The 115,343-nt window shown below is 42.8% G+C and carries 113 protein-coding genes, 2 tRNA genes, 1 other RNA gene, 4 pseudogenes, 1 riboswitch and 1 other annotated feature (1 of these 122 running past the window's edge); of the genes and pseudogenes, 102 read left to right on the forward strand and 18 right to left on the reverse strand.

Annotated features, from left to right (window positions below; all coding sequences use genetic code 11):
- On the reverse strand, positions 1–334 hold a 334-nt coding region (locus ACYQ5K_RS05490; RefSeq protein ID WP_459777328.1), incomplete at its 3' end, for a helix-turn-helix domain-containing protein.
- A gap of 274 nt (positions 335–608) precedes the next feature.
- Here ACYQ5K_RS05490 and tnpA point away from each other — a divergent pair.
- From tnpA to ACYQ5K_RS05590, 20 genes and pseudogenes are all read left to right on the forward strand, one after another.
- A pseudogene (gene tnpA, locus ACYQ5K_RS05495) lies at positions 609–1,016 on the forward strand (IS200/IS605 family transposase).
- Positions 1,013–2,116, forward strand: a complete 1,104-nt coding sequence (locus tag ACYQ5K_RS05500; RefSeq protein WP_173689576.1) for an RNA-guided endonuclease TnpB family protein — start codon at positions 1,013–1,015, stop codon at positions 2,114–2,116. The pseudogene tnpA and the gene ACYQ5K_RS05500 overlap by 4 nt, the downstream one beginning before the upstream one ends.
- Positions 2,117–2,312: 196 nt before the next feature.
- Complete coding sequence (locus tag ACYQ5K_RS05505; RefSeq protein WP_459777329.1) at positions 2,313–2,789, forward strand: P-loop NTPase family protein; 477 nt, start codon at positions 2,313–2,315, stop codon at positions 2,787–2,789.
- Positions 2,790–2,802: 13 nt separating this feature from the next.
- Entirely contained in the window at positions 2,803–3,393 is a 591-nt protein-coding gene (locus ACYQ5K_RS05510; RefSeq protein WP_173689578.1) for a sugar O-acetyltransferase, read from the forward strand.
- Positions 3,394–3,500: 107 nt separating this feature from the next.
- Positions 3,501–4,160 carry an IS607 family transposase gene (locus tag ACYQ5K_RS05515; RefSeq protein ID WP_173689579.1) on the forward strand — a complete coding sequence of 220 codons (660 nt, stop codon included), beginning with the start codon at positions 3,501–3,503 and terminating at the stop codon, positions 4,158–4,160.
- A complete protein-coding gene (locus ACYQ5K_RS05520; protein WP_173689580.1) occupies positions 4,108–5,271 on the forward strand; it encodes an RNA-guided endonuclease InsQ/TnpB family protein in 1,164 nt (387 codons plus the stop codon). The genes ACYQ5K_RS05515 and ACYQ5K_RS05520 overlap by 53 nt, the downstream gene beginning before the upstream one ends.
- A gap of 243 nt (positions 5,272–5,514) precedes the next feature.
- The gene (locus ACYQ5K_RS05525) at positions 5,515–5,655 is read left to right on the forward strand and encodes an NUDIX hydrolase (RefSeq protein ID WP_173689575.1); all 141 of its coding nucleotides are present in this window, start codon (positions 5,515–5,517) and stop codon (positions 5,653–5,655) included.
- 195 nt (positions 5,656–5,850) lie between these two features.
- Entirely contained in the window at positions 5,851–6,570 is a 720-nt protein-coding gene (locus ACYQ5K_RS05530; RefSeq protein ID WP_173689581.1) for a hypothetical protein, read from the forward strand.
- Positions 6,571–6,731: 161 nt separating this feature from the next.
- A complete protein-coding gene (locus tag ACYQ5K_RS05535; protein WP_201856689.1) occupies positions 6,732–7,007 on the forward strand; it encodes a nitrilase-related carbon-nitrogen hydrolase in 276 nt (91 codons plus the stop codon).
- Between the two features lie 59 nt (positions 7,008–7,066).
- Positions 7,067–7,554 (forward strand): annotated as a pseudogene (locus ACYQ5K_RS05540) (ATP-binding protein); the annotation flags it as partial.
- 78 nt (positions 7,555–7,632) lie between these two features.
- Positions 7,633–7,941, forward strand: coding sequence for a metal-sensing transcriptional repressor (locus ACYQ5K_RS05545; RefSeq protein WP_173689582.1), 309 nt, complete (start codon positions 7,633–7,635; stop codon positions 7,939–7,941).
- 88 nt (positions 7,942–8,029) lie between these two features.
- Positions 8,030–10,555 carry a heavy metal translocating P-type ATPase gene (locus tag ACYQ5K_RS05550; RefSeq protein WP_459777330.1) on the forward strand — a complete coding sequence of 842 codons (2,526 nt, stop codon included), beginning with the start codon at positions 8,030–8,032 and terminating at the stop codon, positions 10,553–10,555.
- Positions 10,556–10,744: 189 nt separating this feature from the next.
- On the forward strand, positions 10,745–11,293 hold the full coding sequence (locus ACYQ5K_RS05555) for a helix-turn-helix domain-containing protein (protein WP_173689584.1): 549 nt from the start codon (positions 10,745–10,747) through the stop codon (positions 11,291–11,293).
- A gap of 4 nt (positions 11,294–11,297) precedes the next feature.
- On the forward strand, positions 11,298–12,107 hold the full coding sequence (locus tag ACYQ5K_RS05560; protein ID WP_195230884.1) for a HipA domain-containing protein: 810 nt from the start codon (positions 11,298–11,300) through the stop codon (positions 12,105–12,107).
- Between the two features lie 89 nt (positions 12,108–12,196).
- Complete coding sequence (locus ACYQ5K_RS05565; protein WP_243259178.1) at positions 12,197–12,451, forward strand: nucleotidyltransferase substrate binding protein; 255 nt, start codon at positions 12,197–12,199, stop codon at positions 12,449–12,451.
- 175 nt (positions 12,452–12,626) lie between these two features.
- Complete coding sequence (nudC, locus tag ACYQ5K_RS05570) at positions 12,627–13,472, forward strand: NAD(+) diphosphatase (protein ID WP_195230886.1); 846 nt, start codon at positions 12,627–12,629, stop codon at positions 13,470–13,472.
- A 243-nt stretch (positions 13,473–13,715) separates the two neighbouring features.
- A complete protein-coding gene (infC, locus tag ACYQ5K_RS05575) occupies positions 13,716–14,210 on the forward strand; it encodes a translation initiation factor IF-3 (protein WP_173687690.1) in 495 nt (164 codons plus the stop codon).
- Between the two features lie 33 nt (positions 14,211–14,243).
- Entirely contained in the window at positions 14,244–14,441 is a 198-nt protein-coding gene (gene rpmI / locus ACYQ5K_RS05580; RefSeq protein ID WP_022220532.1) for a 50S ribosomal protein L35, read from the forward strand.
- Positions 14,442–14,474: 33 nt separating this feature from the next.
- On the forward strand, positions 14,475–14,831 hold the full coding sequence (gene rplT, locus ACYQ5K_RS05585) for a 50S ribosomal protein L20 (RefSeq protein WP_173687691.1): 357 nt from the start codon (positions 14,475–14,477) through the stop codon (positions 14,829–14,831).
- A 500-nt stretch (positions 14,832–15,331) separates the two neighbouring features.
- Positions 15,332–16,108 carry an ATP-binding protein gene (locus ACYQ5K_RS05590; RefSeq protein ID WP_459777331.1) on the forward strand — a complete coding sequence of 259 codons (777 nt, stop codon included), beginning with the start codon at positions 15,332–15,334 and terminating at the stop codon, positions 16,106–16,108.
- A 217-nt stretch (positions 16,109–16,325) separates the two neighbouring features.
- Here the strand turns inward: ACYQ5K_RS05590 and ACYQ5K_RS05595 are convergent, their stop codons facing one another.
- On the reverse strand, positions 16,326–16,691 hold the full coding sequence (locus ACYQ5K_RS05595; RefSeq protein WP_173687693.1) for a metal-dependent transcriptional regulator: 366 nt from the start codon (positions 16,689–16,691) through the stop codon (positions 16,326–16,328).
- Positions 16,692–16,988: 297 nt separating this feature from the next.
- Between ACYQ5K_RS05595 and ACYQ5K_RS05600 the strand changes: the two genes are divergently transcribed.
- From ACYQ5K_RS05600 to ACYQ5K_RS05655, 12 genes are all read left to right on the forward strand, one after another.
- Positions 16,989–17,198 (forward strand): FeoA family protein, encoded by a 210-nt coding sequence (locus tag ACYQ5K_RS05600; protein ID WP_022220531.1) that lies wholly within the window; start codon positions 16,989–16,991, stop codon positions 17,196–17,198.
- Between the two features lie 72 nt (positions 17,199–17,270).
- A complete protein-coding gene (locus ACYQ5K_RS05605) occupies positions 17,271–17,489 on the forward strand; it encodes a FeoA family protein (RefSeq protein WP_055260881.1) in 219 nt (72 codons plus the stop codon).
- Between the two features lie 49 nt (positions 17,490–17,538).
- Positions 17,539–19,716 carry a ferrous iron transport protein B gene (gene feoB / locus ACYQ5K_RS05610; protein WP_459777332.1) on the forward strand — a complete coding sequence of 726 codons (2,178 nt, stop codon included), beginning with the start codon at positions 17,539–17,541 and terminating at the stop codon, positions 19,714–19,716.
- 84 nt (positions 19,717–19,800) lie between these two features.
- Positions 19,801–19,974 (forward strand): FeoB-associated Cys-rich membrane protein, encoded by a 174-nt coding sequence (locus ACYQ5K_RS05615; RefSeq protein WP_173687695.1) that lies wholly within the window; start codon positions 19,801–19,803, stop codon positions 19,972–19,974.
- A 14-nt stretch (positions 19,975–19,988) separates the two neighbouring features.
- Positions 19,989–20,120 (forward strand): hypothetical protein, encoded by a 132-nt coding sequence (locus tag ACYQ5K_RS05620; protein ID WP_270203598.1) that lies wholly within the window; start codon positions 19,989–19,991, stop codon positions 20,118–20,120.
- Between the two features lies 1 nt (position 20,121).
- The gene (locus ACYQ5K_RS05625; RefSeq protein ID WP_195230889.1) at positions 20,122–20,490 is read left to right on the forward strand and encodes a heavy-metal-associated domain-containing protein; all 369 of its coding nucleotides are present in this window, start codon (positions 20,122–20,124) and stop codon (positions 20,488–20,490) included.
- A 27-nt stretch (positions 20,491–20,517) separates the two neighbouring features.
- Positions 20,518–20,910, forward strand: coding sequence for a Fur family transcriptional regulator (locus tag ACYQ5K_RS05630; protein WP_459777333.1), 393 nt, complete (start codon positions 20,518–20,520; stop codon positions 20,908–20,910).
- Positions 20,911–21,216: 306 nt separating this feature from the next.
- Complete coding sequence (locus tag ACYQ5K_RS05635; protein ID WP_173687698.1) at positions 21,217–21,537, forward strand: DUF6110 family protein; 321 nt, start codon at positions 21,217–21,219, stop codon at positions 21,535–21,537.
- Between the two features lie 14 nt (positions 21,538–21,551).
- Positions 21,552–23,624, forward strand: a complete 2,073-nt coding sequence (locus tag ACYQ5K_RS05640; RefSeq protein ID WP_459777334.1) for a heavy metal translocating P-type ATPase — start codon at positions 21,552–21,554, stop codon at positions 23,622–23,624.
- Between the two features lie 211 nt (positions 23,625–23,835).
- Positions 23,836–24,603: a prolipoprotein diacylglyceryl transferase gene (locus tag ACYQ5K_RS05645; RefSeq protein WP_459777335.1), complete on the forward strand. Its 768-nt coding sequence runs from the start codon at positions 23,836–23,838 to the stop codon at positions 24,601–24,603.
- Positions 24,604–24,838: 235 nt separating this feature from the next.
- A complete protein-coding gene (locus ACYQ5K_RS05650) occupies positions 24,839–25,051 on the forward strand; it encodes a helix-turn-helix domain-containing protein (protein ID WP_173687701.1) in 213 nt (70 codons plus the stop codon).
- Between the two features lie 4 nt (positions 25,052–25,055).
- Positions 25,056–25,796, forward strand: a complete 741-nt coding sequence (locus tag ACYQ5K_RS05655; protein WP_195230895.1) for a HipA N-terminal domain-containing protein — start codon at positions 25,056–25,058, stop codon at positions 25,794–25,796.
- 109 nt (positions 25,797–25,905) lie between these two features.
- Here the strand turns inward: ACYQ5K_RS05655 and ACYQ5K_RS05660 are convergent.
- Together ACYQ5K_RS05660 and ACYQ5K_RS05665 are read right to left on the reverse strand one after the other, a co-directional pair.
- Positions 25,906–25,990: transfer RNA gene (locus ACYQ5K_RS05660), tRNA-Leu, on the reverse strand.
- A 39-nt stretch (positions 25,991–26,029) separates the two neighbouring features.
- Positions 26,030–26,114, reverse strand: a tRNA-Leu gene (locus ACYQ5K_RS05665).
- 276 nt (positions 26,115–26,390) lie between these two features.
- Here ACYQ5K_RS05665 and pap point away from each other — a divergent pair.
- The 7 genes from pap to ACYQ5K_RS05700 all read left to right on the forward strand — a co-directional run bounded on the left by pap (position 26,391) and on the right by ACYQ5K_RS05700 (position 35,152).
- Positions 26,391–27,854 (forward strand): polyphosphate:AMP phosphotransferase, encoded by a 1,464-nt coding sequence (gene pap, locus ACYQ5K_RS05670; RefSeq protein WP_178025674.1) that lies wholly within the window; start codon positions 26,391–26,393, stop codon positions 27,852–27,854.
- Between the two features lie 4 nt (positions 27,855–27,858).
- Positions 27,859–28,863: a deoxyguanosinetriphosphate triphosphohydrolase gene (locus tag ACYQ5K_RS05675; protein ID WP_178025673.1), complete on the forward strand. Its 1,005-nt coding sequence runs from the start codon at positions 27,859–27,861 to the stop codon at positions 28,861–28,863.
- Between the two features lie 84 nt (positions 28,864–28,947).
- The gene (gene dnaG, locus ACYQ5K_RS05680) at positions 28,948–30,723 is read left to right on the forward strand and encodes a DNA primase (protein ID WP_117823091.1); all 1,776 of its coding nucleotides are present in this window, start codon (positions 28,948–28,950) and stop codon (positions 30,721–30,723) included.
- A 39-nt stretch (positions 30,724–30,762) separates the two neighbouring features.
- Positions 30,763–31,878: an RNA polymerase sigma factor RpoD gene (rpoD, locus tag ACYQ5K_RS05685; protein ID WP_173687705.1), complete on the forward strand. Its 1,116-nt coding sequence runs from the start codon at positions 30,763–30,765 to the stop codon at positions 31,876–31,878.
- 4 nt (positions 31,879–31,882) lie between these two features.
- Entirely contained in the window at positions 31,883–32,599 is a 717-nt protein-coding gene (locus tag ACYQ5K_RS05690; RefSeq protein ID WP_178025672.1) for a tRNA (adenine(22)-N(1))-methyltransferase, read from the forward strand.
- Positions 32,600–32,609: 10 nt separating this feature from the next.
- The gene (locus ACYQ5K_RS05695) at positions 32,610–33,407 is read left to right on the forward strand and encodes a Nif3-like dinuclear metal center hexameric protein (RefSeq protein WP_173687799.1); all 798 of its coding nucleotides are present in this window, start codon (positions 32,610–32,612) and stop codon (positions 33,405–33,407) included.
- 71 nt (positions 33,408–33,478) lie between these two features.
- Positions 33,479–35,152 (forward strand): uridine kinase family protein, encoded by a 1,674-nt coding sequence (locus ACYQ5K_RS05700; RefSeq protein ID WP_459777336.1) that lies wholly within the window; start codon positions 33,479–33,481, stop codon positions 35,150–35,152.
- Positions 35,153–35,399: 247 nt separating this feature from the next.
- On the opposite strand, the gene ACYQ5K_RS05705 is transcribed toward ACYQ5K_RS05700, so the two are convergent.
- The 5 genes from ACYQ5K_RS05705 to ACYQ5K_RS05725 are packed head-to-tail and all read right to left on the reverse strand — an operon-like array spanning position 35,400 to position 40,609.
- Complete coding sequence (locus ACYQ5K_RS05705) at positions 35,400–36,284, reverse strand: RluA family pseudouridine synthase (protein WP_173687708.1); 885 nt, start codon at positions 36,282–36,284, stop codon at positions 35,400–35,402.
- Positions 36,284–38,167: an extracellular solute-binding protein gene (locus tag ACYQ5K_RS05710; RefSeq protein ID WP_173687709.1), complete on the reverse strand. Its 1,884-nt coding sequence runs from the start codon at positions 38,165–38,167 to the stop codon at positions 36,284–36,286. Before ACYQ5K_RS05710 ends, ACYQ5K_RS05705 begins: the two co-directional genes overlap by 1 nt.
- Complete coding sequence (locus ACYQ5K_RS05715) at positions 38,167–38,985, reverse strand: ABC transporter permease (protein ID WP_173687710.1); 819 nt, start codon at positions 38,983–38,985, stop codon at positions 38,167–38,169. The genes ACYQ5K_RS05710 and ACYQ5K_RS05715 overlap by 1 nt, the downstream gene beginning before the upstream one ends.
- Entirely contained in the window at positions 38,975–40,048 is a 1,074-nt protein-coding gene (locus ACYQ5K_RS05720) for an ABC transporter ATP-binding protein (protein ID WP_117556198.1), read from the reverse strand. Before ACYQ5K_RS05720 ends, ACYQ5K_RS05715 begins: the two co-directional genes overlap by 11 nt.
- A 21-nt stretch (positions 40,049–40,069) precedes the next feature.
- Positions 40,070–40,609, reverse strand: coding sequence for a helix-turn-helix domain-containing protein (locus ACYQ5K_RS05725; protein WP_173687711.1), 540 nt, complete (start codon positions 40,607–40,609; stop codon positions 40,070–40,072).
- 409 nt (positions 40,610–41,018) lie between these two features.
- On the opposite strand from ACYQ5K_RS05725, the gene ACYQ5K_RS05730 reads away from it, so the two are divergent.
- The 18 genes and pseudogenes from ACYQ5K_RS05730 to ACYQ5K_RS05815 all read left to right on the forward strand — a co-directional run bounded on the left by ACYQ5K_RS05730 (position 41,019) and on the right by ACYQ5K_RS05815 (position 55,924).
- Complete coding sequence (locus tag ACYQ5K_RS05730) at positions 41,019–41,498, forward strand: hypothetical protein (protein ID WP_173687712.1); 480 nt, start codon at positions 41,019–41,021, stop codon at positions 41,496–41,498.
- A 21-nt stretch (positions 41,499–41,519) separates the two neighbouring features.
- Entirely contained in the window at positions 41,520–42,611 is a 1,092-nt protein-coding gene (locus ACYQ5K_RS05735) for a hypothetical protein (RefSeq protein ID WP_195230897.1), read from the forward strand.
- Between the two features lie 5 nt (positions 42,612–42,616).
- Entirely contained in the window at positions 42,617–44,080 is a 1,464-nt protein-coding gene (locus ACYQ5K_RS05740; RefSeq protein WP_459777337.1) for a hypothetical protein, read from the forward strand.
- Positions 44,081–44,093: 13 nt separating this feature from the next.
- Complete coding sequence (locus ACYQ5K_RS05745; RefSeq protein ID WP_459777338.1) at positions 44,094–44,819, forward strand: hypothetical protein; 726 nt, start codon at positions 44,094–44,096, stop codon at positions 44,817–44,819.
- Positions 44,820–44,890: 71 nt separating this feature from the next.
- Positions 44,891–45,070, forward strand: coding sequence for a helicase-related protein (locus ACYQ5K_RS05750; RefSeq protein ID WP_243259179.1), 180 nt, complete (start codon positions 44,891–44,893; stop codon positions 45,068–45,070).
- Positions 45,071–45,124: 54 nt separating this feature from the next.
- A complete protein-coding gene (locus ACYQ5K_RS05755; RefSeq protein ID WP_243259181.1) occupies positions 45,125–45,400 on the forward strand; it encodes a hypothetical protein in 276 nt (91 codons plus the stop codon).
- A gap of 10 nt (positions 45,401–45,410) precedes the next feature.
- Positions 45,411–45,761: a hypothetical protein gene (locus tag ACYQ5K_RS05760; protein ID WP_243259183.1), complete on the forward strand. Its 351-nt coding sequence runs from the start codon at positions 45,411–45,413 to the stop codon at positions 45,759–45,761.
- 35 nt (positions 45,762–45,796) lie between these two features.
- The gene (locus ACYQ5K_RS05765; protein ID WP_459777339.1) at positions 45,797–46,675 is read left to right on the forward strand and encodes a GIY-YIG nuclease family protein; all 879 of its coding nucleotides are present in this window, start codon (positions 45,797–45,799) and stop codon (positions 46,673–46,675) included.
- Positions 46,676–46,765: 90 nt separating this feature from the next.
- A complete protein-coding gene (locus tag ACYQ5K_RS05770) occupies positions 46,766–47,053 on the forward strand; it encodes a hypothetical protein (protein ID WP_243259184.1) in 288 nt (95 codons plus the stop codon).
- Between the two features lie 128 nt (positions 47,054–47,181).
- Positions 47,182–47,679, forward strand: coding sequence for a YaiI/YqxD family protein (locus ACYQ5K_RS05775; protein WP_173687718.1), 498 nt, complete (start codon positions 47,182–47,184; stop codon positions 47,677–47,679).
- A complete protein-coding gene (locus tag ACYQ5K_RS05780; RefSeq protein ID WP_173687719.1) occupies positions 47,676–48,107 on the forward strand; it encodes a flavodoxin family protein in 432 nt (143 codons plus the stop codon). Before ACYQ5K_RS05775 ends, ACYQ5K_RS05780 begins: the two co-directional genes overlap by 4 nt.
- Positions 48,108–48,545, forward strand: a pseudogene (locus ACYQ5K_RS05785) (response regulator); the annotation flags it as partial.
- A gap of 52 nt (positions 48,546–48,597) precedes the next feature.
- Positions 48,598–48,720 carry a hypothetical protein gene (locus tag ACYQ5K_RS05790; protein WP_274597638.1) on the forward strand — a complete coding sequence of 41 codons (123 nt, stop codon included), beginning with the start codon at positions 48,598–48,600 and terminating at the stop codon, positions 48,718–48,720.
- Positions 48,721–48,993: 273 nt separating this feature from the next.
- Positions 48,994–49,239, forward strand: a pseudogene (locus ACYQ5K_RS05795) (transposase).
- Positions 49,240–49,247: 8 nt separating this feature from the next.
- Positions 49,248–50,054: a hypothetical protein gene (locus ACYQ5K_RS05800; protein ID WP_243259185.1), complete on the forward strand. Its 807-nt coding sequence runs from the start codon at positions 49,248–49,250 to the stop codon at positions 50,052–50,054.
- A 24-nt stretch (positions 50,055–50,078) separates the two neighbouring features.
- Positions 50,079–50,573 carry an IS200/IS605 family accessory protein TnpB-related protein gene (locus ACYQ5K_RS05805; RefSeq protein ID WP_459777340.1) on the forward strand — a complete coding sequence of 165 codons (495 nt, stop codon included), beginning with the start codon at positions 50,079–50,081 and terminating at the stop codon, positions 50,571–50,573.
- A 296-nt stretch (positions 50,574–50,869) separates the two neighbouring features.
- The gene (locus tag ACYQ5K_RS05810) at positions 50,870–52,888 is read left to right on the forward strand and encodes an ATP-binding protein (RefSeq protein ID WP_459777341.1); all 2,019 of its coding nucleotides are present in this window, start codon (positions 50,870–50,872) and stop codon (positions 52,886–52,888) included.
- A 9-nt stretch (positions 52,889–52,897) separates the two neighbouring features.
- Positions 52,898–52,973: riboswitch (cyclic di-GMP riboswitch) on the forward strand.
- An 83-nt stretch (positions 52,974–53,056) separates the two neighbouring features.
- Positions 53,057–55,924 carry a transporter substrate-binding domain-containing protein gene (locus ACYQ5K_RS05815; RefSeq protein ID WP_459777342.1) on the forward strand — a complete coding sequence of 956 codons (2,868 nt, stop codon included), beginning with the start codon at positions 53,057–53,059 and terminating at the stop codon, positions 55,922–55,924.
- Between the two features lie 147 nt (positions 55,925–56,071).
- Here ACYQ5K_RS05815 and aroC read toward each other — a convergent pair whose 3' ends face one another.
- Entirely contained in the window at positions 56,072–57,178 is a 1,107-nt protein-coding gene (aroC, locus tag ACYQ5K_RS05820; protein ID WP_173687722.1) for a chorismate synthase, read from the reverse strand.
- 308 nt (positions 57,179–57,486) lie between these two features.
- On the opposite strand from aroC, the gene ACYQ5K_RS05825 reads away from it, so the two are divergent.
- From ACYQ5K_RS05825 to aroB, 15 genes are all read left to right on the forward strand, one after another.
- Positions 57,487–59,376, forward strand: coding sequence for a L,D-transpeptidase family protein (locus ACYQ5K_RS05825; protein ID WP_178024926.1), 1,890 nt, complete (start codon positions 57,487–57,489; stop codon positions 59,374–59,376).
- Positions 59,377–59,398: 22 nt separating this feature from the next.
- Positions 59,399–60,532 carry a tRNA guanosine(34) transglycosylase Tgt gene (gene tgt / locus ACYQ5K_RS05830; RefSeq protein WP_459777343.1) on the forward strand — a complete coding sequence of 378 codons (1,134 nt, stop codon included), beginning with the start codon at positions 59,399–59,401 and terminating at the stop codon, positions 60,530–60,532.
- An 86-nt stretch (positions 60,533–60,618) separates the two neighbouring features.
- Positions 60,619–60,897, forward strand: a complete 279-nt coding sequence (gene yajC / locus ACYQ5K_RS05835; RefSeq protein ID WP_008374927.1) for a preprotein translocase subunit YajC — start codon at positions 60,619–60,621, stop codon at positions 60,895–60,897.
- A 131-nt stretch (positions 60,898–61,028) separates the two neighbouring features.
- Positions 61,029–62,573, forward strand: coding sequence for a 4-alpha-glucanotransferase (malQ, locus tag ACYQ5K_RS05840; protein WP_173687725.1), 1,545 nt, complete (start codon positions 61,029–61,031; stop codon positions 62,571–62,573).
- Position 62,574: 1 nt separating this feature from the next.
- Entirely contained in the window at positions 62,575–63,621 is a 1,047-nt protein-coding gene (locus ACYQ5K_RS05845; RefSeq protein ID WP_173687726.1) for a LacI family DNA-binding transcriptional regulator, read from the forward strand.
- Entirely contained in the window at positions 63,606–65,864 is a 2,259-nt protein-coding gene (locus tag ACYQ5K_RS05850) for a glycogen/starch/alpha-glucan phosphorylase (RefSeq protein ID WP_459777344.1), read from the forward strand. Before ACYQ5K_RS05845 ends, ACYQ5K_RS05850 begins: the two co-directional genes overlap by 16 nt.
- Before the next feature lie 233 nt (positions 65,865–66,097).
- Positions 66,098–67,414: a Na+/H+ antiporter NhaC family protein gene (locus ACYQ5K_RS05855; protein WP_459777345.1), complete on the forward strand. Its 1,317-nt coding sequence runs from the start codon at positions 66,098–66,100 to the stop codon at positions 67,412–67,414.
- A gap of 141 nt (positions 67,415–67,555) precedes the next feature.
- Positions 67,556–68,641, forward strand: a complete 1,086-nt coding sequence (leuB, locus tag ACYQ5K_RS05860) for a 3-isopropylmalate dehydrogenase (protein WP_459777346.1) — start codon at positions 67,556–67,558, stop codon at positions 68,639–68,641.
- A gap of 103 nt (positions 68,642–68,744) precedes the next feature.
- Positions 68,745–70,415, forward strand: coding sequence for a dihydroxy-acid dehydratase (ilvD, locus tag ACYQ5K_RS05865; RefSeq protein WP_459777347.1), 1,671 nt, complete (start codon positions 68,745–68,747; stop codon positions 70,413–70,415).
- A 28-nt stretch (positions 70,416–70,443) separates the two neighbouring features.
- Positions 70,444–72,135, forward strand: a complete 1,692-nt coding sequence (ilvB, locus tag ACYQ5K_RS05870; RefSeq protein ID WP_173687730.1) for a biosynthetic-type acetolactate synthase large subunit — start codon at positions 70,444–70,446, stop codon at positions 72,133–72,135.
- Positions 72,136–72,183: 48 nt separating this feature from the next.
- Positions 72,184–73,266 (forward strand): 3-phosphoserine/phosphohydroxythreonine transaminase, encoded by a 1,083-nt coding sequence (serC, locus tag ACYQ5K_RS05875; RefSeq protein ID WP_173687731.1) that lies wholly within the window; start codon positions 72,184–72,186, stop codon positions 73,264–73,266.
- Between the two features lies 1 nt (position 73,267).
- On the forward strand, positions 73,268–74,428 hold the full coding sequence (locus tag ACYQ5K_RS05880; protein WP_459777348.1) for a phosphoglycerate dehydrogenase: 1,161 nt from the start codon (positions 73,268–73,270) through the stop codon (positions 74,426–74,428).
- 266 nt (positions 74,429–74,694) lie between these two features.
- Positions 74,695–75,564, forward strand: a complete 870-nt coding sequence (locus ACYQ5K_RS05885; protein WP_459777349.1) for a shikimate dehydrogenase — start codon at positions 74,695–74,697, stop codon at positions 75,562–75,564.
- Positions 75,565–75,642: 78 nt separating this feature from the next.
- Positions 75,643–75,913 (forward strand) — a binding site (T-box leader).
- A 67-nt stretch (positions 75,914–75,980) separates the two neighbouring features.
- Positions 75,981–76,994 (forward strand): 3-deoxy-7-phosphoheptulonate synthase, encoded by a 1,014-nt coding sequence (gene aroF / locus ACYQ5K_RS05890; protein ID WP_173687801.1) that lies wholly within the window; start codon positions 75,981–75,983, stop codon positions 76,992–76,994.
- A gap of 29 nt (positions 76,995–77,023) precedes the next feature.
- The gene (gene aroB / locus ACYQ5K_RS05895; protein ID WP_459777350.1) at positions 77,024–78,082 is read left to right on the forward strand and encodes a 3-dehydroquinate synthase; all 1,059 of its coding nucleotides are present in this window, start codon (positions 77,024–77,026) and stop codon (positions 78,080–78,082) included.
- A 48-nt stretch (positions 78,083–78,130) separates the two neighbouring features.
- On the opposite strand, the gene ACYQ5K_RS05900 is transcribed toward aroB, so the two are convergent.
- Positions 78,131–78,469 (reverse strand): helix-turn-helix domain-containing protein, encoded by a 339-nt coding sequence (locus ACYQ5K_RS05900; RefSeq protein WP_459777351.1) that lies wholly within the window; start codon positions 78,467–78,469, stop codon positions 78,131–78,133.
- A gap of 202 nt (positions 78,470–78,671) precedes the next feature.
- Between ACYQ5K_RS05900 and ACYQ5K_RS05905 the strand changes: the two genes are divergently transcribed.
- Together ACYQ5K_RS05905 and ACYQ5K_RS05910 are read left to right on the forward strand one after the other, a co-directional pair.
- Positions 78,672–78,929: a type II toxin-antitoxin system HicA family toxin gene (locus tag ACYQ5K_RS05905; RefSeq protein WP_459777352.1), complete on the forward strand. Its 258-nt coding sequence runs from the start codon at positions 78,672–78,674 to the stop codon at positions 78,927–78,929.
- Positions 78,913–79,275, forward strand: a complete 363-nt coding sequence (locus tag ACYQ5K_RS05910) for a type II toxin-antitoxin system HicB family antitoxin (protein ID WP_459777353.1) — start codon at positions 78,913–78,915, stop codon at positions 79,273–79,275. The genes ACYQ5K_RS05905 and ACYQ5K_RS05910 overlap by 17 nt, the downstream gene beginning before the upstream one ends.
- A gap of 259 nt (positions 79,276–79,534) precedes the next feature.
- On the opposite strand, the gene ACYQ5K_RS05915 is transcribed toward ACYQ5K_RS05910, so the two are convergent.
- On the reverse strand, positions 79,535–80,707 hold the full coding sequence (locus ACYQ5K_RS05915; RefSeq protein ID WP_008374954.1) for a ribose-phosphate pyrophosphokinase: 1,173 nt from the start codon (positions 80,705–80,707) through the stop codon (positions 79,535–79,537).
- A gap of 172 nt (positions 80,708–80,879) precedes the next feature.
- Between ACYQ5K_RS05915 and der the strand changes: the two genes are divergently transcribed.
- From der to ACYQ5K_RS05935, 4 genes are all read left to right on the forward strand, one after another.
- Positions 80,880–82,208, forward strand: a complete 1,329-nt coding sequence (gene der / locus ACYQ5K_RS05920) for a ribosome biogenesis GTPase Der (RefSeq protein WP_055260578.1) — start codon at positions 80,880–80,882, stop codon at positions 82,206–82,208.
- Position 82,209: 1 nt separating this feature from the next.
- Positions 82,210–82,860 carry a glycerol-3-phosphate 1-O-acyltransferase PlsY gene (plsY, locus tag ACYQ5K_RS05925; RefSeq protein ID WP_459777354.1) on the forward strand — a complete coding sequence of 217 codons (651 nt, stop codon included), beginning with the start codon at positions 82,210–82,212 and terminating at the stop codon, positions 82,858–82,860.
- 6 nt (positions 82,861–82,866) lie between these two features.
- On the forward strand, positions 82,867–83,877 hold the full coding sequence (locus ACYQ5K_RS05930; protein ID WP_173689841.1) for an NAD(P)H-dependent glycerol-3-phosphate dehydrogenase: 1,011 nt from the start codon (positions 82,867–82,869) through the stop codon (positions 83,875–83,877).
- Between the two features lie 84 nt (positions 83,878–83,961).
- Positions 83,962–86,412 carry a cation-translocating P-type ATPase gene (locus ACYQ5K_RS05935; protein WP_459777355.1) on the forward strand — a complete coding sequence of 817 codons (2,451 nt, stop codon included), beginning with the start codon at positions 83,962–83,964 and terminating at the stop codon, positions 86,410–86,412.
- A gap of 52 nt (positions 86,413–86,464) precedes the next feature.
- On the opposite strand, the gene ACYQ5K_RS05940 is transcribed toward ACYQ5K_RS05935, so the two are convergent.
- Positions 86,465–87,448: a cation diffusion facilitator family transporter gene (locus tag ACYQ5K_RS05940; RefSeq protein WP_173687738.1), complete on the reverse strand. Its 984-nt coding sequence runs from the start codon at positions 87,446–87,448 to the stop codon at positions 86,465–86,467.
- A gap of 143 nt (positions 87,449–87,591) precedes the next feature.
- Between ACYQ5K_RS05940 and spoIVA the strand changes: the two genes are divergently transcribed.
- The 5 genes from spoIVA to rnpB all read left to right on the forward strand — a co-directional run bounded on the left by spoIVA (position 87,592) and on the right by rnpB (position 91,359).
- A complete protein-coding gene (spoIVA, locus tag ACYQ5K_RS05945; RefSeq protein WP_459777356.1) occupies positions 87,592–89,064 on the forward strand; it encodes a stage IV sporulation protein A in 1,473 nt (490 codons plus the stop codon).
- Between the two features lie 160 nt (positions 89,065–89,224).
- A complete protein-coding gene (locus tag ACYQ5K_RS05950) occupies positions 89,225–89,710 on the forward strand; it encodes a MogA/MoaB family molybdenum cofactor biosynthesis protein (RefSeq protein WP_459777357.1) in 486 nt (161 codons plus the stop codon).
- 8 nt (positions 89,711–89,718) lie between these two features.
- The gene (locus tag ACYQ5K_RS05955; RefSeq protein ID WP_173687740.1) at positions 89,719–90,414 is read left to right on the forward strand and encodes an MBL fold metallo-hydrolase; all 696 of its coding nucleotides are present in this window, start codon (positions 89,719–89,721) and stop codon (positions 90,412–90,414) included.
- 76 nt (positions 90,415–90,490) lie between these two features.
- Positions 90,491–90,964 carry a ribonuclease HI gene (gene rnhA / locus ACYQ5K_RS05960; RefSeq protein ID WP_173687741.1) on the forward strand — a complete coding sequence of 158 codons (474 nt, stop codon included), beginning with the start codon at positions 90,491–90,493 and terminating at the stop codon, positions 90,962–90,964.
- A gap of 47 nt (positions 90,965–91,011) precedes the next feature.
- Positions 91,012–91,359, forward strand: an RNA gene (gene rnpB / locus ACYQ5K_RS05965) — RNase P RNA component class A.
- A gap of 299 nt (positions 91,360–91,658) precedes the next feature.
- Here rnpB and ACYQ5K_RS05970 read toward each other — a convergent pair.
- Positions 91,659–92,939, reverse strand: coding sequence for an amidohydrolase family protein (locus ACYQ5K_RS05970; RefSeq protein ID WP_459777358.1), 1,281 nt, complete (start codon positions 92,937–92,939; stop codon positions 91,659–91,661).
- Positions 92,940–93,142: 203 nt separating this feature from the next.
- On the opposite strand from ACYQ5K_RS05970, the gene ACYQ5K_RS05975 reads away from it, so the two are divergent.
- The gene (locus tag ACYQ5K_RS05975) at positions 93,143–94,072 is read left to right on the forward strand and encodes a hypothetical protein (RefSeq protein ID WP_459777359.1); all 930 of its coding nucleotides are present in this window, start codon (positions 93,143–93,145) and stop codon (positions 94,070–94,072) included.
- A 369-nt stretch (positions 94,073–94,441) separates the two neighbouring features.
- Here ACYQ5K_RS05975 and ACYQ5K_RS05980 read toward each other — a convergent pair whose 3' ends face one another.
- On the reverse strand, positions 94,442–94,888 hold the full coding sequence (locus ACYQ5K_RS05980; RefSeq protein WP_195368400.1) for an aspartate carbamoyltransferase regulatory subunit: 447 nt from the start codon (positions 94,886–94,888) through the stop codon (positions 94,442–94,444).
- 14 nt (positions 94,889–94,902) lie between these two features.
- The gene (gene pyrB, locus ACYQ5K_RS05985; protein ID WP_459777360.1) at positions 94,903–95,823 is read right to left on the reverse strand and encodes an aspartate carbamoyltransferase; all 921 of its coding nucleotides are present in this window, start codon (positions 95,821–95,823) and stop codon (positions 94,903–94,905) included.
- Positions 95,824–96,040: 217 nt separating this feature from the next.
- Here pyrB and pheA point away from each other — a divergent pair, with 217 nt between their 5' ends.
- The 6 genes from pheA to thiI are packed head-to-tail and all read left to right on the forward strand — an operon-like array spanning position 96,041 to position 102,625.
- On the forward strand, positions 96,041–97,171 hold the full coding sequence (gene pheA, locus ACYQ5K_RS05990) for a prephenate dehydratase (protein ID WP_195230905.1): 1,131 nt from the start codon (positions 96,041–96,043) through the stop codon (positions 97,169–97,171).
- Between the two features lie 23 nt (positions 97,172–97,194).
- Positions 97,195–98,484 carry an ATP-binding protein gene (locus tag ACYQ5K_RS05995; protein ID WP_195230908.1) on the forward strand — a complete coding sequence of 430 codons (1,290 nt, stop codon included), beginning with the start codon at positions 97,195–97,197 and terminating at the stop codon, positions 98,482–98,484.
- Positions 98,485–98,497: 13 nt separating this feature from the next.
- Positions 98,498–99,460, forward strand: a complete 963-nt coding sequence (prmA, locus tag ACYQ5K_RS06000) for a 50S ribosomal protein L11 methyltransferase (protein WP_459777361.1) — start codon at positions 98,498–98,500, stop codon at positions 99,458–99,460.
- Positions 99,461–99,479: 19 nt separating this feature from the next.
- Complete coding sequence (locus tag ACYQ5K_RS06005) at positions 99,480–100,217, forward strand: 16S rRNA (uracil(1498)-N(3))-methyltransferase (protein ID WP_459777362.1); 738 nt, start codon at positions 99,480–99,482, stop codon at positions 100,215–100,217.
- A gap of 59 nt (positions 100,218–100,276) precedes the next feature.
- Complete coding sequence (locus ACYQ5K_RS06010; RefSeq protein WP_459777363.1) at positions 100,277–101,434, forward strand: cysteine desulfurase family protein; 1,158 nt, start codon at positions 100,277–100,279, stop codon at positions 101,432–101,434.
- Between the two features lie 9 nt (positions 101,435–101,443).
- Entirely contained in the window at positions 101,444–102,625 is a 1,182-nt protein-coding gene (gene thiI, locus ACYQ5K_RS06015; RefSeq protein WP_008374992.1) for a tRNA uracil 4-sulfurtransferase ThiI, read from the forward strand.
- A 90-nt stretch (positions 102,626–102,715) separates the two neighbouring features.
- Here thiI and ACYQ5K_RS06020 read toward each other — a convergent pair whose 3' ends face one another.
- Positions 102,716–102,949, reverse strand: a complete 234-nt coding sequence (locus ACYQ5K_RS06020; protein WP_008374994.1) for an HPr family phosphocarrier protein — start codon at positions 102,947–102,949, stop codon at positions 102,716–102,718.
- 134 nt (positions 102,950–103,083) lie between these two features.
- Between ACYQ5K_RS06020 and mtaB the strand changes: the two genes are divergently transcribed.
- The 8 genes from mtaB (at position 103,084) to ACYQ5K_RS06060 (ending at position 110,234) form a co-directional block, all read left to right on the forward strand.
- Positions 103,084–104,409 (forward strand): tRNA (N(6)-L-threonylcarbamoyladenosine(37)-C(2))-methylthiotransferase MtaB, encoded by a 1,326-nt coding sequence (mtaB, locus tag ACYQ5K_RS06025; RefSeq protein ID WP_459777364.1) that lies wholly within the window; start codon positions 103,084–103,086, stop codon positions 104,407–104,409.
- 51 nt (positions 104,410–104,460) lie between these two features.
- A complete protein-coding gene (locus ACYQ5K_RS06030) occupies positions 104,461–104,718 on the forward strand; it encodes an IreB family regulatory phosphoprotein (RefSeq protein ID WP_008374998.1) in 258 nt (85 codons plus the stop codon).
- A gap of 12 nt (positions 104,719–104,730) precedes the next feature.
- A complete protein-coding gene (gene ruvX, locus ACYQ5K_RS06035) occupies positions 104,731–105,159 on the forward strand; it encodes a Holliday junction resolvase RuvX (RefSeq protein WP_173687803.1) in 429 nt (142 codons plus the stop codon).
- Positions 105,160–105,198: 39 nt separating this feature from the next.
- Positions 105,199–105,465, forward strand: a complete 267-nt coding sequence (locus ACYQ5K_RS06040; protein WP_008375002.1) for a DUF1292 domain-containing protein — start codon at positions 105,199–105,201, stop codon at positions 105,463–105,465.
- 123 nt (positions 105,466–105,588) lie between these two features.
- Positions 105,589–107,253 (forward strand): ribonuclease J, encoded by a 1,665-nt coding sequence (locus ACYQ5K_RS06045; RefSeq protein ID WP_117556117.1) that lies wholly within the window; start codon positions 105,589–105,591, stop codon positions 107,251–107,253.
- 157 nt (positions 107,254–107,410) lie between these two features.
- Positions 107,411–108,058, forward strand: coding sequence for an O-methyltransferase (locus ACYQ5K_RS06050; protein ID WP_459777365.1), 648 nt, complete (start codon positions 107,411–107,413; stop codon positions 108,056–108,058).
- Positions 108,059–108,094: 36 nt separating this feature from the next.
- Positions 108,095–109,330, forward strand: coding sequence for a peptidase U32 family protein (locus tag ACYQ5K_RS06055; RefSeq protein ID WP_173687753.1), 1,236 nt, complete (start codon positions 108,095–108,097; stop codon positions 109,328–109,330).
- Entirely contained in the window at positions 109,323–110,234 is a 912-nt protein-coding gene (locus ACYQ5K_RS06060) for a CPBP family intramembrane glutamic endopeptidase (protein WP_459777366.1), read from the forward strand. Before ACYQ5K_RS06055 ends, ACYQ5K_RS06060 begins: the two co-directional genes overlap by 8 nt.
- A 75-nt stretch (positions 110,235–110,309) precedes the next feature.
- On the opposite strand, the gene sigK is transcribed toward ACYQ5K_RS06060, so the two are convergent.
- On the reverse strand, positions 110,310–110,942 hold the full coding sequence (gene sigK, locus ACYQ5K_RS06065) for an RNA polymerase sporulation sigma factor SigK (RefSeq protein ID WP_173687755.1): 633 nt from the start codon (positions 110,940–110,942) through the stop codon (positions 110,310–110,312).
- A gap of 181 nt (positions 110,943–111,123) precedes the next feature.
- Between sigK and ACYQ5K_RS06070 the strand changes: the two genes are divergently transcribed.
- The 4 genes from ACYQ5K_RS06070 to dprA all read left to right on the forward strand — a co-directional run.
- A complete protein-coding gene (locus tag ACYQ5K_RS06070) occupies positions 111,124–112,494 on the forward strand; it encodes a MurT ligase domain-containing protein (RefSeq protein ID WP_459777367.1) in 1,371 nt (456 codons plus the stop codon).
- 15 nt (positions 112,495–112,509) lie between these two features.
- Positions 112,510–113,244: a type 1 glutamine amidotransferase gene (locus ACYQ5K_RS06075; protein WP_179963091.1), complete on the forward strand. Its 735-nt coding sequence runs from the start codon at positions 112,510–112,512 to the stop codon at positions 113,242–113,244.
- Positions 113,245–113,701: 457 nt separating this feature from the next.
- Complete coding sequence (locus tag ACYQ5K_RS06080) at positions 113,702–115,228, forward strand: YifB family Mg chelatase-like AAA ATPase (protein ID WP_173687757.1); 1,527 nt, start codon at positions 113,702–113,704, stop codon at positions 115,226–115,228.
- Positions 115,229–115,233: 5 nt separating this feature from the next.
- Positions 115,234–115,343 carry the 5' end (the start) of a DNA-processing protein DprA gene (gene dprA / locus ACYQ5K_RS06085; protein WP_459777368.1) on the forward strand. It continues 988 nt past the right edge of the window, so the window shows 110 of its 1,098 coding nt (coding positions 1–110); the start codon lies at positions 115,234–115,236; its stop codon lies beyond the right edge, outside the window.

Genomic DNA, 115,343 nt, shown 5'->3' on the forward strand with positions numbered 1-115,343 from the left:
TTTTAAGCTTTTCACATTCCGCCGTTTCATATGCAGGACATACATCTATACAACGCATATTTTGCTTTTTACAGATTTTACACATAGTTCCGCATTGCTCATCACAGAGACAGGTCATTTTACATTTTTTTCGATGAATGCAGGGAGGATTGGTATAACCCGGATCCGGACGCTCTTTGACACGTGCATGAAGACGTACTTCCTTAGATATTGTTGAGGAATCTTTGCCTATGATTCTTCCAATTTCAGCAAAGCTTTTATTCTCAGTAAGAGCTTTTTCAATCTCAACACGCTGCTCAAATGTTAAATGTTTCCGATTGCCTTTATTATTCATATTTATCTCCAATCTGCACAGGCAGGCAATCAGTTGCAAGTACAGTATACATAGCAATGGTTATCAACGACAATATATATGTGCAGAAGTAATTTCTATAAGACTAGAATTTACTCTTGCCAACTGGAAGTTAAAAATACATTTAAGTTCTGCAGGTGTGAGATGAATTGTACAAAAATAAAAAAGAACATTTGTTCGATAATGAATTCCGTGGTATAATAGAGTCAGTCGAAAAGGTCGAAAACATAGATTATTAGAGAGAGGACTGAGTTGCATGGAAAAAATAGATCATAATGCACATTCAGTGTATCTGATGTATTATCATCTGATCATGGTAGTAAAATATCGAAGGAAAGTCATTGAGAATCCAATTTCAGAAAGAGCAAAAGAGATATGGGAACATATTGCTCCACGGTATGGGATTGTTCTGGAAGAATGGAATCATGACATTGATCATGTGCATGTAATGTTCCGTGCGCAGCCGAGAACGGAACTTAGTAAATTTATCAATGCTTATAAAAGTGCCAGTAGCAGACTATTGAAAAAGGAATATCCGGAAATCAGAGAGAAACTTTGGAAAGAAGCCTTTTGAAGTCAGAGTTTCTGTCTGTTGACAGCTGGAGGAGCCCCAGTAGAAGTAATCCGTCAATACATTGAAACCCAGGGAGAGAAGAAGTATTGAACATAGCATATCGTTTCCGAATTTATCCGACAGAAGAACAGAAGATATTTCTTGGCAAAACATTTGGCTGTTGTCGTTTTCCGTATAATCAGATGCTTAATGATAAGATTCGAGAGTATGAAAAGACGAAGAAAATGTTAAAACATACACCGGCCATGTATAAAAAAGAATATCCATTTCTGAAAGAAGTAGATTCGCTGGCACTGGCAAATGTCCAACTTCATCTGGAAAAGGCATATAAGAATTTTTTTCGGGATCCCAAGATTGGATTTCCAAGGTTCAAGTCAAAACATCATTCCAGAAACAGCTATACAACGAATGTGGTTAATGGAAATATCCTGGTGGAAAGTAAGCGGATCCGGCTTCCTAAATTAAAATGGATTGCCATGAAAAAACACAGGGAGCCGGCAGAAGGACTTTGCCTGAAATCAGTGACGGTCAGTATGGAACCATCCGGCAAATACTTTGCAAGCCTGCTGTATGAAGGGTACAGTTGTGAAAACCAAGCAGCTGAACCAGATTATAGTACCGCAAGGATACTTGGGATAGATTACGCAATGCAGGGTATGGCAGTATTTTCAGAAAAGATTGAGACAGAAGAAGCAGGATTTTTTAGAAAAAACGAAAAAAGACTGGCAAGGGAGCAACGAAAGTTGTCAAGATGCGTACGAGGAAGTCATAATTATGAACTGCAGAAAAAGAAAGTTGCGAAATGTCATGAAAAGATACGAAATCAGCGAAGAGATTATCTGCACAAACTCAGCCGAAAGATCGCAGACGGTTATGATGCAGTTGCAGTGGAAGACATTGATATGAAAGCAATGAGTCAGTGCCGGCACTTTGGGAAAAGTATACAGGATAATGGATATGGAATGTTCCGGGAAATGTTAGACTATAAACTGTTGTGGAAAGGAAAGAAAATGGTAAAGGTAGACCGTTTCTTTCCTTCTAGTAAAAAATGCTGTCAATGTGGAAGGATAAAGCAAGAGCTGAAATTATCTGAAAGAGTTTATCACTGTGCGTGTGGAAATGAGATGGACAGAGATCGTAATGCAGCAATCAACATCCGTGAAGAGGCAAGAAGAATGTTGACAGCATAAACTGTCCGTATCCGGACAATTGGATCATAAGAAAACATGCCCGTGTCCGGGCAAAAGAATCGCGGGGCACGCGAGGATAGCTTGTAGATACTTGGCTCAGTAGAGCCATTGAGCAAGAAGCCCCCACTTCAAAATCAGTGATTTAAGTGGTGGGAGCATGTCACTTAGTAGAAAAAGGATGAGGAGATAAATAAATATGAAAAAGGTTCTGATACTTGGATGTCCCGGTGCGGGGAAAAGTACATTTGCAAGAAGACTCAGAGACAAAACAGGACTTCCATTGTATTATCTTGATATGATCTGGCATAAGCCGGACAGGACAACGATAACAAAGCAGGAGTTTGAGGAAAAATTATCTGAAATTATAAAACAGGATGAATGGATCATAGACGGCAATTATGGAAGAACGCTTGAAATGCGTTTTAAAGAATGTGACACTGTATTCTTTTTAGATCTGCCGACCAGTGTGTGTCTTACGGGCGCAGAAGAGCGTATTGGAAGTGAAAGAGAAGATATGCCATGGCAGGAAGAAGAACTGTCAGCAGAATTCAGAGATTTTATTATCAATTTTTCAAGGGATGAAATACCGGAAATCAATGAGATGTTAAGAAAATATAAGAATAAAAATATTATTATATTCAAATCGCGGGAAGAGATAGATGCATGGAAATGAGGAGGAAATGACGATGAATTTAGAAGAACAGAGACAGTTTATCTTAAATGGAAATATGTATAATGATTTGTCAGATGAGCTGGTGGAAGCACGTGAAAAGACGGTGTTTTTAACTAACGAATATAATGCAAGTTTTGGGAAACCGGCAGAAGAACGGGAAGCGATCCTGAAAAAACTGCTCAAATCCATTGGAAAAGGCGTTCATTTTGAGCCGAATTTCCGGTGTGAATTTGGTTATAATATTTCAATCGGGAATAATTTTTATGCAAATTTTGACTGCATTATGCTGGATGGCGGTGGCATTGAGATCGGTGATAATGTCCTCTTTGGACCAAGAGTTGGAATTTATACCTCTAATCACGCCATGGATGCATGGGAGCGGACACACGGAGCCTGCTATGCGAAGCCGGTCAGAATTGGGAATAATGTCTGGGTTGGAGCCGGTGTGCATATTAACCAGGGCGTAACCATAGGTGATAATACGATCATAGGTTCCGGAAGTGTGATTACGAAGGATATTCCGGCAAATGTGGTTGCAGCTGGGGTTCCTTGTAAAGTGATCCGCGAAATAACGGAAGCGGATAAGACCGGATATCGTCCGTAGGGAATAAGAAGGTCATTAACAGTTAAAGATAAATTATAAAATCATATAAGTAGATATTGAGTTTTATAAGATATTAGACTAGAATATTATTGAAAGGAGTTGATACTTTGAGTAAATATTATTCTATACACGAATTTTCAAAAATTATAGGCGTATCTGCTCAGACATTACGAAATTGGGATGCCAATGGAAAACTTCATCCGCATCATACTACAGTAAGTGGCTATAGATATTATTCTGATGAGCAACTCAACCAGGTAATAAATGTAAAGCCTAAAAATCGCATTACAATTGGATATTGTCGCGTTTCCAGCCATAAACAAAAAGATGATTTGGAACGACAGATTGATAATGTTAAGACATATCTTTTGGCAAAAGGACAGCCGTTTGAGATAATAAGCGATATCGGTTCTGGGATTAATTATAAGAAAAAAGGACTTCAGGAATTGATTAGACGAATCTCTCAAAATCAAGTTGAAAAGGTTGTTGTTTTATATAAAGACAGGCTATTGCGATTTGGTTTTGAGTTGATAGAATATATCTCTTCACTTTATAATTGTGAGATTGAGATTATTGATAATACTGAAAAATCTGAACAGCAGGAACTTGTTGAAGATCTGGTTCAAATAATCACAGTATTCAGCTGCAAATTACAAGGAAAACGAGCTAACAAAGCTAAGAAACTTATCCGGGAATTGATACAGGAGGAAACAGATGGTAAAAGCCATAAAAGTAATGCTGATACCAAACAACGTACAGAAAACTAAGATGTTTCAGTACGCAGGTGCTTCAAGATTTGCTTATAACTGGGCTTTGGCCAGGGAAAAAGAAAATTATGAAAAAGGTGGCAAATTCATTTCAGATTCAGAACTCAGAAAAGAATTTACAAAGCTCAGACATTCTGATGAATACGCATGGCTGCTGAATATTTCAAATAATGTAACCAAACAGGCAATCAAAGATGCCTGTACTGCGTATAAGAACTTTTTCAAGGGTTTGCAAAAATTCCCAAGATTCAAGTCTAAAAAGAGATCAATGCCGAAGTTCTATCAGGACAATGTTAAGATACAATTCAGTAATACCCACGTTAAGTTTGAAGGCTTTTCTTCCAGCAGGAAAGCAAATAAGCAGAAAATGAATTGGGTAAGACTTGCAGAACATGGACGTATTCCAACAGATGTTAAATATATGAATCCGAGAATATCCTTTGACGGATTGAACTGGTGGATCAGTGTATGTGTGGAATTTCCTGATTGCAAGGAAACACTTAATGATGATGGAGTTGGTATAGACTTAGGAATCAAAGATTTGGCTGTCTGCTCTGATGCTGTTAAATATAAGAACATTAATAAGAGTCAGAAAGTAAAGAAACTAGAAAAACAGAAACGCAGATTACAGCGTAGTATCTCTCGTTCTTACGAGAAGAATAAGAAAGGGGAAAGTTACTGCAAAACCAATAATGTAATCAAAAAGGAAAAACTTTTATTAAAACGAAATCACAGATTAACAAACATCCGTAAAAACTATTTGAATCAGACCATATCTGAGATCGTAAATCGAAAACCAAGATTTATCTGTATTGAAGATCTGAATGTCAGTGGAATGATGAAAAATAGACATTTATCCAAAGCAGTTCAGGAACAAGGATTTTTTTGGTTTAGAAAACAGCTTGAATACAAATGCAGTGATAAAAGGATCCAGCTTATTGTGGCTGATCGGTTTTATCCATCATCAAAGCTTTGCAGCTGTTGTGGAAATATCAAAAAAGATTTGAAATTATCTGACAGGGAATATAGATGTGAGTGTGGGAATATAATTGACAGAGATTTCCAGGCATCAATAAATCTTAAGGGTTATGGAGAACGATTTGCAAGCTGACACTGAAACGTTAATGCAAATATGTACGGATACGTTAGTCCGGAATTTACGCCTATGGAGAGTACAAGAACTTGTGAGTAGATAGATATTTATATCATCAAAAGCATACTCGTTGAAGTAGGAATGAAACATAGAAGTTTGTAACTTTTTATAAGTTTTCAGTAACGGCGAGATGAGCCAGGATGGAAAGGTTAAGAAAAAACAGCGAGAATAAATTTAGATATTTTATGGAGGAAAATCAAAATGGCAAAGGATCAGAGATTTGAAGAGATACATAGTGAAATTGAGAAAATTGTCATATGCGATGAACTGATAAAAGACTGGACATATCCTTTAATTCAGCCGAAGCTGATTGAAGAAGCGGCAAGAAGAGGATGTTTATAAAGGAGAAATTGGGAATGATTGGCGAAGGGAGAGAACCAAAGAAAGTCGGGATTCCTTTACAATGAAAGAACATTCTGTGGTAAATCTTTTTGCCTTGTAAATAATAAGAAATTGACGAAAATTACCGGGGGGGGGGTATAATAAGCTTACGCTTTTTATTTAAAGGTGAAGTGTAATGAACAGGGAGGAAAAGAGATGAAGAGAAAAATTGTAATTGGAATGTTGGTACTTTCGATGGCTGTTTCGGCAACGGCGTGTTCATCAAAGAAAGAAGAGACTGCAAAGACCGAGACTTCACAGAGTACAGATACGGAGAAAGCTTCGGAGACAGCAGACGAGGCAGATTCTTCCGACGAAAGAAATGCATATGGTCTGACAGAAGAGGAGACAGAAAAGCTTGCAGAGCTGGTAAAAGAGAAAGTAAAGACACAGTATCTGGATAAATATGAGATTGATCCGGCAAGCTTTACATTTCCAGAGTATGAACCGATAGCAGAGAGAACAGAGGCAAAGGATTTATGGACTCCGCTGGACTGGAATTACTTACGCAGCTACGAATTGGCGACGATTGTTGTTATAGCAGAAGAAGCAGGGTATAAAGATAAAGGAATTGAAGATATATCTGAGGGAATCAAGGATGGAACAATTTCTTTTAAAGAAAGTGCGAAGGAACAAAACGAGACAAACTATGAGTGGTATGTTGAAAATAATCCGCAGGAAGGAGATCTGGCAGGAGCCATTTATGAAGGAATCGCAGAATTCTTGAATGGACTGGATGATGCGGAGCGTGCGGAAGTTTTGTATGATGTTTATGCAGCAAATGTTTATCAGAATGGAAACGGAGAAGATGAACAGGGCAGAGTACTTCATAGGATGTTTGATCAGGTGATTATTGAGAATGTTTCTTTTAAATAAACAGTAAAAAGATAAAAGACAGGGAGTTGCCACTTGTAACGACAAAAATCGTGAAGAGGTAACTCCCTGTTCATTTTTTGCTCAACGGGAAAAATCTTACTTCAGCAGATAAGAAGAAATATCTGATTTTGGAGTAAAAGGAGATAAGGAGGATATTTAATATGAGGCTTGCGATGATACAAATGTCAAATTCGGGAAGTGTAGAAAAGAATATGGAAAAAAGTCTGCATGCGATTGCAATGTGTAATCGTGTTGGAGTGGAAGGGGAGATGGATTTTGCCGGGGAGTCTATGGCTGTCGATGCAAATGGAGAGATTCTTGCCCGGGCAGATGACACAGAGCAGATTGTGTATGTGGATTTTAACTTGGAGAAATCCGGGAAAGTGCGGGAGAAAAGACCTTATGCTCAGCTTAGGAGAAAAGAGTTTTATGTATAATGTGGCGGAATCGTGTCAAAATATGATTGTTTGTATTAAAAAATGACACGATTGACACAATTGACACGATTAAAGGGGCTGTTTTTCAGGGAAAGGATCAGACGGTGTTTAAAGACCGTAGAGAATTTTCAGGGGCATTGATGAAACAGATGAATGATGTCTACGATTATATTGATTTTCATAATCAGACACATGCAACAATCGAAAAGTTGCTGCGGATAGATATCAGGGATTATCCTGAAATCGCTGTCAGAGAAGCATTGTTAAATTTGCTGGTTCACAGGGATTATGCGTTTAGTGCAAGTGCATTGATTAGTATTTATGAAGACCGGATGGAATTTATATCCATCGGAGGATTGATGCCTGGAATTGAGCTGGAGGATGTGATGGCAGGTATTTCTATATGCAGAAATCCGGATCTTGCAAATGTATTTTACTGGTTGCATTTAATCGAAGCATATGGTACTGGAATCAGTAAGATTATAGGGCTTACGCTGATGTGGCAGAAAAACCTGTTATTGAGACGACGAGAAATACTTTTAAAATGAGAAAAATTCTTCTTGCAATATACCCTTATGGGGTATATAATAACCCTCGTAAAGAGAAAAGATAAGAGGTGAGATACATGGAAGAAAAGAAAGAATGTTGTCACTGTCACAAGAAAAAAGAGCGATCTGAAAAGGAATACAAGGACATGATCAATCGTCTGAATCGGATTGAAGGACAGGTCAGAGGTGTGAAGCGCATGGTAGAAGAAGATGCATACTGTCCGGATATTCTGATTCAGGTGTCAGCAATCAATGCAGCGCTCAACAGTTTCAATAAAGTCCTTTTGGCGAATCATATCCGTACCTGTGTGGCAGAGGATATCCGAGAGGGAAAAGATGAAACAATTGATGAGCTGGTTGCAACGCTTCAGAAACTGATGAAATAACAGGAGTGTATTAGATTTTCAGCTGAAAAGCGCAGGGAAATCTTTACAATAAAAAAGACAGACAAAGCCAAAGAGTGAGGTGGATTTTGTGGAACAATATACAGTAACAGGAATGAGCTGTGCTGCCTGCAGCAGCAGAGTAGAAAAGGCAGTATCGAAGGTGCCGGGCGTTACAAGCTGTTCGGTGAGTCTTCTGACGAATTCGATGGGAGTAGAAGGAACTGCATCTCAGTCGGAGATTATTGCAGCGGTTGAGGCAGCAGGATACGGTGCTTCGGTAAAAGGGGCAGATGCAGGAGCAAAAAGTAAAGGTGCTTCGATGGATGAAGATGCCCTGAAAGACCGGGAGACACCGGTTATGAAACGGCGCCTGATCGCATCCATTTGTTTTCTGATCCCGCTGATGTACATTTCCATGGGACATATGATGTGGAACTGGCCACTGCCGGGATTTCTGGATGGAAATCATGTGGCAATGGGACTGATCCAGCTGTTATTTGCCGGAATTATCATGGTGATCAACCAGAAGTTCTTCATCAATGGATTTAAGGGACTCCTTCATGGCGCGCCGAACATGGATACTCTGGTTGCACTGGGATCAGGAGCATCCTTTATTTACAGTACCTATGCCTTATTTGCAATGACCGATGCACAGGTGAAGATGGACATGGAAGGCGTGATGTCTTACATGCATGAATTCTATTTTGAGTCAGCAGCCATGATCCTGACACTGATTACAGTCGGAAAGATGCTGGAAGCACATTCCAAAGGAAAGACAACGGATGCGTTAAAGAGTCTGATGAAACTGGCTCCGAAGACAGCAGTTGTCCTGAAAAATGGTGTGGAAACAGAAGTTTCCATCGATCAGGTGAAAAAAGGTGACATTTTTGTAGTAAGACCGGGTGAAAATATACCGGTAGACGGTATCGTGCTGGAAGGAACCAGTGCGGTCAATGAAGCAGCACTCACCGGAGAAAGTATCCCGGTCGATAAAGCAGAAGGCGACAAGGTATCCGCAGCAACCATGAACCAGTCCGGTTTCCTTAAATGCGAGGCAACCAGAGTCGGAGAGGATACTACCCTTTCGCAGATCATTCAGATGGTCAGCGATGCAGCCGCGACCAAAGCACCAATTGCAAAGATTGCAGACCGGGTATCCGGCGTATTTGTACCGGCGGTTATTACTATTGCGGTACTGACAACTGTCGTATGGCTGATCGCAGGGCAGAGCGTTGGATTTGCACTTGCAAGAGGAATTTCCGTGCTTGTGATCAGCTGCCCTTGTGCGCTGGGACTTGCCACACCGGTCGCCATTATGGTTGGTAACGGGATGGGGGCAAAGAACGGAATCATGTTCAAGACGGCAGTATCCTTGGAAGAGACAGGGAAAATGCAGATCGTAGCTCTGGATAAGACCGGAACCATTACAAGCGGCGAGCCAAAAGTAACCGATATGATACCTGCAGAGGGTATCTCAGAAGAAGAACTTTTAGGATTTGCCTATGCACTGGAAAGAAAGAGTGAACATCCACTGGCACGTGCGATTTTGCAGGAAGCAGAGGAGCGTAGAATCGATGCGGATGAAGTGGAAGATTTCCGGGCAGTTCCTGGAAACGGACTTTCCGCAGTCCTTGCAGGAAAGACCATTTATGGCGGCAATAAGAAATTTATCCAGACCAAGACTTCTGTGGATGCAGGAACGCAAAAAAAAGCAGAAGATCTGGCAGCAGAAGGAAAGACTCCGCTGTTTTTTGCAAAAGAAGACCGGCTGGTCGGAATCATTGCAGTAGCGGACGTTATCAAAGAGGACAGCCCGGAGGCAGTTAAAGAACTGCAGAATATGGGAATCCATGTAGTCATGCTGACCGGTGATAATGAGAGAACTGCAAAAGCAATCGGACGGCAGGCAGGCGTAGATGAAGTTATCGCAGATGTTCTTCCGGATGGAAAAGAAGCAGTTATCCGGAAATTGAAGAAAAAAGGAAAAGTTGCCATGGTCGGTGACGGAATCAATGATGCACCGGCACTTACCAGAGCGGATATGGGAATTGCCATCGGTGCGGGAACGGATATTGCCATTGACGCGGCAGATGTAGTATTGATGAAAAGCCGGTTAAGTGATGTGCCGGCAGCCATCCGCATGAGCAAGGCAACCTTAAGAAATATCCATGAGAACCTGTTCTGGGCATTCTTCTATAATGTAATCGGAATCCCGCTTGCAGCAGGCGCATGGTATCCGCTTTTCGGGTGGAAATTAAATCCGATGTTTGGCGCAGCGGCAATGAGTCTTTCAAGCTTCTGCGTAGTAACCAATGCACTTCGTCTGAACTGGTTCAAGATGTATGATGCCAGCAAGGATAAGAAGATAAAGTCAAAAGTCAGAGAAATTAAGGAGGAAAAGACAATGACAAAAACAATGAAGATCGAAGGTATGATGTGTGGACACTGTGAGGCAACTGTAAAGAAAACTCTGGAAGCAATCGAAGGAGTAGAAGGGGCAGAAGTAAGCCATGAAAATGGAACAGCAGTTGTAACCCTGACAGCAGAAGTCGCAGATGAGGTACTGAAAAAAGCTGTTGAAGACAAAGACTACAAAGTGACAGGGATTGAGTAGGTTTAAGTCCGAAAAATAAAGATTGTTAGAAATTACAATACTATAAAGAAGAAAAACATGGAGAAAACCATTATTTTGATTGATTTATTATGAAATAAACAATCAAAATAATGGTTTTTGTTTACAAATATTAGATTTTGTGATTTAATAAAGAAAAAGTCGGGAATCATAAAACTGGAAGGTGAATTTATGAGAGAAAGGTTATTTATAACACCAGAATATACGACTGCAAAGGAAATTAAACAGATTCGGAAAGGATTGCATTTGACACAGAAAGAGTTTGCAGAATTTATCAATTGTTCCAAGCCGACAGTAGAACGTTGGGAGAGAAGCGAAGAAGTGATTCGCGGACCAATTGTTCCATTATTAAAAATGTTGCAGAAATATCCGGAATATGAGCAGGAAGTGAAGGTGCCGGAAAAAGTGTGGCCGCTCAGAATATGGTATATGTATGAACAGAATGTATGCACTTTGATTGATGTGAATGAGCGGGAACGAAAAGTGAAAATAAGAAATTATACAGATAAGGTTATGTTCCGTGCTTTTGGTACGGTAGAAGATCCGAATTATAATGATTATCAGGAGTTCCTGGAGTCAAGATGTTTCCCGGAAAGCCGAGATAAGATGAAATTGATATTGAAGGATCTGGGACTACCATTTTATGATCCAATTATGATTATAGAGAAGACTGAAGGACGAATGGCAGAAGATGATTTTTGGATTCGCATAGAGAGGTAGATGCATGATAGAATTATTTGAGCAGAATATTCGGACAAATGACCGGCAGTCTTCAAAAGGGAACCAGTTAAAATGGGAAAATGAGGGAATATGGTATAAAGCAGATTATACAGGTTATGAAGGTCTGTCAGAATATATGATTTCCCATCTCCTGAAAAAGTCAACCCTGACAGAGAATGAATTTGTAGGCTATGATCTGGAAAAAATAAAATACGGCACTGTGATTTATAATGGTGTGAAGAGCAAAAACTTTCTAAGTGAAGATTGGCAGATTATCACGCTGGAGCGGTTGTTCAAGAACTTTTTCGGAGAAAGTTTATACAAAGCTTTGTATAGAATACCGGAACATGAAGAACGCTTACCTTTTTTGGCGCAGCAGGTAGAGCGAATGACAGGACTTCAGAATTTTGGCATTTATATGAATAAATTGTTGACGATTGACGCATTTTTTCTGAATGAAGATCGTCACACACATAATATTGCGGTTCTGATGAATGGAAAAGGGGACTATGCATATTGTCCGATTTTTGATAATGGGGCGGGCTTACTGGCAGATACAACGATGGATTATCCTTTGTCGGGAGATGTTTATGCGCTTATGGATCGTGTTCAGTCAAAAACAATAAGTAGTGAATTTGATGAACAATTAGATATTTCGGAATCTCTGTATAAAATAAATCTGAGGTTTCAATTTACGAAAAATGATGTAATAGAATTGCTTAAAAAAGCAGAGGAATATCCAGAAGAAATCCGAAATCGGGTAGAAATGATTATATTTGCACAGATGCGAAAATATACTTACTTATTTTCGTAAGTGGTACACTGATTGACATATTCCTGAATACTTGTTAACTAAGTAAAAATATGCTATGCTTAAAAAATTGGTTATAGGAAATTATGAGAATGCATAGTGTGGAGGGAGCTTCCAGCGGATCGCCCCGTGAAATTCTACAGTTAGGTTATAAAATTGGGTTTATCAATGATTCAGAAGTATGGTTACTCATGTTAAAAAAGCGTAATACTTCAGTTCGCATTTATAATGAAAATGAAGTTGATGAAATGATTATGTTGATACGTGACAGTTTTATTCCGGCTTTTCTTGTTCTTAAGGATGTGTTGGTGGAGAAGCTGGACGAAGCTGAAGGTGATTGGATGTAAGATAGACGCAGGTCGTGTATGACTTGCGTTTGTTTTGCCATTAGATAGGAAAAATTCAAGTAGAATAGAGATAGCCTGTTTTGATGAATATCCAGAGGTGCAGGATATGGCAAAGTGGATTCTTGAGATACTTAGAAATGCGAACATAAATTTATAGGAAGGAAATCAGATACCAATGATACAGGATATTTATCCACACAAATTATACAATGAATACAATCCAGCTGCCAAAGTGCAGGAGAACAGCCCTGTTTTAAATATCTACAATGGAAAGGTGCTGGTTCATACAGAAAAATTCGACAATCATATCATAGCATTCCCATTGAAGAAAGAAATGCCGGAAGAGCTGGAATATACCTATCTTTTTAGGGTGGACGACATTGAGTATTTTCTGTGGAACGAGGAGCTTCGGGAAGACTTGATTCCGGAGGGGTATGCATACGTTGAAGAGAGAAGCATACGCAAAGAAGGCAATGGACCATGTGAAGAGGTTTTTGCAGCTACGACAGGAAAACACTTGTCGGATTGGTACAGAGACACCCGGTTTTGCGGAAGATGCGGGACAAGGATGGCGCTTCACGACAAGGAACGTGCAATGAGTTGTCCAGCTTGTGGTTATGTGGCATATCCGCGGATTATGCCGGCGGTTATCGTGGGCGTGAAAAATGGGGATCAATTACTGCTTACCAGATATCGTACAGGTTTTGCTTATAATGCATTGATCGCAGGTTTCACGGAGATTGGAGAAACAGTAGAAGAAACGGTTATGCGTGAAGTAATGGAAGAAACCGGGATCAGGGTTAAAAATATCCGTTATTATAAATCTCAGCCATGGGGAACTGCAAATGACCTTCTCCTTGGATTTTATTGTGAGGTGGATGGGAATGATACCATTACCATGGACTGTCAGGAACTAAAATATGCAAAGTGGGTACAGCGGGAAGAAATTGTGCTTCAGCCGGGGGATTTCAGTCTGACAAATGAAATGATGCGCAGATTCAAAGAAGGGAACGAAGTATAAAAAAGTGATTCATAAAAAATAAAAAAAGTATTGACACCATGTGAAATCTGTGGTAGATTATAACTTGCGTAAAGCGAACAACAAAGAAGAGTATCCACTCTCACCTTAGCGCAATCGGGCGACTAACGGTTTGATATTGAATTTATAATACCAGATATAAGTATTGTATGCAATAGATAGTGGATAGTCTGCAGCTATTCACTATTTTTTATTTATTGGAGGTGCACAACAATTAGCGATTTAATGATTAACGAACAAATCCGCGACAGAGAGGTACGCGTGGTTAGCGAGAGTGGGGAACAGTTAGGAATAATGTCAGCAAGAGATGCAATGAAGCTGGCACAGGAAGCGGAACTGGATCTGGTTAAAATCGCTCCGACAGCGAAACCGCCGGTTTGTAAGATTATCGATTATGGTAAGTTCAGATACGAACAGGCAAGAAAAGAAAAAGAAGCAAAGAAAAAGCAGAGAACTGTCGAGGTTAAGGAAGTGCGTCTTTCACCGAATATTGACACCAACGACCTGAACACGAAGATGAATAACGCTAGAAAATTTATCTCAAAAGGAAATAAAGTAAAAGTTACACTTCGTTTCCGTGGTAGAGAGATGGCTCATATGCAGCAGAGCAAACATATTCTTGACGATTTCGCTGAGAAGATGAAAGATGTTGCTGTCATTGAAAAGCCGGCAAAACTTGAAGGCAGAAGCCTGAGCATGGTTTTAACTGAAAAACGTTAAAAATAAATTATCTATATTAAGGAGGAAAACATCATGCCAAAAATTAAAACAAATAGAGCTGCTGCAAAGCGCTTCAAAACAACAGCTACAGGTAAACTTAAAAGAAACAAAGCTTACAAGAGCCATATCTTAACAAAGAAGTCTACTAAGAGAAAAAGAAATCTTAGACAGTCAACTATCACAGATTCTACAAATGTAAAGAACATGAAGAAAGTATTACCATATCTCTAAGATTTGGCAGGAAGATAGAAGGAGGATTAAGTAATGGCAAGAGTAAAAGGCGGAATGAACGCTAAGAAGAAACACAATAGAACTTTGAAACTGGCTAAAGGATACAGAGGAGCTCGTTCTAAACAGTACAGAATCGCAAAACAGTCTGTAATGAGAGCCCTTACATCAGCATATGCAGGAAGAAAGCAGAAAAAACGTCAGATGCGTCAGCTTTGGATCGCTCGTATCAACGCAGCTGCAAGAATGAATGGTCTTTCTTACAGCAAGCTTATGCACGGACTTAAAGTTGCCGGTGTAGATATGAACAGAAAGATGCTTGCTGAAATGGCAGTTAATGATGCAGCTGGATTCGCAGCTGTAGCTGAAGTTGCTAAAAAGGCACTTGCATAATTAAATCAGACGATTTCGTATAGAGTTTGAGAGAAGAGGGAAAACCTTGTGGAGAGAATCCGCAAGGTTTTTTTGTGCATAAATTGAATGATAATGGTTGTGAGGGTGGTGGATAGAAAAATAATCGTTTGGATTCAAGTTGCGCAAAACATTCCGATGAGCCTCTGAGAGCGAAAATTGTGTCAGCAATGGCTTCCACAATTTTTGAGTCTCATCTCCATTGCGCAAAATAGAATCCAAACGATTATTTTTCTATCCTCCGCCCATTCAACGGTATCGAATGAAAAGCATTTTATTTACACGATATTGGAGAGTTTGTTTGCGGATTCCATGGTGGAGTGATGATGCTTGAAAGTTTGTTGAAAAATATTCTTATTTATCTATGGAGTGTTGTTATAACAACGGAATGAGATACGGTTGTGAGGTAGAATGAATGGGTAAAGTTAAAGAAATATAAATTCTAAAAAGTTAAAGTCAAATTTTAAGGAGGACATAAAAATATGATTCGTAGAATTATTCAGATAGATGAGGAGAAGTGTAATGGATGTGGGGCTTGTGCGAAGGCTTGTCATGAGGGGGCTATTTCTATGGTGAATGGAAAGGCGAAGCTGATGAGAGATGATTATTGCGACGGGCTGGGAGACTGTCTGCCGAATTGTCCGGTGGATGCCATTCATTTTGTAGAGCGTGAGGCGGTGGCTTATGATGCGGAGGCTGTGAAGCAGAATATGCTTAAAAAGCAGCAGGAAGAGGCTGCAAAGCAGAATGCGGGAGAAGGACCTAAAGCACCGGTAAAACCATTTGCAGGGGGATGTCCTGGAACCCGTATGCGTATGATGAACAGAGGGGAGAGTACGCAGAATACAGAGAGTGAAGAGGAAGGCAGGGAGACGGCGAAAAGCGTGAATAAGAGTATGCTTTCCCAGTGGCCGGTACAGATTAAGCTTGCACCGGTAAATGCACCGTATTTTGATGGGGCGAAGCTTCTGATCGCCGCAGACTGCAGTGCCTATGCTTATGGAGATTTTCATAATCGTTTTATCAAAGGGCATGTGACTTTGATCGGATGTCCAAAGCTGGATAATGTGGATTATTCGGAGAAGCTGACGGAGATTATTAAGAACAATAATATTAAGAGTGTGACGATCGTGCGGATGGAAGTGCCGTGCTGTGGAGGCCTCGAGATGGCGGCAAAGAAAGCACTCAGGGAAAGTGGTAAATTTATCCCGTGGCAGGTTGTGACCTTATCGCTTGACGGACAGATCATTGATGAATAATATGATACCAGGGTCAAAAGGTCAGAAAGCCGATGCAAGCTTGCTTGCAAGAGGATTTTGACCTCTTGACCCCAACATTATAATATTAGTAAAATAAAGTGATTTCATTACAGAAAACAGCATATGAAGTATGCTGCGGTAAATCTGTAGAGACTGTAAAAGGGCAAAGAAAAAGGCTGAAAAGTTATAAAACTTTTCGGCCTTTTTGATGCGATTACTAATGTGTTCGTACATATTCTTTGATTGCATTAAAGCTTTCTTTGCTGATTACATGTTCCATCTGGCAGGCATCATCGGTAGCGATCTCCTCCGGCACACCGAGTTCAATCAGCCATTTTGAAATAAATTCATGACGTTCATAGATCATGTTCGCGATCTCTTTTCCTGAATCGGTCAGATAAATAAAACCTGCATCTGTTACGGTAATATGATTCTCCTGACGAAGCTTCTTCATGGCGATGCTGACACTTGATTTTTTGAAACCAAGTTCATTTGCGATATCTACGGAGCGTACGACAGGTAATTTTTTACTTAACATCAATATTGCTTCAAGATAATTTTCGGATGATTCATTTTTAGCCATTTATTCCGGTCACCTCACTATTCATTCTTATACCTAATAGGATACCATGGATTGTATTTTTTTTCAAATAATATTGTTCTGTAAATGCTCTTTTTGTGCAGAAAGTAGAAGTTATAACTATTAAAAGTAAGCGCCGAACAGCAAAAATGAGAAAAGAAAAACAAAGGTTTTTTAAAACTTAAAAAAACACTTGACAACGCACAAACGTTAGAATATACTAACTATTGAACCAAAGTTGGTAATGAAAAAAATTATCATTCAAATTCCAAATACGCAAAAGAACAGGAGGTAGCGATTATGCCTTTAACGATGGCGAATATTGGTGAAGTAAATGAAATCAAGAGAATTGGTGGAAATGAAGAAACAAGGCGATTCCTTGCGAATCTCGGATTTGTAGCAGGTGCAGAGATTACAGTTGTTTCTGCAATCGGTGGTAACGTGATCGTGAACATCAAGGATTCACGTGTTGCGGTTAATTCTGATATGGCGCGGCATATCATGATCTAGCCTCTGGCTGGTCGGCGGGTCCGCTGTATATATATTCTGTATTTCGAAGCTTAAAGGAAAGGAGATACGACAATGACTTTAGGTGATGCAAAGGTTGGAAGCACTGTTGTTGTGACCAAGATTGAAGGAGACGGAGCTTACAAACGCCGTATTATGGACATGGGCATAACAAAAGGAAGCGAGCTGTACATCAGAAAAGTTGCGCCTCTCGGTGATCCTGTTGAGATTACTGTAAGAGGATATGAACTTACAGTAAGAAAAGATGATGCACAGTGTGTGCAGGTAAAATAGCATATACATAATTATGCATGAGAGTAGTACAACAAGGAGGTAAAAAGGAATGGCAATTAAAATTGCACTTGCCGGAAACCCGAACTGCGGTAAAACTACCATGTTTAACGCGCTCACAGGAGCCAACCAGTATGTTGGTAACTGGCCAGGGGTTACTGTAGAGAAAAAAGAGGGTAAATTAAAAAGTAAAAAGACAAAGGAAGAAGTTATCGTAACTGACCTTCCGGGTATCTATTCAATGTCTCCATATACACTGGAAGAGGTTGTCAGCCGTGACTATGTGCTGAAAGAAAATCCGGATGTGATCATTGATCTGGTGGATGCAACCAATATTGAACGTAACCTGTATCTGACAACTCAGCTGATCGAGACAGGTGTTCCGGTTGTTATTGCACTGAACATGGCAGATCTTCTTGCGAAGAGAGGAATCAAGATCGATGTGAAGAGACTTTCAATGTTACTTGACTGTCCGATCATCGAGACATCTGCGCTGAAAGGTGAGGGGCTTGACAAACTGATCGATGAAGCAGTAAAAGTTGCTAAGAAGTCAGAAATCGATCTTCCGAAAGATATCTTCTCAGCAGAGCTGGAAGGTGCTGTAGCAGAAGTTAAGAGCGTTCTTCCGGATTCTGTTTCAGAAGAGAAGAAGAGATGGTACGCTGTTAAATTCCTTGAGAACGACAGCAAGGTAGTAGAGAGCATGAAACTTTCCGGTGTGGCAGCCCAGACGGTAGAAGCACAGAGAAAAGCTCTTGAAAAGAAACATGACGATGATATGGAAAGCATTGTAACAGACGAACGTTACAAATTCATCCAGAAGATAGTTTCAACAACTGTTCAGAAGGGAAAAGAAAAGCTTACAACTTCTGACAAGATCGACCGTATCGTTACGAACCGGTTCCTCGGAATCCCGATCTTTATGCTGGTAATGTGGGCCGTATATTATGTTTCTGTAACAACAGTCGGTACCTTTGTAACAGACTGGACAAATGATGTATTTGTAGTAGCAATTCAGGATGCAGCAACAAGCGCACTTTCAGCGATCGGTGCCGGTGACATGGTTATGGGACTTGTTGTTGATGGTATCATCGGTGGTCTTGGAGCAGTACTTGGTTTCGTACCACAGATGGCAATCCTGTTCCTCTTCCTGTCTATCCTTGAAGACTGCGGATACATGGTTCGTATCGCGTTCGTCATGGACCGTGTGTTCAGACATTTCGGACTTTCAGGAAAGAGCTTTATCCCGCTTCTGATTTCATCAGGCTGCGGTATTCCTGGAATCATGGCTTCTAAGACTATTGAACAGGACAATGACAGACGTCTTACAATTATGACAGCAACCTTTATCCCATGTGGAGCTAAACTTCCGGTTATCGCTCTGATGGGTGGTGTTATTTCCGGTGAAGTAGCAGGATATCAGGAAAGCTCATTTATCGCACCGCTTATGTATTTCATTGGAATTGTAGCAGTACTTGTGGCTGCGATCATCCTGAAGAAGACAAAACCGTTCTCAGGAAAACCTGCACCGTTTGTAATGGAACTTCCACAGTACCATATTCCACAGGCTAAGACAGTTCTCCTTCATGTATGGGAAAGACTGAAAGGCTTCATCATCAAAGCCGGAACAATCCTGTTCCTTGCCTGCGTAGTAATGTGGTTCCTTGGTGGATTCGGATTCGTAGACGGAAGCTTCGGTATGGTAGAAGACAGTGCAGACAGCCTTATGGCAATGATCGGTGGCGTGATCGCACCGCTCTTTGCACCACTTGGATTTGGCGAATGGCAGCCGGTAGCAGCTTCTATCTCTGGATTTACAGCAAAAGAAGCGATTGTTTCAACAATGGGTGTACTTGCTAACGTATCTGGTGATACTGAAGATGCAGTGAACGTAGCAGCTGGTGTTGCATCTTGGTTCCCAAGCTCAATTGCAGCATTTACATTCCTGATGTTCAACCTTCTGGATTCTCCTTGCCTTGCAGCAATTGCTACAATGGCACAGCAGATGCAGTCCAGAAAATGGTTCTGGTTCGCAATTCTCTTCCAGAACATCTTCGCTTACATCGTATGCCTCTGTGTATATCAGATCGGTTCATTCGTAACAGGCGGAGCATTCGGAGTTGGTACAGCAGTAGGATTTATCCTTCTTATCGGAATCCTCTTCATGCTGTTCAGACCAGATCCGTATAAAAACCAGAAAGTTTATTCAAAACGTTCTGTAAACGCATAAGATTTATAAGAACTTTAAGGCGGAAGCCGGATGCAGAAGCCTGTGTCCGGCTTCCAGTGTAAAAGAAAGAACAGGTGAAGGTTTATGATCGCTAATATTGTGATACTCGCACTGATTGCAGGATATTGTATTTTCCTGATCCGTAAAGGATATAAAAACCATAAAGAAGGGAAACCTGTCGGATGCGCGGGCTGTAGCGGAAATTGCAGTTCCTGCAGTGGATGCAGCAGTAAGGCTGCACCGAAGAAGAAAGACTGAAAGATGGGGAGAATATGGGAAATTCATCAGGCTCTATGTTCTATGCTTTCGGTGCGATCCTGATCATTTATCTCGTAGGAGTCAGTATTTATCAATTGGTCTTGTGGATAAAGAAATGGCGTGAACGCCGGAAGGATGAGGAATAACATGGTTGATGTAATTATTATTCTGATCGTGATCGTACTTCTTATTTTTGCATTAAAGGGTACGCTTAAACATTTTAAAGGGGAAAGTCCTTGCTGTGGCGGTGGATCCGGAACGATCGTGACAGATATTGAAGATAAGATGCTGGATAACCCGGCAATCGGTAAAAAGACAGTGAAGATTTCCGGTATGCATTGTGAGCATTGTGTAAAAAGTGTAACGGAAGAAATCAACAAAATCGAAGGTGCATCTGCAAAGGTGAATCTCAAAAAAGAAGAAGCAGTTGTAAGCTATGACAGAGAAATCGATGATGATGATCTGAAAAAAGCTGTCGAGGAAGCAGGATTTAAGGTAGTTGATATCAGAGCCTAACAGGTGACAGCATGGAAAGGGGCTATCATGGACGCGAAAGAAAGAATAATCGAGCAGCTGAAAAGAAGTGGCTGCAGGGTTACGAAGCAGCGGCTCATGCTGATCGATGTTATTTTGGAAGGAAAATGTAATTGCTGCAAGGAAATTTATTATCAGGCGTCTCTGAAGGATCCGAGTATCGGACCGGCGACGGTATACCGTATGGTCAATACGCTGGAGCAGATCGGAGCGATCAGCCGCAAGAATATGTACCGTATTTCAGATAAGGGCTGCAAAATGGAATACATGATCGAGCTGGAGGACGGAACAGTTCTTGATCTTCCGGAGGATAAATGGACGGCAGTGATCAAATCTGGGCTGGATGTCTGTGGATTTTCAGGCGGACAGAATGTAAGAAACATCACACTTAAAGAAGCATAACATTGCAAAAAAACGTTCCGGAACGGAACGGTTCGGATATGGAGGCAGGTACCGTGGTTGTATCTGTCTCTTTTAGATAGCGGAGAATGAGTTCCTTCTATATAAATATGGATATAGGTAACTGTGGAAAGTTGTGTAAAAATTAAGATGAAAATAGTGAATTTGTGGCAGATATGGTGGAAAAAAGTTTGACAAAACTGATTTTGCATAAAAGTGAGAAAATTTATCAGAAGCAAAAAAAGACTGGTAATTTACAGATTCGTGTCATATAATAGGCGTTAATGAAAAAACAGGAGGTACATAGGTATGTTTGATATTACTAAAGTAAATTGGAAAAAGGTTGGAATTTTTGCATCAGGAGTTCTTTTTGGAACAGCCGGAATCAAAGCACTTTCAAGCAAGGATGCTAAGAACGTGTACACAAATTGCACAGCAGCAGTTCTTCGCGCAAAAGACTGTGTTATGAAAACAGCTACAAATATCCAGGAAAATGCAGAGGATATTTATGCTGAAGCTAAGAGCATCAACGAAGAAAGAGCTGCTGAAATGGAAGAATTTTCTGATGCAGATACAGCAGCAGAGGCAGAAGAAGCTGAAAATACAGAGTTTAACGAAGTAACAGAGTAAGAGGCGCACTGAACGTGAAGTTTATAATTAAACATGAGATGAAAGGCCGGATGAGAGTCCGGCTTTCTCAAAAAAGAATGACATATGAACAGGCTGATATATTACAGTATTATCTGCTCTGCAATGAATCAGTCAAACTGGCAAAGGTATATGACAGAACCTGTGATGCAGTCATTAATTATATCGGCGACAGAGAAGATGTAATCCGTCTTCTGCAGGAATTTCACTATCAGACAGTGGAAGTTCCGGCAGACGTACTTGCAACTTCCGGTCGTGAAGTGAATGCGCAGTATCAGGAAAAGCTGTTCAATAAAGTAGTATTTCATTATGCAAGAAAATGGTTCCTTCCGTATCCACTGAATGCATGCTATACATCAGTCATGTCACTGAAGTATATCTGGAAGGGAATCAAATGTCTGTGGGCACGCAAGGTTGAGGTTCCGGTGCTGGATGCGACTGCAATCGGTGTATCCGTTGCGCGTGGGGATTTCAGTACGGCCGGATCCGTTATGTTCCTGCTTGGAATCGGTGAGATTCTGGAAGAGTGGACACATAAGAAATCTGTAGATGACCTGGCAAGAACCATGTCTCTGAATGTAAGTAAGGTATGGCTGAAGACAGAAGACCAGGAAGTTCTGGTTCCTGCATCCAAGATAAAAGCGGGAGACCGGATTGTGATCCGTATGGGAACTGTGATTCCGTTTGACGACGATATCGTGGATGGTGAAGCGATGATCAATCAGGCGTCTCTTACCGGAGAATCAGTGTCTGTCCGCAAGACGGTTGGAAGCTATGCATATGCAGGAACCGTGGTTGAAGAAGGTGAGATCACAGTCGGAGTCAAACAGGTAAGCGGAAACAGCCGCTTCGATAAGATCGTTACGATGATTGAAGAATCTGAGAAGTTAAAATCAGGAGTAGAAAGCAAGGCAGAGCATCTTGCTGACAAACTTGTACCGTATTCACTTGGTGGAACAGCCATTACCTATCTGCTGACGAGAAATGTCACCAAGGCTCTTTCTATCCTGATGGTAGATTTTTCGTGTGCGCTTAAGCTTTCAATGCCGATTTCGGTGCTGTCTGCAATCCGTGAAGCAAATCTTTACAATATTACCGTAAAGGGAGGAAAGTATCTGGAAGCCGTGGCAGAGGCAGATACGATCGTATTTGACAAGACTGGTACACTTACAAAAGCAACACCTACCGTGGTGGATGTGGTTTCCTTTGATGGAAGAACACCGGATGAACTGCTCCGTATTGCAGCGTGTCTGGAAGAACATTTCCCACATTCTATGGCAAAAGCAGTAGTAAATGCAGCAAAAGAGAAAAATCTGGATCATGAGGAAATGCATTCTAAGGTAGAGTATGTGGTTGCACATGGCATTTCTACAACGATTGGTGATAAAAATGTAATTATCGGAAGCTCTCATTTTGTATTTGAAGATGAGAAATGTACAATTCCGGAAGGCAAACAGGAGTTATTTGACGGTCTTCCGGAAGAATATTCACATCTGTATCTTGCAATCGAGAATCAGCTTGCAGGAGTGATCTGTATTGAAGATCCACTGAGAGAAGAGGCGAAGACAGTAGTTGCCGAGCTCAAGAAAACAGGATTTGGAAAGGTTGTTATGATGACAGGTGACAGCGACCGTACAGCTTCGGCAATCGCAAAGCGTGTCGGCGTGGATGAATATTATTCAGAAGTACTGCCGGAAGATAAGGCTGCATTTGTAGAAAAGGAAAAAGCAGCCGGAAGAAAAGTTATTATGATCGGTGATGGTATCAATGATTCGCCGGCACTTTCTGCGGCAGATGTAGGAATTGCGATCAGCAATGGCGCAGAGATTGCGCGTGAGATTGCGGATATTACAGTAGGCGCAGACGATCTTGGACAGATCGTGACCTTAAGACGTCTCAGCAATAGGCTGATGAAGAGGATTCAAAGTAACTACCGCTTTATTGTTGGATTCAATTCCGGTCTGATCGTACTTGGAGTAACCGGTGTGATCCAGCCGACGACATCAGCACTTTTACACAATACTTCAACTCTGGCAATTGGGCTGAAGAGTATGAAGAATCTTCTGTAAGGCAGAACAATTTAATGATAGCTCTAAACGCGGGGTGTGATTCTCTGAATCATGCCCCATTGCTGGATTAAGAGGCAAAATAGCGTTGCTGGTCACAGGTACTGTGAACAGTAACAAAATAGCAGATAGTATCCAAAAGGATAAGATTGACAAATGAAGGGATAATCCATACAATGATAAATAGATTGATAAAAGGGAGGAATAAAAAAGCGTGAAAATTGATCTGTTTTCAATAGGAAAGTTTACGATACATGGATATGGACTGATGATCGCAATCGGTATCCTTTGCTGTGTGGTAATGGCTTCTTATCGGGCAAAAAAGAGTGGCCTGGATCCGGAAGCAATTGTGGATATCGGAATTTACGGTGTGATCGGCGGTTTTGTAGGTGCAAAAATTCTATATGTGATCGTGGAGTTTAAGACGTTTATCAAGGATCCGAAGTCGGTACTCGGTTCAGAAGGATTTGTCGTATATGGTGGAATTATTGCCGGTTTTCTGACAGCGATTGTATATTGCAGAATTAAAAAGCTTTATTTTCTGGAATATTTTGATCTCGCTGTGGCAAGTATTTCGATGGCACAGGGATTTGGAAGAATCGGATGTTTTCTTGCAGGATGCTGCTATGGAAGGGAGACAACCTCCAGATTTGGTGTGGTATTCCCGGAAGGCGGGCTTGCTCCGGCAGGTGTTAAACTGATTCCTACACAGCTTATATCGTCGGCAGGTGATTTCCTGATCATGATCGTGTTACTTCTATATTATAGGAAGAATAAAAAAGACGGTACACCGGGAAGTGTAGGTTTTCTGTATATGCTGCTGTATGGTGTAGGAAGATTCCTTGTTGAGTTTTTAAGAAATGATGACAGAGGGGGAGCCGGAATGTTCTCAACCTCCCAGTGGATCTCCATGGTGATCGTAGCAGGTGGAATTGTATTGTATCTGGTAAATAAAAAAAGGCATAAAAAGAAAAATCTCTAATAAAAATCAGAGATAATTTTACGGTAAGGAAGCTTCAGCGGATACAGATAAGAAACAGGCGAAGAATATTATTCTGAACTTTATAAAATGTGAAATGATTTCTGAAAGTTAAAGAAATCTTATTGACACAGTCGTACGGCTAATAATATACTTAAAACAAGTAATTTCGCCGTACGACATATTTTTTTTGAAAAAACAAGTAATTTTGCCGTACGACATATTTGGGAGAGGGATTATGAAAATTACAGACTCAAAATCATTAGGCCAAGCAATCCGCGAAAGAAGAAAAGAATTAAATTATACACAATCATATGTATCAGACTTCACAGGTCTTTCTGTCACTTTTATTTCTGATTTAGAACGTGGAAAACCTACAGCAGAAATTGAAAAAACAATACGACTGATTAATATTTTGGGATTGGATTTATTCGTAGAGCGACGAGGATAAGAGGATGAGAACATTATTAGTTTATATTGAAATCAAAGGCGAAAATAAATTTGTTGGAGAAATTGTAGGAAACAGTTCAAACGATGCCTGTTTTTCATATGATTCAGCATATTTAAACAATCCTGAGCATCGAGCTATTTCCATTGGTCTACCATTAGAGGAAAAGACATTTGATACAATACGTACTCGAAATTTCTTTGAAGGCTTACTTCCAGAAGGATTTACAAGAAAATGTGTAGCCAAATGGATGCACATGGATGAAAATGATTATTTATCCATTTTAGCAGGTCTTGGTAGAGAATGTCTCGGAGCAATCAAAGTTATAGAAAAGTTAGATCAGGTAATTGATCCAGATTATCGTGAACTGTCTAAAGAGGAAGTTTATTCACTTGCCAGTGAAGGAGCATCAGAATCCGCAGAACTGGTCACAAAATCACATCTGTCTTTAACTGGTGCATCTGGAAAAGTTGGATTGTACTATAACGACTTAGATAAAAAATGGTATTTACCAATAGGAGAAGCGCCGAGTACACATATTGTAAAACAAAGTCATGTTCGATTAAAAAAGATTGTTGCAAATGAGCAACTATGTCTTTTGACGGCAAAGAATTTAGGAATTGAAATTCCGGAAAGCTTTATTGTTACAACAGATAAAAATGATGATGAGGCTGTGCTTTTCGCAACGCAGCGATATGATAGACAATTTACAGCAAGTAATAAAGTGATTAGTTCGATTCTTATTTAAATAGTGGATTATAGGAAAATAAAAAAGCAGAGGCTTCATTCAATAATGAGTGAGGCTTCTTTACTATAAAAAGAAAACCTCTGATAAAATCAGAGGTTTCTTTTTGTAATGCGGAAGATGGGACTTGAACCCACACAAGCGCAATGCTTACAAGATCCTTAGTCTTGCTCGTCTGCCAGTTCCGACACTTCCGCACAAACATTATTTAATTACCGGACTTAGATAAATCCGAATGCGGAAGATGGGACTTGAACCCACACAGGCGCAATGCCTACAAGATCCTTAGTCTTGCTCGTCTGCCAGTTCCGACACTTCCGCATATCACTCAGTGAGCTTTATTTTAACTGCTCGCCGCTGACAAAAGCTATAATACTATATTCCAAACACAAAGTCAACAAAAATTTAAAAGAAATTTTAATTCGCAATATATTACGAAAAATATCGAAAAGATAAATAATTCAATAATTTCACGAATTCACTTTCTTATTATGAGAAAATATAGTAATATAATATATAATTGTATGCGTTAATTGCGTGTTTTATCAATGGATTTGGGGATAATAAGAGCAGAAAATGGTGAAATGGAGGCATTTTATGGAGAAAAATGTAAAAATGAAGGATATAAAAGAACTGGGAGAGCAGCTTGGAGAACTGCAAAGAGTGTGCAGGGAGAAAAAAATCCCGGTGATGATCGCATTTGAGGGTTATGGAGCAGCAGGAAAAGGACTTCAGATTGGTAATCTGATCCAGGCACTCGATCCAAGAGGCTTTAAAGTATATGCGGTAAAAAATGAAACGGAAGAGGAAAGGATGCGTCCGTTTATGTGGCGTTTCTGGACGAAGATCCCGGAAAAGGGAAGAATTGCGATTTTTGATACCAGCTGGTACCGGAGAGTTATGATTGAACGTTTTGAAGGAAAAACACCGGAAAAAGAGCTGGAAAAGGATTTTGAATCGATCCGTGCATTTGAGAAACAGCTGACGGATGATGGAATGGTGATCATCAAACTGTTTTTAAAGATTGACCGGAAAGAACAGAAAAAGCGCTTTGAGAAACTGCTTGCTTCCAAGGATACTGCATGGCGGGTAAGCAAAGGCGATCTGAAGCGGAATCATGATTTTAAAGAGTATAAAGCAATCAATGAAGAGATGCTGCGGAAAACGGATGCAGATTACGCACCGTGGACAGTGATCGATGCTACAAAGAAGAAAGAAGCTAAAGTGGCTGTTTATCAGGCGGTGATCCAGGCAATGGAAGAGGCAGTCGCAAGAAAGGAACTGGAAGAAAAAGGCAGTCTGGAAAAGAAAACGGAAGTGAAAAGGAAAACAGCAGAATCCATTCTGGCAAAAGCGGATCTTTCCAAATCCATGCCAAAAGAGGTTTATGAGGAACGCTTAAAAGAGCTTCAGAAAAAGATGGAACATCTGCATGGAGAGCTTTATCGCAGGAGAATCCCGGTTGTCCTTGGCTTTGAGGGATGGGATGCCGGAGGAAAAGGTGGTGCGATCAAACGCCTGACATCACATATGGATCCGAGAGGATATGTGGTGAATCCGACAGCGTCACCGAGTGATACAGAGAAAGCACATCATTATCTGTGGCGTTTCTGGCGTGCAATGCCGAAAGCCGGTCATATTGCGATATTTGACAGAACCTGGTATGGAAGAGTGATGGTAGAGAGGATTGAAGGATTTTGCACCGAAAAAGAATGGAGGAGAGCTTATGGGGAGATCAACGCCATGGAGCAGGATCTGGTAAATGCAGGAGCAATCGTGCTGAAATTCTGGATGCAGATTGACAAGGATGAGCAGGCGAGAAGGTTTGAGGCCAGACAGGAAAATCCGAAAAAACAGTGGAAGATTACCGATGAAGACTGGAGAAACCGGGAAAAATGGGATCAGTATGAGGTGGCGGTAGAAGAAATGCTGGAAAAGACTTCTATGCCACATGCACCGTGGATCGTAGTGGAAGGAAATGATAAATATTATGCGCGTATTAAAGTTCTGGAATGCGTGACAGAAGCAATCGAGAAACGTCTGAAAGAAGAGAGGAAATAAAAAAATGACGATCAGGGAACAGATGGAAGAAAGAGAAAAGGAATATCTAAGTCCCTGTGCCACATTAAGCATGGCTTCCCGGGGGAGAAAGAGAAATGAGCCACAGTGTGATATCCGACCGGTTTTTCAGAGGGACAGAGACCGGATCCTGCACAGTAAGGCATTCCGGCGCATGAAGCAGAAGACGCAGGTGTTTCTCCTCCCAATCGGAGACCATTACAGGACACGGCTAACGCATACGCTGGAAGTATCGCAGAACGCCCGGACGATCGGAAAGGCACTCAGGCTGAACGAAGATCTGGTGGAGGCAATTGCACTGGGGCATGATCTCGGGCATACTCCGTTTGGACATGCAGGAGAGAGAGCTCTGAACAATGTGTGTCCGTGTGGATTTAAACACAATGAACAAAGTGTCCGTGTAGTAGAGGTGCTGGAGAAACAGGGGGAGGGACTGAACCTGACCTGGGAAGTGATCGATGGAATCCGCAACCACAAAAGTGCGGGAATGCCTGCGACACTGGAAGGGCAGATCGTCAGACTGTCTGATAAGATTGCTTATGTGAACCATGATATTGATGACGCAGTAAGGGCGGGGATCATGAATGAAGAGGAACTGCCAAAAGAGCTGCGAAAAGTTCTGGGCAACAGTAAAAGAGAGCGTCTGAACACACTTACCCATGATGTGATCGTAAACAGCATGGACAAACCGAAGATCTGCATGTCAGAGGAAGTCCGTGAAGCACTGATGGAGCTGCGGGCATATATGTTTACCCATGTTTATGAGAATCCACTTGCAAAGGGCGAAGAGGACAAAGCAATCCGAATGATTGAAGATCTGTATTCTTATTATGAAACGCACCTGGAAAAGATACCGGAGCAGTATCTGAAACAGCTGCAGAAAGGGGAAATGCCGGAGATCGCGGTGTGTGATTACATAGCAGGGATGACGGATAATTTTGCCGTAAAAAAGTTTGAAGAAATTTTTATTCCACAATCTTGGAAATTTTAAAGGAAATAAAAAAGTTTTGTCGAATATATATTATGTAGGGGTTGCGCAAGATGCGCGAACCCTGCCAGGAAGGTGTAGGACATAATGTATTATTCAGATGAGATTATAGAAGAAGTAAGATCAAAAAATGATATCGTAGATGTGATTTCCGGATACGTGAAGCTGAAGAAGCAGGGAAGTTCGTATTTCGGACTTTGTCCGTTTCACAGTGAGAAATCTCCTTCATTTTCTGTGAGCAGGGATAAGCAGATGTATTACTGCTTTGGCTGCGGAGCGGGAGGAAATGTATTTACCTTCATTATGGAGTATGAGAATTATTCTTTTGTAGAAGCACTCAAGTTTCTGGCACAGCGTGCCGGTGTGGAGCTTCCGCAAGAGGAATATTCAAAAGAAGCGAAAGAAAGAGCAGATACGAGAAGTGCGCTGCTTGAGATGAACAAGCTGGCGGCCAAGTATTATTATGCGCAGCTGAAGACGGAGGGCGGAAGGCAGGCAAGAGAATACCTGCAGAACCGTCAGTTAAGCCAGGAGACGATCACTGCATTTGGACTTGGATATTCCAGCAAATACAGTGATGATCTGTTTCGGTACCTGAAGATGAAGGGCTATAGTGAAGAGATGATCATCAAAGCAGGTCTGGTCAATGTCGATGAAAAGCACGGAGTTTACGACAAATTCTGGAACCGTGTCATGTTTCCGATTATGGATGTGAATAATCGTGTGATCGGATTTGGCGGGCGTGTGATGGGCGACGGGAAGCCAAAGTACCTGAACTCACCGGAGACTCTGATTTTTGATAAGAGCCGGAATCTGTACGGACTTCACCGGGCGAGAACATCGAGAAAGCCGTATTTTATTGTATGTGAAGGCTATATGGATGTAATTTCGCTCCATCAGGCGGGATTTACCAATGCAGTTGCATCACTTGGAACTGCACTTACAGCAGGACATGCAGCATTGATCAAACGGTATGTGAATGAAGTCTATCTGACCTATGACAGTGATGAAGCCGGAACTAAAGCGGCACTCCGGGCAGCTCCGATCCTTCGGGAGGCCGGTGTGACGACCCGCGTGATCCGGATGGAACCGTACAAGGATCCGGATGAATTCATCAAGAATCTTGGAGCTGAGGCATTTGAAGAGCGGATCAGGAAAGCAAGGAACAGCTTTATGTTCGGTCTTGAGATGCTGGAAAAAAGTTATGACCTGAATGCACCGGAAGGAAAGACGGAATTCCTCAGAGAGGCGGCTAGAAGGCTGGCACGTTTTGAAGAAGAAATTGAACGTGATAATTACATAGAAGCGGTGGCAAAGACTTATCATGTCGGCTACGAAGAACTTAAGAAGCTGGTTGTCAAGGTAGCAGTCCAGAGCGGAATGGCAGCTCCGGCCACAAAGCCGAGACAGACGATCCGCCAGGAAACGCCAAAAGAGGATGGTCATATCCGGTCACAGAAGATTCTGCTTACCTGGCTGATCGACAGGGAAGAGTTGTTTGATCAGGTAAGCCGTTATGTTACGCCGGAGGATTTTACGGTGGAGCTGTACCGGAAAGTTGCTGAACTTCTGTATGAACAGCATGCAAAAGGAGAACTGAATCCTGCGCAGATTATGAATTATTTTACAGAGGAAGAGGAACACCGCGCGGTGGCAGCACTTTTCAATACGAGAATCAAAGAGCTGACGACTGCGGGAGAGCAGGAAAAAGCGATCAAGGAGACGATTCTCCGGGTAAAGGAGTACAGTATCGAGACTGCAACCCGGAATCTGGATCCGACAGACATTCAGGGGCTGCAAAGGCTTATGAATGCGAAGAAGGCAGTGCAGGACCTTCATAAACTGCATATTTCCATTAATTAGGGATAGAATATAAACAAGCGATGAGAGGAAGGACACTACATGGAAGAGAACGTAGTAAAGTTTCAGGAAAAATTAAAAAATCTGGTTGCTCTTGCGAAGAAAAAGAAGAACATTCTTGAAATCCAGGAAATCAATGATGTATTCCGGGATATGGAGCTGGAACCGACACAGATGGACAAGGTATTTGAGTACCTGGAGGCCAATGGGATCGATGTGCTTCAGATGAATGATGACTCCAGCGTGGATGATGATGATCTGGAGATCATGCTTTCGGATGAAGACGAAGTGGATATGGAGAAGATCGACCTGTCTGTTCCGGACGGAATCAGCATCGAAGATCCGGTCCGTATGTATCTGAAGGAGATCGGTAAGGTTCCGCTTCTTTCGGCAGAAGAAGAGATCGAGCTGGCAAAGAGAATGGCAGATGGTGATGAAGAAGCGAAAAAGCGCCTTGCAGAAGCTAATCTGCGACTGGTAGTCAGCATTGCAAAGCGTTACGTGGGACGTGGTATGCTGTTTCTGGATCTTATACAGGAAGGAAACCTTGGACTTATCAAGGCGGTAGAGAAGTTTGATTATCAGAAGGGATTTAAGTTCAGTACCTATGCAACATGGTGGATCCGTCAGGCGATCACACGTGCGATTGCTGACCAGGCGAGAACCATCCGTATACCGGTTCATATGGTAGAGACGATCAACAAACTGATCCGTGTATCCAGACAGTTACTGCAGGAGCTTGGACGTGAACCTACGCCGGAAGAGATCGCGGCAGAGCTGGACATGCCGGTAGACCGTGTGCGTGAAATCCTGAAGATTTCCCAGGAACCGGTTTCTCTTGAGACTCCGATCGGTGAGGAAGAGGACAGCCATCTGGGCGACTTTATCCAGGATGACAATGTACCTGTTCCGGCAGAAGCAGCAGCGCAGACACTCCTGAAAGAACAGCTGGATGAAGTATTAAGTACACTGACAGAGAGAGAGCAGAAAGTTCTCCGCCTGCGTTTTGGTATGAGTGACGGAAGAGCACGTACACTGGAAGAGGTCGGAAAAGAGTTCGATGTCACCCGTGAGCGTATCCGTCAGATCGAAGCAAAAGCACTCCGCAAGCTTCGTCATCCGAGCCGCAGCAGAAAATTAAGAGATTATTTGGATTAAGAAGATGGCTGAATTATCAAAAAGATTACAGGCAGTGGCGAATCTTGTCACACCGGGAATGTGTCTTGTGGATGTGGGAACAGACCACGCTTACATCCCAATCTATCTGACACAGAACGGGCTGGTTCCATCCGCGATTGCCATGGATATTAACAAAGGACCATTAGAGAGAGCGGATGCACATATCCTTGAACATGGACTGGATGGGAAGATCGTTACCCGTCTTTCCGATGGCCTGGTGAATTTGAAAATGAAAGAAGCTGACACAATGATCGCCGCCGGAATGGGCGGCGGTCTTGTCATACACATTCTGAATGAGGATCTGGCAAAAACCAGAAGCTTAAAGGAACTGATCCTGCAGCCGCAGTCAGAGCTTGCAAAAGTCCGCCGTTATCTGGAGGAATATAGATTTCGTATCGTTGCAGAGGACATGGTGGAAGAGGATGGAAAATACTATCCAATGATGAAGGTGATCCCGGCAGAACAGAAAGGTCTTTATGCGGAAGGTGTTCCGGCAACAGAAGAAGAGCTTGAATATGGGAAATATTTATTAGAGAAGGCTCACCCGGTGATGGGAGCATATCTGAAAAAGGAACTGTCTGTGAATCAGGGTGTGTATGAAAAGCTTCGGGTGCAGGAGAGCGAACGCACGAAGGAGAGAAGTGCAGAGGTTCTGCATATGATAAAGAGAGCAGAAGACCTGCTTGACCGGTATTTTTAGGAGGAAAATGATGATTTGCAGAGAGATTATAAAAGAAATAGAAGCACGTTATCCAAAGCACTATGCGATGGAGTGGGATAATGTAGGACTGCAGGTCGGAAGAAGCGATAAAGAAGTAAAGAGGATCTATCTTGCACTGGATGCGACGGATGAAGTGATCGAAGAAGCAGCAGACTGGGGCGCAGATATGCTGATCACACATCATCCGATGATCTTTAAGGCAATGAAAAAGATCAATGACGAGGATTTTATTGGCAGAAGAGTACTGAAGCTGATTCGGGATGACATTTCTTACTATGCGATGCATACCAATTATGATGTGATGGGAATGGCAGAGCTTGCGGGGGAGGTACTTGAACTGAGTGAACCGGAGGTCCTGGAAGTGACGGGAAGCATGCATTCAGAATCCGGCGAAGTTCCGGTTGGAATCGGAAGAGTTGCTGATCTGGCACAGCCGATGGATTTAAAATCCTGTGCGGAAATGGTAAAAAAAGCATTTGATCTTCCGAATGTGAAGATTTTTGGAGAGCCGGATATGCAGGTACATCGCCTTGGTGTTTTTCCGGGCTCCGGGAAGAGCGCAATTTCCGTATCTTTGGAAAAAGGTGTGGATGTACTGGTGACAGGTGATATTGATCACCATGAGGGGATTGATGCGGTTGCGCAAAAAATGGCAGTAATTGATGCCGGACACTATGGCGTGGAGCATATCTTTATTGCAGATATGGAACATTTTTGCCGGGAGAAATTTCCAGAGGCAGAGATCCGGACAGCAAAGATCCGGCAGCCATTCTGGGTTTTGACGTAAGGTGTTTGGGAGCGGGGAGAAAAACAGACAGATTTGTCAAAGTGCCGTAAGGCAGAAAGAAGGCGGTAAATATGGAACAGCAGATGTACAAAGTACAGATTGACGGGGAAGAGAAAAGTTTTCCGGCAGGGACCACATATCTGCAGATTGCCGGGGAATATCAGGAAAGATACCCACATGATATTGTTCTTGTATATGTAAATGGAAAGCTTCAGGAGCTTGGAAAGAAGCTGAAAAAGGACTGTGCACTCCATTTTGTGACGACAGGCGAGACGATCGGAAATCTTACCTATCGCCGTGGTGTAAGTTTTCTGCTGGTGAAGGCAGTATATGATACACTCGGACACGATAAGATAGAACAGGTGAGAATACATTTTTCTGTAGATAAAGGGTATTATTGTACAATAAAAGGAGATCTGAAGCTGGATCAGGAACTGCTTGCAAGGATTGAAGAACGGATGCATGAAATGGCAGATAAGGATCTTTCCATCCGAAAGAGATCGGTCCATACCGATGAAGCGATTGAAATGTTCCGTAAGTACGGTATGAAGGATAAAGAGCGTTTGTTCCGGTATCGCAGAGTGTCTACAGTCAATATTTACAGTATCAATGAATTTGAGGACTACTATTACGGCTATATGGTTCCGTCAACCGGCTATCTGAAATATTTTAAACTATATTTATATGATGAGGGATTTGTAGTACAGATGCCGGAGGCAGCTGAACCGGAAAAGATACCTCCATTTCAGCCTCAGAATAAGCTGTTCCATGTGCTGAAGGAGTCTACGCGTGGCGGTGATATGCTTGGAATTGAAACGGTAGGGGCACTGAATGATTATGTGACAGGCGGCAACGCCAATCCAAAGGAACTGCTTCTGGTACAGGAGGCAATGCAGGAGAAGAAGATTGCGCAGATCGCAGAGCAGATTGCAGGAAATCCGCAGAAGAAGTTTGTCTTGATCGCCGGTCCTTCTTCGTCAGGAAAGACTACATTTTCCAGACGGCTTTCCATCCAACTCCGGGTAAGTGGTCTGGTCCCGCATCCGATTTCAGTGGATGATTACTTTAAGAACCGTGTGGATACACCGCTGGACGCAGAAGGAAAGCCGAATTATGAATGCCTGGAAGCGCTGGATGTGGAACTTTTTAACCATGATCTGAAAAAGCTGCTTGCAGGCGAGCGGATTGAACTTCCGACGTTTAATTTCAAGACCGGAAAACGGGAATATAACGGACATTATATGCAGCTCGGAGAGCAGGATATTCTGGTGATCGAAGGCATTCACTGTCTGAATGATGCGCTGACCCATGATCTGCCAAAAGAAAATAAATTCAAGATCTATATCAGTGCACTGACCCAGTTGAATATCGATGAGCATAACCGGATCGCATCAACAGATGGACGTCTGATCCGCCGGATGGTGCGCGATGCAAGAACCAGAGGTACTTCGGCAAAGCAGACGATCGCTATGTGGCAGTCGGTGCGAAGAGGGGAAGAGAACAATATTTTCCCGTATCAGGAAGACGCGGATGTGATGTTTAATTCAGCTCTTCTTTATGAGCTGGCTGTTCTGAAAGCTTATGCAGAACCGATCCTGTTCGGAATTGAGAAGGACTGCGCTGAATATCAGGAGGCAAAGAGACTGCTCAAATTCCTGGATTATTTTGTGGGAATCGGAAGTGAGTATGTTCCGCAGAATTCGATTTTGAGGGAATTTATTGGAGGCGGATGTTTTGATTTGTAGAATGTTGAAGCTGGTCACATGGTAAGAGAGCGATATAGATTATAGAGGCAGTTTGAATCCGTTCCGCTGTTTTTTAGTGTGATCCGTCGTCAGAAATAAGAAATAAATAGAAGAAGAGCTCCTGGGAGAATGAATAACTTTGTTCTCTCAGGAGCTCTTTTGGGTATGGTCAGAAAATACACATGGAAAATCCTTCCATAAAAAGAGCATTATGTGCCGGGGTATGCGGCTCACTTACCTGTATTTATCAGAGTAACATATCTTCAGGCACAGGTGCTGTGAAATGCATTTCTTCTCCTGTGATTGGGTGCCGGAAACGCAGATGATGTGAGTGCAGTGCCTGACGGCTGATATGGCTGTAATCCGGATTATAGAGAAAATCTCCCGGAAGCGGATGACCGATGTAATTCATATGCACCCGGATCTGATGAGTGCGTCCGGTATCCAACTTTAAGGCAACCAGAGAGTAGACCGGATCTGTATTTGTGATGGAAAGCCTGCGGTAATGGGTACAGGCGTATTCACCATGTTTAAAATCGACCATGCGCTCGATGGTAGAACCCTCTTTTCTGGCAATTGGAGCAGTGATGGTTCCGTCTTCCGGGACGATTCCTGTGGCAAGTGCCAGATATTCCCGGTGGATTTCCCGACGTGCCATCATAGCAGAGAGGAGAGAGGCACTGTAAAGATGCCGGGCAATGATCAGAAGACCGGTGGTGTCCCGGTCAAGCCGGTTAATGCAGCGGTACACAAAAGGCTCGTCTTTCTCTTTGAAATACCATGCACAGGCATTGGCAAGTGTGTTGTCATAATTTCCCTGGGAAGGGTGAATTGGCATTCCGGCAGGTTTATTGATGACCAGCAGATCCGGATCTTCATATACGATTGAAAGAGGCAGATCTGACGGAACAATATTTTCGGAGAATTTTGTTTCGGTAATCCGGATGGCAAGCCGGTCACCCGGAGAAAGAAGCGTGCGCGCCAGTACCGGCTCCCCGTTTAAATGGATTCCTTCAGGATCTTCTTTGATTGCCCGGATCAGAGAAGAAGAATATCCATGAGCTTTTAAAAACTCATGGATATTGGAAGTTTTCTGTTCGGTTATTGTATAATTCAGAATTCTTTCCCACATTACTTTGATTTCACTTCCCGCCATAATTCATTGTAGACAGCATCGTTTTTATCTCCAAGGAATTTGAAGGTCTCACATCCGGAGAGCTCGCTTGCATCCGGGAATGCAATCTTGCTGTTGCGGATGGACTCGTCTTCGATCAGTTCCCGCGCTGCTTCATTTGGAGTCGAGTAGGTGATGTACTCAAAGTTCTTCAGTGCGATGTCCGGACGGCAGAGGAAGTTGATGAACTTTTCTGCATTTTCCTTATGCTCTGCATTCTTCGGAATTACCCAGGAGTCGATCCAGATATTGGATCCTTCTTTCGGAATCACGTATTCCAGGTTTGGATTTTCTTTCTGTGTGTAAATGGCTTCACCGGAGTAAATAACACCGATGGCTGCTTCGTTTCCGATCATCTTGTCACGCACCTGGTCAACGACGTATGCCTGAACCAGAGGTTTCTGTTTGATCAGAAGATTTTTCGCTTCGTTCAGCTCGTCCAGGTCGGTTGAGTTCAGGGAATATCCAAGATATTTTAAGGTAACACCGAATGCATCGCGGACGCTGTCCTGCATCAGGATGCTGTCCTTGTACTTTGGATCCCAGAGAACAGACCAGGAATCAATTGGTTCGTCTACCATGGTTTTGTTGTAAAGGATCCCGACAGTTCCCCAGCAATAAGGAACAGAGTATTTATTTTCCGGGTCAAATGCCTTGGACTGATCCATATAGGTCTGTCCGATATTTTTGATATTCGGAACATTATCCCAGTTGATCTCGTCGAGAAGATCGTTCTCGATCATACGCTGGATCATATAGTCAGAAGGGCAGACCACATCGTAGGAAATAGCGCCGGACTGCACTTTCGGGTACATGATCTCATTGGTTTCGTATTCTTCATAGACTACCTGGATACCGGTTTCTTCTTCAAAGATATCCAGGACATCCGGATCCAGATATTCGCCCCAGTTGTAGACAATTACCTTTTCGGAGCCGGAAATCTTTGTCTTTGAATTGTAGAAAAATCCGCCGGCTGTAATGACGATCACGAGCAGTGCCGGTACGACACGTGTTACGACGAGGCGCATCGTGTGGCGTGCACGGGATGGCTTGCGGATCGTGCCGTTTTTTTCGTGAACTTCTTTTTCCGGTTTTAAATTAACCAGGAAGAGAAGGAAGAGCACCGTTACGAACATGAGTGTTGAAAGTGCGTAAATCTCCGGACGGATTCCTTTTCGTACTTCACTGTAAATCTTGGTGGACAGGGTATCAATTCCCGGTCCTTTGGTAAAGTGAGTGATAACAAAATCATCCAGTGACATGGTAAATGCAAGCAGGAAACCGGAAAGAATTCCTGGAAGGATATCCGGAAATACGACTTTGAAAAAAGCGTAGATCGGGGAAGCACCCAGATCCAGTGCAGCTTCATAGGTCCGCCGGTTGGTCTGCTTTAGTTTTGGCATGACACTTAGGATGACATACGGGATATTGAAGGTAATATGTGCGATCAAAATCGTTGTAAATCCCATCGTCATACGGAATGCAATGAAAAGCAGCATCATGGATACACCGGTTACGATGTCTGCATTCAGCATCGGGATGTTGGTGACACCCAGCATAAAGGTGCGGAACTTGCGGTTCATGCTCTGGATTCCAATGGATGCCAGTGTTCCGATCACTGTTGCGATCAGCGCTGAAAGCAGGGCGATGATCAGGGTGTTGTATAAGGTGCTCATGATCGCTTCATCCTGGAAAAGGGATACATACCATTTTCCGGTAAATCCGCCCCATTTGGCACGGGTTCTGGAACTGTTAAAGGACAGAACCATCAGTGTCATGATCGGAGCATAGAGGAAGATCACGATCAGCAGTAAATATAAATTCTGTAATTTCTTTTTCATTAGAATGCTGTGCCCTCCCCGTCTTTATCATATTTGGCGATCAGAGCCATACTTGCAATGATGAAGATCATCAGGACAAGTGAAAGTCCACTTCCTACATGCCAGTTGCTTCCCTGCTGGAATTCCTGCTCGATGACATTTCCAATCAGAAGGATCTTGCTTCCGCCAAGAAGGTTGGAAATAACGAAGGTTGTAAGTGCAGGGACAAATACCATGGTGATTCCACTGATGATGCCTGGAACACTAAGTGGAAGGATGATCTTGGTAAATGTCTGGATATTTCCGGCACCGAGATCTCTGGCTGCGGAAATAACATCTTTGTCAATCTTTACAAGTACATTGTAAATCGGCAGCACCATGAACGGCAGGAAGTTGTAGACCATGCCGAGGATGATGGCTGTCGGTGTGTTGATCACGTTCCAGGATGGCAGCCCGAAAAAGTGGAGAACGGAGTTGATGACACCGTTTTTCTCCAGAAGATTCTGCCATGCAAGGGTTCTTAAAAGGAAGTTCATCCACATTGGAAGGATGAAGATGAGAACCACGAAGCTGGACTGGTTTACATTTCTTCCGGCAAGGATCATTGCCAGAGGATAGGCGAGAACCAGACAGATCACTGTGCTGACGAACGCAAGCAGAAGCGCAAGTCCCAGAGCCTTTAGGTTCTCCGGTGTGGTGATTTTGGCAAGGTTCATCCAGGTGAATTTCCCATCATTATCTGTCAGACCATAATAGAAGATCATGATCAGAGGAATAATAATGAAAGAAACTGCCCAGAAGAGGTACGGACCTGCCAGGAGTCGTTTGCTATTCTTCAATTCCTACAGCCTCCTCATCTTCAGATTCCGGTTTTTTCATGATCTGAATATCAAACGGGTCAACATGGATTCCAACCTCAGTGCCAACCGGGAACATATCGGTGCTGTGTACCAGCCATTCATAGTTGTTGGCAAGGACTTCCATTTCATAGTGGACTCCTTTGAAAATCAGATGGGTAACGACACCCTTTAATGTGCCTTCTTCTGGTTTTACAAGATCGATGTCCTCCGGACGGATGACCGCATCGACCGGTTTGTTGGTTCCGAATCCGGTATCCACACACGGGAATTCGGCACCGACAATATTTACCAGCTTATCGCGTACCATAATGGCATTGAAAATGTTGCTATCGCCAATGAAGTCGGCTACGAAAGCATTTTCCGGCTCGTTGTAGATATCTTCCGGTGTACCGATCTGCTGGATGTATCCCTGATTCATGACAACAATCGTGTCAGACATGGTGAGGGCTTCTTCCTGATCGTGGGTAACGTAGATAAATGTGATCCCAAGCTCATTTTTCAGGCGGATCAGCTCATACTGCATATCCTGGCGGAGTTTTAAATCCAGGGCACCGAGAGGTTCATCCAGAAGAAGAACTTTTGGTTCATTTACAATGGCGCGGGCGATGGCAATACGCTGCTGCTGACCACCACTTAAAGAATCCGGATAACGGTTCTGGTAACCTTCCAGATTAACCAGTTTTAATGCATAATGAATCTTATCATCGATGTAAGATTTTGATTTTCCTTTGATCTTCAGACCAAAAGCAATATTTTCAGCAATGGTCATATGGGTGAAAAGCGCATATTTCTGGAAAACAGTGTTGAGCTGCCGTTTATTCGGTGCAAGGGATGTAATGTCCTTTCCGTCGAAAATTACTTTTCCGGAGTCCGGATTTTCGAATCCGCCGAGAATACGCAGAAGCGTTGTTTTTCCGCAGCCGCTAGGTCCTAAAAGTGTGAGAAATTCATTTTCTCTGATATAAAGGTTCAGGTCGTCCAGAACCAGATTGTCTCCATATGATTTGGAAACACCAACAATGTCAATCAGTTTGTTTGGCATATGTGTAATCCTCCTGTGTACTTAAAAACTTGGGGGAGTGCTGACCCAGATCAGGCGTGCCCCGGAAGAAGACGATGCTTCTATATAATGCTTTGCGCGGGGAGTAAAATAAAAGGATTCTCCCTTTTTAGCTTTGTAGACCTTATTGCCTACGTGGATTTTGACGGAACCCTGAAGCACGTATCCGAATTCCTCACCTTCGTGTGGAAGATCCGGGTAGGTTGCACCGCCCGGAGCCAGGGTAAGACGGATCGGTTCCATCATATTGCGCTGGGCATTCGGAATGATCCATTCGATCGTATTCTTCAGATCAGTATCCTTTTTTTCAAAATAATCCTCATCACCGAAGACAACCTGTTCTTCCTCGTCATCGCTGAAAAATTCATTCAGATTGGTGCCGAGACACTGCAGAATATCAACCAGTGTGGCGATAGAAGGAGAAGTAAGATCCCGTTCCAGCTGGGAAATGAATCCCTTCGAAAGCTCACTCCGGTCTGCAAGTTCTTCCTGGGTAAGATTTTTCGCAATACGGAGCTCCCTTACTTTCTGTCCGATGTTCATAAATAGCTCCTTTCTGTAAATTGTTTGTAAAAATAAAAATAAACCTAAAGTTTAGTATTTCTATACACACGACAAGATTTATTATACTATAGTTTAGAGAAAAAGCAACCGTTTTATAAGGGAAATAGAGTTTTTTTTGAAAAATAGAAAACGAGTAAGAATTGACTGATTTTTGTTTGGATCACCTTTGAACCACTTTTGAAAAATTGCATGAAAAAATCCTCCGGATCGAAAGAAAATTCGAAGGACTTTAGCTGATTACCGGAAAGTTTTGATTTGTCGATTCCATATGTTTGGAGGCGAAAATGATAGGATACTAATGAGGGTGTGGGAAGTGGATTCCTACATCCTTTTTTAGTGCGTAAAAAAGGATTGAATGTTATAATAATAGCAGATTGGAGGTGGATTAATGCTAACCACACCATTAGGAGATATTGAAATATATGTAGATGACAACAAAGTTGAATATGCGGAAAAGAATATTGGAGTGTCAGAAAAATTATGTCCTGACGTTAATGGAAGATATGCCATTAAAATTGATTTTATTCCGGATGGAAAAATACATACAATCTCTTGTAAAATAAAGGGACATGTTTCATCTAAAAAGGATGGAATAGAATCAGGAGAGCGATTAGAATTGAAATCGTTTTACAAAGATAATACTAAATTGTCAATAGGTATGGAAGGCGAATCAGGATATTATGCTGATGGTATCTGCGTTTCAGATATATATGATTACGATAATGAGTATATGGAAGACGGTGTTTTATATTTGGTTATGAAAGAAACTAAGACGACAACATATGTATTTGGCATTGCATGGATTGAAAGTATTACAACAGAAAACGACGTACAGACATGGTATGGAGCAGATCCAACATTATTTTGACAAGAAAGAAGGATAATTGTTATGGGAAAACCGTTTAAAGATAAATTGAAAAACGTAGGAGATTTTATTAGTGGTACTATTGCAGAGGTAGAAAAACAGGCAAAAGGCAGTGAGGTGCTTGATAAGATTTCTAAGGGAACGAAAGAGGGTCTTGTGTTCGTATCAAACGGAGTAAAGGATGGAGCTGAAAAGATTACAAATGGAGCAAAAACAAGTGCTGATACGATAAAAAATGTAGTGACTGAACATAAAAAACAGGGCACACAAGACGATAACAAAGAAAAGCAGGGAAGTCTTGATGACCAACTTCATGATGCAGTAAACAGGTATAATGCGGCATATGCAGAGTTTGAGAATAACGGCTCAACGATTCTTAGACAGCGGGAACGATCTGTGGATTTACTGGAAAATGTTGAAAATGTAATAAACAGTATTGCAAATCATCCAAAGAATTTTGATGCAGATTTTAAGGAGATCCATCTTTATAAAAAAGAATTCAAAGATGTATGTGATTATGCAACACAAGAACTTGATGCAGCCAAGAAATCCATGGCAGGTGTAGGTGCAGGAGTAGCCGGAGGTATGGCTGTAGCCAGTTTGGCTCCGAGTGCAGCTATGTGGGTAGCAACAACATTTGGTACAGCTTCTACAGGAACTGCTATATCAACACTGTCAGGTGCAGCCGCTACTAATGCAGCTTTAGCATGGCTTGGAGGTGGTGCAGCCGCCGCCGGGGGAGGTGGAATGGCATCAGGAACCGCATTTTTGGCAATGGCTGGTCCAGTAGGCTGGACAATTGGAGGAGCTACATTATTAGCATCAATTGCTCTGTTTGCAAATAAAAAAATCAAACTTGGTAAAGAAAAAAAAGAAGAGATTGAGGCAGTATTACACAATGTTGAATCAGTTAGTGAAGTTAATGTCAAAATGCAGTCATTATTAGATAAGACGGAAAAATTAAGAAGTATGTTGAATGATCAGTACGGAAAATGTATGACTTACTATGGAAAGAACTTTATGGAAATAGCAGATGAAGGGCAAATATTATTGGGAACACTTGTGAACAATGCAAAATCTTTAGCAGCAACGCTTGGTGAAACTGTGGAGGAATAAAGTAAATGATAGAAGCTAAAAAGATGATTAAAAGTGGGCAAGAACAAGCTGTTGCTTCATGGATTAATTACCTGAATCAGGTGCGATTAGACAGATTGATGAAGACATTGCAGAAAGAAGAATCAAATCTGAACGATGCGATCTCTACCATTAGTGAAACACTTAAAACTATTAGCAGAGATATCGTGAATAATGGAAAAGGACGAGGCGGCCAATATGGAATGCACGGATTTATTGCTGAAGTTGCAGAATGTGGTATTGGAAATGCCAGAGAACAGATAGAAGGAAAAGCACCAATATATGAATGGATTAATGATAATGGACCTGAAGATTTGAGAAGGGGAGCAACGCTGATCCAGCAGAAATTTGTAAACGGAGGCGGACATTTATCACTACAGGCAATTCGTATGCATTTAAATGCTTATCCTAATTTCCTTGATAATGGAGGAGTATATCAGATTCCGGAAGACCATTACGAGAAAATCAAGCGGCTGCTTTCGATTTCAGAAAAAGAAGCAAATAAAATGCCGACTTCAACAGGCGATTTTTCTTTGAAACAGTGGAGAGAAGTACATGAATTTTTTAAAAATGGCGATATTCCATTAGATAAAGTAGAACCGTCCAAATTAAAATATTCTGAAGTCCAGAAAGGCACATACGAACAGACTTTTTCAAAAGAAAAGGGTAGTTTAAGAAAACGAAATCAGGAAAGAAAAGAACAGGCATATAATAAAAGTAAACCTACGTTATCTGAGGGAGTGAAAGCAACAGCAGCTGCAGCCGCAATGGAGGGTGCTATGGCATTGTGTCTGGAAATAGCTGAAAAAAGAAAGTCTGGTAAGAAATTCAATGTTTTTGATGAGAATGATTGGAAAGAGATTGCAGCTACTACAGGAAAGGGAACCTTGAAAGGTGGTATACGAGGAGCATCTATTTATACATTGACAAATTTTACTGCAACTCCGGTAGCTGTAGCAAGCGCAATGGTAACAGCAACATTTGGTATTGCGGAACAGGCATATCAATTAAAGCAGGGAAATGTAGATGAACAGAGATTTATTGAGAATTCAGAAATGTTATGTTTAGATGCTTCAGTTAGTGCACTTTCTTCATTTGCAGGCCAAGTATTGATTCCGTTTCCTGTACTTGGCGCAGTGATTGGCAATACTGTAGGAACCATGATGTATCAGATCGCAAAAGATAATCTGTCAGCCAGAGAACAGAAGATATTTGAAGAATATGCAGAAGCAGTACGTCAGCTGGATGTTTCATTACAGGATCAGTATCAGAAATTTGTAGATGACATTGGTAAGGATACGAAGCTGTTCATGGAATTATTAAACAGGGCATTTGCACCAGACGTTCGTGTAGCCTTTGAAGGTTCTATTGATTTGGCAAAATCATGTGGAGTACCAGTAGACGAGATATTAGATAACAAAGAAAAAATAGCATCGTTTTTTATGGATTAAAAGAGGGCGTAATATGCAAGCAATAATAAGACAAGGCAATGGAAAATATTATATTTCATCGGTATTCGGCTATTATAGTGATGTAAAGTCAGAAGATGATTATCAGCGTTATCTTGAAAGAATTCATACCCCATATTATATAGTATTCAATGAAGAAAAAACGAAATTGATAAAATGGTTTAACATACAGCCTGATACGGAATATTTAATAAAACGAGTACTGGTTATAGATTCTGATGAGAGTGGGTGGATTATAAACGAACAAGATGGCACGGGCGGTGTAGAATTTCTTCCAAGAGAACTAGCAGACAAAATTATTTCAGAAGGAGTTGTTCCTGATGATATTATGCAGCAATGTATAAAAATTGAAGAATCTTATACATATGAAGAGTATCGTGAGATTAAAACGAAAAAAGATATTGAAGACTTTGATTGGGCAACCGGAAATTTTCATGATGCATGTATTGAAGAACAAAAAATATTAGATGGTGGAGAACTGTATCTGAGGTTCACCGGGATATGGGGATGTCAAGTTGAAATTTGGTTTTGGGATGACTTGGAGTATTGTACGGACAGCAGAAATCCAGAATACTGGAATCCATATTGGTCATGTTCTACGCTATTATTATTCGATGGATATGTGTATTTTGTAGATGAGGAACTCGAAGTGAATGAAATTACAGATGAATACTGCTGGTTTAAAGCCAGACATATGAAATACCACATTATTCCAAATTAAATGAGATATGCAGGCGATAATTCCAAGGTAGTCATGCGTAAAGAAAATATCAGAAGTGCTTTAATTCACCAATGCGTCCGTTTGTACTTGCCACAACGTCTATTGGTCAGGAGGGTCTGGATTTTCATAATTATTGCCGTGTGATTATGTACTGGAATCTTCCAAGTAATCCCATGGATTTGGAACAAAGAGAAGGCAGGAAGAACTTCTGGAGTATTTATTCAAGGAGTTCAAGGACACAAGTGGATTGAAGAAACTGTTTATCGACTTGAGTCCATTTTCAAAGGGAAAAGAAGGTTGATGTGATGAGAATACTTTTTTGTAACATAGCGTGGATGAAGGAATATCGAGGAAATGAAGATGGAAAGGATATTCCGTTAAATGGTGGAAGTTTTGTTGATGAGACAGGAGACGCACATGAAAAATATAATTTCACACCGGTGAATATGGAAGGCAGGGAAGGGTTATATTGTCTGGGATTCTTCGAGACAAAATCACATAATGGTAAAGATGTCAATCAAATGCGGATTGAGAATATTGCAGGTTGTGAACTATTAAAAAAAAGAAGAATCTGTAGATGATGTGCTTGTTGTGTACTGTGCAAAGCATCCGGCGCATAAGTTTACGACGGTTGTGGGATGGTATAAACATGCTACAGTTTTCAGACATTATCAAGAGGCAGTGTTTGCTCCGGAAGATATACAGTATTACAATGCAATTGCAAACTCATCTGATTGTGTCTTACTTCCTGCAGGGATCAGATCAAGAAAGGTTCAATGGGAAGTTCCAAGAAAATCAAATGGTTGGGCTTATGGATTTGGACGGGCAAATGTATGGTATGCAAGTGAAGAAGATAGCAGGTTACAAGATTATCTTACGAAATTAGTAAAACAGATTGATGAATATGATGGCGAAAATTGGATTGACAAGTACGCTGAGTAGGGGTTAAAACAAGGATAGAACAGGGAGGAATAGCAATGGCGTATGGAAAGTCTATAGAGCTGTTTTTGGTCAATGGAACAGCGGATAGCTTGACTATAGCGGAGTTGTCAAATTGGAATGGAAAAGCAATTAAGATACCAAGAATTGAATTGTCTTCGTGCTATAGAGAGGATATTACTCAAGCAGGAGTATATTTCCTCTTTTGCAAAGAAGATGATGGAACAGATTCGGTATATATCGGAGAAGCAGAAAATGTAAAAGAACGTTTGTTGCAACATTTGCGAGACTATCAAGCTGAAAAAGAGAAATATTATTGGACCACGGCAGTGATTTTTATAGGGAGAGATCTGAACAAGGCATTGATTCGTTATCTTGAAAATCGATTTGTAGACATTGCAAGACAGTGTAAACGGTATTTGGTGCTTACAAAAAACACTTATCGAAATACGGTGATGAAGGAATCACAAATAGCAGTTATGGAAGAATTTATTGATAATGTGAGAATTTTGATAAGTGTTTTAGGATATAAAGTATTGGAACCTGTCAATAAACCAGCAGTTATAGAAGAAAATGATGGTAACGAGATTGAAAAAGACGAAATAAAGCTGCACTTGGAAAGAACAGTGAAGGGAATAGGAAAGATAGAAGCTGATGGTATTCGTACATCTGAAGGTTTTGTAGTGCTAAATGGAAGTCATATTGCTCCAGAGGATGATGAGACAATCTCAGCAGGTATTAAAGAAAAGAGAAGTAAAGCTAATATTGTAGAGAGTATTCTACAGGAGGATGTTTTGTTTTCAAGTCCATCTGGTGCAGCAATGTTTGTGGTAGGTAAGAGTGCTAACGGATTGACAAGCTGGAAAAATGCAGACGGTATTACACTTAAAGATATTGAAAGCGATGAAACAAAATGAAACTAATGTTATTGCGAATCGGATGAGAATTGAATGTGACTTTGTTTAAGTATACGAATGAAATATTGGGAGTATAGGAGCAAGATTGATATGTGGAAAGACATATATAAACCGAATTCTATTGGCAGTGAGGGCGGCACGATTATTGCAGATGAGGAATATAAAGAATTGTGCAGGATAACCTTGGAAAGATGTGAAAGATATGATGCAATTACGTGTGGTGTATATGGAAGTATGATGCATACAGCTTTTTGTGATAAAAGTCATAGTCAGGAAGTATTTGATAACATGAAAAGAGATCTACAGGAATTTATTGATAAGGATACAACAGCTGAGGAAGAAGATATTTTCTATGAAGAGTTTACAAGTAAATATTGATTGGAAGATTGGTTCGATGACAGGAAAATGGAACAGATTCTGCATCAGGAACCGGTTCAGCTAAAGCGAGAGGCAGAATACGAGCAGCAGAGCTTATTCTTATAATGGTTCAGAGGAGGAATAGAAAGATGCAAATATTTGTTGATGCAGATGCCTGCCCAGTGGTTGCGATCATTGAAAAGATTGCAAAAGAAAATGGTGTTCCGGTAACGTTGTTGTGTGATACGAATCATGTGCTGTCATCAGCTTATAGTGAAGTTATTGTTGTCGGGGCAGGAGCAGATGCAGTAGATTATAAACTGATCAGTATCTGCCATAAAGGAGATATTGTCGTATCACAGGACTATGGTGTGGCTGCAATGGCATTGGGAAAAGGTGCTTATGCTATTCATCAATCAGGTAAATGGTACACGAATGACAATATTGATCAGATGCTCATGGAACGTCATTTGAATAAAAAAGCCAGAAGAAGTTCCCATAAGAATCATATCAAGGGACCGAAAAAACGAACAGAAGAAGATGATGTAAGGTTTGCGCAGTCTTTTGAAAAAATGCTCATGATGGTACAGGAGAAATTTCAAAAGAATACTAAAACAATGGAGACAGGCAGAAAGGAAAACAAATGAGAAAAGCAATCGTATACGCATCTGTGCATCATGGAAATACAGAAAAATTAGTAAAGAGGATCGCAGAAGAATGTCAGGTGGATTTGATTGATGCTGTAAAACAGCCAGATGCAGATCTGAGCAGTTATGATATGATTGGATTTGCATCAGGAATCTATTTTTCAAAATTTCATCAGTCGATATTGGGATTTGCAGAGAAGAATCTACCGGACGATAAAAAGGTATTTCTGATCTGTACTTATGGTGGAAGTGCGAATTATAAATCCATAGAGCAGATTTTGGACAAGAAGCGTTCTAAAGTGACAGGAAAATTCGGATGCAAGGGTTATGACACATTTGGTCCATTTAAACTGCTAGGTGGTATTGCAAAAGGGCATCCGGATGAGGAAGATCTAAAAAATGCAGTTGAGTTTGTAAAAGGATTATAAGTAGATCTGGATGTGGATAAATCTAAAGAACAGAAAGATTTATCAGAAAAAACTATAAAGGGGCTGCACATTCTTCTGGCGGAAGATAATGAGCTGAACATGGAAATTGCAGAATTTATGTTTCAGAATGAAGACGCTGAAGTGACCAAGGCATGGAATGGACTTGAGGCTGTTGAAATATTTGAAAAAAGCAGCCCCGGTGAATTTGATGTGATTCTGATGGATATCATGATGCCGGTCATGAATGGTTATAATGCTACAAAGAGGATCCGTTCTATGAACAGAGAGGATGCTAAGACAATACCGATCATTGCAATGACAGCAAATGCATTCACAGAGGACAGATTAAAGGCAAAAGAAGCAGGAATGGATGAGCATATTTCTAAGCCTGTTGATGGGAATTTACTGGTAAAGGTAATTCATGAATTGTTGAACTAGTGGAAAATAATTTCAAATGGGAGATTCGTAATGAGAAAATGGAGCAGAGGCAGTGGAGAAAGTTAAGAATTCGATTCCTGGTAATTATGATCTGGTACTGATGGATGGGTTCTTGTCCAAACCGATAGTTATAGAGGAGTTGATCAGTACCTTACACGAAAATCTGCTGGATTAGAGAGCAAATGTACGTTACAATAATGATTATTAGCAAAGATGGATGGTTATATGACAACCAGGGAACTTCGTAAAATCCATATGGTTAAAGGAAATAAAAAGTGGATAAAAGACAAACGATACTTATTGTAGATGATGCGGAATTTAACAGAGATATAAAAAAAGTCACACCGCATTCTTGTTACTTTAGTGATGAGTTAGGTGTGTCAAATTTTTCTATCAAAATACAGAACTGGTGTTTGCTATATACGGAAGCATATGGTACAATTAAAACATGGAAAAAGATATATTTACTATTGAGGGAAATACACTTTCATATGGTAGAGGATATGTTTATTCTTTACAGTACCATCTTGTCTGGTGCACGAAATATCGAAAACAGGTTCTGAAAAATGGAATAGACGCAGAATGTTAAAATTTGTGAATTCCAGCCTATTGTGCAGTTACCGTAAGTGATCGAAGCCGGGATCAGGTAATGGCATATATTGAGGGACAAAAAGAGAAGGAAAAAAGAAAGTAGGAGACTTTATGCAGATTGTATCCAGTTATGGAGTAGAAATTAAAAAAAAGAATATACCGCTCCGTCCTACGCTGGATATTTTTCGGAAGGCAGTTTCCTATCTGATTTCGGTGTATGAAGAGACCTGGGAAGAACTTTCAGAAATCAGGAATCCACAAAAACGCTTTAATGAAGCGGAACATCTGGTACATGAGACAAAAAAGAATCATGCCAGATTTCCGTTTGACCGTGATTTTCCTAAGATGCCATCTTATCTGAGAAGAGCAGCGATTCAATATGCACTTGGAGCAGTTTCCTCCTATCGGACACGTCTTAGTCTGTGGAAAAAGGGAGAACTTAAGGGGAAGCCGAAGCTGGTCTGTGAGAATCATGTGATGCCGGTATTCTATCGGGATGTCATGTATAAGGAAGCAGAACCGGGAGAAGATGTAGCCTGGTTAAAGCTATTTGATGGGCGTGAGTGGAGATGGTTTCATGTAAAATTACTTCATACCGATATGGAATATCTGCGAAAAAAATGGAGTGGGAAAAAGGCATCCGCCCCAACTTTGGAAAGGAAACATCATAAATATTTCCTTCGGTTTTCTTACACAGAAGAAGTAAGCTTATCGAAAACAACTGTAAAAGAGCAGGTGATATGCAGCGTTGATTTAGGGATCAATACGGATGCGGTCTGCAGCATCATGTGTGCAGATGGCACTATCCTGGGACGGAAATTTATAAATTTCCCCAGTGATAAAGACCATTTGTATCATGTGCTTGGCAGAATCCGCCGTTTTCAGAGAGAGCATTCCTCCAGACAGGTCCAAAGCTGATGGGATTATGCAAAAAGGCTGAATATGGAACTGTCCCACAAAATAGCTGCGGAGATCACGAAGTATGCCGTAGAATATCAGGCAGATGTAATTGTGTTTGAGTATCTGGAAATGCAGGGGAAAATATCCGGAAAAAAGAAACAAAAGCTCCACTTATGGAGAAAGCGGGATATTCAGAAGCAGTGTGAACATCAGGTCCACCGGAACAGGATTCGTGTGTCCAGAGTCAGTGCCCGGCATACCAGCAGGCTGGCCTGTGACGGAAGCGGAGCGGTAGTAAGAAATCCGGAGAACTATAGCCTATGTACCTTTCGAACAGGAAAACAGTATAACTGCGACCTGTCAGCAAGTTATAATATCGGAGCAAGATATTTTATAAGGGAATTTTTAAAACCTTTGCCGGAAACGGAAAGGTCTTCACTGGAGGCAAAAGTCCCTGTAGTGAAGCGTAGAACCTCATGTGTTTATGCAGACTTAAGAAAGCTTTATGCAGAAGTAAACAACTTAAAAGCAGGATAAACACAGGCAGATATACAGCGGACTACCTGTAATGTGGAAACCAGCCGTATCCGGTGTGGAAAAAGTGCGTATCCGCACGAATTCTAAGTTACTGGCGTATCCGCCGATATTTAGTCTTGCCGTTTAAAACGGCCGAGAAGCACGTGACTTTAGTCATGTGAGGTTCACAAAATGTTGGTAGAATAATAAGTCGCTGTGATATAATCAAGTAAACGATTTTATTTCTAAATTCAAAATTTTAGAAATAAGACAGAAAAATTAAAGTCATTTAAGTTTTTTTAAAGAGAGGGAAGCGCATGGATGATTTAAAAAAACTCACAGAACAGCTTTTTGAAATATATATTAATGCCGAATCAATAAATGATTTTGATATAGAAAATTATTTTGATGAAAATGTCAGTCTGATTGGAACAGGGAAACATGAGCTTTTCAGGAATCTGCATGAGTTTTTGGAATCATTTAAATTTGATGTAAAACGAAGAGGTAAAATCAGAATCGAAGTACAAAATTTACATCAGGAAGAAGAAAGACTTGGTGATGACCATGTTCTTGCACACGGAACAGTAGATTTTACCGGTCTGTTTAAAGATGGTTCTATCTGTTTTAAAATGGAGACAAGATTTACGATTATCTATAAGTGGACGAATGGGAAATGGCTGGTTCAGCATCTGCATCAGTCAACGCCGGATCTGGAGCAGATGGACGGTGAAGAGTTTCCTGTTACCTTGGGAAAGCAGATGCAAAAAACCCGGCAGGCCCTTCATGCATTAGGCACTGCCTATTATCATATCTCAAGGCTGAACTTGAAAACAAAGAAGATCGAACTTGTCAAAAGATCCCGAAAAATGGATTTGGATATTAAAGATAATACTGCAGATTGGGATCCTCAGTTCGAGATTATCGAAGATATTATAGCAGAGCCATTTGTACAGAAGTATATAGATTTTTTTGATATACAAACCATGGCAGCACGCCTTCATAATAAAGAATCTATGTCTTCTGAATTCAAAAAGAAGAATGGAGCATGGTTTCTATCCATGATTGTTCCGCAGAGTTATGGTAAAAATGGAAATGTTACATCTGTGCTGATTGCCAATCGAGATGTGACAGATGAAAAAATGCGGGAATTAAGACAAGAGGAAGAATTGCGGGAAGCTAAATTAAAAGCAGAATGTGCAAATAAAGCAAAATCATCATTTCTGTTCAATATGTCCCATGATATCAGAACTCCTATGAATGCAATCATTGGTTATGCAGAACTGGCGTCCAGACATTTGCAGGAAACAGATAAACTTGGCAGATATATTGAAGATATTCAAATATGCGGAAAAGAACTTTTGTCGATGCTTGGCAATGTTCTGGATCTTGCAAGAATTGAAAATAATAAGGTTGAAATGGAATACACTGTTTCGAATGTCCATGAGTGCTTTGAAAATTGTATTATTATGTTCCGACAGCAGGCAGAAAGTAAAAATCAGACTCTTTCTCTGACAGAACAGATCATGTACCCGTATGTATATATGGATGCACCGCACCTGTCAGAAGTCTGTCTCAATATTATAAGCAATGCAATAAAGTATACAAATACAGGAGGTGCTATATCCTGTAATGTTGTACAGAAATCCTGTGAAAAAGAAGACTGGTGCAATATGATCATTAGCATTACCGATAATGGAATTGGTATGTCTGAAGAATTCCAAAAGCGTATTTTTGAAACTTTTGAAAGAGAACGTAACACTACATCCAGTCATATTGAGGGCAGCGGCATCGGAATGGGCATTACGAAAAAGCTTGTAGAGCTCATGGATGGCACAATAGAAGTGAAAAGTAAGCAGGGTGAAGGTTCCACATTTACAGTAACTATTCCTTGCAGAAAAGCGTCAGAAGACGATTCTCTGGTGAAGAAAAACAGTAATTTGAGCAATAAGAATTGTTTGAATGGTGTTCGGATCTTACTGGTCGAAGATAATGAGATCAACACTGAAATCGCAACGGAATTATTGACGGAAGAAGGATGTATTGTTGAGACTGCCAATGATGGTGTTGCATGTATTGATATGATTGAAAAGGCTGATGCTGATTATTACAAGATGATCCTTATGGATATCCAGATGCCGGTTATGAATGGATATGATGCTACATTAGCTATCCGAAAGATGAAGGATACGAAAAAAGCCAGGATCCCAATTATTGCGATGACTGCCAATGCTTTCGCGGAAGATGCACAAAAGGTTCTTTCTGTCGGAATGAATGCTCATGTTGCAAAGCCTGTTGATATGAACATTCTTGTTCCGATCATGATGAAATATTTATAATACCAAAAAAAGATTCGTCGGCAAATCAGTCGAAAGGCTGAGACGCAAAGCTATAGGGTCTGTAAAATGACAGCCAGCTGCAATGTTTAAGGTGCATTGTCTGGAAAGGCAGTGCATTTTTTAGATTTGTGACGTGTAATAACCTGGTGATTTGAGGAGAAAAGAACAATGGATAAAAGTAGAAAAAAATCAGCCGTACTATTTGCGTGTATATTTTTGACTTTAGGAATGTGGATGGTGTTATCAGTACATTGCCGGGCCGCTGAAAAGAAAAATGATGAAAAACAGTCACAGATCATCCGTATCGGATCCTTTGAAGATACCTTTGATTATATCGATGAAAACGGTGTCAGACGTGGATATGGATACGAACTCCTGCAGGCTCTGGCAGGCTATACCGGATGGGAATTTGAGTACGTGAAATGTGACTGGTCCAACTGCTTCGATAAGCTTGAAAATGGTGAGATTGATGTCATGGGCGATATCTCTTACACCGATGAACGTGCACAAAGGATGCTTTTTTCAGATGAAGCGATGGGTGAAGAAAAATATATTCTTTATGCTGATTTGTCAAACATGGATACTGGAACGTCTGATTTCAAATTTATGGACGGGAAACGTGTAGGTGTGCTCATGGATACGGAACCGGAGATTATGCTGACAGAGTGGGAAAATAAGAATGGCATACATACAGAGCATGTAAATGTGAATAATAATGATGATGTTGAAAAGAAATTAGCGAATCATGAGATTGATGCTTTTGTATCTCTGGAGGAATCCATCTGGTCTGAACAGGGAATATCATCTGTTACCACGATTGGCAAATCAGGCATATATTTTGCAATAAATAAAGAGCGCAGCGATATCAAGGCGGAGCTGGACTGGGCAATGCACAAGCTAGATCAAGATAGTCCCTTTTTCAAAGCAGATTTGTATAAGAAGTATTTTACGCTTGATTATAGTCAGGTTCTTACAGGTGAAGAAAAGTCCTGGGTGGAAGAACATGGTAACATCCGGATCGGATTTCTGAGCAACGATCCGGCGGTATTTTCCCTGGACGAAGAAACTGGAAAACTTACCGGAATGCTGGCAGAATATGTATCCTATGCCAAAGACTGTCTGGGAAATCAGATACTGGAATTTAATATACAGGAATACAATGATTATGACGAAATGATTCAGGCATTACAAGAGCGTGAGATTGACATGATTTTTTATGTCGGCAGAAATCCCGGTTTTGCAGAAGAAAAAGGATATGCACTTACAAACACAGCCTGGACTTACAGTCTGATGGCGGTAACTGATGAAGAAAATTTTGATGAGCATAATACGTATACAGTAGCTGTGCCAAAGGAAAAAGAAGCCTTAAAACAGCATATTGCTTTCAGTTATCCACAATGGAAGCTGGTAGATTGTGATTCGCTTGATGATGCGGCAGATATGGTCTTGAATGAAAAGGCAGACTGTTTCCTCATGGGAGCAAGCCAGGCGTTGATATATGATAACAGTCGAAATTTCAAGAGTGTTCCACTTACAAAAACAATGGAGGCATGCTTTGCAGTAAGAGGTGGAGAGGATAGCCTTTTATCAATACTGAATAAAACCTTAAAGACCATGCCGTCTGACATGCTTACAAGTGCACTTGCTATCTATGACAGTACGGCAGATAAGGTAAAATTTTCTGACTTTGTAAAAGACAATGTACTTGCTTTTTTTCTCATCACAGGATTCTCTGCACTCAGCATCATTGTTATTATCCTCATGCTTTTACGAAAGGCAAGAAAAGCAGAAGCTGTCGCAAAGCTTGCAGCAAATGATACAAAAAAACTAAATGAAAAACTTGAGATTGCTCTGAAAAAAGCAGAGGATGCCAGTCTCGCAAAGACTCGTTTTCTTAACAATATGTCACATGACATCCGTACACCTATGAATGTAATTCTGGTCTATGCACAGCTTATGGAGAATGAACTGAAAGGAAAAGACGTGCCTGAAACGTTAGAACATCTGGAAAAACTGCAGCAGTCAGGAAATCTTCTCCTGTCAATCATAAATAATGTACTAGATATGGCCCGGATTGAGAGCGGAAAGATGGAGCTTGATGAGAATTACTGCCGGATTGAAGATGTCCGGAAATCCTTGTTTGCAGTATTTGATGAGAAAGCAAGGAAAAAGGATATAGCGCTTCATTACACGATGAATGTAGAACATGAGCATGTATTGACAGATGTTACCAAGGTAAAAGAAATTTTGGTCAATATCCTAAGTAATGCTATAAAATATACTCCGTCCGGTGGTTCTGTCATGATGAGCGTAGATGAATTACCATGCGATGAGCCCGGGTACATGATCGTGAGGAACAGAGTGAGTGATACAGGAATTGGCATGAGTCAGGATTATATGACGAAGATTTTCGACGCATTCACACGTGAACAGAATACTACAAAGAGCAAAATCGCAGGAACCGGACTGGGAATGTCGATAGTCCGGAAATATGTTGATCTGCTTGGTGGAACAATAGATGTAGAGAGTGAACTTGGAAAAGGCAGCACCTTTACAGTTACACTTAAACATAAGATAGCCGATGAAAGCTATTATGTAAAAAAACATATTGAAGAGTCTGGAACAGGCAGCGAAATCCTTGAAGGCAGGAATATCCTTCTGGCAGAGGATAATGATCTGAATGCAGAGATTGCAGAAGCAATCCTTGGGTGTGCCGGCCTTAAAACAGAACGTGTGGAGGATGGCATTCAATGTGTAAACATGATAGAAAAGATGCCGGCAGGCACATATGATATGATCCTGATGGATATCCAGATGCCGAAAATGAACGGTTATAAAGCAACACAGGCAATCAGACGCCTGCCGGATAAGGAGAAAGCATGTATACCTATCATTGCAATGACAGCAAATGCATTTGAAGAAGATAAGAGAGATGCTATTGCAGCCGGGATGAATGGTCATATCGCAAAGCCAATTCAGCTTGATAAACTGCTGTCGATGTTAGCGGAAGTAATAAGGCAACAAGAAAATTGCTAATTTCATGTTATACTGAATGGAGTGTTATTCTGGAAAATATGTAAAAGCAGGGAGGGGTGACAGAAGCTCCCTCCTCAAGGCTGCCGACTAAGATCTACCTTTTTCACCGAAGTAGCCGGATGCGATGAGGACGGAAGATTGTTGGGTTTATTTTTCAGTGCCGTAGAAGCTTTTGAGTTTGTCCATGCGTGCACTCATATTGGTGAAGAGCAGATCGAGGATCGTGATTGCGGCCATGGATTCTACGACTACGACGGCGCGTGGGACGATGACCGGGTCGTGACGTCCTTTGATGATCATTTCGGTGTTTTCTCCATCTTTGGTGACTGTGGACTGTGGCTGCGAAATGGACGGAGTCGGCTTTACTGCCGCGCGGAAGATGATGCTGCTTCCGTCACTCATACCGCCGAGGACACCGCCTGCATGGTTGGTGTCTTTGGTGATCCTTCCATCGTTTGTATGGAAGGAGTCATTGTTGATACTTCCTTTTGCATCTGCAGCTTTAAAGCCGTCACCGATCTCAAAGCCTTTGACTGCTCCGATGGACAGCATTGCTTTGGCAAGATTGGCGTCCAGTTTTTCAAATACGGTATCACCGATTCCGACCGGCATACCGGTAACAACACATTCAATGATACCCCCAGAGGAATCCTGATTTTTAATACATTCTTCCAGATAGGCAGATGCTTTTTTTGCATATGCGTTGTTTGGCATATAAATCGGGTTCTGGAAAATCTCTTCCGGATGGTATTCATTTTCAGGAACAGATACAGGACCGATTGCTTTCGTATAAGCATGTACTTCAATGCCAAGTTCTTTCAAAATCTTAGCAGCAACTGCACCAGCTGCAACTCTGGCAGTAGTTTCTCTTCCGGAAGAGCGTCCCCCTCCTCTGTAATCACGGAAACCATACTTTTCATCAAATGTATAATCTGCGTGTCCCGGTCGGTATGTGTTCATAATATTTCCGTAATCACGGGAACGCTGATCCTGGTTCTGTACGAGAATTGAAATCGGAGTTCCGGTTGTCCGACCTTCAAATACGCCGGACCAGATCTGTGCCATATCACTTTCCTTACGCCCGGTTGTAAACTGGCTTTGTCCGGGTTTTCTTCTATCCAGATAAATCTGGATATCCTCCTCTGAAAGCGAAAGCCCTGCCGGACACCCGTCGATCACAACACCGATCCCTTTCCCATGGGATTCCCCCCATGTAGAAATCTGAAACAATCTTCCATAAATGGATCCTGCCATAAATATATACCATCCTTTCTGTAAGCTTTTATCTATAAAGAATTAATTTGTGAATCAGTCAAAACAAAAAACGAACAATTCTTCGACTTTCTATTATATTCATATGAATCCACACCTGATTTGAGTCATAAAAAGAATCATTCCAACGCAAATCATTCATTCCCCCAAATCACCTCCTTATTATAATAGAAGATTCCTATCCCAACAAGTGATAAAAATATGAAAGTTAAAGTTATGTATTGTATTTACACACCCCTTCGTATTATAATGACTACATATTGAGTGAAAAAAGGAAGTCAATAGTATAAATGAGTGAAAAGAGTATGAATGAAATAAACGAAAGAAATCTTGACAGCACAGTAGATGAAATCATGGAAGAGATCAGAGAACAGACTGTAAGTGAGGTGAAGGACATCAATGAAAAAGAACAGAAAAGTGAAGAAAGACCGCGGAAAAAGAAAGTCACTAAAACAAAACGTCCTTCAGGCCATCACGTATCTGGCGATGGTGTGGATCATAAAGCAGCCTCAGGCGAAGATCGACCGGTTAAGAAAAAGGCTCCGCGCCGGAAAAAGAAAGTAGTTCGTGAAGAGACCGGGCTTCTGGATCTGGATGGAGCAGAAGAATGGCGGGATGAAGAAGAGACAGCAGTACCACCGGTTATTAAAAGTGCAGATATTTTAAGCAGTGGAGATGCAGAAGCATTCAATCCGGATGAGGAAGAGATTTTTGATGATTCTTTCTTTGATGAAGAAGAGGAAAAACCACGCAGAAGAGCTAAACGGGAAAAAAAACAGGGCGCTGAAAAGTCCGGTAAAGTGGTTAAAATTGTAGTTGGCGCTGTGGTTGGAGTGGCAGCGGTTGTTTACCTTGGATTTTCCGTATATTTCATGAATCATTTCTATTTTAATACGAAGATCAATGGTGTGAACTTTTCCGGGAAATCAGTTTCTGCAGTAGAATCATACATGAAGAGTCAGGTAGATGGATATGTTCTCACGATGAAGGAATCAGATGGAACAGAAGAGAAGATTGCCGGAACAGATATTTCTCTTGCGTACAAAGCAGGAGATGAACTGCAGAAGCTCGTAAAAGAGCAGAATGCATTTCTGTGGCCGGTCTGCCTTGGAAAGACACAGACAATTACGGCATCTGTCGGTGTTACATATGACGAAAACCAGCTGGATACCCTGATTAACGGTCTCGAGTGTATGCAGGCAGATCGGCAGGTTGAACCGGTAAATGCACATCCGGAGTATGACGGCAATTCATATGTAGTCAAAGCCGGGGAGACCGGAAGTAAGATTGATACCGAGAATTTCAAAAAGGTAGTGAAAGAATCAATCGAAGGTTTCAAAAGCGAGATTGACATGACCGCTGAAGACTGCTATGTAAAACCAAAATACACAATCAAGTCAGAAGAAGTGAAGAAAGCATGTGACGATATGAATAAGTATCTGAAGGCAAGTATCACTTATACCTTTGGTTCGAATACAGAAGTTGTAGATAAAGATCTGATTTCCCAGTGGGTAACGGTAGATGATAACATGGCAGTTACCTTTAACAGTGATGCAGTTGTGAAATATGTACAGCAGCTGGAGAGTAAGTATGACACTTACCAGACAGCGAGAACATTTACAACCGGAGGCGGCAACAGTGCAACGGTTGAAGGTGGAGACTATGGATGGATCATTGATGAAGCTGCCGAGATTGCAGCCCTTGAAGCGAATATCCGCAACGGAGAGACTGTGACGAGAGAGGCGAATTATTCACAGACTGCAGCAAGTCATGACGGAGCAGACTGGGGAAATACTTATGTTGAAGTCGATCTGACAAACCAGTATATGTATCTTTTTGTAAATGGTGCAATTGTGACACAGGGACCGATCGTTACCGGTAAGCCAAGCAGAGGAGATGCTACACCGCAGGGAGTATATATCCTGAAATACAAAGAAAAAAATACAACCCTTCGTGGACCAAAGAAGGAAGACGGAAGTTACGAATGGGAATCGCCGGTTACTTACTGGATGCCGTTTAACGGTGGAATCGGACTGCACGACGCACCGTGGCAGACGAACTTTGGCGGGGACTGGTATCTGGAACATGGGTCACGCGGATGTGTCAATTTACAGTATGATGTTGCAGAGACGGTGTTCAACAATGTAGATTCCGGAACACCGGTTGTATGTCATTACTAAATTTATGAGAGAGGTTAATTTTATGTATGAGCTGATAAAAAGGGACGGTCGCGCCAAGCGCGGCCGCTTCCATACCGTACACGGAGTGATCGAGACTCCTGTATTTATGAATGTAGGAACAATTGCAGCGATCAAAGGGGCTGTTTCTACTGCAGATCTTGAAGAAATCGGAACACAGGTGGAACTGTCTAATACTTATCATTTGCATGTGCGTCCGGGGGATCAGGTAGTGAAAAAGCTTGGCGGGTTGCACAAATTTATGGCCTGGGACAAGCCGATTCTTACTGATTCCGGCGGATTCCAGGTGTTTTCTCTTGCCGGACTCAGAAAGATTAAGGAAGAGGGTGTATACTTCAATTCCCATATTGACGGAAGAAAGATTTTTATGGGACCGGAAGAAAGTATGCAGATTCAGTCGAATCTGGCGTCTACGATCGCAATGGCGTTTGATGAATGTCCGTCCAGTGTAGCGGAAAGGAAATATATGCAGGCATCGGTAGAGCGTACAACGAGATGGCTCGCAAGATGTAAAGAAGAGATGGCAAGACTCAATTCTCTTGATGATACGATCAACAAACATCAGATGCTTTTCGGGATCAATCAGGGTGGTGTCTATGAAGATATCCGTATTGAGCATGCACAGCAGATCGCAGAGATGGATCTGGATGGATATGCAGTCGGCGGACTCGCAGTTGGTGAGACACATGAAGAGATGTACCGGATTCTGGATGCAGTAGTTCCATGTTTTCCGGTTGCCAAACCGACCTATCTGATGGGAGTCGGAACGCCGGCGAATATTCTGGAAGCGGTAGACAGAGGCGTGGATTTCTTTGACTGCGTATATCCAAGCCGTAACGGAAGACATGGTCATGTTTATACAAAGCATGGTAAGCTGAATCTGTTCAATGCAAAATTTGAACTGGATGAACGCCCGATCGAAGAAGGCTGTCAGTGCCCGGCCTGCCGCCGTTATTCAAGAGCTTATATCCGTCATCTGCTGAAAGCAAAAGAGATGCTTGGAATGCGGCTTTGCGTTCTCCACAATTTATATTATTATAATCATCTTATGGAAGACATCAGAGGAGCGATCGAAGAGGGAAGATATGCCCAGTTCAAGAAAGAGACGCTGGCAAAAATGGAAGAAAAAGAAGATTAGGATAAAAAAATTCTAAAATGTCTTGATGAATGTCCTATTATTGTGTATGATGGTAACAGTGTCTATTTTAGCAGGAGGAAAGAAAAATGAATAATCCAATCGTACTTATTTTATTTTACGTTGTAATTATCGGAGGATTCTGGTGGTTACTGATGAGACCACAGAAAAAGGAACAGAAGAGAGTACAGCTGATGTTATCTGAACTGGCTGTAGGAGATACTGTTCTTACAACAAGCGGTTTTTACGGAGTTGTTATTGATATTACAGATGAAGACGTAATCGTTGAATTCGGAAGCAACAAGAACTGCCGTATCCCGATGCAGAAGTCTGCGATCATGCAGGTCGAAAAGCCGGAGAACAACTAAATCAAATTTTTTGAAAAAAGTTGAAAAAAAGCATTGCATTTTATGTGCAATGCTTTTATAATACAATTATTGGAAACGATACCGATACCGATACCGAAACCGTTACTGTAGAAAGATATGAGGTGCATATTATGAGAACAAGCGGTATATTACTGCCGGTGGCAAGTCTGCCATCAAAATATGGAATAGGTGCTTTTTCGAAAGAAGCATACAAGTTTGTGGATACACTTGAGAAGGCAGGCCAGAGCTACTGGCAGATCCTTCCGTTAGGTCCGACAGGGTATGGAGATTCGCCGTATCAGTCTTTCTCAACTTTTGCAGGAAATCCGTATTTTATAGACCTGGAAAAGCTGATAAAAAAAGGCTGGATTACAGAAGATGAATGTAAGGCATATGACTTTGGTGATAATGCGGGATATGTGGATTATGAAAAGATTTATAACTGCAGGTATGAGATCTTAAGAAAAGCATATGAAAGAAGCCGGATCGCAGATGATGCAGATTTTCAGAAGTTCTGCAAGGAGAATAAAGAATGGCTGGATGATTATGCGCTTTATACGGAGATCAAAGCCGCGAATGATGGGAAAAGCTGGAGTGAATGGGAAGATGAATATCGTCTGAGAGATGAGCTTGCGCTGGAAAAATTCGCCAAAGAGAATCAGGAAGGGATCCTGTTCCAGAAGTTTATGCAGTATGAATTCGCAACACAGTGGGGTGCACTGAAAGCATATGCGAATGAAAAAGGGATTGAGATCATTGGTGATATCCCGATTTATGTAGCGTTTGACAGTGCAGACAGCTGGTCGCATCCGGAACTGTTCCAGTTTGATGAGAACGGACTTCCGACTGGTGTTGCTGGGTGCCCGCCGGATGCATTTAGTGCAACCGGACAGCTTTGGGGTAATCCGCTTTATAAGTGGGAATATCATAAGAAGACCGGATATGCATGGTGGATGAAGAGAATCCGTCATTGTGTAGAGCTTTATGACGTGATCCGAATTGATCATTTCCGTGGATTCGATGAATATTATTCCATTCCATACGGAGATCTGACAGCGGAATTCGGACATTGGGAAAAAGGACCGGGAATGGATATTTTCCGGACAGTAAAAGAGACTCTGGGTGATGTGAAAATTATTGCAGAGGATCTTGGATTCCTGACAGACAGTGTGATCCGGATGGTGGAAGAGTCCGGATATCCGGGAATGAAGGTTCTGGAGTTTGCATTTGATTCCAGAGAGCCTAGCAATTATCTGCCGCATAATTATGATAAGAACTGCGTAGTATACACAGGAACTCATGACAATGAAACACTGGCAGGATGGTACAGAGAATTAAAAAAAGAAGATAAGAAGTTTGCACTTCGCTATATGGGAAGAAAGAAACTCAGTGTCAATGAAGCAGTATGGGAAATCATCCGTCTTGCGCAGTCGAGCGTGGCGGATACCTGTATCATTCCGATTCAGGATTATCTCTGCCTCGGTAATGAAGCGAGGATCAATCATCCGTCAACCCTTGGCGGCAACTGGATCTGGAGACTTCATAAGGATGAGATTTCAAAAAAACTTGTGAAAAAGATCCGCAGGATGACAGAACTTTATTGCAGGATCCCGGAGAAGACCGAGATGACACTTAAGGTTGAAGATGCAGAGGACTTAGGAGAAGAAAAAAAATAAAATGGGAATGACGATCAAAGATATTGCGAAGAAGTGCGGGGTCGGAGTCAGCACCGTATCCCGTGCGCTGAACAATCATCCGGATATCAATCCTGAGACCAAAAAGATGATTTTAAAGACGGTTGAAGAATCAAATTTTGTGCCGAATAACAGTGCGAGGAATCTGAAACGGACCGATTCGAAATCCATTGCGATTCTGGTAAAGGAGATTGATAATCCATTTTTCGCGACAATGATGCGGGTAATGGAAAAAAAGATCCGCAGACAGAAATATTCCTTTTTTATCCAGCATATGGGAAAGGATCAGGATGAGGTCGATACCGCACTGGAGCTGATCAAAGAAAAAAAGCTCAGAGGGATTATTTTCCTGGGTGGAGATTTCAGGAAGAACAAAGAGCGGATTGCAAAGATAAAGGTTCCATTTGTTGTTAGTACGGCAGCATTTGATAAACTGCCGGAGAAATGTATCGCATCCTATGTATCAATTGATGACCGTGCGGAAAGCCGTAAGATCGTAGATCATCTGTGCGAGACCGGACATAAAAAGATTGCAATCCTTGCCTCAGATAAGAAAGATGAGAACATCGGAAAACTCAGATTGGAAGGTTACAGGGAAGCACTGAAAGCACATGGTCTGGAAGTGGATGAGGAAAGAATCTGTTATCTGGATGAAGAAGATACCACATATTCGATGGAAAACGGATATCGGATGATGAAAAAACTGCTGAAAAAAGAAACAGAATTTACCGCAGTATTTGCAATTTCCGATCTGATGGTGATTGGTGCATGCAAGGCGCTTCTGGAAGAGGGAAAAAGGATTCCGGAAGATGTGGCCGTTGCGGGATTTGACGGACTTGACTATACTGGATTTTATCAGCCGGCGATCACTACGATGGCGCAGCCGGTCGAAGAGATCGCGAGACAGTCCGTCGGGATTCTGTTTGACATGATAGAAACAAAGAAAAGCCAGGAAGGGAAATATCTTCCGGCGACACTGAAAGAAAGAGAATCAACTACAGGAGGTAGAAGAACATGGAAGCAAGACTGACAGAGATTTTACAGGAGAAATTCCAGACAGGACTTGAACAGGCAACGAATGAACAGGTATATTATGCGCTGCTTACACTGACAAAGGAACGGATCAAAGAAGGACCGAAGAATGAAGGAAAGAGAAAACTCTATTATATTTCCGCAGAGTTCCTGATCGGAAAGCTTTTATCCAACAACCTGATCAACCTTGGAATTTATGATGAGACAGCAGAGGTGCTGAAAAAGCACGGGAAAAATCTTGCAGAGATCGAAGAAGTTGAACCGGAACCGTCTCTTGGAAATGGTGGACTTGGACGATTGGCAGCCTGCTTCCTGGATTCCATTGCAACACTCGGACTTCCGGGAGACGGAATCGGGCTGAACTATCATATGGGTCTGTTCAAACAGGTATTTACCGACCACAAACAGGATGAACAGAAGAATCCGTGGATTGAAAAAGACAGCTGGCTCAACGATACCGGTATTTCATTTGAAGTCCCGTTCAAGGATTTCAGTCTTCGTTCCCATCTGTATGATATTGATGTAACCGGATACGAAGGCGGAAGCAACAAACTTCATCTTTTTGATGTAGAGACGGTAAATGATGCAATCGTTGGAAACGGAATCAATTTTGATAAGAACGATATCCGTGAGAACCTGACGTTGTTCCTCTATCCGGATGACAGCGACAAGGCAGGAAATCTGCTCCGTATTTATCAGCAGTATTTTATGGTTTCCAATGCAGCACAGTACATCATCCGCGAGTGTGAAGAAAAGGGATATGATCTCAGAAAGCTTCATGAGCATGTGGCGATCCAGATCAATGATACACATCCGTCTATGGTTATTCCGGAGCTGATCCGTCTTCTTGTTCAGAAACAGATCGACTTCAATGAGGCGATTGAGATCGTACAGAAGACCTGCGCGTATACCAATCACACCATCCTCGCAGAAGCACTGGAGAAATGGCCGGTTGATTATCTGGAGCAGGTTGCACCACAGATCGTTCCGATCATCCGTGATCTGGATGCAAGAATTAAGGGAAGATATAAAGATCCGAGAGTCCATATTATCGATGACCAGAATCGTGTACACATGGCTCATATGGACATCCATTATGGATACAGTGTCAACGGAGTTGCTTATCTTCATACAGAAATTCTGAAAAATGAAGAACTGAAACCGTTCTACGACATTTACCCACAGAAATTCAACAACAAGACCAATGGTATTACGTTCAGAAGATGGCTGCTGCACTGCAACCATGAACTGACTGCATGGCTGGATGAGAAGATCGGACCGGATTACCGAAAAGATGCAACAAAGCTTGAAAAACTGCTTGATCATGTAAATGATGAGGAAACCTTAAAGAGTCTTCTTGTGGTAAAACAGAAAAAGAAAGAGGATCTGGCAGCTTACTTAAAAGAAACACAGGGACTGGAGATCAATCCAAATTCAATTTTTGATATTCAGGTAAAACGTCTGCATGAATACAAGCGTCAGCAGATGAATGCATTATATGTGATCTATAAATATCTGGAGATCAAGAGCGGAAAGAAACCGGAGACTCCGATCACGGTAATCTTTGGAGCAAAGGCTGCACCGGCTTATGTTATTGCAAAGGATATCATTCATCTGATCCTCTGCCTGCAGGAGCTGATTGATAACGATCCGGAAGTTGCACCGTATCTGAAAGTGGTTATGGTAGAAAACTACAACGTGACACTGGCAGAAAAGCTGATTCCGTCCTGTGATATTTCTGAACAGATTTCTCTTGCATCCAAAGAAGCAAGTGGAACAGGTAACATGAAATTCATGCTGAACGGGGCTGTGACAATGGGAACAGAAGATGGAGCCAACGTAGAAATCCATCAGTTTGTAGGAGATGAAAATATCTACATCTTTGGAGAATCCAGTGAACAGGTTATCGAGCATTACCGCAAGATGGATTATAATGCAGTTGATTACTATATCAATGATGAAGAGATCCGCAGACTGGTAGACTTTATCATCAGCCCGGAACTTCTCCGTATCGGAGATAAATACCTGCTTCTTGAACTGCATGCAGAACTGATCCGTAAAGACTGGTTCATGACACTTCTTGATGTGAAAGATTATATCCAGAAGAAAGAACAGGCTTACGCAGATTATGAAGACCGCATGGCATGGGCAAAGAAGATGGTTGTGAATATCGCGAAAGCAGGATATTTCTCATCTGACAGAACCATTGCTGAATACAACAGAGACATCTGGCATCTGTAAAATGTATATGTAAAAAACAGAAGTCTGTCCTGAAAAAACAGAGACAGACTTCTGTTTTTTTGTGCAAAAGTGTATTTTTATACGGTTTCTGCGGGAACTTCCTGTATTTCCCTTATTGCGGGAAAAGAGAAGGATATGCTATGATAAGAAGAAATATTGCTGTCTGTTTTCCGGATATGGAAAAGTTTTGGGGAAGATCCGGGGAGCAATAGAAGCAGATGAGAGGTGGATATATGGAAAAAAGAAGAAAAAGTGCATCACTTTTGCCGGTCGGTGTATTTCTGGTATTTTATCTGGGACTGGGTATTTTATTTGAATACATAATGAAAATTCCAATGGGGTTTTATAATGTACCGATCGTAGTGGCGTTTCTGGCGGCGCTCCTGGTTGCGTGTCTGCAGAACAGAAAGGTTGGCTTTGATGAGAAGCTGGAGATCATGGGACGGGGAATCGGAGATAAGAATATTATCACAATGCTGCTGATCTTCCTGACTGCGGGAACTTTTGTGGGAGTGGTTGGAAGAAGCAGTGCAGAGAGTGTGGCGTATTTTATGCTATCGATCATCCCGGCACGGTTTGCGGTTGCCGTCCTGTTTGTGGTTGCATGTTTTGTTTCAACAGCAATGGGAACTTCGGTTGGGACGATCACCCTTCTGACTCCGATTGCGGCGGCAGTTTCGCAGACGTCCGGTTTTTCCCTGGCACTTTGTGTGGCATCGGTGATGGGAGGTTCCATGTTTGGGGACAATCTTTCTTTCATATCAGATACAACAATTGCTGCCTGCAACGGGCAGGGATGTGAGATGAAAGATAAATTCCGGGAAAATTTCTGGATCGCACTTCCGGCAGCGATCGTATCGCTGGTTCTGATCCTGATCAGCTCTTTCCGGGCAGAGATCGGAACGGCAGTTACGCACGAATACAATCTGACGCAGATCATTCCGTATGTGCTGGTGCTGATCGGCGGAATCGCAGGGTTCAATGTCTTTCTGGTACTTCTGACAGGAATTGTGTCCGGTGCGGTGATCATGCTCGCAATGGGGCAGGTAACACCGTATGAAATGCTTGCTGCCATGGGATCTGGTGTGTCCGGGATGTTTGAAACCTGTATGGTGGCGGTGCTGGTTGCTGCAATGTGTGCGCTGATCCGGGAAAATGGTGGCTTTGATGTATTGCTGGATGTGATCCACCGTGTCTTTAAGGGAACGAAAAGTGGTCAGCTGGGTGTTGGTATTTTGGTAGCGCTCCTGGATGTGGCAACAGCGAACAATACCGTAGCAATTGTGATGGCCAATCCAATTGCAAAGGAAATGGCAGACGATTATCAGATCACACCGAGAAAGACGGCCTCCCTTCTGGATACTTTTTCCTGTATTTCGCAGGGAGTGATCCCGTATGGTGCGCAGATGCTTGTGGCAATTTCGGCAGTGCATGAGCTTGGCGGTGAGATTTCTGCATTTCAGATCATTCCGAAGCTTTTTTATCCGGGAATGCTGTTTGTCAGTTCGCTGATCTTTATCTTTGTGATTCCACAGAAAACGGGAAAATAAAACAGAGTTCGCTCTGATTTTTATACTTTTACAGATTAAAGGGTTGAAACCTGACAAAAAATACGGTATTATAGTGTTTAACAGATTTTTGGAACGAAAAATGGTACCAAAATCACAGATACATAGAAGGGAATGACAAAGATGAGCCTGAAAATCGGAGTAATTAAAGGTGACGGAATCGGTCCGGAGATTGTAACGGAAGCGATGAAAGTTCTTGATAAAGCTGGAGAGGTATACGGATTTGACTGTTCTTATGAACAGCTGCTTCTTGGGGGAGCATCCATTGATGTACATGGAGTCCCGCTTACAGATGAGACGGTAGCAAAAGCAAAAGCATGTGATGCCGTACTGATGGGATCCATTGGAGGAGATGCAAAGACTTCCCCGTGGTATAAGCTGGAACCGTCAAAGAGACCGGAGGCAGGTCTTTTGAAGATCAGAAAAGAACTGAACCTGTTCGCTAATCTGCGTCCGGCAGTTTTGTATAAAGAACTGAAGGGTGCATGCCCTCTGAAAGAAGAGATTACAGAAGGCGGATTTGATCTGATGATCATGCGTGAACTGACAGGCGGTCTTTATTTTGGAGAGAGAAAGACAGAAGAAGTGGATGGTGTGATGACTGCATTCGATTCACTTACTTATAATGAGGCTGAGATCCGCCGGATTGCGATCCGCGCGTTTGACATCGCAATGAAGAGAAGAAAGAAAGTGACAAGCGTCGATAAGGCGAATGTATTGGATTCTTCAAGACTCTGGAGAAAAGTAGTAGAAGAGGTTGCGAAAGATTATCCGGAAGTTACACTGGAGCATATGCTGGTAGACAACTGTGCAATGCAGCTTGTAAGAGATCCGAAGCAGTTTGATGTCATTCTTACAGAGAACATGTTCGGAGACATCCTTTCTGATGAAGCAAGTATGGTAACCGGATCGATCGGAATGCTGGCAAGTGCAAGCCTGAATGAGACTAAGTTCGGACTGTATGAACCAAGTGGCGGCTCGGCACCGGATATAGCAGGACAGGGAATTGCAAACCCGATAGCAACAATTCTTTCAGCAGCAATGATGCTTCGTTTCAGCCTGGACCAGGATAAAGCAGCAGATGCGATTGAAGCAGCTGTTTCCCAGGTATTAAAAGATGGATACAGAACCGGAGATATTATGTCAGACGGATGTACAAAGGTTGGAACAGCCCGGATGGGAGATCTGATCTGCGAAAGAATTCGATAGTCAAGGATTTGGAAAGATACAGTTCCGTACTGCTATGGGGAAAGAGAAGCAGGACGGAACTGTAATAGAATAGAGACAAAATTTACAGGAGGATCATAAAATCATGAGAAGTGATAATGTAAAAACAGGTATGCAGCAGGCGCCGCACAGATCATTGTTCAATGCGCTTGGTCTTACAAAAGAAGAACTGGAGAGACCGCTTGTCGGAATCGTATGTTCTTATAACGAAATCGTTCCGGGACATATGAACCTGGATAAAATTGCAAATGCAGTAAAGATGGGAGTTGCCATGGCAGGCGGAACACCGATCATGTTCCCGGCAATCGCAGTCTGTGACGGTATTGCAATGGGACACATCGGTATGAAGTATTCTCTGGTAACAAGAGATCTGATCGCAGATTCGACAGAAGCAATGGCAATGGCACATCAGTTTGACGCCCTTGTTATGATCCCGAACTGTGATAAGAACGTACCTGGACTTTTGATGGCAGCAGCCCGTATTAATGTACCTACAGTGTTCGTCAGTGGCGGACCAATGCTTGCGGGACATGTAAAAGGACAGAAGAGAAGTCTTTCCAGCATGTTCGAGGCAGTTGGATCCTACGCAGCAGGAACAATGGACGAATGTGATGTATGTGAATTTGAAAATAAAGTATGTCCTACCTGTGGATCCTGCTCCGGAATGTATACAGCCAACAGTATGAACTGTCTGACAGAAGTACTTGGTATGGGACTTCAGGGGAATGGAACAATTCCGGCTGTATATTCAGAAAGAATCCGTCTTGCAAAACATGCAGGTATGCAGGTAATGGAAATGTACAGAAGAAATATCCGTCCGAGAGACATTATGACAAAAGAAGCCATCTTAAATGCTCTGACTGTTGATATGGCACTTGGATGCTCAACTAACAGTATGCTTCACCTTCCGGCGATCGCACATGAGATCGGTATGGATTTTGAAATTGATTTTGCAAACGGAATCAGCGAAAAGACTCCGAACCTCTGTCATCTTGCACCGGCAGGTCCTACATATATGGAAGACCTGAATGAAGCAGGTGGTGTATATGCTGTTATGAACGAGCTGAATAAGAAAGGTCTTCTGTACACAGACTGCATGACAGTAACCGGAAAGACAGTTGGAGAAAATATCGCAGGATGCGAAAATAAAAATCCGGAAGTAATCCGTCCGATCGACAATCCATACAGCCAGACTGGTGGACTTGCAGTCCTCAAAGGTAATATCGCACCGGATGGCAGTGTTGTAAAACGTTCTGCAGTTGTACCGGAAATGCTGGTACATGAAGGACCTGCAAGAGTATTTGAATGTGAAGATGATGCGATCAAGGCAATCAAAGGCGGAGATATCCATCCGGGAGATGTTGTAGTTATCCGTTACGTCGGACCAAAGGGTGGTCCTGGTATGCCGGAAATGCTGAATCCGACTTCTGCGATCGCAGGTATGGGACTTGGTTCATCGGTAGCACTTATTACAGACGGCCGTTTCAGCGGTGCATCCCGTGGAGCTTCTATCGGACACGTATCACCGGAAGCAGCAGTCGGCGGACCGGTAGCACTGATCGAGGAAGGCGATATCATCGAGATCGATATCCCGAACCTGAAATTAAATGCAAGAATTTCAGATGAAGAACTTGCAAGAAGAAAAGAAAAATGGCAGCCAAGAGATCCTGAAGTTACAACAGGATATCTTGCAAGATATGCAGCAATGGTAACTTCAGGAAACCGTGGAGCAGTTCTGGAAGTTCCACACAAATAAAGTAAAATCTGGACAAGGGGAATGTACAATGCAATTAAATGGTGCAGAGATACTGATAGAGTGTTTAAAAGAGCAGGGCGTGGATACCGTATTCGGATATCCGGGCGGCGCAATTTTAAATGTATATGATGAATTATATAAGCATAGTAATGAAATCAGACATATCCTTACATCGCATGAGCAGGGAGCTTCTCATGCGGCAGACGGATATGCGCGTGCCACTGGTAAAGTTGGGGTGTGTTTTGCAACCAGTGGACCTGGAGCAACAAATCTCGTAACAGGAATCGCGACCGCATTTATGGATTCTATTCCGATCGTTGCGATCACCTGTAATGTAGGGGTACCGCTTCTTGGAAAAGACAGTTTTCAGGAAATTGACATTACCGGTATTACGATGCCGATCACAAAGTATAATTTTATTGTGAAGAATGTCAATGATCTTGCAAAGACGATCCGCAAGGCGTTTGAGATCGCACAGTCCGGAAGACCGGGACCGGTGCTGATCGATATACCGAAAGATGTGACAGGCAATAAAGCAGAGTATGAGCCTGTCAAAATCCAGCCAATCGTAAAATACAAAAAAGAAATCTGCATGGAAGATATTAACAAGGCAGTAGAGATGATCGAAGAAGCAAAGCGTCCGTTCGTATTCGTCGGAGGCGGAGCTATATTATCTGATGCAAGTGAAGAACTCCGTGCATTCGTAGACAAGGTACAGTGTCCGGTATGTGACTCCCTGATGGGAAAAGGTGCATTTCCGGGAACTGATGAACTTTATACAGGAATGCTTGGTATGCATGGTACCAAGACATCGAACTTTGGAGTCAGTGAATGCGATCTTCTGATCGTAGTCGGTGCAAGATTCTCCGACCGTGTCACAGGTAATCCAAATAAATTTGCAAGTAATGCAAAGATTCTCCAGTTTGATATTGATGTGGCAGAGATGAACAAGAATGTCATCATTGATGAAGGTGTGGTTGGAGATATCAAAGAAGTGCTTGCGGCAGTTAATGAAAAACTGTCACAGCAGGAACACACCGAATGGATCAAAAAGATCCAGGAATATAAAGCGAAATACCCGCTTACCTATCATCCGGAAAGTCTGACCGGTCCGTATGTGATCGAAGAGATTTACAAACAGACAGAAGGTGATGCTATCATCGTCACAGAAGTTGGACAACATCAGATGTGGGCAGCGCAGTATTATAAATTCACAAAACCGAGAACACTGCTTACATCAGGTGGTCTTGGAACCATGGGATACGGTCTTGGAGCCGCAATCGGAGCCAAGATGGGCAGACCGGAGAAGACGGTAGTCAATATAGCCGGAGACGGATGCTTCCGTATGAATATGAATGAAGTTGCAACAGCGGCGCGTTACAACATTCCGATCATCCAGGTTGTAGTAAACAACCATGTGCTTGGTATGGTAAGACAGTGGCAGAATCTGTTTTACGGACAGCGCTATTCAGCAACTGTTCTGAATGATGCAGTAGATTTTGTGAAACTCGCAGAAGCGATGGGGGCGAAAGCGGTAAGAGCTACGACCAGAGAAGAATTCGCAGATGCATTTAAATTTGCTTTAAATGCAGGCGGTCCGGTGGTGATTGACTGTCAGATCGACAGCGATGACAAGGTATGGCCGATGGTTGCTCCGGGTGCTCCGATCAGTGAAGCTTTTGACGAGAAGGATCTGCAGGAAAAACAGCAGATAAACTAGAAAAACATATGCAGCGACAGATACGCAGAGCAGGAATGGAGGAGTAATATGAAACGAGTTTACAATTTTTCAGCAGGACCGGCAGTACTGCCGGAAGAAGTTTTACGAGAAGCAGCAGATGAGATGCTGGATTACAAAGGATGTGGAATGTCCGTTATGGAGATGAGTCATCGCTCGAAAGCTTTTGCTGAAATCATTGAAACCGCTGAACAGGATCTTCGTGATCTGATGGGAATCCCGGATAATTACAAAGTACTGTTCCTTCAGGGTGGCGCAAGCCAGCAGTTTGCAATGATTCCAATGAATCTGATGAAGAACAAAGTAGCGGATTATATTGTTACCGGGCAGTGGGCCAAAAAGGCAGCTGCTGAGGCATCCAAATATGGAAAGGTGAATAAGATCGCATCGTCCGAGGATAAAACCTTTTCGTACATTCCTGACTGTTCGGATCTGCCGGTTGATGAAGATGCAGATTATGTATATATCTGCGAAAATAATACAATTTACGGAACCAAATTCAAGGAACTTCCGAACACGAAAGGCAAGACACTGGTAGCGGATGTATCATCCTGCTTCCTGTCTGAGCCTGTAGATGTGACAAAATATGGTCTCATCTATGGTGGAGTCCAGAAGAATGTCGGACCAGCGGGTGTTGTTATCGCGATCATCCGTGAAGATCTGATTACAGAGGATGTACTTCCGGGAACACCGACCATGCTTACATACAAGACACATGCAGACGCAGGTTCTCTTTACAATACACCGCCGGCATACGGAATCTATATCTGCGGTAAGGTATTTAAATGGCTTAAAAAGATGGGCGGACTGGAAGTTATGAAAGAACGCAACGAAAAGAAAGCCAAACTGCTCTATGACTACCTGGATCAGAGCAAACTGTTCAAAGGTACGGTAGAAAAGAAAGACCGTTCTCTTATGAATGTACCGTTTGTGACAGGCAGTGACGAGCTGGATGCCAAATTTGTAAAAGAGGCAAAAGAAGCAGGTCTTGAGAATCTGAAAGGACACCGTACTGTTGGTGGTATGCGTGCAAGTATTTATAACGCAATGCCATACGAAGGTGTGGAAGCCCTGGTTGCATTTATGAAGAAGTTTGAGGAGGAGAATCTGTAATATGTATAAATATTTTTGCTTGAACCCGATTTCTCCTGTTGGACTGGAGAAATTCAGTGATGATTATGTACCTGCCGGTGAGATGGCAGGAGCAGATGCGGTACTTGTAAGAAGTGCCGGAATGCATGAACTGGAATTTGATAAAGATTTAAAAGCGATTGCCCGTGCCGGGGCCGGTGTAAATAATATTCCACTGGACAAATGTGCGGAGCAGGGAATCGTTGTATTTAATACACCAGGGGCAAATGCCAATGGTGTAAAAGAGCTGGTGATCGCCGGTATGCTGCTTGCATCCAGAGATATCCTTGGCGGGATCAACTGGGTACAGGAGAACGAAGAGGATGGCAATATTGCCAAAGATGCAGAAAAAGCGAAAAAAGCATTTGCAGGCTGTGAGATCCAGGGAAAGAAGCTTGGTGTGATCGGTCTTGGTGCAATCGGTGTCCTGGTTGCCAATGCGGCTACGCATCTCGGGATGGAAGTGTATGGTTATGATCCATATGTTTCTGTAGATTCCGCATGGAGACTTTCAAGAAGCATCCATCACACTAAGAATGTAGATGAGATCTACAAGGAGTGTGATTATATCACAATCCATGTACCGGCACTGGAAGATACAAAGGGTATGATCAATAAGAATGCCATCAGTCTGATGAAAGACGGCGTTGTGATCCTGAACTTTGCAAGAGATGTACTGGTGAACAGTGAAGACATTGTGGATGCACTTGTTGGTGGAAAAGTCGGACGCTATGTAACGGACTTCCCGACACCGGAGATCGCAGGAGTAAAGCATGCGATTGTCATTCCGCATCTGGGAGCGTCAACTGCTGAATCAGAAGATAATTGTGCAAAGATGGCAGTAGAAGAACTGAAGGATTTCCTGGAAAATGGAAATATCCGTAATTCTGTCAACTTCCCGGCATGCGATATGGGTGTAAGGGATAAGACAAGAATTACGATCCTGCACAGGAATATTCCGAACATGATCGGTCAGTTTACTGCGCTTCTGGCAAAGGATAATGTCAATATCGATGATATGACGAATAAGAGCCGTGGCAGCTATGCATATACGATGATCGATGTGGATAATGATGTGGCAGAAGACGTGGTAAAAGGTCTGGAAATGATCGAGGGCGTTTTGAAAGTCAGAGTAATTGCATAAGAAAGTGATGGGGTGCGTTTGAAAAAGCGCATCCCTTTTATTTACATTTTGCCTGGTTATTCAAAAGTTTTCAAAATTCTTTTTTCAAAGGCAGAAAATATTTTTTTCAATGATGATTCAGTGGAAATTTGTTTTTTATAGGCAGTTCAAAAATTAAAAAAATCGTTTTTTAAATAACGATGCTTGCGTATTTTGAAAAATATGGTATGATAGAGGACAAAAGTAGCACTTTACAGTGCGAAAATGTAACGCAGGAGGAAAATATAATGGCATACGAGATTACAGGACATACAGTTCTTACCGGGTTACTGGGGAGTCCGGTAGCACACAGCATTTCCCCAATGATGCATAACGAGGCATTTCGCCAGCTGGAGCTGGATTACGCATATTTGGCATTTGATGTTGGAACAGATAATTTAAAGACAGCAGTAGATGGTCTGAAAGTCATGGGAGTCAGAGGATTCAACCTGACTATGCCTGACAAGAATCTGATGTGTTCACTGGTTGACAAACTTTCACCGGCATCTGAGATCGGTGGAGCAGTCAATACCGTTGTCAATGATAACGGTATACTGACAGGTTACACAACAGACGGAATCGGATTCATGCGTGCAGTCAGTGAGACAGGCATGGATATCATCGGCAAGAAGATGACTCTTCTTGGAGCAGGCGGAGCAGCAGCAGCGATCCTGATCCAGGCAGCACTCGACGGAGTTGCAGAGATTTCGGTATTCAACATCCGTGATGAATTTTTCACCCGCGCAGAAAAGACCATCGAGAAGCTTCATGAGAAGACAGACTGCAAGATCAACCTTTATGATTTCTCTGATCCGGAAGTCCTCAAAAAAGAGATTGCAGAAAGTGCAATTCTGGTAAACGGAACTTCGATCGGTATGGCACCGAAGACAGACAGATGTATCATCACAGACGATAGCGTATTCAGAAAAGACCTGTTTGTATTCGATGTCATCTACAATCCGGAAGAAACCTTATTCCTGAAGAAAGCAAAAGCAGCAGGATGCCAGACACTGAACGGTCTGAATATGCTGTTATATCAGGGTGCTGCATCATTTGAGCTCTGGACAGGAAAAGAGATGCCGGTTGATATTATCAAAGAAAGATATTTCTCGCGTTAATTTGTTGAAAATGATTGACAAAGCCTATTGATTCGTGTAACATAAGTTATAGATTTTAAAAATTACATATTCTACTATCAAAATACAATGAAAAGAAGTAGTAAATATAATAAGACGTCACAGAGAGTCCTTTATCGGTGGAAGAAGGATACCGAAGATTATATTGAATTCCTCTTGGAGTAGGATACTGAATGCATTCTCTTGAAGAATTGTTAATAGGTATTTCCGGTAGCAGCCGTTATCTGCAAGGGTATAACCGTTATGAACGACGTACCTGACGAGGCAGTTGTCGTGAGACAATTGTAAAATGAGGTGGAACCACGAAGTATATCATACTCTCGTCCTCTGTTTTGAAAGAAACAGAAGGCGGGAGTTTTTTGATTAGTAGAACATTCGCAAAGAGAAAGGAAAAAATTATGATTATCGTATTAAAACCAAGAACAAGTGATGAAAACGTAAAACGAGTTGAAAATATGGTCCGTGCAAAAGGACTGGAAGTACATACTGTAAAAGGTGAGGATCTTACAATTATTGGCTGTATCGGCGATACGGTCCGTGTAGATCCAAAGCTTTTCGAGGTAGACTCTTCTGTTGAGAAGGTTATGCATGTACAGGAACCTTATAAACTTGTAAACCGTGCATTCCATCCGGATGACACCATCGTGGATGTATCCGGTGTCAAAGTTGGTGGCGGACATCTTGCACTGATCGCCGGACCTTGCTCCGTAGAATCCGAAGAGCAGGTAATCGGAATTGCAAAAGCGGTCAAAGCATCCGGCGCAAACATGCTCCGCGGCGGTGCATTCAAACCGAGAACAAGCCCATATTCATTCCAGGGACTCGGACTTGAAGGTCTGGAAATCTTATGTGCAGCAAGAGAAGAGACAGGACTTCCGATTGTAACAGAACTGATGTCACCGGAATATCTGGAAATATTCGATGAAAAAGTAGACCTGATCCAGATCGGTGCACGTAACATGCAGAACTACGATCTTTTAAAACAGCTTGGACAGACCAAGAGACCAATTCTCTTAAAGAGAGGACTTAATGCAACCTACGAAGAATGGATGATGTCAGCTGAATACATTATGGCATCCGGAAATCCGAATGTTATCCTCTGTGAAAGAGGAATCCGTACTTTCGAGACTTACACGAGAAATACACTGGATCTTCAGTCTATCCCGGTTGTAAGAAAGCTCAGCCATCTTCCGGTTGTCGTGGACCCAAGCCATGCAGGAGGAAAATGGTGGCTGGTTGATCCGATGGCAAAGGCATCAGTTGCGGCAGGAGCGGACGGACTGATCATCGAAGTACATAACAGTCCGGAAACAGCACTTTGTGACGGAGCACAGTCGCTGAAACCGGAAAAATACGATACACTGTTAAAAGAGATTACCGGAATCGCAAAAGCAGTCGGTAAAGAAATGTAAAAAAACAGCAGCCTGGGAGGAACAAAACGATGAAAATGACGGTAGATTTAAAGGAACACAGCTATCCGATCTATATTGAAAGAGGAATTCTGAAAGAAGCAGCAGAAAGAATAGCGGAAGTATATCAGGGATCAAAGATCATGATCATTTCTGATGACAGAGTTTATTCTTATTACGGAGAAGCGCTTAAGAAAAATCTTTCTGAAAAATATGAGTGTACGGAAACCGTGATTCCACATGGAGAACCGTCAAAAGCATTCGAAACCCTTCCGGGTGTATACAGCTCTCTTCTGGAAGCAAAGATTTCCAGAACAGACCTGATCGTTGCACTTGGCGGTGGAGTGGTAGGAGACCTTGCCGGATTTGTGGCAGCGACCTTTCTTAGAGGAATCAAGTTCGTACAGATTCCAACTTCCATTCTTGCACAGGTAGATTCTTCTGTTGGTGGAAAAGTTGCAGTCGATCTTCCACAGGGTAAGAACCTGGTAGGTGCCTTTTACCAGCCGAAGATGGTACTGATCGATCCGGATGTACTGGAAACCCTGCCGGAGCGTTACGTGACGGACGGCATGGGGGAAGTTATCAAATACGGCTGCATCAAAGACCGCAAGCTCTTTGATCTTCTGGAAGAATGCGGATCCTATGAGAATCTGAAAGAACATTTGACAGATGTGATCGCAACCTGCGTCGATATCAAACGCCGCGTTGTAGAAGAAGACGAATTCGATACCGGAGAGAGAATTCTCCTGAATTTCGGACATACCCTTGCCCACACCATTGAGCAGCATTTCCACTACGAAAGAGAAAGCCACGGTGAGGCCGTAGCCATCGGAATGTACCAGATCACAAAGATTGCCGAAGAAAAAGGGCTTACCAAAAAAGGCGAAGCCGAGCATATCCGCAAAGTCCTGGAAGCTTATAAACTTCCGGTAAAAGCCGATATCCCACTCCCGCAGCTCACTGAAGCAATCAAGCTGGATAAAAAAACACTGAATAATAAATTAAAAGTCGTCCTTCTCCATGAAATCGGAGATTCCTATACATACCCGACCGGACAGGAATTCTTTGATGGGGACAGGATAGTATAAGTAAATACGATAAATAAGAATGCCGTAAGACCATGAAAGATATTGGTTTTACGGCATTTTAGTTAATTTCTGCGCATATGCCATAATTCTTTTTTTTATATCATCATTTTTATTGATTTTCGCCAGTAGATTGTATAATTCTGGAGATTCGGTTCGGGAAACGATAATGTAGTCTGCATCCATACGGTCTGAAAGTCCATATAAAAAATCAATATTACAATGAAAAGCGTTGGCGATAAAGCATACAGTCTGATAAGAAGGCTCCCGTTCGCCTTTTTCATACCGTCCGTATGCCATTGCAGAAATATTTAACCGGCGGGCAGCTTCTGCTTTGTTTATATTTAAAGTTTCCCGTACTTCTTTTAATTTTTCTGGACAAAAATGCATAAAATCACTCCTTGATAATAACCATTGGTTATGATAATATATAGAACAAATATAACCAATGGTTATTATATAACAAAAATAGAAAAACGACAAGAGAAGAAAAGCAGGAAGCAGTCATTGGTTTTGTAAATTTGAAAAGAAACCAAGGAAATAGCTTGACACCATATACGATACCATTCATAATAAAAAGGAGAGATAAATAATGTCAAAATGGGATAAACTGATAATGCGTATATGTAATTTATCAAAAGAACTCCGGTTTGATGAATTGCGAAAGGTATTGGAAAGCTATGGCTATGAAATGAATTCACCAAAAGGTGGAAGCAGTCATTATACATTCAGAAAGTGTGGCTGTATGCCAGTTACAATACCAAAGCATGAACCAATCAAAAAAGTATATGTAGAAATGGTAAGACAGATAGTAGAAAGTGAGACGAGGAAAGATGAAAACGCTGAATGAATATATGAAAATGCCTTATCGAATGGAAATTGTAGAGGATGAAGAGGAAGGTGGATTTGTAGTTTCATATCCAGATTTGCCAGGGTGTATTACCTGCGGCGAGACAATAGAAAGTGCAGTACAAAATGCATTAGATGCAAAAAGAACTTGGATTGAAGCAGCATTAGAAGAAGGAATTGAGATATATGAACCAGACAGCTTGGAAAATTATTCTGGACAGTTCAAATTAAGGATTCCAAGAAGTCTCCACAGATCTCTAGCAGAACACTCTCAAAAAGAAGGAATTAGTATGAATCAATACTGTGTATATCTTCTTACAAAAAATGATGCAGTATTTTCAAAATAATATGATATAAAAAAGAGCTTCTTGTTTGCCAGAAAAGTAAAAATATACTAACAAACAGCTGTAAGAGAACCATAAAACAGGACAGCTTCCATTTTTGTGCAATGGAGATGAGACTCAAAAATCGTGGAAGCCATTGCTGAACACGATTTTCGCTTTCAGAGGCTCATCGGAATGGTTTGCACAAAGGAAGCTGTCCTGTTTTATGGTTCTCTTGCGGCGTCCGTTCGTTAATATATCCTTACTTTCCCGCCAACAAAATTTATCTCATATTTCTCTTCGCAAGCAAATCATGAATCTTATCCGTCGGATTCATAACCGCACTGATAGATGTAGAATGATTCATCGAATCAATGATCAGTGCAAGGAACTTACTCATATCTGCTTCAATAAAATACGGTTTATCATGAAGCTGAGGAGGCAGATAGGTCAGATTGGTTGTGATCAGTCTGTCCAGATATCCCTTTTCATAATATTCATCGAACTTGTCAAGGCCTTCTGTGAAGAGACCAAAAGTAGTACATACAAATACACGCTCTGCTCCGCGGTCTTTTAACTGTCTGGTAACATCCAGCATACTTTCACCGGAAGAAATCATGTCATCAATGATGATAACGGTCTTTCCATGTACATCGTCACCTAAGAATTCATGTGCAACGATCGGATTTTTACCATTTACGATGGTAGAATAATCACGGCGTTTGTAGAACATACCCATATCAACGCCAAGTACGTTGGAGAAGTATACGGCTCTCTGCATTGCACCTTCATCCGGGCTGATGATCATCAGATGGTCTTTGTCTGCTTTCAGATCCGGTTCTGCTTTAAACAGAGCTTTGATGAACTGATACAGAGGGTTGAAGCTGTCGAAACCATTGAGTGGGATCGCATTCTGTACACGCGGATCGTGTGCGTCAAATGTCAGAATGTTAGATACACCCATTGCGGTTAATTCTTCCAGGGCCATTGCACAGTCCAGAGATTCGCGTTTGGTTCTCTTGTGCTGGCGGCTTTCGTAAAGGAATGGCATAATTACATTTACACGGTGTGCCTTTCCTGTAGAAGCGGAGATGATACGCTTCAGATCCTGATAGTGATCATCCGGTGACATATGATTGATATGTCCGTTTACTGTGTATGTCAGGCTGTAGTTGCAGACATCCACCATAATAAAGAGATCTTTTCCGCGGATACTTTCGCCAAACATTCCCTTTGCTTCCCCCGAACCAAAACGTGGGCAACTGTTCTTTGCAAGATAAGAATCTGCTTCATAAGATGAATAGATTGCAGGATCCAGAAAATCATGCAGAGAATTTTTGCGGAACGATACGATGTACTGATCCACTTTTTCTGCCAGATCCTTGCAGCTTTCCAGAGCAGCAATTTTAAGTGGTGCTGTCGGAAGAGCTTTTTCCATAAGTTCGATATTTGTCATGAGTGCCTCCTTATAATAAGCGTTTTACGCGCTTTTTATCTAATCTTACCTATCTTTTATACCATTATTTAAAAGCAATGACAAGAAAGAGGTGTTAAAAAATTGCATTTTTTGAAGAAATCTAGTATGATATAGAAGCAGAATTCCGAATAAATATCAGGAGGAAGAAAATATGAGTAAACCAGTTGTTGCCATTGTAGGGCGGCCGAACGTTGGAAAGTCGACGCTTTTTAATGCACTGGCAGGAGAAAAGATAGCAATCGTTAAAGATACGCCGGGTGTTACCCGCGACAGAATTTATGCAGAAGTGAATTGGCTCGATAAAGAATTTACGTTGATCGATACCGGTGGAATCGAGCCGGACAGCCGTGATGTGATCCTTTCCCAGATGAGAGAGCAGGCACAGATCGCCATTGACACTGCAGATGTGATCCTGTTTATGACAGATGTAAAGCAGGGACTTGTAGATTCTGATTCAAAAGTGGCAGATATGCTCCGCCGCTCCCACAAGCCAGTCATCCTTGTTGTCAATAAAGTGGACAATTTCAACAAGATGATGCCGGATGTGTATGAATTTTATAATCTGGGAATCGGAGATCCGGTTCCGATCTCAGCATCGGAACGAATTGGAATCGGAGATATGCTGGATAAGGTTCTGGCACATTTTCCGGAAGGGGCAGGTCAGGAAGAGGAAGATGACCGTCCGAGAGTTGCAATCGTTGGAAAACCGAACGTTGGGAAATCTTCGATCATCAACCGTCTGATCGGAAAAGACCGTGTGATCGTATCCGATATTGCCGGAACTACAAGAGATGCCATTGACACGGAAGTAGTACACAATGGAAAAGAATATGTATTTATTGATACAGCAGGACTTCGTCGTAAGAATAAGATCAAAGAGGAACTGGAGCGATACAGTATTATCCGCACAGTTACGGCAGTAGAAAGAGCGGATGTGGTCCTGGTTGTGATCGATGCGGCAGAAGGAGTAACCGAGCAGGATGCCAAGATCGCAGGAATCGCACATGAGCGTGGAAAAGGTGTCATCATCGTTGTAAATAAATGGGATGCCATTGAAAAGAACGATAAGACCACGAGGGAATATGAGCATCAGATCCGGATGGTGCTGTCTTTCCTGCCTTACGCAGAGATCATGTATGTGTCTGCGCTGACAGGTCAGAGACTTCCGAAGCTCTTTGACATGATCGACACCGTTATTGAGAACCAGACACTCCGTGTAGCTACGGGTGTCCTTAACGAGATCATGACCGAAGCTGTTGCAATGCAGCAGCCACCGTCAGATAAGGGAAAACGTCTGAAACTTTACTATATTACCCAGGTAGCGGTCAAACCGCCGACATTTGTCATCTTTGTAAATGATAAAGAACTGATGCATTTCTCTTATACGAGATATCTGGAGAATAAGATCCGTGAAGCGTTTGGCTTCCGTGGAACGTCTCTTAAATTCTTTATCAGGGAGAGAAAGGAGAAGGACAAATAAGATGGAACGTCTTGTATGTTTGCTGATCGGCTATATATTTGGCCTGTTTCAGACCGGCTATTTCTATGGAAAAACCCAGGGGGTAGATATCCGCAAGATGGGAAGCGGAAATGCAGGTTCTACCAATGCACTTCGCACCATGGGAATCAAAGCCGGAATGATCACCCTGCTTGGTGACTGCTTCAAATGCGTGATCGCGGTTCTGGTGGTCCGCGGAATTTACGGACAGTCTCACACAGATATTTTACCGCTCCTTTCGCTGTATACAGGTTTTGGGGCAGTGCTTGGACATAATTTTCCATTCTATCTGAAGTTCAAGGGCGGAAAGGGAATTGCAGTTACGGCAGGTATGATCTTATCTACAGATATTCGGATTGCGGCAGTATGTCTGATCGTGTTTATCGTAATTGTTGCCGTGACACGTTATGTATCACTGGGATCGCTGGTGATTTCCGTACTGTTCCTTGTCGGACTCGTCGTTGACGGACAGATGGGAATGTTTGGAATGGCGCAGAAGTATCTGTTTGAAATGTATGGAATCGGAGCACTTTTTGTTCTCTCTGCATTTATCCGTCACCGTGCGAATATCGGACGTCTGAGAAATGGTACAGAGAGCAAGATCAGTTTTTCAAAAAAGAAAAATAAGAGGTAATAATTTATGGCAGAAATCGGAGTTATCGGTTCAGGAAGCTGGGGAACGGCTCTGGCCCTGGTACTGAATAAAAACGGACATCATGTAACCATCTGGTCTTATTTAAAAGAAGAAGCAGATGAGATCAGAGAAAAGCGGGAAAATCCAAGTAAGCTTCCGGGCGTTCATATCCCGGAGGAGATCGAGATCACAACAGATCTGCAGGGAAGTGTGGAAGGAAAAGATGTGGTCGTTCTTGCAGTTCCGTCTATGGCAACCAGAGCTACGGCGAAGAAAATGTGCCCGTATGTAAAGGAAGAGCAAATTCTGGTCAATGTGGCAAAAGGAATTGAAGAGGGTACTTTAAAGACACTTTCTGAGCAGATTGAAGAAGAGATTCCGCAGGCAAATGTAGCTGTTCTTTCTGGTCCAAGTCACGCAGAAGAAGTAAGCCGCGAACTTCCGACAACGGTTGTAGTCGGAGCAGAGACAGAAGAAACCGCCATTTATCTGCAGAAAATTTTCATGAATGATGTATTCCGTGTCTACACAAGCCCGGATATTAAAGGAATTGAGCTTGGAGGTTCCCTGAAAAATGTAATCGCACTTGCAGCCGGAGTTGCAGATGGACTAGGATACGGGGATAACACCAAAGCGGCATTGATCACCAGAGGAATTGCGGAAATCACGAGACTTGGTGTAAAGATGGGCGGAAAGCTGGAATCCTTTACCGGGCTTACCGGAATCGGTGATCTGATCGTCACCTGTGCAAGTAAGCACAGTCGTAACCGTAAGGCAGGTGTTCTGATCGGTGAGGGAATGACGATGGAAGAAGCGATGGCTGAGGTCAAAATGGTAGTTGAGGGCGTGTATTCAGCAAAAGCGGCAAGAGAGCTGGCTGAAAAATATGAGGTATCCATGCCAATCGTGGAAAAGGTCAATCAGGTACTTTTTGAAGGCAAACCTGCAAAGGATGCGGTAAGCGAACTGATGATGCGTGACGGACGCAGCGAATACAGTAACCTTCCGTGGGATTAAAGTTTCAAAGAAATTTCATAAAGTCTTAATGGAAAATCCTTCCGTATAGGCGTATAATGACGTGTATACAGGAGGATTTTTTGTATGAAATTCGGAAAAAAAGAAAAAGAAACACAAGAGGAAGAGGTCGTTCGCGGCGAGATCCAGCGTGTGGTTCCGGACTACCGGGTAGGTCTTAATCCCGAGCAGATCCGGATAAGGGAAGAGAATGGCTGGACCAATGATGAGGTTGCCTCGCCGGGACTTACGACAAAAGAGATCATTCATAATAATATATTTACCTATTTCAACCTGATCTTTCTGATTCTGGCGATTCTGTTGTGCCTGGTAGGTTCTTTTCGAAATCTGACATTCCTGCCGGTCATCATCTGCAATACACTGATCGGGATCGTTCAGGAAATCCGCTCCAAGAAAGTACTTGATAGGCTGACCATGCTGAATGCACCGCACGCAGAAGTAATCCGTGGAGGGGTATCGCTGAAGTTGGAGGCAGATCGGCTGGTTGTGGACGACATTGTTGTATTTCGTGCAGGGAATCAGATCTGTGCAGATGCGGTTGTTGAGGCTGGCGAGGTCCAGGTCAATGAATCTTTACTTACCGGTGAATCCGATGAGATCACGAAAAAGCGTGGAGACCGTCTGATGTCAGGTAGTTTTGTGGTATCAGGAAGCTGTCATGCACGCCTGGACAAGGTTGGAGCGGATTCTTATATTTCACAGCTGACTCTGGAAGCAAAAGCCATGCAGCAGGGGGAACAGTCGGAGATGATCCGTTCCCTGGACAAGCTGGTAAAAATGGTCGGAATCGCACTGATCCCGATAGGAATCATTTTGTTTGTGCAGAGTTATTTCTATAATCACGACAGCTTCCGGCAGAGTATTATCTCCATGGTTGCTGCAGTGATCGGCATGATCCCGGAAGGATTATATCTTCTTGCAAGCGTGGCACTTGCGGTAAGCGCAATGCGTCTTGCATCGAAGAAGGTATTGCTCCATGATATGAAAAGTATCGAGACTCTGGCGAGGGTGAATGTGCTTTGTGTTGACAAGACAGGTACGATCACAGAAGATAGTATGTGTGTCAGTGAAGTGGCGAAAGCCAAGGCCTATGACGAAGAAAAGATGCCGGATCTGAACCGGATGATCGGCGATTTTGTCAAAGGAATGGACGCGGATAACAGTACGATGCGTGCGATGAAAGAACATTTTACAGAGCATTCAGAAAAAGTGCCGGAAAAAGTGGTTCCTTTTTCTTCCACGGTCAAATACAGCGGAGTGATTTTCAAAGATCAGGCATATGTGCTCGGTGCACCGGAATTTGTCCTGCGTGAGGATTATACAAAGTATCAGGGAAGAATAGAACAGTATACGTCCAGGGGATTCCGTGTACTGGTATTTGGAAGCTATGATGGAGAGCCGGATGGCAAGCCGCTGACTGGAACGGTAACGCCGCTTGGCTATGTCCTCCTTCTCAATAAAGTCCGGGAAGAAGCACCTGCGACTTTCAAATATTTTGCGGACCAGGGTGTTGCGATAAAAGTTATTTCCGGTGATAATCCGATCACCGTATCGGAGACTGCGAAGCAGGCCGGAATTGAAGGCGCAGAGAATTACGTGGATGCGGGAACATTAAAGACCGAAGAAGATATTGCCCTTGCGGTGAGCAAATATACGGTCTTCGGAAGGGTAATCCCGGAACAGAAAAGACAGTTTGTGCAGGCACTGAAAAAGCAGGGAATGACGGTCGCTATGACCGGTGATGGTGTGAATGATGTACTTGCCCTGAAGGATGCAGACTGTTCGGTGGCAATGGCATCGGGAAGCGATGCGGCGGTCCAGGCGTCCCAGGTGGTACTTCTGGAATCCGATTTTTCAAGGATGCCGGAGGTCGTTCTGGAAGGAAGAAGAGTTGTCAATAACATTCAGCGTTCAGCGAGTCTGTTCCTGGTGAAGAATATTTTTTCCTTCCTGCTTGCAATTTTCTCGGCAGTCTTTATGATTACCTATCCGCTGGAGCCATCCCAGGTATCGTTGATCAGCATGTATACGATCGGTATTCCGGCATTCTTCCTGGCACTGCAGCCGAACCGGGATATCATCAAGGGACATTTTCTGACCAATGTGTTCTTAAAGGCACTTCCGGCAGGACTTACGGATGTACTTGCAGTTGGTGCGCTGGTTGTGTTTGGACAGACGTTCGGAGTTGCATCCAAAGATATTTCTACAGCGGCGACGATGCTGCTTGCAATTGTCGGATTCATGATCCTGTACCGGATCTGCCAGCCGATGAATGCACTGCGTATGATCGTCTGGATCGGATGTGTGATCGGACTATTAGGATGCAGTATCTTCCTGCCACAGTTATTTGCGATTACGGGAATGTCCAGAAAATGCATTATGCTTTTTGTAGTATTCTCTATTGCGACTGAGCCGGTACTTCGGTATCTGACGAAGCTGATCGAATGGCTGAGAAAGCAGTACATAAAATTTATCAAAAATCCAATCAGAGAATTAAAAGGAAAAGCTGCCGATTAAGGCAGCTTTTCTTAGAAAATGAGTATTTTTTAAAGAATAAAGATCAGATAATTCAGTCTGCAGATTCTGCATTCTGATCCACTTCTTCCGACTGGTTTACGATATGATTGGTCAATGCCTCATCATCCGTGGTAAATACAATATCCGGCAGAAGTTCAAAATAAAAATCCGTATATTTTTTTGCCAGAGCCTGGATACAGAAATTCTGTACAATCTTAAACCGGGTAATGGATACAAGATCTTTGTCAAAGGTGATGTAAACACTGATCCAGAGCTTTCTTCCGGTACGGAGAATGTCATAGTAGAGTTTTTTGTAACCATAGGCATTCAGAACAGGTTCGATCGTTTCTTTAATCTCATCAACCGTCTCTTCCTCCGGCGGGATCAGGAACAGATCCCGAAGTCCGGTGATTACCGTCTTTATCGGTGTCGGCAGCATAAAGATGGACAGGGTGACGGTAATGATCTGGTCAAGATAAGGTGTTATGGGTTTGAACCAGGAAAATGGAAGCAGAACCGGAAGGAAGAAGGCGATTGCCATACCGAAAGAGGCAATACTGTCGATCTTCCAGCCTTCCATTTCCATTGTGATCATTGGGGAATCCATCATACGGTTTTTATATTTGAGGTAAATGGATACGGTAATTCCCAGAAAAAATGCAAATAACTCAAACCAGGCAATGGTATCAAAAGCGACTTTTCTGCCACCATGGATCATGATTTCGATATTGTTCAGAATCAGTCCGAGGGTAACGCCGGTCATAGTGATTCCCTTGACGACGACGAACATGGATTCAATCTGCATGTAGCCAAAGGGGTGCTTTTCATTTGATGGCTTGTAAAGCAGCGGGATCAGAAAAAGCGACGGCAGGAGCATACAGAACTCGACTCCGTCATAGACTGCGTCCAGAAGAACTGCCTGGGAACTGGTGTAGATCGCCATGACGATCTCAACGATGACAAAAAACAGATTCCCGTACAGAGAGACGGACATTGCTTTTTTTTCTCTTTTCTGTGCTTTTCTTCCTACGTGCATAGGATACCTCCTTTTTTCACTATTATTTATCATACCCGATTTTGGAAATACTGGCAAGAAAGTAAAAGTGAACTGACAGTATAGTGGTTCTAAACTGAAAAAAGACGGCATACACTGTATCAGCAATCAAAGGGGGACAGTGTATGGATACATTTGATTTATACAAGGATATGCAGTGCCGGACGAATGGAGAGATCTATCTGGGTGTGGTAGGGCCGGTGCGGAGTGGCAAATCAACCTTTATCAAACGGTTTATGGATGTACTGGTACTGCCGAAAATGACGGATGAGCATGCGAAAGAGCGGACGGTGGATGAGCTTCCGCAGTCTGCATCTGGAAAGAGTATTATGACAACAGAGCCGAAATTTGTGCCCAAGGAAGCGGCCAAGATCCAACTCGCGAAGGATGTGAGTGTCCGGGTACGTCTGATCGACTGTGTCGGTTATATGGTAGATGGCGCGTCCGGACACCTGGAAAACGGGGAAGAGCGTCTGGTAAAAACACCGTGGAATGAGAAGGAAATCCCATTTACAAAAGCGGCAGAAATCGGAACCAAAAAGGTGATCCATGATCATTCGACGATAGGGATTGTTGTAACGACAGACGGAAGTATCGGAGAGCTTCTCCGGGAAAGCTACCGGGCAGCAGAAAAGAAAACGATCCAGGAGCTGAAAAGCATCGGCAAGCCATTTGTGGTTCTGGTAAATACCAGGAAACCATACAGTACAGAGGCGAAGAATGTGGCAGAAGAAATCCGAAGAGAATATCAGGTGACAGCACTTCCGGTCAACTGTGAGCAGCTTAGGGAAGAAGATATCCACCGGATCATGGAACAGGTGCTGTTTGCATTTCCGGTCACAGAAGTGAAATTTTTCCTTCCAAAATGGGTGGAAATGCTTCCAAAGGATCACAAGGTCCGGGAAGAGCTTGTGTCTTATGCAAGAGAGGTCATGAGTGGGATCGGGGAGATCCGGGATGCGATGGAGATTCAAAAACCGGAGCAGGCTACATACATAAATGCGGTAAATGTAACGGGTGTATCTATGGATAATGGTGAAATCTCGGTGGAGATCAAGGTGGAAGATGGTTGCTATTATGAAATGCTAAGTGAGCTGACCGGAACACAGATCAGCGGGGAATATGACCTGATCCATACCGTGCGGAACCTTGCCATGCTCCAGAAGGAATATGAAGGGGTCAAAGATGCGCTCGCCTCAGTCAAGATGAAAGGGTATGGTGTGGTCAGCGCCACCAGGGAAGAAATCCGGCTGGATAATCCGGTGGTGATCAGGCAGGGCAATAAATACGGAGTAAAGATCCATTCCGAGGCACCGTCTATCCATATGATCCGGGCAAATATCGAGACTGAGATCGCACCAATTGTGGGAAATGAGAAGCAGGCGGAGGATCTGGTAAATTATATCAGCGAGGCGGCAAAGAGTCCGGAAGGTGTATGGGGAACCAATATTTTCGGAAAATCGATCGAAGAACTGATAATGGATGGAATGAAAAATAAGATCGCCATGATCGGAGATGAGAGTCAGGCAAAATTGCAGGATACAATGCAGAAAATAGTGAATGACAGCACCGGGGGTATGGTATGCATCATTATCTAAAATTTTTCTTAAATCATTTCGATTGCCGGTGGGAAACTTGCATGGCAATTGGGGAGTATGTTATACTAAAGTCTATACGTTAGGGGATATATTTCATGAAAAAGGTCAGAAGACCGGTCATGGAATCTATACGTCAGGAGAAAAGAAAAGAGGGACATCTATGAAAGTAGCAATTGTATCAGCAGACACCATGATATACAGAAAACAGAAGGATGACACCTGTTCGCCAATCGTGCAAAGAGTGCTCGATCAGGTCAGCTTTAAGACGGAACTTGTACAGCCGGTACCGAATGATAAGGAAGTGATCCGCAAGATCCTTGCCAAGATCGCAGATGCACAGATGGCAGATCTGATCCTTACAATTGGAGGGATCGGATGCAGAGAAGAGGATTGTGTTCCGGAAGCAACAAAGGCAGTGGTTGACAGGGAGATTCCGGGAATCGGAGAGTCGATGCGTCTTTTTATGACACGCACCAGAAAGCGGGCAATGCTGTCGAGAGGGACGGCAGGTATCCGTGGCAAATCCCTGATCGTCAATCTTCCGGGAAGTCAGAAGGTTATCAAGGAGTGTCTGGAATATGTTCTTCCGGAGATCGTTTATGCGACAGAGACAGCAGCCGGCGAACATGATGATGTTGAGGAGTAGGCAGAAAGATGAAAGTGACGTATATCGGACACAGTGGATTTTCAGTAGAACTGGAATCCCACATTCTCTTATTTGACTATTATGAAGGAGCGATGCCGGAGTTTGATCCGGCGAAAAAGCTGCTGGTATTTGCCAGCCATTCCCATCCGGATCATTTTAACAGGGAGATCCTGAAGCTGGAGGAGATGTATCCGGATGTGGAGTATATTTTCCCAAAGGATATCGGAATCGCAAAAAAAGAACAGCGTATATCTGAACATTTTATGAGGAAAAGAGACGAGATCACTGTCGGGGATACGAAGGTACGCAGTCTGCGTTCAACAGATGAAGGAGTTGCCTTTCTTATAAAATGTGAAGACAGGACGATTTACCATGCAGGGGATCTGAACTGGTGGCATTGGGAAGAAGAAGACGATGCGTATAACCGGATGATGCGAGGTGATTATAAAAAGGAGATCGAAGCACTTGCCGGGGAAAAGATCGATCTTGCATTTGTTGTGCTTGATCCGAGGCAGGAAGAACAGTTTTGCTGGGGCTTTGACTGGTTTATGCGGCATACGGATACGAAAATCGTCTTTCCGATGCATATGTGGAAAAAGTATGAGGTACAGGACAGGCTTGCCGGAATGGAAGTATCAGAGCTGTACAGGGACAAGATCATGCGGATCCGGGAAATGGGACAGACATTTGAATTGAATTTATAACCGGTTTTGGACGGACATATTTTCTAAGATAGAAAAATGGACGGATGCAGATCGGATGATGATAAGGAGACAGACTATGAAAGTCAGTATTTATACAGATGGAGCAGCAAGAGGCAATCCGGACGGACCGGGAGGATATGGCGTTGTTCTCGAATATGTGGATCCAAAGGGAGAACTTCATGTCAAAGAACTTTCCGGCGGTTATGTGCGGACAACGAATAACCGGATGGAACTGATGGCCGTTATCAGTGGACTGGAAGCTCTCAACAGACCATGTGAGGTAGAGCTTTATTCGGATTCCCAATATGTAGTTAATGCATTTAACCAGCACTGGATCGAAGGATGGATCAAAAAAGGCTGGAAGCGTGGGAAGAATGAACCTGTTAAGAATACCGATCTGTGGAAGCGCCTACTGGAAGCCAAAAAACCGCACCAGGTGAACTTCAACTGGGTAAAAGGACATGACGGACACCCGCAGAATGAGCGGTGCGATACTCTGGCAACAACAGCAGCCGATGGAAATGAGCTGCAGATTGATCCGGGCGTGTAGAAGAATTCCCTTTACACTGATAAAAAAATGTGATAAAGTATCTAAGGCAAGTAAGACAGACGTTCGCGGATGCAAGTGCCGAAAGGCCGCAGACGAGGAAAGTCCGGGCTTCACAGGGCAGGATGCCGGATAACGTCCGGTAGAGGTGACTCTAAGGATAGTGCAACAGAAATATACCGCCTGCAGATGCAGGTAAGGTTGGAAGGGCAGTGTAAGAGACTACCGCCTGTATGGTAACATACAGGGCATATGTAAACCCCATCCGAAGCAAGACCGAAAAGAAGTGTTATGGCGGCCCGTCATGCTTCAGGTTGGTCGCTTGAGTCTGCTGGCAACAACAGAACTGGATAGATGAACGTCCACGACATAACCCGGCTTATCGTTTTGCTTGCTTTTAATTTTTAATTGAGAAATTTTGAAAAGAATCTGTACTCGTATTTCTGAAGTATACAGATTCTTTTTTGCAGTATAACAGAAAAAAATTGAAGAAAACACGGATAAATTTTCGTTAACCAGGTACACAGCCACACCAGACAAAATATCCTCTCCAGATTCATGTATGTGCAATGGAGATGAGACTCAGAAATTATGGAAGCCATTGCTGACATAATTTTCGCTTTCAGAGGCTCATCGGAATGCCTTGCACATAGAATCTGGAGAGGATATTTTTGTCTGGTGTGGCGTCCCTTACCGTTTACAAAAATTTATCCAGTTCCGCTTCAACATTCTTCCTCTTCTTAACCGTTGGATGTTCGATCACCTTCCCTTTTGTAACCACCATTTCCAGATTCCTCAGTACTTTCAGATCCTCCAGTGGATTCTTCGCTGTCACGATCAGATCTGCAAATTTACCTTTTTCAATCGAACCGGTAAGATCTCCGATCCCTGCAAGCTCGGCACTCCTTTTGGTTGCCGTATAAATGGCAAAAGAATTGGAAACACCCACATATTTGTGAAAATAATAAAGTTCACGCCAGAAATCATACTGTGTGATCCACGGGCAGCCGACATCATTGCCGAGAACAACCGGGATATCATTTGCAAGAGCAGCTTTGGCACAGTCAACGATTCCCTCAAAAACAACATTTCCGTTATATTGTTCGACTTCGGTTGCGTTGGTAATGGAGCGGTCGAAGAGCGCATAAGGCAGAGCCGGTGAAATCGTGGTACAGAGGAATGCATCCCGTTCCTTGAACAGTTTTATCATATCTTCGCTTAGTTTTGCACCGTGTTCGATGGAGTCAACACCATTTTCCAGAGCGACGCGGACACCTTCCGGAGATTCGACGTGGGCAGCAACCAGATAACCGTCGGCGTGCGCTTTTTCGCAGATAGCACGAACCATTTCCGGCGGCATTTTCAGTTCACCCGGAACGCCTTTTTCTTTGGCATCTAATACGCCTCCGGTGATCATGAGTTTGATCAGGTCGACCTTTTCCTTCTCGGACTGTTCAAGGTGTGCAAGCGCATCAGAAATGGAGGAGGCGGCAACAGCAACCGATCCGGCCATATGCCCACCCGGAACCGAGATTCCCTGGTTGGAAGCAAGGATACGCGGTCCGGTTTTGGTTCCGGCTTGGATCTCGTCGCGCAGCCGGGTGTCGAAGCTGCCAAGTCCTCCGACGGTCCGGATTGTTGTGACACCGCCAAGCAGTTCATCCTTTGCAAATCCGGCTACCATCTTATAGGCGATTGCACGGGTAAGAGAAGAACTCATGATGATATTTACCAGCTTCTCATTATCGCGTTGCTTTTTCTGTGGCTTTCCGCTTCCGGCAAGGTGAACGTGCATATTGATCAGACCAGGAAGAATATAGTGCCCGTGAAGATCAACAATTTTGTAATCATGAAGATCCGTGGTATCTGGTACAATGTCTTTAATTTTGCCATCCTGGACCAGAATACAGAGGTTTGTCTGTGGCTTCATGTCTCTGGTACCGTCCAGAATAATTCCGTTTGTAAATGCGTAATTCATAACTCATTCCCCGATTCTTTAAAATAATTAATTTTACTATACACCAGATGCGAAGCAGGCGGCAAGAAACATTTTGATGATATCGTAGTATTGTGTGGATGATTTCTCGGATGGAATGAAAAATAAAATAGCGTGAGGATAGTTTGACAATCGTCTGAAAAATATGGTAATTTTAGGGTATTAAAGCTATATAGGAGTGTCAAATGAGTAATGATCGTTTTCAAAGTCAGGAAAAGAGAAACGTGGCATATTACCACCTTCCGGGCTTGTTTGAATTTTATGAATTGTACAGGAGGTTTCTGCCACTATTTTATACACACAGAGAGTATTTTTACGATTGGTGTGAAATCGGTTCTGTTTATGGAGCACCCGAGGACTGTCTGTGGGGCGGTGGACGCGTGGAGGCGGGAGAAGCAGATCCGGAAGGAGTGTTTACACTTACGCAGGAGTATGGAATTTCTGCGCGCCTGACATTTAGTAATTCATTGCTTAGAGAAGAGCATCTTGCGGATCAGAGATGCAATAAGCTTTGTGTGTTGTTTGAACAAAGTGCAGGGAAGAAAAACGGTGTGATCGTGTATTCGGATCTGCTGCTGGATTATTTGAAAAAGAATTATCCCGGATTATATTTTGTTTCATCTACCACGAAGGTTCTGACGGAGTTTCAGGAGTGTCTGCGGGAAATACAGAGAAAGGATTTCCGGTATGTCGTGCCGGATTTTCGTCTGAATAAGGTACTGGATAAATGGAATACATTATCAGAAGGTCAGAAGGATAAAGTCGAATTTCTGTGTAATGAATGCTGCTGGTTCGGCTGCAGGGACAGAAAGCGATGTTATGAAGATGTGAGCCGGAAAAATCTTGGAGAAGATGGAGAGGAACACAGATGTACTGCGCCGAATGCGAAAGAAGGCTACCGTTTTTCAAAAGCAATGACAAATCCAGGATTTATCAGCGTGGATGACATCAAAAATATTTATTTACCGATGGGATTTACAAATTTTAAGATCGAAGGCAGGGGACTTGGAAGTGCGCTGGTTCTGGAATTTCTACTGTATTATATGACAAAGCCGGAATATCAGTTGCATGTGAGAGAAGAATTGTATTTGGATAATATGCTGGATTTGTTTTAAAATCAAGGAAATTTTCGCAGCACCTGCTGTGAACAACAAGAAAAAATTTTAATTGGATCTTACTAATAAATTTCATAGTAACTTTAAAAATGCTGTATATTGAGGAATGCCGAAGGATAAAAATAACGTTCCATTTTATCAAGAGCATGGATTTCCGGTTATGGAAAATGGTCAACAAACAGCCGTGCAAAATAAAATAACCATTCCAGATTCATGTATGTGCAATGGAGATGAGACTTAAAAATTATGGAAGCCTTTGCTGACATAATTTTCGCTTTCAGAGGCTCATCGGAATGATTTGCACATAGAATCTGGAAGGGTTATTTTATTTTGCACGGCGTCCGTCGGCTTATCCCAACAAGCCGGAATCTATCCCCGCTTTCTGTTATATTTCTCCTCACAGTATTTGCAACGGTATACTTCATTCTCCGGATCGGTCAGTACAAACACATGATCCAGTCCCTGTTCAATCGAAGTAATACATCTCGGATTATGGCATCTGATCACATTCTTGATCTCAGATGGCAGTTTCAGTTCCTTTTTCTCAACAATCTTGGAATCTTCGATAATATTTACTGTGATATTATGATCGATAAAACCAAGGATATCCAGATCAATGATATCGATCGGGCATTCAATCTTGATGATATCCTTTTTACCCATCTTGTTACTTTTGGCATTCTTGATGATAGCTACGCAGCAGTCAAGCTGATCAAGATTCAGATATTTGTAGATATCCATGCTTTTTCCTGCTTTGATGTGGTCCAGTACGAAGCCCTCTGAAATTTTCCCAATGTTCAGTGTATTTTCAACCATGTCTTTCGCCTCCCTTAATCTACATGAATATCCAAAAGTGTCAGGATCAGTGCCATACGGATATAGACACCATACTGTACCTGCTTGAAATAAACAGCTCTTGGATCATCATCAACTTCAACAGAAATTTCATTGACTCGTGGAAGTGGATGGAGAACCAGCATATCTTTCGGTGCAAGCTCCATTTTTGCTTTGTCCAGGATGTAGAAATCTTTCATACGGACATAATCTTCCTCGTTGAAAAAACGTTCCTTCTGAACACGTGTCATATAAAGGATATCGAGATCCGGAAGGGCATCCTCCAGGCGTTCTACTTCTGTATATGGGATATTTTTCTTATCCAGTACGTCTTTGCGTACATAACCTGGCAGACGGAGTTCCTCCGGTGAAATAAGTACAAACTCGATGTTCTCATAACGCACCAGGGCATTGATCAGAGAATGTACGGTACGACCGAATTTGAGGTCTCCACAGAGTCCGATCTTCAGGTTGTTCAGACGTCCTTTTAAAGAACGGATGGTTAAAAGGTCAGTCAGTGTCTGTGTCGGATGCTGATGTCCGCCATCACCTGCGTTGATCACCGGGATTGAAGAGTGCTGGGCTGCAACCATCGGTGCACCTTCTTTTGGATGTCTGATCGCACAGATATCTGCATAGCAGGAAACCATTCGGATCGTATCTGCTACACTTTCCCCTTTGGTAGCAGAACTGGAAGCTGCCGAAGAAAAGCCAAGTACATTACCGCCGAGATTCATCATTGCTGCTTCATGACTAAGTCGGGTACGGGTACTTGGCTCATAGAATAAAGTGGCAAGCTTTTTGCCTGCGCAGGCATGTGCATATTTTTCCGGGCAAGCTTCGATATCACCTGCAAGATCCATCAGCTTATCGAGCTCTTCCACAGAAAAATCTAAAGGACTCATTAAATGTCTCATAAGAAACCTCCTTAAAAATAACCGCAGAATATGTGCGGGTTCATATATTCTTTATCTATAATATAACAAAAACATGATCATTTCAACAAAGATTTACATGTTTTTTCTGAGCAGGTTTGCGAAGAAATGTAGATTTTACAGAGAAAATATATTATAATGAAAAATTAGTAATGTTGGCATAAGAAGACATAAGGATAAAACGATAAGGAGTGGGACGATGCAGAGTCTGGAAGAGATGAGAAAAGAGCTGGATGTGATCGATGACCAGATCACCACGCTTTATGAGAGACGTATGAAAGTCTGCGAAGGAGTTGCAGAATATAAGATAAAGAACGGACGCAAGGTATTTGATAAGACAAGAGAGAATGAGAAGCTGGCAGCAGTAGCGGAAAAGGTGTCTACAGATTTCAACAAAAAAGGGATCCGGGAGCTTTTTGAACAGCTGATGAGCATGAGCAGAAAGCTGCAGTATCAGCGCCTTTCTGAGGAAGGAGTTCTGGGAAGACTTCCGTTTATCGGACTGGATCAGCTGGACCTTGATGGTGCACGTGTGGTATTTCAGGGAGTGGAAGGTGCTAATAATCAGGCAGCCATGCTGAAATATTTTGGGAAAAATGTGAAAAATTTTCATGTACCGTCATTCCGAGATGCGATGGAGGCAATCGAAGAGGGAAGCGCAGATTATGCAGTCCTTCCAATTGAAAATTCTTCTGCAGGTCCGGTGACGCAGGTGTATGACCTTCTGGTGGAATTTGAAAATTATATTGTAGGAGAGACGGTCCTTCCGATCAAGCATATGCTTGCCGGAGTGAAAGGAACTACACTTTCCAGTATTGAAAGAGTGTATTCACATCCACAGGGACTGATGCAGACATCCCATTTTCTGGATGAACACGGAATCTGGCAGCAGATCAGTGTTGCCAATACTTCTATGGCGGCCAAGAAGATGATGGAAGACCAGGATACCACGCAGGCAGCTGTCTGCAACGAATATGCAGCAGAGCTTTACGGACTGGATATCCTTGCAAGAGAGATCAATGACGAATCTGACAACAGTACAAGATTTATCATTGTTACGAATCAGAAAGTATTCCTGAAAAATGCATCCAAGATCAGTATTTGTTTTGAGATACCGCATGAGAGCGGAACACTGTACCATCTGCTTTCCCATTTTATTTACAATGATCTGAATATGACAAAGATTGAATCCCGGCCGGTAGAAGGAAAAAGCTGGGAATATCGTTTCTTTGTAGACTTTGAAGGAAATCTGGCAGATGCGGCAGTGAAGAATGCGATCCGCGGACTCAGGGAAGAAGCACTGAATTTAAAGATTCTCGGAAATTATTAGACTGAAAAAGAGAGGACATGGCTATGAGAACAAATGAGCTGATATTATACCGTTATATGGAACACGAAGATCTGCTTCGTGATATGACATTTCTGATCGACAATGCAGATAATGATTATTATAATAAAGAAGATTTAAAAAGCCTTCTTTTTGAAAATTTAAATGAGCTGATCGAGCTGGCTGCAAACTACGGATTTGAAGGAAATCTCTGGCATACTTTCCTGACCTTCCTGCTTGCCAACAGTGAGAATGCTTACAGCACAGCCTGCGAAGTGGTAGGAGAGGTAGAGGGAAGCGTCAATAAAGCTGCCCTTCATGATTTTCAGATTTTCAAAGAACTGTTCGAATATGATCTGAAAGAGATGGGTAAAAAAATCGGTACAGACAGTCTGGAACTGATCGAGGACTATCATCCGGTCAGTGCCAAAGGACATGTATTTAACAAAAGGATCCGCGACCGGATCTGTGACTTAAGCAAAGCACTTGCACAGACAGATGATGCAGAAGAATTTAAGACAACCGTAACCCAGTTCTACAAAGAATTCGGAGTGGGAACTTTCGGACTTCACAAGGCGTTCCGTATTGAGCACACGGAAGAAGGAGCACAGATCGTGCCGATCACCAAGATCGCACATGTCCATCTGGATGATCTGGTGGGCTATGACATTGCCAAGAAGAAACTGATCGATAATACCGAGGCATTTGTAAAGGGCAAAAAAGCTAATAACTGTCTGCTTTTTGGTGATGCCGGAACCGGTAAATCTTCTTCGATCAAGGCAATCCTGAACCAGTATTATGACCAGGGACTTCGTATGATCGAAGTGTACAAGCATCAGTTTAAAGATCTGAATGATGTGATCGCACAGATCAAGAACCGTAATTATAAATTTATTATTTATATGGATGATCTTTCATTTGAAGAATTCGAGATTGAATATAAATACCTGAAAGCTGTAATCGAGGGCGGTCTGGAGAAGAAACCAGACAACATCCTGATCTACGCAACCTCCAACAGAAGACATCTGGTACGTGAGACATTCAAAGACAAAGCTGACAGAGATGAAGAACTGCACACCAATGATACTGTACAGGAGAAGCTTTCTCTTGTAGCAAGATTTGGTGTGACCATCTATTTTGGCAAACCGGACAAAAAAGAATTCCAGAAGATCGTCACCACACTTGCAGAGCGTTATGGTGTCGAGATGGAAGAGGAAAAGCTCCTTCTGGAAGCAAACAAATGGGAACTGAGCCATGGCGGATTAAGCGGACGTACCGCACAGCAGTTTATTGATTATCTGCTTGGACAGCAATAAAAGGAGAACCGATATGAAGTGGAATAAATTCAGATTAAAGACAACAACAGAGGCAGAGGATATTGTCAGCAGTATGCTGATGGATCTTGGTGTACAGGGAATCGAGATTGAAGATAAGATCCCGATGACACAGGCAGAAAAGGAGCAGATGTTCGTAGATATCCTTCCGGAGACAGGAATTGATGATGGAGTGGCATATATCAGCTTTTATCTGGAAGAGGACGAAGAAAAAGAAAGCCTTCTGGAGAGTGTAAAAAATGAACTGGAAGATATGCGTGCCTATGTGGAAGTGGGCGAAGGAACGATTGAAGAATCGCAGACAGAGGATGTGGACTGGGTCAATAACTGGAAAAAATATTTCCACCAGTTCTATGTGGATGATATTCTGATCATTCCGTCATGGGAAGAAGTAAAACCGGAAGACGAAGGCAAAATGATCGTGCATATCGATCCGGGAACAGCATTTGGAACCGGAATGCATGAGACCACACAGCTTTGTATCCGTCAGCTCCGCAAATATGTGACAGAGGACACCAGAATTCTGGATGTAGGATGCGGAAGTGGAATCCTTGGAATGCTGGCGCTGATGTTCGGTGCAAAGTATTCTGTAGGAACAGACCTGGATCCGTGTGCGATTGATGCAACTTATGAAAATATGGAAGTCAACAGTATTTCAAAGGATAGATACGAAGTAATGATCGGAAATATCATTGATGATAAAGCGGTTCAGGATAAAGTTGGTTATGGATGCTATGATATCGTTGTAGCGAATATTCTTGCAGATGTACTGGTGCCGCTGACACGGGTGATCGTAAACCAGTTAAAAGATGGTGGTATCTACGTGACAAGCGGTATCATCGAAGACAAGGAAGAGACGGTAAAAGCAGCGGTAGAGGCGGCAGGTCTTACGGTCCTGGAGGTTCATCATCAGGGAGAATGGGTATCTGTAACAGCGAGAAAAGAAACGAAAGCGTAGACAGAGAGGATCAGAAAAGATGCATCATTTTTTTGTGACACCACAGCAGATCTCCGGAGATAAGATCCGGATTGAAGGCGGAGATGTTAATCATATGAAGAATGTGCTCCGGATGAAGCTGCATGAAAAGGCTGAAATCAGTGATGGAGAAAGCAGAACCTATCTGTGCGAGGTGGAAGCTTATGAAGAAGATGTGGCGGTTCTGCATATTCTGGAAGAGATGGAAGCGGATACTGAACCGGCGTCAAAGCTGTATCTTTTCCAGGGACTTCCCAAAAGCGATAAGATGGAGCTGATCGTGCAAAAAGCGGTGGAGCTTGGCGTGTATCAGGTGATTCCGGTAGCAATGAAGCGTTCTGTTGTTCGGCTGGATGATAAGAAAGCAGCGAAAAAAGCAGACCGCTGGAATTCTATCGCGGAAAGTGCGGCAAAGCAGGCCGGAAGAAACCGGATCCCGGAAGTTACCATGCCGCTTTCTTATAAAGAAGCCATGAAAATGGCAGAGGAGCTTGATGTGATTTTGCTTCCGTATGAGCTTGCGGGCGGTATGGAAGCGACAAGAGAAGTGATCCGTCAGATTAAGAGCGGACAGTCTGTCGGAATTTTCATCGGACCAGAGGGAGGGTTTGAACCGGAAGAAGTTGATGTGGCAGTCAGCAGGGGAGCTAAGGTCATCACCCTTGGCAAACGGATCCTGCGGACAGAGACAGCCGGACTTGCAACGCTTGCCGTATTGATGTTTGAACTGGAGAAGTAGACCGGCAGGCGAAGAACTGCATAAGATAAAGAGAAGAAGTGTTTGGGAGACAAAGAAAAATGGAAGTTTATCTGGATAATTCAGCAACAACGAAAGCCTATGAGTGTGTTCGTGATATAGTCGGAAAAGTGATGTGTGAGGATTACGGCAATCCATCCTCCATGCATAAAAAAGGTGTGGATGCAGAAGCTTATGTCCGTGAGGCGAAGGAAACACTTGCGAAGATTCTGAAGGTGCAGGAAAAGGAGCTTTATTTCACGTCCGGTGGAACAGAAAGCGACAATCTGGCACTGATCGGAGGTGCACGTGCCAATCACCGTGCCGGTAAGCATCTGATCACCAGCTCGATCGAACATCCGGCAATTCTCAATACCATGCGTTACCTGGAAGAGGAGGAGGGCTATCGTGTGACCTATCTTCCGGTTGATGAGTATGGACGGATTCGCCTGGATGCGTTAAAGGAAGCGCTTTGTGACGAGACGATCCTTGTATCAGTCATGTATGTGAACAACGAAGTAGGATCGGTTCAGCCAATCGCAGAAGCATCTGCGATCGTAAAGGCTTACAATAAAAATATTCTGTTCCATGTAGATGCGGTACAGGGATTTGGAAAATATAAGATTTACCCGAAAAAGATGGGAATCGATATGCTTTCTGTAAGCGGACATAAGATCCATGGCCCGAAGGGGATCGGTTTTATCTATATCAATGAAAAAGCAAAAGTAAAACCGATCATTTTCGGAGGCGAGCAGCAGAAAAACATGCGTTCCGGAACAGAAAATGTACCGGGGATTGCAGGGATCGGGCTGGCAGCAAAGACGATTTACACAGATCTGGATGAAAAGGTAGCACATATGCGTGCCCTGAAACAGCGCTTTATCGAAGGGGTACAGAAAATCGATCATACCGTGATCCATGGGCTTTATGATGAAACAAGTGCACCACATATCATCAGTGTGGGATTTGCAGGAATCCGGAGTGAGGTTCTTCTTCATACACTGGAAGAGAAGGGGATTTACGTATCATCCGGTTCGGCATGTGCATCCAACCATCCGGCGATCAGCGGAGTGTTAAAGGGAATTGGAGCCGGAAAAGAATATCTGGACGCAACGCTCAGATTCAGTATGTCAGAATTTACTACAGAAGAAGAAATTGACTATACGCTGGAAACATTATATAATTGTGTACCGATGCTTAGAAAGTACACACGCCATTAGGAGGAAAGAATGAAGTTTCAGACTTATTTGATAAAATATGGAGAAATCGGAATCAAGGGAAAGAACCGTTATATGTTCGAGGATGCGCTGGTAAGACAGATTAAGCATTCTTTAAAGGATCTGGACGGATTGTTCCATACTTATAAAGCACAGGGAAGAGTTTATGTGGACTGTGACGGAGATTATGATGGGGACGAAGTAGTAGAAGCTCTGAAGAGAGTATTCGGAATCGTCGGGATCTGCCCGGTTGTCCGCGTAGAGGATAAAGGATTTGAAGAACTGAAAAAAGATGTGATCGCATATATGGATGAAGTATATCCGGATAAGAACATCACATTTAAAGTGGAATCCCGCCGTGCAAAAAAAACCTATCCAAAGAAATCGATGGAGATCAACTATGACCTTGGGGAAGCCATCCTGTATGCATTCCCGGAGATCCGTGTAGACGTCCATCATCCGGATGTACTGCTTCACGTAGAAGTCAGAGAAGAGATCTATATCTATTCTGAGATCATTCCGGGACCTGGTGGAATGCCGATCGGAACCAACGGAACCGCGATGCTTCTGCTTTCCGGTGGAATCGACAGTCCGGTTGCAGGTTATATGATCTCCAAACGTGGTGTCGGACTGGAGGCAACTTATTTCCATGCACCGCCGTATACCAGCGAGAGAGCAAAACAGAAGGTTGTAGACCTTGCAAAGCAGGTTTCCAAATACACAGGACCGATCAAGCTGCATGTAGTCAATTTTACCGACATCCAGCTTTATATCTATGAAAAATGCCCGCATGACGAGCTGACGATCATCATGCGCCGTTATATGATGCGGATCGCAGAGCATTTTGCAAAAGAAGACGGATGTTTAGGGCTGATCACAGGTGAGAGTATCGGACAGGTGGCAAGCCAGACCATGCAGAGTCTGATGGCAACCAACGATGTATGTACATTGCCGGTATACCGGCCACTGATCGGATTTGACAAGCAGGAGATCGTAGATATTTCAGAGAAGATCGGAACCTACGAGACTTCCATTCTTCCATACGAAGACTGTTGCACGATCTTCGTGGCAAAACATCCGGTTACCAAACCGAATGTAGAAGTGATCCGCAAATCAGAAGAGAACTTAAGTGAAAAGATTGATGAATTGTTTGCAGAAGCAGTGAATACTGTGGAGACGATCATCGTAAAATAATAAAAGAAAAAGGGGAGCTTTTCCAGGCTCTCCTCAAAAAGGAAAGGACGCAGTACAAAAATGTACTGCGTCCTGATACTTCGCATTCTATTATACTAAGTATGGTTTCAGAAGTTCAATGATGTTATCAGCATCCTGGTTCTCAGCATGGATGTTCAGATCGATCGGTTTAGAAAGATCAAGACTGAAGATACCCATGATAGATTTTGCATCAATTACATATCTTCCGGATACCAGGTCAAAATCGTAATCGTATTTTGTGATTTCGTTTACGAATGATTTTACTTTGTCGATAGAATTTAAAGAAATTTGTACGGTTTTCATTGAAAACACACCTCCTTGATTTCATTTTCTATAGTTATATTAAAAGTTATACGCAAAAAAGTCAAGGAACAAAACGCCGAAGAATAAATGAAATTTTCGTTAAATGTTATAAATATTGAAAGTAGGATGAAGTTATGAAAAAAGCAGCATTACACAACCTGGGCTGTAAGGTAAATGCTTATGAAACAGAAGCGATGCAGGAACTGCTGGAAAAGAACGGATATGAGATCGTACCGTTTCATGATCTGGCAGATGTCTATGTGATCAATACCTGCTCGGTGACGAATATGGCAGACCGCAAGTCCAGACAGATGATCCACCGTGCCCGAAAACAGAATCCGGATGCAGTGATCGTAGCGGCTGGCTGTTATGTGCAGGCGCAGGCAGATATGGGGGAGCTGGATGAGAATATAGATATTGTAATCGGGAATAATAAAAAAAAGGATCTGATCCGCCTTCTGGAAGAATATTTTAAAGAAGACATTCCGGAACAGATGCAGGAGGTCATTGACATTAATCATACCTCCGAGTATGAGAGCCTACACCTTTCCCGGACAGCAGAGCATACAAGGGCATATCTGAAAGTGCAGGATGGCTGCAACCAGTTCTGTACCTATTGCATCATTCCTTATGCGAGAGGACGCGTGCGCAGCAGGAAAAAAGAAGATGTAGTGGAAGAGGTGCGCACACTTGCGGAACATGGGTATCAGGAAGTGGTGCTTACCGGAATCCATCTCAGTTCTTACGGACTGGAATGGAAAGATGAAAATGGAAAGCAGACAGAAGGACTTCTGGATCTGATCCGCGCGGTACATGAAGTTGAAGGGATCAAAAGAATCCGTCTGGGTTCTCTGGAACCGCGTATCGTGACGGAAGAATTTGCAAAAGAACTGGCTTGCCTTCCGAAGATCTGTCCGCATTTTCATCTGTCTCTGCAGAGCGGATGTGATGCAACCCTGAAACGGATGAACCGCAGATATGATGCGGCAGAATATCGGGAAAAATGTGAGCTTCTACGGAAGTATTTTGAAAATCCGGCACTGACAACCGATGTGATCGTAGGATTCCCGCAAGAATCAGAGGAAGAATTTGAAGCCTCCCGGGATTTTGTAGACAGCATCAATTTTTATGAGACGCATATATTTAAGTATTCAAAGCGCCAGGGAACGAAAGCTGCGAAGATGGACGGGCAGATCCCGGAACATGAAAAAACGCGAAGAAGCAATATCTTGCTGGAGCTGAACCGCGAAAAAATGCAGCGCTATGAAGAAGGATGGTTTGGAAAAAAGGTGGAAGTTCTCTTTGAAGAAATGACAGAGCGTGATGGGAAAAATTATGTCACAGGGTACACCAAGGAATATCTCCGGATTGGGGTTCCATGCGAACCGGAACAGGCAGACCGGTGGACCAATCAGTTAAAAGAGATAGAACTTACTTCACTTTCACAAATTATGCATTGAATTTTTGTATAGATTATATTAAAATGAATATGAAGTATTGGAGGTCGTAAGATGAAAGATATAACGAATACACAATTTTTTCAGGTAGAGACAGGACCGCAGATCCAGGCAAAGGATATTCTGGAAATTGTATATAATGCTCTGGTGGAAAAAGGATATAATCCGGTGAATCAGATTGTAGGATACATTATGTCCGGTGATCCTACATACATTACCAGCTATAACGGAGCAAGAAGCCTTGTGATGAAGGTTGAGCGGGATGAGATTGTAGAAGAATTATTAAAAGCTTATATCAGACATGAACTGTAGGTTGAAGATATGATGCGGATAATGGGACTTGATTATGGTACGAAGACCGTAGGTGTTGCTGTAAGTGATCCTCTGGGGATTACGGCACAGGCAGTGGAGACGGTTACGAGGAAGGACGAGAACAAGCTTCGAAAGACACTGGCAAGGATTGAGAGCCTTGCAGCCGAATATGGAGTAGAGAAGTTTGTGATCGGTTTTCCGAAACATATGAATAATGATATCGGAGAACGGGCAGAGAAGGCACTGGAATTTGGTGAGATGCTGAAGCGGCGTACCGGCATCGAGATCGTGATGTGGGACGAGCGCCTTACAACGGTGGAAGCGGAACGGACACTTATGGAATCCGGTGTAAGACGGGAGAACCGCAAGCAGTATGTGGACCAGATTGCGGCTGTATTTATATTGCAGGGATATCTGGACTCTCTGGATATGCAGAAGTAACAGGCTTTGGAATACAATCAGACGATAAGGGGAAAGTATATGAAGAATGAAAAATTAACGTTTACATGCGGAGAAGGCGGCGAAGCAGAAGAATTTTTTGTTGTGGAGCAGACCAGACTGAATGGAGTGACTTACCTTCTGGTTGCAGATTCAGAAGAGGATGATGCAGAGTGCCTGATCTTGAAGGATACAAGTGCGCCGGAAGAGAAGGACAGCGTTTATGAGATGGTAGAAGAGGAAGTAGAACTTAATGCCGTACTCAAGGTGTTCGAAGAGCTTCTGGAGGACGTGGAGATTGAAGTGTAGACGGAACTGTCAAAAGAATATTTCTGGCAGATAAGAACGGGGTTCGCACACAGGGGCGGACTCCGAATTTTACGATAATTAAATGTACGGATGAGATACATAAAAATATATGGAGGTGTGAGATTGAAGAAAAAAAGCAACTCAAAACTTAAGATCATTCCGCTTGGAGGTCTTGAAAAGATCGGAATGAATATCACTGCCTTTGAATACGAAGACAGTATTATTGTAGTGGATTGCGGACTGTCGTTCCCGGAAGATGATATGCTGGGAATCGATCTTGTAATCCCGGATATCAGTTACCTTAAGAGCAATGCGGATAAGGTGAAGGGCTTTGTGATCACACATGGACATGAGGATCACATTGGAGCGCTTCCTTATGTGCTCAAAGAGATTAATCTGCCGATTTATACAACAAAGCTGACTATGGGAATTATCGAGAAAAAGCTCACAGAGCACAATCTTCTCCGCTCAACCAAAAGAAAAGTAGTGCGCCATGGACAGTCGATCAATCTTGGAAAATTCAGGATTGAATTTATCAAGACGAACCACAGTATCCAGGATGCATCAGCACTGGCAATCTATTCGCCGGCGGGTATTGTTGTGCATACCGGAGACTTTAAGGTAGATTATACACCGGTATTTGGTGATGCGATTGACCTGCAGCGCTTTGCAGAGATTGGCAAGAAAGGGGTACTGGCACTGATGTCAGACAGTACCAATGCGGAGAGACCTGGTTTTACACAGTCAGAAAGGACAGTGGGAGCTACATTTGACCGGCTTTTTGCCGAACACTCCAATACAAGAATTATTGTAGCAACCTTCGCTTCGAATGTAGACCGTGTACAGCAGATCATCAATACGTCTTACAAGTATGGACGTAAAGTTGTTGTAGAAGGCCGCAGTATGGTAAATATCATTTCGGTTGCATCAGAGCTGGGCTATTTGAACGTGCCGGAGAATACGCTGATCGAGACAGATCAGTTGAAAAACTATCCAAGAGAGAAGACAACGATCATCACAACCGGAAGCCAGGGAGAATCTATGGCGGCTCTGTCACGTATGGCGGCAGATATCCATAAGAAGATCTCGATCATGCCGGGTGACACGATCATTTTAAGTTCTAATCCGATTCCGGGTAATGAAAAAGCGGTATCGAATATTATCAATGAACTCTCTGAAAAGGGAGCGAATGTTATTTTCCAGGATACGCATGTATCCGGACATGCGTGCCAGGAAGAGCTGAAGCTGATCTATTCACTGGTAAAACCAAAATATGCAATTCCGGTTCACGGAGAATACCGCCATCTGAAAGCGAACGCAGGTATTGCCAAATCTCTTGGAATTCCGAAGGACAACATTTTCATTCTCAAGTCAGGCGATGTACTTGCACTGGATGATGAAAGTGCAGAAGTTGTAGATAAGGTACACACAGGAGAAATCCTGGTAGATGGACTCGGTGTTGGTGATGTCGGTAATATTGTACTGCGTGATCGTCAGCATCTGGCAGAAGACGGAATCCTGATTGTTGTTCTGACACTGGAAAAGCGTACCAACCAGCTTCTCGCAGGACCGGATATCGTATCCCGTGGATTTGTTTATGTACGTGAATCCGAAAGCCTGATGGAAGAGGCACGGAAGGTTGTTACGGAAGCAGTTGAAAAATGTCTGATGAGCCGTCATGCTGACTGGAGCAAGATTAAGCTTGTGATCCGCGACACAATGAATGACTTTATCTGGAAAAGAACCAAGAGAAAACCAATGATCCTTCCGATCATTATGGATGTATAATATAAAGATGCCTGTGGCATTTTTGTGAAAATAAGCAGATGCGAAGATATCTGCATAAAGAAGCGCAGTCAGAGTTGAAAAGAAAATAAACTTTGTCTGCGCTTCTATAATAAATGTATAGGATAAGAATTTCTTTGGAAAAAGAAAAGAGGAAGATATGATAGTAGAAGAACGACTGACGACTTACCTCCATTCTCTGGAAAGCGCGGATATTCCCGTTCTCGATGAGATCGAACAGGAAGCCCTTGCGGACATGGTTCCGATCATCCGCAAAGAAACAAAAAGTTTTCTGAAAGTAATGCTGGAGATCAAACGTCCGGCAAAGATTCTTGAAATTGGGACAGCAGTTGGATTTTCGGCAATTCTGATGGGAAAATATTCTCCGGAGGAATGTCACATAACAACAATCGAAAATTACGAAAAAAGGATTCCGATTGCCAGAGCCAATTTTGCCAGGGCAGGTATGGAACAGAAAATTACGCTGCTTGAAGGCGATGCACTGGAGATTATGAAAGGCATGCCGGATGATGCAGGCTTTGATTTTGTGTTTATGGATGCTGCAAAGGGACAATATCCGGTATATTTAGAACAGGTGATGCGTTTCCTTGTGCCGGGAGGGATCCTGATCACGGATAATGTGTTGCAGGACGGAGATATTATTGAGTCACGTTTTGCGGTGGAAAGAAGAGACCGCACGATTCATAGCCGGATGAGAGAGTATCTGTATACTCTGAAACATCATCCTGAGCTTGAGACATCTATTCTTCCTCTGGGAGATGGAGTGGCACTGAGCGTGCGAAAATAAAAACAGGAGATAACAGTAACAGAAAGGAAAAAAATAATGGCAAGACATCCTGAATTATTGATACCGGCAAGCAGCCTGGAAGTGTTGAAGACTGCAGTCGTATTTGGAGCAGATGCAGTTTATATTGGAGGAGAAGCATTTGGACTTCGTGCAAAGGCAAAGAACTTTTCCAAAGAAGATATGATGGAAGGAATCCGGTTTGCACATGAGCATGATGTAAAAGTATATGTAACTGCAAATATTCTGGCACATAACTACGATCTGGAAGGCGTGCGGGAATATTTTAAAGAGTTAAAGGAAATAAAGCCGGATGCACTGATCATTGCTGATCCGGGTGTATTTGAGATCGCAAAAGAAGTTTGTCCGGAAATTGAAAGACATGTGAGTACACAGGCCAATAATACAAATTATGCAACTTATATGTTCTGGTACAGACAAGGGGCGAGCAGAGTTGTATCCGCAAGAGAACTTTCCATGCGTGAGATCAAAGAAATCCGTGCACATATCCCGGATGATCTGGAGATTGAGACATTCGTACACGGTGCAATGTGTATTTCTTATTCCGGAAGATGCCTGCTCAGTAATTTCTTTACAGGCAGGGATGCAAACCATGGCGCATGCACCCATCCGTGCCGCTGGAAGTATTCAGTTGTGGAAGAAACCCGTCCGGGAGAATATATGCCGGTTTATGAAAATGAGAGAGGAACGTATATTTTCAATTCAAAAGACCTCTGTATGATCGAACATATTCCGGAGCTTATTGATGCGGGGATTGACAGCTTCAAGATCGAAGGAAGAATGAAAACGGCTCTGTATGTGGCAACTGTAGCGAGAACATACCGGAAAGCAATTGATGATTATCAGAAAGATCCGGAGCTTTACAGGAAGAATATGCCATGGTATCTGGACCAGATCTCGAATTGTACCTATCGACAGTTTACAACTGGATTTTTCTTTGGAAAACCGTCGGAAGAGGCACAGATTTATGACAGCAACACCTATATCCGGGAGTACACATATCTTGGAATTGCAGAAGAGATCAAAGACGGTATGGTGAAGATCGAACAGAGGAATAAATTTTCGGTTGGCGAGACGATTGAGATCATGAAACCGAACGGAGATAACGTGGAGGTTCAGGTAAAACGGATCGTAAATGAAGAAGGAGAAGAACAGGAGAGTGCACCACATCCGAAGCAGGTACTGTATGTAGAACTGTCCGGTATGGCTGACAAGTACGATATTCTCAGAAGAAAAGAGGAAGCAGATGAATAAAAAAACGTGGAAGCCATATGTGGCGATCGTACTGATCTTTCTGTACGGCGTGGACATATTCTGGCTTTCCCGATTTTGTGTCTATTATTTTGGCGAGTGGGGAATTCTAATGTATGAGGGCCTTCTTGCAGTGCTGGCACTTGGAACAGTAGCGCTTTTCCGGGAAGACGTAAAGCGTGCATTTCCATTTCACAGACCGACGATCGCAAAGACTGTCGGAACAGTGCTGATGTGGATCGGAACCCTTCTGATCACGATGATTCCGACATCGATCCTGCTTTATGTATTTCCTGAGCAGATGAGCGGGGCTACAGAAAATGTGAGTGAATTATCCGGCGGATTGCCGTTTGGAATTGCATTTCTTCTGATCTGTGTCACGCCGGCGATTTTTGAGGAAATGGCATTCAGAGGCGGGCTTTTCAGCTGTTTCCGTGGCTTTAGGAGTCCATGGCCGGCAATTCTGATCAGTGCAGTAGTGTTCGGTGCATTTCACGGAAGCTTCTGGCGGTTTGTGCCGACAGCGATGCTTGGAATCGCCATGGGATATCTGCTTGCCGAGACGGATAACATGTTTTATAACATGCTCTTCCATCTGATCAATAATGCGTTACCGACATTGCTTTTACAGCTTACTTCCAGTGTGGCTTCAGAGCAGATGGAAAGTGCAGAAGCTATGGCATCGACCGGTATTTTGCTTGTAACGGTGGCGGTGTATTTTATTTATGCATCGGCAGGACCGTTTCTGCTTTATGCGGGAAATTACCTGATCCATAAAGGACAGCCGGGATACGACAGGGGGCTTCTGCCAAGAGAAAAAAAGAAAACTCTGCTGGGGCTTGTGCTGGTAAGCAGCGTCTTTCTTGGAATTGGCATTTTGCTTTTTGGTATAGGAATGTTTGAGTAGAGTGTCCTGTCTGTCAGTGTGAAAGAAGCATCATGAATTTTGAAATGGACAGACAGGATCTGGACCGGACAGAAATTAAAAATGAGAAGGAAGAAAGCAGGGGCGGAGTTTTTGAATCGCCCCTTTTTCAATCCGCGAAACGTAGGAACGTGAGATGCCAAGAGAAGCTGCAACTTCTTTCTGGGTATATTCTTTTTCACCATAAAGACCGTAGCGTTTTTTCAGTACCAGCTGTTCGCGGTCGGTGAGAACGGATTCCAGTTTTTCATAGAGAAGAGAAATATCATTTTTCAGGGCAAGCTGCATACAGGCATCTTCTTCATCAGATTCGATGATATCATACAGGCGGATCTCATTCCCTTCCCGGTCTGTACCGATCGGTTCGTATAGGGAGGTTTCCCGGTTACTCTTCCGCTTGGTGCGCAGCATCATCAGAAGCTCATTTTCGATGCAGCGGCAGGCGTAGGTGGCAAGCCGGGCTTTTTTGTCCGGGTTAAAGGTGGAGACTGCTTTGATAAGGCCGATGGTTCCGATGGAAAGAAGATCTTCTGTATCGTCCTCCAGATGCTGATATTTTTTTATGACATGAGCGACCAGACGGAGATTGCGCTCGATCAAAATATGACGGGCCTCATTGTCACCGTCTGCACTACGTCTGAGAAGCTCGGATTCCTCTTTTGGAGTAAGAGGCGGAGGAAAGGATTTCAATATGATTACCTCAAAATAGAGTTACTAACAGTGTATGTAAAAGTGAAACGTTCTGTGCTTTTCCATTCGGGTTATTTTGCGCTTGTGGTACGTCTGAAAATGCGTTATAATGAGCGTTGAATCATGTAGTAGCAGACATGGTTTACAAAAGAAATGAGATTACGAGAGAAAAGGAAAAATTATGGGAATAAAGACAAGATTAGCGGTACTTGCCTGTAAGACATCCAACGCAGTCCTGCGGCGGATGGGACGTGGCGGAACGAACCTGCCGGGCAAGATCGCATTAAAAATTGACAAAGATATTTTAAAGGAATTATCACGTGGGGTGAAGGTTACGGTAGTGACCGGAACCAATGGAAAGACGACCACGTCCCGTATGATCGAGCAGGCATTTGAAGAAGCCGGATATAAGTACTTTGCAAATAAATCCGGTGCCAATCTTCTGACCGGGATCATTACGGTGTTTGCACAGCACTGCAGTCTTTCTGGCAAGTGTTCCTACACACATGCACTGATCGAGTGCGATGAGGCAGCATTCCGTAAGACCAGTGAGATGCTGCCGGTAGAGTGTCTGGTAGTCAACAATATTTTCCGTGACCAGCTGGACAGATATGGGGAGATCACCCACACGCTGAATGCAATCCGCGAAGGAATTACCCATGTACCGGATGCAACCCTGTGCCTGAACGCGGACTGTTCACTGACGGCATCTCTTGCAGATGATGTACCGAATAAGGTCGTATGGTTCGGGGTGGATGTACCGATTTACAAAGAGACAGCGTTTGAACTGTCTGATGCAGTGTACTGTATTCATTGTAAGACAGAATATGAATACGATTACAGAACTTATAGCCATCTTGGCGGTTTCCGCTGTCCGAAATGTGGATATCACCGGCAGACACCACAGGTTGGCGTGACGCAGGTAGTGCGTACCGGAGCAGATTCTTCGGATATCGTGTTAAATGCATTCGGGCATAGCCATGATGTGCACATTAACCTTCCTGGAGGCTACAATATTTACAATGCGGCAGCCTGTGTTGCGGCTGCGGAGATTGTTGGAATCGATGAAGACACCGCAGTCGATGCACTCGGCAGATTTGAGTGTGGCTTCGGACGTGCGGAACAGTTTGAACTTGGCAAGTCTAAAGCACGTATGATGCTTGTCAAGAACCCGGCAGGGTACAATCAGGTCATCAACCAGATTTCTAATGATGAGGAAGAGTGCAAGATTGCGTTCCTTCTGAATGACCGTTATGCAGATGGAACCGATATCAGCTGGATCTGGGATGTGGATTTTGAAGCACTTGCCCGTCAGAGTGCACGCTTTACCCGTATTCTGGTATCCGGAGTCCGTGCAGATGATATGGCGCTCCGCCTGAAATATGCAGGATTTGACACTGGACGGATTGAAGTGATCCGCGACTATGAGAACCTTTTAGAGGCAATCGGAGCTGATGAGACACCGACATTTATTATGCCGACCTATACCGCTATGTTTGACCTGCGTGGCGAGATCAGCAAGCATACCGATATTAAGGCATTTTACGAATAAGGAGGAAAGGGAATTATGGAACTGAATATCTGTCATCTCTACCCGGACATCCTTAATCTGTATGGAGACCGGGGTAATATCATCACAATGAAACGCCGTATGGAGGATCGTGGGATCAAGGTCAATGTAGAAGGCTGCTCGATCGGAGAGGCACTGGATGCAAACCGCTATGATATCTTCTTCATCGGCGGAGGTCAGGACTTTGAACAGGAAGTCCTTCTGAAAGACCTGGGAACCGGAAAAGCAGCAGAGATCCGCGCAGCCGTGGAAGATGAAAAGATCTTCCTGGCAATCTGCGGAGGCTATCAGATGCTTGGTCAGTATTATAAGACCTGGGATGGAGTCCAGCTTGACTTCACCGGCGCGATCAACATTCATACCGTTGGCTCCAAAGAGCGTATGATCGGCAACTACATGTTTGAGACACTTCCGGAGAGCAGTGGATCTGTCGTAGTCGGCTTTGAAAATCATTCCGGTAAGACCTACCTGGGCGAAGGCGTATCACCACTCGGCAAAATGCTCAAAGGCTACGGCAACAACGGAGAAGACCAAACCGAAGGAGCCCGCTACAAAAATGTCTTCGGAACCTATTCGCACGGCTCTCTTTTACCAAAGAACCCGGTACTTTGCGATTTTATATTACAAACTGCCCTCGAACGCAAATATGGCAAAATCGCCCCACTCGCCCCACTGGACGACACCTTAGAATTAAACGCCAACGAATACATGAAACAAAGATTAAGTAAATAACTATTTTAGCAAAATGCCTCTGCACACAAGGTCTCGCCCTGCCTGTGCAGAGGCATTTTGTCTCCACTATGATATAGCAAGGCAAAACTTTGTCAGTAAAGTACAGCGGTCGTCGTGGGAGAATCATCTCTTTCGATTCACTTATTGTGCAATGGAGAGAAGACTCAAAAATTGTGGAAGCCGTTGCTGACACAATTTTCGCTTTCAGAGGCTTCTCGGAATGGTTTGCACAATGGAATCGAAAGAGATGATTCTCCCACGATGACCTCACAACCTACTCACACAAATTTCCCCTCCCAATTATCTTGACAAAATCCCCCTCCCCATACTATCATAAGGATACATTTTCTAAAAGATATCGGTTTTCTTTTAGCAAATCACTCATGGCATTTCGCCATACATTTTCTGAAATAAAACTTCTGAACTTTTGCCGGGGAAAGGCAAGGGTGAATTTAATATGGGATTTTACAAGGTACATTCGGCAACGATTCTGGGGCTGAAAGTAGAATTTGTGCAGGTAGAAGCAGATGCAGGGAACGGACTTCCAATGTTTCATATGGTGGGATATCTGTCTTCGGAGGTAAAGGAAGCAGCAGAACGGGTAAGAACTGCCATGCGCAATACCGGTTATACCATGCCGGCGAAAAAGATTGTGATCAATCTGTCGCCGGCATGTGTCCGCAAGAAGGGATCTGTATTTGATCTTCCAATTGCAGTTGCAGTACTTGGGGCAATGGGGAGATTCCCGGAAAAAGCCGTGGAGGATATCTTACTTGCAGGGGAGCTCGGACTGGATGGAAAGCTGCAGCCGGCAGAGGGAATCCTTCCGATTGTTCTGGAAGCAAAGAGGGCTGGTTTCAGGTGTTGTGTGATTCCGAAGTCAAATGAGGATGAGGGAAGGCTGGCGCAGGGAATACAGATTTTTGGGGCAGAGACTCTGGAAGAGGTATGCAGATGGCTGAAGGGTGAGTATATGCCTCAGATGGAGAAACCTGACAAAGAAGAGGCTCATGGAACGGAAGAATGGGACATAGATTATAGTGATATTCAGGGACAGGAAGCAGTAAAAAGGGCGACGATGGTGGCAGTGGCAGGAGGACATAACCTGCTTTATGTCGGGCCGCCCGGTTCCGGAAAGACGATGCTTGCCAAACGGATCCCGACGATCCTGCCACCGCTTGACCGGGAAGAAAGTCTGGAGATCACGGGGATTTACAGTACGGCGGGACTGCTTAAAAGAGAGAATCCGCTGATCTGGCAGAGACCGTTCCGGGAGGTCCATCATACCGTGACACGGGCAGCACTCATCGGAGGCGGACGAATCCCATCGCCGGGAGAAGCAACACTTGCGCATGGAGGTGTTCTTTTTCTGGATGAATTGGCGGAGTTCCCGAGAGGTGTTCTGGAGGTGCTCAGGCAGCCGCTGGAAGAAAAATGCATTCATCTGGCAAGGCAGCAGGGAGCTTATATTTTTCCGGCAGATTTTATGCTGGTTGCTGCAACAAATCCATGTCCCTGCGGAATGGCTCCTGGTCCCCAATGTACCTGTACGCCCGGGCAGATCCGGAATTATCAGGGAAAGCTGAGCCAGCCGTTTCTGGATCGGATTGATATCTGCATGGAGGCACCCAAGGTCGAATATGAAGAACTGACCGGAAAGGGAACAGGGATGGATTCCAGAGGCATGCGGGAAAAAGTGATGCTTGCAAGAATGCGTCAGATGGAACGTTTTCAGGAAGAAAAGCTGACAAAAAATGCACAGATGGGGCAAAATGAAATTGAAAAATACTGCCGTCTTGGGAAAGAGGAAGAACGGATGATGCGCCAGGCTTATGAAGTGATGAACCTGACGGTGAGGAGCTATCATAAGGTGTTAAAGGTGGCACGGACGATCGCGGATCTGGAGGAAAAAGAGGAGATCGATCTTGCGGCACTTCGAGAGGCACTGGGGTATCGGGTTATGGATAAAGAATACTGGGGATAAGAGAAATGAGTGAAATGTGGTATACATACTGGCTGGCGTGTGTGGAAGGAATCACAGGTGACAGAAAGTGTGAATTATGCAGAAAGAACGGATCTGCGGAAGCGGTCTATTATAT

This window comes from Allocoprococcus similis, assembly GCF_054660775.1.

Excerpts from the sequence above, each read along its gene's own strand:
- ACYQ5K_RS05510 (WP_173689578.1), top strand. The coding sequence starts at position 2,803 with ATGAATTTAGAAGAACAGAGACAGTTTATCTTAAATGGAAATATGTAT.
- ACYQ5K_RS05905 (WP_459777352.1), top strand. The coding sequence starts at position 78,672 with ATGTCAAAATGGGATAAACTGATAATGCGTATATGTAATTTATCAAAA.
- ACYQ5K_RS05615 (WP_173687695.1), top strand. The coding sequence starts at position 19,801 with ATGATCGCTAATATTGTGATACTCGCACTGATTGCAGGATATTGTATT.
- ACYQ5K_RS05555 (WP_173689584.1), top strand. The coding sequence starts at position 10,745 with ATGAGAGAAAGGTTATTTATAACACCAGAATATACGACTGCAAAGGAA.
- ACYQ5K_RS05545 (WP_173689582.1), top strand. The coding sequence starts at position 7,633 with ATGGAAGAAAAGAAAGAATGTTGTCACTGTCACAAGAAAAAAGAGCGA.
- ACYQ5K_RS05815 (WP_459777342.1), top strand. The coding sequence starts at position 53,057 with ATGGATAAAAGTAGAAAAAAATCAGCCGTACTATTTGCGTGTATATTT.
- rplT (WP_173687691.1), top strand. The coding sequence starts at position 14,475 with ATGGCAAGAGTAAAAGGCGGAATGAACGCTAAGAAGAAACACAATAGA.
- ACYQ5K_RS05650 (WP_173687701.1), top strand. The coding sequence starts at position 24,839 with ATGAAAATTACAGACTCAAAATCATTAGGCCAAGCAATCCGCGAAAGA.
- tgt (WP_459777343.1), top strand. The coding sequence starts at position 59,399 with ATGTATGAGCTGATAAAAAGGGACGGTCGCGCCAAGCGCGGCCGCTTC.
- serC (WP_173687731.1), top strand. The coding sequence starts at position 72,184 with ATGAAACGAGTTTACAATTTTTCAGCAGGACCGGCAGTACTGCCGGAA.
- ilvB (WP_173687730.1), top strand. The coding sequence starts at position 70,444 with ATGCAATTAAATGGTGCAGAGATACTGATAGAGTGTTTAAAAGAGCAG.
- ACYQ5K_RS05730 (WP_173687712.1), top strand. The coding sequence starts at position 41,019 with ATGCTAACCACACCATTAGGAGATATTGAAATATATGTAGATGACAAC.
- ACYQ5K_RS05970 (WP_459777358.1), bottom strand. The coding sequence starts at position 92,939 with ATGAATTACGCATTTACAAACGGAATTATTCTGGACGGTACCAGAGAC.
- ACYQ5K_RS05810 (WP_459777341.1), top strand. The coding sequence starts at position 50,870 with ATGGATGATTTAAAAAAACTCACAGAACAGCTTTTTGAAATATATATT.
- aroC (WP_173687722.1), bottom strand. The coding sequence starts at position 57,178 with ATGGCAGGATCCATTTATGGAAGATTGTTTCAGATTTCTACATGGGGG.
- ACYQ5K_RS05950 (WP_459777357.1), top strand. The coding sequence starts at position 89,225 with ATGAAAGTAGCAATTGTATCAGCAGACACCATGATATACAGAAAACAG.
- ACYQ5K_RS06060 (WP_459777366.1), top strand. The coding sequence starts at position 109,323 with ATGAATAAAAAAACGTGGAAGCCATATGTGGCGATCGTACTGATCTTT.
- ACYQ5K_RS05940 (WP_173687738.1), bottom strand. The coding sequence starts at position 87,448 with ATGCACGTAGGAAGAAAAGCACAGAAAAGAGAAAAAAAAGCAATGTCC.
- thiI (WP_008374992.1), top strand. The coding sequence starts at position 101,444 with ATGAAGTTTCAGACTTATTTGATAAAATATGGAGAAATCGGAATCAAG.
- ACYQ5K_RS05625 (WP_195230889.1), top strand. The coding sequence starts at position 20,122 with ATGGTTGATGTAATTATTATTCTGATCGTGATCGTACTTCTTATTTTT.
- ACYQ5K_RS05690 (WP_178025672.1), top strand. The coding sequence starts at position 31,883 with ATGGCTGAATTATCAAAAAGATTACAGGCAGTGGCGAATCTTGTCACA.
- ACYQ5K_RS05505 (WP_459777329.1), top strand. The coding sequence starts at position 2,313 with ATGAAAAAGGTTCTGATACTTGGATGTCCCGGTGCGGGGAAAAGTACA.
- ACYQ5K_RS05850 (WP_459777344.1), top strand. The coding sequence starts at position 63,606 with ATGGAAGCAAGACTGACAGAGATTTTACAGGAGAAATTCCAGACAGGA.
- ACYQ5K_RS06055 (WP_173687753.1), top strand. The coding sequence starts at position 108,095 with ATGGCAAGACATCCTGAATTATTGATACCGGCAAGCAGCCTGGAAGTG.
- ACYQ5K_RS06075 (WP_179963091.1), top strand. The coding sequence starts at position 112,510 with ATGGAACTGAATATCTGTCATCTCTACCCGGACATCCTTAATCTGTAT.
- pap (WP_178025674.1), top strand. The coding sequence starts at position 26,391 with ATGGAGAAAAATGTAAAAATGAAGGATATAAAAGAACTGGGAGAGCAG.
- ACYQ5K_RS05770 (WP_243259184.1), top strand. The coding sequence starts at position 46,766 with ATGTGGAAAGACATATATAAACCGAATTCTATTGGCAGTGAGGGCGGC.
- nudC (WP_195230886.1), top strand. The coding sequence starts at position 12,627 with ATGATACAGGATATTTATCCACACAAATTATACAATGAATACAATCCA.
- ilvD (WP_459777347.1), top strand. The coding sequence starts at position 68,745 with ATGAGAAGTGATAATGTAAAAACAGGTATGCAGCAGGCGCCGCACAGA.
- pheA (WP_195230905.1), top strand. The coding sequence starts at position 96,041 with ATGCAGAGTCTGGAAGAGATGAGAAAAGAGCTGGATGTGATCGATGAC.
- ACYQ5K_RS05635 (WP_173687698.1), top strand. The coding sequence starts at position 21,217 with ATGTTTGATATTACTAAAGTAAATTGGAAAAAGGTTGGAATTTTTGCA.
- dnaG (WP_117823091.1), top strand. The coding sequence starts at position 28,948 with ATGTATTATTCAGATGAGATTATAGAAGAAGTAAGATCAAAAAATGAT.
- malQ (WP_173687725.1), top strand. The coding sequence starts at position 61,029 with ATGAGAACAAGCGGTATATTACTGCCGGTGGCAAGTCTGCCATCAAAA.
- infC (WP_173687690.1), top strand. The coding sequence starts at position 13,716 with ATGATTAACGAACAAATCCGCGACAGAGAGGTACGCGTGGTTAGCGAG.
- ACYQ5K_RS06010 (WP_459777363.1), top strand. The coding sequence starts at position 100,277 with ATGGAAGTTTATCTGGATAATTCAGCAACAACGAAAGCCTATGAGTGT.
- ACYQ5K_RS06070 (WP_459777367.1), top strand. The coding sequence starts at position 111,124 with ATGGGAATAAAGACAAGATTAGCGGTACTTGCCTGTAAGACATCCAAC.
- ACYQ5K_RS05885 (WP_459777349.1), top strand. The coding sequence starts at position 74,695 with ATGGCATACGAGATTACAGGACATACAGTTCTTACCGGGTTACTGGGG.
- ACYQ5K_RS05605 (WP_055260881.1), top strand. The coding sequence starts at position 17,271 with ATGACTTTAGGTGATGCAAAGGTTGGAAGCACTGTTGTTGTGACCAAG.
- ACYQ5K_RS05705 (WP_173687708.1), bottom strand. The coding sequence starts at position 36,284 with ATGTGGGAAAGAATTCTGAATTATACAATAACCGAACAGAAAACTTCC.
- ACYQ5K_RS05655 (WP_195230895.1), top strand. The coding sequence starts at position 25,056 with ATGAGAACATTATTAGTTTATATTGAAATCAAAGGCGAAAATAAATTT.
- ACYQ5K_RS05725 (WP_173687711.1), bottom strand. The coding sequence starts at position 40,609 with ATGAACATCGGACAGAAAGTAAGGGAGCTCCGTATTGCGAAAAATCTT.
- rpoD (WP_173687705.1), top strand. The coding sequence starts at position 30,763 with ATGGAAGAGAACGTAGTAAAGTTTCAGGAAAAATTAAAAAATCTGGTT.
- ACYQ5K_RS05530 (WP_173689581.1), top strand. The coding sequence starts at position 5,851 with ATGAAGAGAAAAATTGTAATTGGAATGTTGGTACTTTCGATGGCTGTT.
- ACYQ5K_RS05775 (WP_173687718.1), top strand. The coding sequence starts at position 47,182 with ATGCAAATATTTGTTGATGCAGATGCCTGCCCAGTGGTTGCGATCATT.
- ACYQ5K_RS05975 (WP_459777359.1), top strand. The coding sequence starts at position 93,143 with ATGAGTAATGATCGTTTTCAAAGTCAGGAAAAGAGAAACGTGGCATAT.
- ACYQ5K_RS05880 (WP_459777348.1), top strand. The coding sequence starts at position 73,268 with ATGTATAAATATTTTTGCTTGAACCCGATTTCTCCTGTTGGACTGGAG.
- ACYQ5K_RS05805 (WP_459777340.1), top strand. The coding sequence starts at position 50,079 with ATGGAACTGTCCCACAAAATAGCTGCGGAGATCACGAAGTATGCCGTA.
- ACYQ5K_RS05710 (WP_173687709.1), bottom strand. The coding sequence starts at position 38,167 with ATGAAAAAGAAATTACAGAATTTATATTTACTGCTGATCGTGATCTTC.
- ACYQ5K_RS05780 (WP_173687719.1), top strand. The coding sequence starts at position 47,676 with ATGAGAAAAGCAATCGTATACGCATCTGTGCATCATGGAAATACAGAA.
- ACYQ5K_RS05560 (WP_195230884.1), top strand. The coding sequence starts at position 11,298 with ATGATAGAATTATTTGAGCAGAATATTCGGACAAATGACCGGCAGTCT.
- ACYQ5K_RS05535 (WP_201856689.1), top strand. The coding sequence starts at position 6,732 with ATGAGGCTTGCGATGATACAAATGTCAAATTCGGGAAGTGTAGAAAAG.
- pyrB (WP_459777360.1), bottom strand. The coding sequence starts at position 95,823 with ATGAGACATTTAATGAGTCCTTTAGATTTTTCTGTGGAAGAGCTCGAT.
- ACYQ5K_RS05745 (WP_459777338.1), top strand. The coding sequence starts at position 44,094 with ATGCAAGCAATAATAAGACAAGGCAATGGAAAATATTATATTTCATCG.
- aroB (WP_459777350.1), top strand. The coding sequence starts at position 77,024 with ATGAAAATGACGGTAGATTTAAAGGAACACAGCTATCCGATCTATATT.
- feoB (WP_459777332.1), top strand. The coding sequence starts at position 17,539 with ATGGCAATTAAAATTGCACTTGCCGGAAACCCGAACTGCGGTAAAACT.
- ACYQ5K_RS06030 (WP_008374998.1), top strand. The coding sequence starts at position 104,461 with ATGAAAGATATAACGAATACACAATTTTTTCAGGTAGAGACAGGACCG.
- ACYQ5K_RS05695 (WP_173687799.1), top strand. The coding sequence starts at position 32,610 with ATGATTTGCAGAGAGATTATAAAAGAAATAGAAGCACGTTATCCAAAG.
- aroF (WP_173687801.1), top strand. The coding sequence starts at position 75,981 with ATGATTATCGTATTAAAACCAAGAACAAGTGATGAAAACGTAAAACGA.
- ACYQ5K_RS05750 (WP_243259179.1), top strand. The coding sequence starts at position 44,891 with ATGCGTCCGTTTGTACTTGCCACAACGTCTATTGGTCAGGAGGGTCTG.
- ACYQ5K_RS06050 (WP_459777365.1), top strand. The coding sequence starts at position 107,411 with ATGATAGTAGAAGAACGACTGACGACTTACCTCCATTCTCTGGAAAGC.
- plsY (WP_459777354.1), top strand. The coding sequence starts at position 82,210 with ATGGAACGTCTTGTATGTTTGCTGATCGGCTATATATTTGGCCTGTTT.
- ACYQ5K_RS05740 (WP_459777337.1), top strand. The coding sequence starts at position 42,617 with ATGATAGAAGCTAAAAAGATGATTAAAAGTGGGCAAGAACAAGCTGTT.
- ACYQ5K_RS05755 (WP_243259181.1), top strand. The coding sequence starts at position 45,125 with ATGAGAATACTTTTTTGTAACATAGCGTGGATGAAGGAATATCGAGGA.
- ACYQ5K_RS05800 (WP_243259185.1), top strand. The coding sequence starts at position 49,248 with ATGCAGATTGTATCCAGTTATGGAGTAGAAATTAAAAAAAAGAATATA.
- ACYQ5K_RS05700 (WP_459777336.1), top strand. The coding sequence starts at position 33,479 with ATGGAACAGCAGATGTACAAAGTACAGATTGACGGGGAAGAGAAAAGT.
- ACYQ5K_RS05935 (WP_459777355.1), top strand. The coding sequence starts at position 83,962 with ATGAAATTCGGAAAAAAAGAAAAAGAAACACAAGAGGAAGAGGTCGTT.
- ACYQ5K_RS06020 (WP_008374994.1), bottom strand. The coding sequence starts at position 102,949 with ATGAAAACCGTACAAATTTCTTTAAATTCTATCGACAAAGTAAAATCA.
- ACYQ5K_RS05845 (WP_173687726.1), top strand. The coding sequence starts at position 62,575 with ATGGGAATGACGATCAAAGATATTGCGAAGAAGTGCGGGGTCGGAGTC.
- ACYQ5K_RS05525 (WP_173689575.1), top strand. The coding sequence starts at position 5,515 with ATGGCAAAGGATCAGAGATTTGAAGAGATACATAGTGAAATTGAGAAA.
- ACYQ5K_RS06005 (WP_459777362.1), top strand. The coding sequence starts at position 99,480 with ATGCATCATTTTTTTGTGACACCACAGCAGATCTCCGGAGATAAGATC.
- ACYQ5K_RS05675 (WP_178025673.1), top strand. The coding sequence starts at position 27,859 with ATGACGATCAGGGAACAGATGGAAGAAAGAGAAAAGGAATATCTAAGT.
- ACYQ5K_RS05995 (WP_195230908.1), top strand. The coding sequence starts at position 97,195 with ATGAGAACAAATGAGCTGATATTATACCGTTATATGGAACACGAAGAT.
- ACYQ5K_RS05910 (WP_459777353.1), top strand. The coding sequence starts at position 78,913 with ATGAAAACGCTGAATGAATATATGAAAATGCCTTATCGAATGGAAATT.
- ACYQ5K_RS05565 (WP_243259178.1), top strand. The coding sequence starts at position 12,197 with ATGCATAGTGTGGAGGGAGCTTCCAGCGGATCGCCCCGTGAAATTCTA.
- ACYQ5K_RS05855 (WP_459777345.1), top strand. The coding sequence starts at position 66,098 with ATGGAAAAAAGAAGAAAAAGTGCATCACTTTTGCCGGTCGGTGTATTT.
- ACYQ5K_RS05630 (WP_459777333.1), top strand. The coding sequence starts at position 20,518 with ATGGACGCGAAAGAAAGAATAATCGAGCAGCTGAAAAGAAGTGGCTGC.
- ACYQ5K_RS05900 (WP_459777351.1), bottom strand. The coding sequence starts at position 78,469 with ATGCATTTTTGTCCAGAAAAATTAAAAGAAGTACGGGAAACTTTAAAT.
- ruvX (WP_173687803.1), top strand. The coding sequence starts at position 104,731 with ATGCGGATAATGGGACTTGATTATGGTACGAAGACCGTAGGTGTTGCT.
- ACYQ5K_RS05720 (WP_117556198.1), bottom strand. The coding sequence starts at position 40,048 with ATGCCAAACAAACTGATTGACATTGTTGGTGTTTCCAAATCATATGGA.
- ACYQ5K_RS06080 (WP_173687757.1), top strand. The coding sequence starts at position 113,702 with ATGGGATTTTACAAGGTACATTCGGCAACGATTCTGGGGCTGAAAGTA.
- ACYQ5K_RS05915 (WP_008374954.1), bottom strand. The coding sequence starts at position 80,707 with ATGACAAATATCGAACTTATGGAAAAAGCTCTTCCGACAGCACCACTT.
- mtaB (WP_459777364.1), top strand. The coding sequence starts at position 103,084 with ATGAAAAAAGCAGCATTACACAACCTGGGCTGTAAGGTAAATGCTTAT.
- ACYQ5K_RS05600 (WP_022220531.1), top strand. The coding sequence starts at position 16,989 with ATGCCTTTAACGATGGCGAATATTGGTGAAGTAAATGAAATCAAGAGA.
- ACYQ5K_RS05980 (WP_195368400.1), bottom strand. The coding sequence starts at position 94,888 with ATGGTTGAAAATACACTGAACATTGGGAAAATTTCAGAGGGCTTCGTA.
- ACYQ5K_RS05825 (WP_178024926.1), top strand. The coding sequence starts at position 57,487 with ATGAGTGAAAAGAGTATGAATGAAATAAACGAAAGAAATCTTGACAGC.
- ACYQ5K_RS05520 (WP_173689580.1), top strand. The coding sequence starts at position 4,108 with ATGGTAAAAGCCATAAAAGTAATGCTGATACCAAACAACGTACAGAAA.
- ACYQ5K_RS05590 (WP_459777331.1), top strand. The coding sequence starts at position 15,332 with ATGATTCGTAGAATTATTCAGATAGATGAGGAGAAGTGTAATGGATGT.
- ACYQ5K_RS05735 (WP_195230897.1), top strand. The coding sequence starts at position 41,520 with ATGGGAAAACCGTTTAAAGATAAATTGAAAAACGTAGGAGATTTTATT.
- rpmI (WP_022220532.1), top strand. The coding sequence starts at position 14,244 with ATGCCAAAAATTAAAACAAATAGAGCTGCTGCAAAGCGCTTCAAAACA.
- ACYQ5K_RS05595 (WP_173687693.1), bottom strand. The coding sequence starts at position 16,691 with ATGGCTAAAAATGAATCATCCGAAAATTATCTTGAAGCAATATTGATG.
- leuB (WP_459777346.1), top strand. The coding sequence starts at position 67,556 with ATGAGCCTGAAAATCGGAGTAATTAAAGGTGACGGAATCGGTCCGGAG.
- rnhA (WP_173687741.1), top strand. The coding sequence starts at position 90,491 with ATGAAAGTCAGTATTTATACAGATGGAGCAGCAAGAGGCAATCCGGAC.
- ACYQ5K_RS05955 (WP_173687740.1), top strand. The coding sequence starts at position 89,719 with ATGAAAGTGACGTATATCGGACACAGTGGATTTTCAGTAGAACTGGAA.
- ACYQ5K_RS05765 (WP_459777339.1), top strand. The coding sequence starts at position 45,797 with ATGGCGTATGGAAAGTCTATAGAGCTGTTTTTGGTCAATGGAACAGCG.
- spoIVA (WP_459777356.1), top strand. The coding sequence starts at position 87,592 with ATGGATACATTTGATTTATACAAGGATATGCAGTGCCGGACGAATGGA.
- yajC (WP_008374927.1), top strand. The coding sequence starts at position 60,619 with ATGAATAATCCAATCGTACTTATTTTATTTTACGTTGTAATTATCGGA.
- prmA (WP_459777361.1), top strand. The coding sequence starts at position 98,498 with ATGAAGTGGAATAAATTCAGATTAAAGACAACAACAGAGGCAGAGGAT.
- ACYQ5K_RS05620 (WP_270203598.1), top strand. The coding sequence starts at position 19,989 with ATGGGAAATTCATCAGGCTCTATGTTCTATGCTTTCGGTGCGATCCTG.
- ACYQ5K_RS06040 (WP_008375002.1), top strand. The coding sequence starts at position 105,199 with ATGAAGAATGAAAAATTAACGTTTACATGCGGAGAAGGCGGCGAAGCA.
- ACYQ5K_RS05930 (WP_173689841.1), top strand. The coding sequence starts at position 82,867 with ATGGCAGAAATCGGAGTTATCGGTTCAGGAAGCTGGGGAACGGCTCTG.
- der (WP_055260578.1), top strand. The coding sequence starts at position 80,880 with ATGAGTAAACCAGTTGTTGCCATTGTAGGGCGGCCGAACGTTGGAAAG.